This window comes from Pseudomonas triticicola, from assembly GCF_019145375.1.
In the GTDB taxonomy this organism is placed as follows: Bacteria; Pseudomonadota; Gammaproteobacteria; order Pseudomonadales; family Pseudomonadaceae; genus Aquipseudomonas; species Aquipseudomonas triticicola.
Genome location: NZ_JAHSTX010000002.1, coordinates 302631 through 415926 on the forward strand (window position 1 = coordinate 302631; position 113296 = coordinate 415926).

A 113296-nucleotide genomic window follows, 5' to 3' on the forward strand; every position below is an offset into this window, starting at 1 on the left:
AGGGTCTGGTCATCCACCCGACCACCGAGCCAGCGTTGCAGCGCGTGATCGAGATGGGCTGCTGGACCCCGGTGCAAACCACCGGTGCCGGCGGTCAGTGGCAGGTCAAGCTGCTTAGCGAGGACGGCTCGGCGTTCGAAGTGATGTTCGAAGGCGTGTCCCAGGGCACCGTCGAGTGGGAGTTGACCGGTCAACACAACGTCGCCAACGCCTTGGCTGCTCTGGCCGCCGCTCGTCACGTTGGCGTAGTGCCGTCGATGGGTATCGCCGGGTTGAGCGCGTTCAAGAACGTCAAACGGCGTATGGAGAAAGTCGCCGAGGTGCGCGGCATCACCATTTACGACGACTTCGCTCATCACCCGACCGCCATCGCTACCACCCTCGACGGCCTGCGCAAACGCATCGGCGACGCGCCACTGATTGCGATCATCGAGCCGCGCTCCAATTCGATGAAGCTCGGCGCCCACCGTGACGGTTTGCCCGACAGTGTGGCCGATGCCGATCAAGTGATCTGGTATGCCCCGGCCAACCTCGGCTGGGACCTCGGCGCCACCGCAGCGTTATGCACCGTGCCGTCGATTGTCAGCGATTCCCTGGAAGGCATCATCGAACGCGTGAAGAGCCAGGCACAGCCCGGCACTCACGTGGTGATCATGAGCAACGGCGGCTTCGGTGGCCTGCACGGCAAGCTTGCCGAGGCGCTGCAATGAATACTTTTTCCCAGGCCGGCGGTCCGGAACGCATCACCCTGGCGATGACCGGCGCTTCGGGCGCGCAGTACGGTTTGCGCCTGCTCGATTGCCTGGTGCGCGAGGATCGCGAAGTGCACTTCCTGATCTCCAAGGCCGCGCAACTGGTGATGGCCACCGAGACCGACGTGTCCCTGCCGAACAAACCGCAGATGATGCAGGCCTTTCTGACCGAATACACCGGCGCGGCTGCCGGGCAGATTCGCGTGTATGGCAAGGAAGACTGGATGTCGCCGGTGGCTTCGGGCTCCGGCGCGCCAGCAGCCATGGTGGTGGTGCCGTGTTCGACCGGCACGCTGTCGGCGATTGCCACCGGCGCCTGCAACAACCTGATCGAACGCGCGGCGGACGTCACCCTGAAAGAGCGCCGCCAGTTGATTCTGGTGCCGCGCGAGGCGCCGTACTCGAGCATTCATCTGGAGCACATGCTCAAGCTGTCGAATCTGGGCGTGACGATTCTGCCGGCCTCGCCGGGCTTCTATCACCAGCCGCAGACCATCGATGATCTGATCGACTTCGTTGTGGCGCGGATCCTCAATCTGCTCGGCATCCCGCAGGACATGCTGCCGCGTTGGGGCGAGCATCACCTGAGCAGCGATGAATAAGCTGCTGGTGCTTGTGCTGGCGCTGCAATTGGCTGGATGCGCTACCGTGCGCACGCTGGATGCGGCCAAACCCGGCGCACCGGTGGTGTACGCCGGGACGCGGCTGGATTTGTATGCGTTGAACGGCGGCTGCTGTGCGATGGACCGGTTCGGTGCCGAAGCGCCGAGCTATCCGGGCGTGGACCTGCCGGCCAGTGCGCTGCTCGATACGCTGTTGTTGCCGTTGTCGTTGCTCACCGTGATTGGCGTGGGCTTTCAGGCGACTGGTGGATTGTAAAGGTCAAAAGATCGCAGCCTTCGGCAGCTCCTACAGGGGAATGGGGTCTTCTGTAGGAGCTGCCGAAGGCTGCGATCTTTTGGTTCTGAAAGTCCCGGAGTTATTTGCCTAACTTTCGCAGCTCATCCGACTCGATCACTCGCACCCCATCCTGTTCTTCCAGCGCCAGGCGCCACATCGCTCGCGCCAACTGGCACGCTTCGATGCCGTGGTATTTGCCCGGAATCAGCTTCGACAACGGCCCGGCCAGTTGCTCGACCAGACGCGGTTCGGTGCGTTCGCCGAGTAACAGCGAAGGTCGGCAAATGGTCAGCTGCGGCCAGTTCTGCGCGCGCAGGGCCTGTTCCATCTCGCCTTTGACCCGGTTGTAGAACACTGAGGAATTCGGATCGGCGCCGATTGCGCTGATCACGATCAGGTGCCGCGCGCCCATCTCCCGGGCGCGCTTGGCGAACGCCACGACCATGTCCAGATCCACTGCGCGAAAAGCTTCTTCGGAGCCGGCCTGTTTGATCGTGGTGCCGAGGCAGCAGTAGGCGATATCGACCCGGCCACTGAGCTGCGGCAGAAACGCCTGCGGGTCGCCGACCGGGTTTTCCAGATGCGGATGCTCGGCCAGCGGCCGGCGTGAAGGGGCGAGGACACGGGTAATCGTTGGCTCGTTGAGCAAACGGTCGAGCAGATGTTCACCGGTCAGTCCGGTGGCTCCGGCAAGCAATACGTGCTGAGGCGTCAAGTACATAGTGTCTCTCCCTTGATACTGTTCAGCTTAGTTGCCTTTTTTCGCCGCGTCGTTCAATGCGCTGCTTTGCAACGCTTTGCGCGCTTGCTGTTTACGCAGCAGTTGCCAGTGCGACAGCACGGTTTTCGGCGCCCAGATCTGCGGCTCCGAGGCTTCGAAGCCGTCGGCCAGTTCACGTTCGGCGACGGTGGCCTTGGCCAGTTTGAATGCCTGTTCCAGATCATCAGTCTGGTTCAGCGCCTGGGCGAACAGCGCGTCGCCAAAGTAAGTGAAGTTGGCTTCTTCCGAGCAACCGAACGACACCCGATCGGCGCGCGAGGCGGTCATGATCAGCGTGCGTTCGTCTTTCAGCGCCGGGATGAAACCGCCGGAATAGCACGAGGAAATCACGATGACCTTGTCGCGATGCTTCAGCGGCGCGAGCACGGCGGCGAGTTCATCGGCCGGCAGATCGGCCAGTTCCATGCGCGGCTGATCGAGCACCAGTTCATGCTCGGCGGTGCCGTGGCTGGTCAGATAAATGAACAGCAGATCTTCCGGCCCGCTGCGTTCGGCGAGGGCTTGCGCGGCGCGGCGCAGATTTTCGCGGGTGGCCATCGGCCGGTCACCGAGATGATCGCGATGATTGACCAGACGAATCTGGCCGAAGGCGCCGAAGCGCGTGTTGAGCATGTTGGCGACGTAGTCGGATTCACGCAGGAACACGCTTTGCTTGCCGTCGCCGCCGAGGGTCAGGGTGTACAACTCGACTGCCGGAGTCGAAGCGGGAATCGCCGCCAGTGCGTCGTCCAGCAACCGGCCTTGGGCGAGCAAACCGAGCTCGAGGGTGTCGGGGAGCAATTTGCCGTCGGCGTCGCGCACGCGTTGGCCGTTGATCCAGGTGCCGCTGAGCACGCTGCCATCGGTCAGCACCAAAGTACCGCGTCCTGAATAGCTGTCGTTGTCGAAGCCGCCGATGTAGAAGCTGCCATCGGCCAGGTTCAAACGGCCCTGACCGGTGAAGCGCCAGTCATTGAATACACCGATGTAATGGCTGCCATCAGCACCAATCAGTTCGCCCTTGCCGGTCAGCGCGCCTTCCTTGAACTGGCCGAGCCAGACGTCGCCGTCGGCGTTCTCGTAGCGGCCCTTGCCGTGCAGTTGATTGTTCTTGAAGCCGCCGACGTAGATATCGCCGTCGGAGCTGTTGTAGGTGCCGTTGCCTTCCAGTTGACCGTTGACGAAATGCCCGCTGAACGAATTGCCGCTGGCATCGCCGCGCTGGCCTTCGCCGTTGGGTTTGCCGTGGGCGAACTGGCCTTGATAGGAGCTGCCGTCGTCCATTTCCAGACGGCCGAGGCCGGAATACTGGTCAGCCTTGAACTCGCCGCGATAGGTCATGCCGTTTTCTTTCAGCGTGCCTTCGCCGTCACGCCGGCCCTGCTTGAAGCCACCGGTGTAACTGCTGGCATTGGTGCTCAGGCTGCCCTGACCATCAAACAGCCCTTGCTGAAACTGGCCGCGATAGACCTCGCCGTTGCTGCCATGCCATTCGCCTTGCCCGTGCCACTGACCCTTGTCGAACTCCCCGGCGTACCAGCTGCCGTTGGGGTAGTCGACGCGGCCCTGACCCTGCAGCAAGCCGTCGACCAGTTCACCGCGATAGCGACCGCCATCGGGCAGGCGCGCATCCGGCGGCAACAGCGATTCGCCGTCGCCGCAAGCGGTGAGCATCAGGGTCAGGGCAAGGGGTGCAAGTCGAGCGATTGAGCGCATAGCGGGATCCGGGCAATTAGGCGACCGAGTATGCCGCAGCTATGCGTCGCATATATACAGACGTGACGCGAAACAGCGTGCGCTGCTTCGCATCCGGGATGATCAGACGAAGCAGAGTGACAGCGGCTCGGCGATGTAGGCCGGTTTGTCCGAGCCTTCTATCTCCAGTGTCGCGGTAGCCTTGAGCAACCACTGGCCGGGTTTTTTCTCGGTGACTTCGACCATGTCGACCTTCAGTCGGACTTTCGAGTTGACCTTGACCGGCTGGATGAAACGCACGCTGTCCAAGCCATAGTTGACGACCATCTTCACGCCTTCGGGCAGCACGAGGATGTCTTCCATCAGTTTCGGCATCAGCGACAGCGACAGGAAACCATGGGCAATCGTGCTGCCAAACGGCGTTTGCGCAGCCTTGACCGGATCGACGTGAATGAACTGAAAATCACCGGTGGCTTCGGCGAACAGGTTGATGCGCTCCTGATCGATGGTGAGCCATTCGGAACGTCCAAGTTCCTTGCCGACATAATCTTTGAGCTCTGCAACGGGAACATAGGGCATTGAGACTCTCCTTGGGTTCATCGGTTTTATAGTTTTTCAGGGGGCGGATTTGACCGGCCTGCGAACCACTGTAGATCATCATGGCGATTTGCTCAGGTCAACCGACCATGCTTTTGGCGAATGCCGGTCCATAGCGCCGGCATGCTTATAATGCCGAGCCCCTGCTGGCTGAAAATGTAAGACGGAGATGTCGGATGTTGTTACGTGGCCTGACCCTGCTGGTGCTGTTCCAATTGCTTGGCACCGCGCTCAATCATTTGCTGTTGCCGATATTGCCGGGGCCGATCATCGGGCTGCTGCTGTTGCTGGTGTTCCTGATCATTCGCGGTGAAGTCGGCGAGCCGTTGAATCAGGCAGCAGGCAGTCTGCTGCGTTATCTGCCGTTGCTGCTGGTGCCGCCGGCAGTGGGCGTGATGGTGTATGCCACGGCGATTGCTGCGGATTTCTGGGCGATTGTCGGCGCGCTGGTGGTTTCGCTGATTCTGTCGATGGCCTTTGCCGGCGTGCTCATGCAGCGGCTGGTCAAACGTCACGCGCCGCCGGCGGAGGAGTCCTGATGCTGTTTGACTGGCAAGGCGCGTGGGCGTCGGTGATTCATCATCCGCTGTTCGGCATTGGCATCACCCTCGGCGCCTATCAACTGGTGCTGGCGGCGTTCGAGAAAACCCGCTGGATCTTTCTGCAACCGGTGCTGGTCTCCATGTTGTTGGTGATCGGTGTGCTGGTCGGCTGCGGCCTGACCTACGCGGAGTACCGCAAGAGCACCGAGATCCTCAGCATTCTGCTGGGGCCGGCCACGGTGGCGCTGGCGGTGCCGCTGTATTTGAATCTGCGGCGCATTCGCCAATTGTTCTGGCCGATTTTTACTACGCTGGTGATAGGCGGGGTGGTCGCAACGGGCATGGGCGTGGCGCTGGGCTGGTGGTTCGGTGCCGATCACATGATCCTGATGACCATGGCGCCGAAATCGGTGACCTCGCCGATCGCCATGCTGGTCGCCGAGCAGATCGGCGGCGTGGCGGCGCTGGCCGCGGTGTTCGTGCTGATCACCGGGGTGATTGGCGCGATCTTCGGCCCGGCGCTGCTGACCCGCCTCGGCGTGCACAGCCCCGAAGCGCGCGGCATGGCGCTGGGCATGACCGCTCATGCGGTCGGCACGGCGGTGGCGATGCAGGAAAACGACGAGTGCGGCGCGTTCGCCGCGCTGGCGATGAGTCTGATGGGCGTGGCCACGGCGGTGTTCCTGCCGTTGGCGGTGTCGATGGTGGTGTAAGGATATGTCTATGAGTCTGCCGCTTTTCCCGCTGAATACGGTGCTGTTCCCCGGCTGCAACCTCGATCTGCAGATCTTCGAGGCGCGCTACCTCGACATGATCGGCCGCTGCATGAAGCAGGGCGTCGGTTTCGGTGTGGTGTGCATCCTTGAGGGCAGCGAAGTCGGTGTGGCACCAGAAGGTTTCGCAATGGTCGGCTGCGAGGCGCGGATCACCGATTTCGAGCAACAGGACAACGGCCTGCTCGGCATTCGCGTGCAAGGCGGACGGCGCTTCACTGTGCTGCGCACCGAAGTGCAGCGCGATCAACTGATTCTGGCCGACGTCGAGTGGCTGGACGATGAGCCCGAGCAACCGTTGCAGGACGAGGACGCCGACCTGGTCGCGCTGCTCAAGGCGCTGGCCGAACACCCGATGGTCGAGGCGTTGAACATGGGCACCGAAGCCGCCGGGCAACAGGCGCTGGCCAATCAGCTTGCCTATCTCTTGCCCTTCGCCGAGGAGGACAAGATCGATCTGCTGCAACTCGACGACCCACAGCAACGCCTGGATGCGATCCAGGCATTGCTGGACGAGTTGCAGGGCGAACTGTTCGCCTAGTTTCACTTGCAAAGCGCATGACTCGAGGCGCAAACGAAGATCAGCGCAGGCCCACCCTGGCACGATGTTGAAACCGGCAGCGCACGGTCAGCTCATGTTGACCGGGATGAACAGACCTTCGCGGTCGACGCGCTCCAGCGGATCATTCAGCAGGGTCCATTGATTGCTCACCGAGTTGTAAACCAGCGTGCCCACTATGTCGGCTTTGTAACCGATGTGGATGACGTAGACCCGTGCGGCCAGTTCGTGGCGTTGTTTGTGCTTTTCGATATCTGCCAGCAATGCCTCGACACTGGCGTAGCCACGAGCATCGATCACATACAGCTGCAACACCTCAAACAGCAGCGAGACTTCATAAATGTTGCCGGCTGACGTCACCACACAAATGGACTCCACCGGAGTGTCATCCAAGATGTCCGGCAACTCCACAGTGACGCTGGCAATGCGCAGGCGGTTGCCCTGGAGCTGGATATCGGCGCGTGTGGCAGTTTCTGTCAGGGCACGGGTAAACAGATTCCATCTCGATGCATTGGCCGTTTTTGCCGCAGCGCCCGGTGTGGCCAGACGCAGGATACTGTTGCTGGCGAGATAAACGTCGTAAGTCGCGCTTTTGCCTTCGAGCAGATAAATCCCGGTGTGCGGCCGCGATTCGATGACCACTTTGCTGTTCTGGCCGCCCAGTGATGGTTTCTCGCTGACCAACGGACGGATGAATGGATATTTTCCGTTGCGCCGCTTCAACCAGCTCCGCGAGCTGAGCATACGGATTCCGGGATTTCTGGCGTCGTCCCGGTAATCGAACGCGGGCACCTGCACGCGGTACGAAACGTCATCCTGCATGACCAGCACGATGTCGCCGGCCAGAAGCGGTGTCGTGACTTTCAGGCTGTTGTGGCCGCTGTAGCCCGTCGCGGCGGCAATCGTCTGGATCACGCCTTTGAAGGTCAGCACTTTGGATGGCAGCAGAATCGACAGGCCGATGTTCTTGTAGGTCAGGTGCGTGTTGCCCGAAACACCCTCGCGCACTTCCACGCCATAGCTGACCACCACGTCGACGATCTCGCTGTCCTGGTAATCCAGGTAAATGGTACGGGCGCCGGTAGCGTTGCCTGCGGCGACGAATTCGACCCTGTGCTCGGTACGTGCGACGAAGTGGCGCTGCACGCCCTGACCGTCCAGCGCCACCGTGCCAACGTTGACGATTGCCGGGGCGGGTGCCGGCCGTCCGCTGACGGTGACGGCAACCTCGATGTCCTGACTCAAGGCTTCACCTGGTCGAGTGGGCAGCTGCGCGCGCAGTTCATAGCCGTCGAGGGTGCGGAAGGCCCACTGAGCGTTATTCAATTGACGCTGACCGTTGACCGTTCGATAGACGTTTTCGAGGGTCAGCACATGGTCGGGGTCGCTGCCGTCCCTGCCGCTCAAAGAATTGACCACCAGTGATGTACCGATGATTTGCCAGCGTTGAATAACCGCCATCGTCCAGCCGAATTCGATCAGGCTCGAATGTTCGCCACGCTCGATGATCGTTGTACGTGCATTGGTGTCGGCAATGTAATAGCGGTCTTCGCCGCCGCCGCCCTCCACCGTGCACTCGGTACCGAAAATTGCGATCGTGTCGTTGCCGTCGCCAGCGCTGATGCGGTCGTATCCGTTGGCGGAAATCTGGTTGGGCTGGTCATTGCCGGTGATAGTGCTCGTGCCTTTGCGCAAGGTCGCAACGTTTTCAATGGAAATCAGATGGGCGACTTCGAGAGTGTCGTTCGCAGAGTCGGGGCCGCGAAGTGAGACCTTGCCGGTCTGCAGATTGACGTCGTGACCGACGTAACGCGTGTCGGTAATCGGACGGACGCCTTCGAACGCAACCAGGTCGTTGCCCGAGCCGCCATCCAGCACATTGATGTGCGGCGGTCTGGTCGATCGATCCAGTTCCTGATCAGAGACTTCCTGGTAGAACGCATCATTTGTGTCGCCGCCGGTCAGTGCCTTGTGACCTTCGCGGTAGGTGAAGAGGTTGGGCCGCGCCTTGACGCCCACCACGCGGTCGTTGCCATCACCCAGGCGCCAGAACACGCCTTTGCCTTCGCCTTGGCTGCCGCTGACCATGCCCTTGAGGTTGTCAGGTAATCCGACGCTTGCGTCGATTGCATCGTCGCCGCCGACGATCACCGCCTGGCTGTCGAGTCTGAACGGCAACTGCCCGGCGCTTTCGTCCCACTGGTAACGCCATAGTTCGACAGGGCGCAATTCGGCGCGAAACGTGCCATTGACCACATGTGCGATGGAGTCCTTGTAAGCTCCGGCCAGCATGTCTTGCGCCGACAGTTCGAGCTGTTTTTCATAGTCACTGTATAGCCTGGACAGTTTGAAACGGTCCATCACCTCGGTGTCCAGTTCCTTGCCGGTGAAGGTGAACCATCCCGAGCGCAGACGCTCAAGTGTCGTCAGTTCGATGTAGTCGTCGATATCGTCGACGACCCTGGCGGCCTGATAAATCATCGATCCGCCGATGAGCAGCGCAGCGGCCGCGAGGCCGAGCGGGCCGGCAACACTGCCGAAGCCGGCCAGCGCGGCGACCCCCAGCACCAGGCTGATGCCAGCGCTCGCGACACTCAGGGCACCGCTGAAATAATGATCCTGAGCCTCTTTGCCTGATGTCGCGGCGGCGGCGTTGAACGATTTGATCGCGTCGACGATGTCGAACGGCAAGGTAATCGCGCTGGCGAACAGTCCCGCACCACGGCTCATGTATTTGCCGATCGAGGTCAGCGCAAAACCCTTCAGTACATTGCTGCCCTGAGTCAGCATCGCCTGGCCTGTTCTGGTCAGGCCCTGCTCGATGATCAGCGAACCGAGTTCAGCAGCGATGGATCCGCCGTAGTACAGCATTTCCAGCTTTTCGCCCTTGTTTATCGCGTCCGTCAGGGCCATGTAGCCACTGTAGATGCCGAAGGCTTGCATGCCGACTCCTGCGCCGCTCATCAAATAGCTTTTGCTCTTGTTGACCCAGCCCGGCGCGTTTGCAAACGCGTCCGCACGGTGGATTTCCAGCTTTTGCGCAGCCTTGCCCAGCTTGTTGAGACGATCCATGGCGCTGCCGGAAACCAGCGGCGTATCACTGATGAACAGTGGGCCGGCATCCACCGAGCGCTTGCAGGCAATTTCGTAGAACAGCATTGCCGCTATGTCATTGTCGGGAAAATCCACGGCTTTCAAGCGCGACTGTACCTGCGCCGATTCGAAGTTGAGCCCGTCCAGAAATGCCTGATCCACGCTCTTCATGTGGGCATTCTCCGGACTGACAGGTTGACCGCCAACGGTCGCCCCCAGCGCGTGCAGCTCGACCCGACTGATCATGATTTCACCGATCCGTAGCAGGCCCAGATGCTTGTCCAGGGCCTTGAGGGTCTTGCGAAGCGACGGATCAGTGCCAGGCAACTCGCCTGGCGGCTGCGTCTGATTGCGTATATGGGAGGGCGGGGCATGGGGGTTCGCCGAGACGTTGATGGGGGTAACTTCAAGTGCGCGAACGTGGGCGATGTGGGTCGCAGGGACGATGAGTTTCGACACGTATTAATCCTTTAATGGTGTGCATGAGGATGGCGGTCTCCTCTCCGGCGTTGCGTGGGCGCGCCCGGTTCAGGGCCAGACGATGTCGTAGGCAAACTCGTTCTTGTTGCCCGACAGCCTGAGGATTGGCAGTCCTGCCGCTTCCACTTTGTCGATCAGTCGGTCGTATTGGAATTTGTTGGCATGCCCGGCGTGGGTCGCCGCCTCGATGCGCTCAGCGTCCGCGCCGGCCTGTTCCTTGATGTCTGCGACTCTGGCGCCTTTGCTCAGGTCTGTGTTCAGTAACCAGATACGCTCGGCTGGAACTCCGCTGCGGGTGACCGAAATCAGCCCCTCGAAATCGTCGGAGGGAAACCAGGTCGGCGGGTTTTCACGCGCAGCGGAATTGAACGCCATGTTCTCTTCGTGCGGGACGACTTCCAGATTGCGCGTGTCGAGGGCGTACAAGAACATTTCCGTCTGCCGTGTGCGCGAGGACCGATAACCCCGCTCGTGATCCCAGGCGACGGGACTCTCAGGATCAGACCAGTCGGATGAGGAACTGCTTGAATCATCGGCATCGCTTGCGCCGCTGTCTGAGCTGCTGTCACCCGCATCGCGCCCCGGATATTTGTGGGTCTGGCTGTTGAAACGCAGGTATTCGGGGTCGGGGGCGCTGGCATACATCTGGCCCTGCTCGAGACTGAACGTCGCGCTGATCGGCTTGTGCGTGGTGGCGCCGGGTTCGTGATGGTAGCGGGGCAGCATGGTGCCGTCGTTCGCCAGCTCGAACGGCGTGCGCTCGTCACCGCGAAACAGCGCCGGGACGTCCGTGCGATACAGGCAATTGTGTTTGTTACGCAGGTAACCGAGCTGTTTCAACAGTTCCTCGCGGACCTCGGGGGTCAGGACTTGTTCTGCGTCGTACCAGTCGTGGCGGGCATTGCGCTTGAGGTTGAGCTGCTCGACCGCATCTGTGGCCAATTGCTCAAAGCGTTGCGGGTTGGTGATGTCATTCAACAGGCGCTTGTGCGCCAGTGCCCAGGCTGGAATCGCCAGATGGTCGCTCATCTCCTGCTGCAAGCGGGTCAATTGCCTGGGCAGCAGATTGAACGATTGCAGAAAGGCTTCGCGCTCTGCACGGCTCATCTGCGGATGCAGCCAGCGCAGCGAGTCGCGCAGCAGATCGGTTGCCGGATTGTCCGTGGTGGTGGGATGTGCCCACTGTGGGGGCATGCCGGTGGTCTGGGCTTCGGCACGAAAGCGCGCAATGTCCTGCCCCTGCAACCCATATAGCTGCCAGATATCATGATCGGTCCACTGTTTGAGGTGGGTCGGCGACGCCGCGAATCCGCCCAGCGGAGGATCTACCGCAATGAAATTGCCAAATGAATCCCTGAAGGCGAACAGGGGGGTGTCTGTGCGCGCTGCAAAAAGCGGATGCATTTCGTAGTAACCCTGAGCATCCGGCGAACGCCCCGATGGACTGTAACGGCTTTGATTGACGGGCGTTGTCACGGGGGCGAGGCGCGCTCGCTTCGGCGCGGGTTGTTCGGTCAGGCGCCAGGTGGGACTGCCTGCGTTTTTATACAAAAGCGGTCCGGAGGGCACGCGCTCGGTCAGTAACTTGCTGCGCCATGCGCCGGTTTCATCTACACCGACGTGAGTGGTTTGCAAAGCGCCCTGATATTCGACGTCAACGAACTTTCTGCCAACGACCCAGCGAAATCCATCGGTGTCGGCAGGCTTCATTCCACGCAGAAAAGCTTCCGACAACCAGTAATCGTTTATTGAACTGGAATGCTCCGAACGAGAAGCGCCGTGTGCCGGTAACTGAAAGATTTCGATCGCCGGAAGTCTCGGGTTTGCATCGGCGAGGGGGCTGCCGGAAGTTGTTGTGGGCAGCGTCTGGTCGTGACCACCGGTCCTTCTCGATATTTCAACGGCGCTGGCATCGATCAAGGGGCGATGTGGTGCGGGTGCGTGCAGATCAGTTTGATGCGGCGTTGTAACAGGCGTCTTGCGGGGTATCTTTGGGCTCATGAATAACTCGGCAAAAAATGAATTGATAGTGGCGCGGCAGAACTTCAATGCCTGGACCGGATAAATAGTGGTTGTCAGTAAGTGCTCGAGCCAGGCGGATTGAACTAACGGCTTTTCAACTGCAAAAGACTTCGCGACCGTGTTCTGGCTGGACTATGTAACGCTAGTTTGGCGTCGATTGGGAATGCGGAAACGTCGGTTTTATAACCAGGAAAGTTAACCGCAGGAGAGGAAGTTTGCGTAGGTTATCAACGCCGCTCTTGTCGGAATATTCCGAAAGAGCGACGTATAAAACATGTGGCTTGTAAGTTGTCTGTATCAGTAGGCGTATCGCAACAATGTATGTGGCAAGTGGCGCAGTACGAAGAAGCCGAACAGAGCAACCATTGATGGCAGGATCAACCACCAGATCTTGAACGGCATCGCGTCAAGGGACGTCTGCCGTTGGCTCAACCACAGCACCGCAGCACACACGCAACTGGCAAGCATTGCACCGGCCAATATGTCGGTTGGCCAGTGCGCGCCGAGATAGACCCGTGACAAGGCAATGGAGAGTGCCGGGATGCAGGCAATCAGCAGCCATGTCAGGCGCATGCGCGGCGGCTGACCGCGCCCGGCCAGCACGCCCAGCGTCAGGAACAGGGCGAATGCGCCAGAAGCATGGCCGCTGGGCATGCTGTAGGTGGTCAATGGATCGCTGAGTACTTCCGGGCGCACTCGAGCAAAAAAATACTTGGTTCCGGTATTGGCCATAGCGGTGATCAACATGGTGGCGCCAGCGAATATCGCCTGGCGCCACTGCTTGCACAACAACAGCAGAATGACGAGCAGGGCGCTGAACAGCAGCATGTTGCGGAATTCGCCGATCAGGGTCAGCGTCACGGCGATTTCGTCCAGCGCTGGCTGCCGATGTTCCTGGACCAGAGTCATCACACCGTTGTCGAGCGCGGTGAGGTATGGATAGCCGATGAACAGACCGATCAGGATCAACAGGCTCATGCCGCCGATCCAGATCGTCGCGCGACGATGGCGGCGCACGCTGCTGTTGACGCTCAGGCCGACCATCACCGCGATGCTGGTCGCGACAATCCCGGCTTCGAGCCAGAAACCTTCAGGCAATGGCAGGCGGAACGCTGCGCCCGTGGCCCAGCCCGGCAACAGATAAGCCAGGCTCCAGCCAGCAGCGGCCAGCAGGCTGACGGCGAAGAAACGCGGGAAGGGCATGTCGCACATCCCGGCGACCATCGGCAGCATGGGCCGCAACGGGCCGATGAAACGCCCGACCAGCAGGCTGGCGATGCCATAACGCTGGAAGTACGACTCGGCGCCGGCCATCCATTCCGGATGATGGCGCAGGCCCGGCAGGCGGCGGATGTTCTGATGGAAATGGCGGCCGAGGAAGTAGGAAATCAGATCGCCAAGAATGCCACCAAGAAAGCCCAGCAGCAGCGTTTCGCTCAATGACAGCGCGCCGCTGCCGGCCAGCACCGCCACGGCAAACAGCAACACCGTGCCCGGCACGATCAGCCCGGCAATCGCCAGACATTCCACGCACGCCACGATGAACACCGCTGCGGCCAGCCACTGCGGATTGGCGCCGAGCCATCCGGTGATGCTATCGAGCCATGGGCCCATACAGAAAAACTCCATTCATTCTTTAAGTAATTGTTACGCGGTTGACTGCTGACCTGTGGGAGCGAGCCTGCTCGCGAATACGCTGTGTCAGACGATACAAGCGTTGGCTGGCACGACCCCTTCGCGAGCAGGCTCGCTCCCACAGGGGGGCATCATTCATTGACGGATGCGGCGTCGGTTACGGGAAGCAAAATGTAATCCCGGCCTTCGACCTGACCCCGTCGCAGCGGGTTCCGCGTACACCATTGCGCATACGCGGCGTCAACGAAGCGGTACATCAAGTGTTCATCACGGCCCAGCGGAATGCCCAGCCGGGTGGTTTGAATAATCTGCGAGGGCGGCGGCCCGGTGTCTTCGACCAGCAACAACTCATGGTCGAAACGCTTGGCATCCCACATCGGTACTTTCAAACCCAATGCCTTGCACAACAACGTCTGCCCGGCGCAGAGCTTCTGTGTCGGACGCGGTCGGCCCTGGGCATCGGGATTGTTCAGCAGCATCTGCGCCAGACTCGCCGGACCGCTCACTTCATCGACCCACGGATAGGCGGATTTGATCAGCACGGCGTTGCCCGGTCCCTGCGCACTGAAGTTCAGCGAATCACCACCGCGTGCGTAATACATATAGATGTGGCCGCCATCCAGAAACAAAGCCTTACGCTTTTCTGTATAGCCGAGCGAGGCGTGGCTGCCTTTTTCCGCGCAGTAATAGGCTTCGGTTTCGATGATTCGCGCACTCAGCCACAGGTCGCCGACGCGATGGCGGATGACTTTGCCGAGCAGCGCCTGCGCCAGAATCTGGGCGTCGCGGTCGAAAAAACTGTCCGGCAGACCCACGGGCAGGCGCGCGGACTCGGGGCAAAGGGGCACGTTGGTCATGATGGGCAAGGTTTATCCAGGCTCAAGAGGTCGTGATGATAACAACGCTGAGCTTAATTACGTCTGAACGACGGCCAAACGCAGCTCATTTCGACCATCCGCCCGTCACCGCTGTTAGTCCCGGGACGCGACAGCTATAATCTGCCGCTTTCCTCTTTGCCAAGACCCCAGCAGACCATGACTGAGTCCGTTCTTGACTACATGACCCGATTGGGTCGCGCCGCCCGCGCTGCCTCCAAGGTCATCGGTCGCGCCAGCACCGCGCAGAAAAACCGCGCCTTGCAGGCTGCCGCCAATGCTCTGGATGCTGCACGCGCCGAGCTGGCCGCTGCCAATGAGCTGGATCTGGCTGCCGGTCGCGCCAGCGGTCTGGAGCCGGCGCTGCTGGAACGTCTGGAACTGACCCCGGCACGCATCGACGGCATGATCGTCGGCTTGCGCCAGGTCGCTGCACTGGCGGATCCGGTCGGCGCGATCCGCGACATGAGCTTCCGTCCGTCGGGCATTCAGGTCGGCAAGATGCGCGTGCCGCTGGGCGTGATCGGGATCATCTACGAATCCCGTCCGAACGTGACCATCGATGCCGCCAGCCTGTGCCTGAAGTCCGGCAACGCGACCATCCTGCGCGGCGGCTCCGAGGCGATTCATTCCAATCGCGCGATTGCCGCGTGCATTCAGCGTGGTCTGGCCGAAGCCGAACTGCCCGCCGCTGTGGTGCAAGTGGTCGAAACCACCGACCGTGCCGCCGTCGGCGCGCTGATCAGCATGCCGGAATACGTCGACGTCATCGTGCCCCGTGGTGGCCGTGGCCTGATCGAACGCATCAGCCGCGATGCCCGCGTGCCGGTGATCAAGCATCTGGACGGCATCTGCCACGTTTACGTCAGCGAACACGCCGATCTGGCCAAAGCCCAGCGCATCGCCTTCAACGCCAAGACCTATCGTTATGGTATCTGCGGCGCGATGGAGACCCTGCTGGTCGATCAGGCTGTTGCCAGGGATTTCCTGCCGTCGATGGCCGCGCAGTTCCGCGAAAAAGGCGTTGAGCTGCGCGGTTGCGAGCGCACCCGGGCGATCATCGAAGCGGTCGCGGCCAGCGAAGACGACTGGCACACCGAGTACCTGGCGCCGATTCTGTCGATCCGCGTGGTCGACGGTCTGGAGCAGGCGATCGAACACATCAACCATTACGGCTCCCATCACACCGACTCGATCGTCAGCGAAAACCTCGCTGACACCCGCCGGTTCGTGGCGGAAGTCGACTCGGCCTCGGTGATGATCAACACGCCGACCTGCTTTGCCGATGGATTTGAATACGGATTGGGTGCCGAGATCGGCATTTCTACTGATAAGCTGCACGCCCGCGGCCCGGTCGGGCTCGAGGGGCTGACCTGCGAGAAGTACATCGTGGTCGGCGATGGCCAGTTGCGCGGCCAGGCGACGGTCTGACTTGACCGACCTCGACCTGACAGCGCCGCACACCGGCAGCGAGTCGCGCCCACAACGCATTGGCGTGCTGGGCGGTACGTTCGACCCGGTGCATATCGGCCATTTGCGTGGCGCGCTGGAAGTTGTCGAAGCGCTGGCGCTGGACGAGTTGCGCCTGATGCCGAACGCGCGCCCGCCACATCGCGGGACACCGCAGGTGTCGGCGCAGGATCGGCTGGCGATGGTCGAGTGCGCGGTGGCCGGATTGCCGCCGCTGGTGGTGGACGCCCGCGAATTGCAGCGGGACAAACCGTCCTGGACCATCGATACCCTGGAGTCGCTGCGCGCAGAGATGCCCGCCGAGACCCAGGTTTTTCTGCTTTTGGGCTGGGACGCATTTTGCGGCCTGCCCACTTGGCACCGCTGGGAAGAGTTGCTCCAGCATTGCCACATCCTGGTGCTACAGCGCCCGGACGCCGACAGCGAACCGCCGGATGCCTTGCGCAACCTGCTGGCAGCGCGTTCGGTGAGCGACCCGCTGGCCCTGAAAGGGCCGAGCGGACAGATTGCATTCGTCTGGCAGACACCGCTCGCGGTTTCCGCCACCCAGATCCGTCAACTGCTGGCCAGCGGTAAGTCGGTACGTTTCCTGGTGCCCGACGCGGTCCTGGCCTACATCGATGCGCACGGTCTGTACCGTGCGTCGAACTGAACAAGGCGTGCTTCACCGATACGGATCACCGTATCCCCAAGCCGCCGAATACATGAGCAAAACGAGTTACATATGACTGATAAAGATCTACCGAAAGTAAAGCGCAAAGGCACGTTCAAGAGCGCACCACTGCCGGAAGCCGTCAACACCAACGAGCCGCTCAAGGGCGACGAACTGGTCAAGATTGCCGTCGCTGCGCTGGAAGACGTCAAGGCCCAGGACATCCAGATCATCGATGTGCGCGACAAGCAGAGCATCACTGACTACATGATCATCGCCACCGGTACCTCCAATCGCCAGATCAACGCGATGCTGGACAAGGTCCGTGAGGAAGTGAAAAAGCAGGGCGCCAAGCCGCTGGGCGAAGAAGGCAAGGGCGACAGCGACTGGGTTCTGCTCGACCTCGATCTGGTGATCGTGCACATGATGACTGCCTCGGCGCGTCAGTTCTACGACCTGGAGCGCCTGTGGGCCGGTGCCGAGCAAAGCCGTGCGGCCGATGCCAAGCACCACAGCCCGGAAAACACCCACGAGCATTTCACCAAGCTCAACAAAGACCAGTTCTAAGGGATCGCTGTGCGACTGCGCCTGATCGCCGTCGGTTCACGCATGCCCAAGTGGGTGGAAGAAGGCTGGCATGAATATGCCAAGCGTCTTCCGTCCGAGCTGGCGCTGGAACTGGTGGAAATTCCGCTCAACACCCGTGGCAAGAATGCCGACGTGGCCCGTTTCATCCGCCAGGAAGGCGAAGCCATGCTGGCCAAGGTCGGGCACAACGAGCGGATCGTCACGCTGGAGGTTCACGGCAAGCCGTGGAGCACCGAGCAACTGGCGGTCGAACTCGATCGCTGGCGCCTGGATTCGCGCACGGTCAACTTCATGGTCGGCGGCCCGGAAGGGCTGGCACCGGAAGTCTGTGCCCGCGCTGACCAGCGCTGGTCGTTGTCGCCGCTGACCTTGCCGCACCCACTGGTGCGGATCCTGATCGGCGAACAGTTGTACCGTGCCTGGACCGTGTTGTCCGGCCACCCTTACCACAAGTAAGCCTGCCCTCATGTCTCAGCCGATCCGCATCAAGGACCACGAAAAGGACGCCCGTCTGGTGCGCAGCCGTGTCGTGTTCGGTGCGATCGTGATCGTGGCGCTGATCTGTGTGTTGATCGCGCGTCTGTATTACCTGCAGGTCATCCAGTACGAGTACCACTCGACCCTCTCGGAAAACAACCGCGTCCATGTGCAGCCGATTCCGCCGACGCGCGGGCTGATTTTCGACCGCAACGGCGTAGTCGTGGCCGACAACCGGCCGAGCTTCAGCCTGAGCATGACCCGCGAGCGCTCCGGCGACTGGCAGCAGGTGCTCGACGTCATCGTCGAGGTGCTGGAGCTGACGCCCGAGGACCGGGTGATCTTCGAGAAACGCATGCGTCAGGGGCGCCGCCCGTTCGAGCCGGTGCCGATCCTGTTCGAGCTGACCGAAGAGCAGATCGCCCGCATCGCGGTGAACCAGTTCCGCCTGCCCGGGGTGGAAGTGGTCGCGCAACTGGTCCGGCATTACCCGCAGGGCGCGCACTTTGCGCATTCGGTGGGCTACATGGGGCGGATCAACGAGAAAGAGCTGAAGTCGCTGGATCCGGTCAACTACAGCGGCACCCACCACATCGGCAAGACCGGCATCGAGCGGTTCTACGAGCCGGAATTGCACGGTCAGGTCGGTTACGAGGAAGTCGAGACCAACGCCCGTGGCCGCGTGTTGCGGGTGCTCAAGCGCACCGATCCGATTCCCGGCAAGGACATCGTCCTGAGTCTCGACATCAAGTTGCAGGAAGCCGCCGAGGCCGCGCTGGGCGGGCGACGTGGCGCGGTGGTGGCGCTCGATCCCAAGACCGGCGAAGTGTTGGCGATGGTCAGTCAGCCGAGTTTCGACCCGAACCTGTTCGTCACCGGGATCAGCTTCAAGGCCTACGCCGAGTTGCGCGACTCCATCGACCGGCCGCTGTTCAACCGCGTGCTTCGTGGTCTGTACCCGCCGGGCTCGACGATCAAACCGGCGGTAGCGATTGCCGGTCTTGACGCCGGCGTGGTCACGGCTTCGAGCCGGGTGTTCGACCCGGGCTATTACATGCTGCCCAACTACGACCACAAGTACCGCAACTGGAACCGTACCGGTGACGGCTTCGTCGATCTCGACACGGCTATCATGCGGTCCAACGACACCTACTTCTATGACCTGGCGCACAAGCTCGGCATCGATCGGCTGTCGACCTACATGAACAAGTTCGGCATCGGTCAGAAGGTCTCGCTGGACATGTTCGAAGAGTCCCCGGGCCTGATGCCGTCCCGCGAATGGAAACGCGCAACGCGCAAACAGGCGTGGTTCCCCGGCGAAACCCTGATTCTCGGGATCGGCCAGGGCTACATGCAGTCGACGCCACTGCAACTGGCCCAGGCCACGGCGCTGGTGGCCAACAAAGGCATCTGGAACCGTCCGCACCTGGCCAAGTCCCTCGACGGGGTGAAACCGGTGGATGAAAACCCGATGCCGAATATCGTCCTGCGCGACCCGTCCGACTGGAACAAGGTCAACCACGGCATGCAGCAGGTGATGCACGGTGCCCGTGGCACCGCGCGCAAAGCGGCGATCGGCGCGCAATACCGCATCGCCGGCAAGTCCGGTACCGCGCAGGTGGTGGCGATCAAGCAGGGCGAGAAATACGACCGCTCCAAGGTCCAGGAACGCCACCGCGACCACGCCCTGTTCGTCGGCTTCGCCCCGGCCGATGATCCGAAAATCGTCGTGTCGGTGATGGTCGAGAACGGTGAGTCCGGTTCCGGCGTTGCGGCGCCAGTGGTGCGCCAGGTCATGGACGCCTGGTTGCTCGACCAGGACGGCCACCTGAAAGCCGAGTACGCCAGCCCAATCACTGCGGAGGCCCCGGCCCGTGATGAATAATTTCGATCGCATGCTCTCCAGCGAGGATGTGATGCGTCGCCGCGCGACGTTGCTGCAAAGACTGCATATCGATGGTCCGCTGTTGATCCTGTTGCTGATCCTCGCCGCCGGCAGCCTGTTCGTGCTGTATTCGGCCAGCGGCAAGAGCTGGGATCTGCTCGGCAAGCAGGCCACATCCTTCGGTATCGGTCTGGTGGCGATGATCGTCATCGCCCAGTTCGAACCGCGTTTCATGGCCCGTTGGGTGCCGCTCGGTTACGTGATCGGCGTGGTCTTGCTGATTGTCGTCGACATCATGGGCCACAACGCCATGGGCGCCACGCGCTGGATCAACATCCCCGGGGTGATCCGCTTCCAGCCCTCGGAATTCATGAAGATCCTGATGCCGGCAACCATCGCCTGGTATCTGTCCAAACGCACCTTGCCGCCGCAGCTCAAGCACGTCGGCATCAGCCTGATGCTGATTGGCGTGCCGTTCATTCTGATCGTGCGCCAGCCGGATCTGGGGACTTCGCTGCTGATTCTCGCCGGTGGCGCCTTCGTGCTGTTCATGGGTGGCCTGCGCTGGCGCTGGATTCTCAGCGTGCTGGCGGCGGCGGTGCCGGTGTCGGTGGCGATGTGGTTCTTCGTCATGCACGACTATCAGAAGCAACGGGTCCTGACTTTCCTCGACCCGGAAAGCGATCCGCTCGGTACCGGCTGGAACATCATCCAGTCCAAAGCCGCGATCGGTTCCGGCGGCGTCTTCGGCAAAGGCTGGCTGCTCGGCACCCAGTCGCACCTGGACTTTCTCCCGGAAAGCCACACCGACTTCATCATTGCCGTACTCGGTGAAGAGTTCGGCCTGGTGGGGATTTGCGCGCTGCTGCTGATCTATCTGTTGTTGATCGGTCGCGGGCTGGTGATCACCGCGCAGGCGCAAACGCTGTTCGGCAAATTGCTCGCCGGCGCGTTGACCATGACTTTTTTTGTTTACGTTTTCGTCAACATCGGTATGGTCAGTGGCCTGTTGCCGGTCGTGGGGGTGCCGTTGCCGTTCATTAGCTACGGAGGAACTTCGCTGGTGACGCTGCTGTCAGCGTTTGGGGTTTTGATGTCGATCCATACCCATCGCAAGTGGATCGCACAGGTTTGAATAAGGTGAAGAGTGCAATGCAAGTAATGCGTGGCTGGGCGACTCGATGCGCGCCAGTGGTAGGCCTGATGGGCCTCCTGGGCAGCATGCAGGAAGCGCTGGCCGGCGACTATGAAGGCTCGCCGCAGGTGGCCGAGTTCGTCGGCGAAATGACCCGCGACTACGGTTTCGCCGGTGAACAACTGATGGGTGTGTTCCGCGAGGCGCAACGCAAGCAGTCGATTCTCGACGCCATCTCCAGACCCGCCGAACGGGTCAAGCAGTGGAATGAATATCGCCCGATGTTCATCACTGACGCGCGCATCGCCCGGGGTGTCGACTTCTGGCGTCAGCACGAGGCGACCCTGGCCCGTGCCGAGCAGGAATACGGCGTGCCGGCACAAGTGATCGTGTCGATCATCGGCGTCGAGACCTTTTTCGGACGTAATACCGGTAATTTCCGCGTGATCGATGCGTTGTCGACCCTCGGCTTCGACTATCCTCCCCGTGCCGAATTTTTCCGCAAGGAATTGCGTGAGTTCCTCCTGCTGGCCCGTGAAGAGCAGGTCGACCCGCTGACCCTGAAAGGCTCGTACGCAGGGGCCATGGGCCTGCCGCAGTTCATGCCGAGCAGCTTTCGCGCCTACGCGGTGGACTTCGACGGTGATGGCCACATCAATATCTGGAACAACCCGGACGATGCCATTGGCAGCGTCGCCAGTTACTTCAAGCGTCACGGCTGGGTCGCCGGCGAGCCGGTGGTCAGCCGCGCCGATGTACGCGGCGAGCAGGCCGATGAAGGCCTGACCACTGGTATCGAACCAGTGAAGACGGTCGCAGAGTTGCGGGCGCTGGGCTGGTCAAGTCATGATGCGCTGCGCGATGATATGCCGGTTACCGCATTTCGCCTCGAAGGCGACAACGGCCCTGAATACTGGATGGGCCTGCAGAATTTCTACGCGATCACGCGTTATAACCGCAGCGTGATGTACGCCATGGCCGTACATCAACTGTCTGAACAGCTGGTACAAGCACGGGGCGTCAAGTAATGCAGGCATTGCCTAACAATAAACCCCTGAAGCTGGTGGCTTTCGCTGCGTTGGCAGTCCTGGTCGCCAGTTGCACGACCAGCCGTACGCCGACGCAGAAAACCCCGTCCACCGCTGTCCGCGCCCAGCCAGGCCTGGACATCAACCGCGCGCACAAAGACGGCGCGCCGTGGTGGGATGTCGATGTTTCGCGCATCCCGGATGCGACACCGACCCTGCACACCGGCCCGTACAAGGCCAATCCTTACACCGTGCTGGGCAAGACCTATTTTCCGTTGCAGGAATCCAAGACCTACGTGGCTTCGGGCACGGCGTCCTGGTACGGCACCAAGTTCCATGGCCAGAACACCGCCAACGGCGAAGTGTATGACCTGTACGGCATGAGTGCCGCGCACAAGACCTTGCCGCTGCCAAGTTACGTCCGGGTGACCAACCTGGACAACAACAAGACCGTGATCCTGCGCGTCAACGACCGTGGGCCGTTCTACTCCGATCGAATCATTGACTTGTCTTATGCTGCGGCGAAGAAACTCGGCTATGCCGAAACCGGCACCGCGCGGGTCAAGGTCGAAGGCATCGATCCGCAGCAGTGGTGGGCGGCCAAGGGCCGTCCGGCGCCGCTGATGCTCAATGAGCCGCAAGTGGCGCAGAATAGCGCGCCAGTGATTACGGCTTCGGCCGGCACCGTCGAGCAATGGACGCCGCCGCCGCAGCAACACGCCGCGGCCGTGGTGCCCGTGCAGATCGATGCAAAAAAAAACGCTTCTGCACCAGCGTCTGGCCAGTATCTGCAGGTGGGCGCGTTCGCCAACCCGGACGCTGCCGAACTGCTGAGGTCGAAGCTCAGCGGGATGGTGAGCGCGCCGGTGTTCATCAGCTCGATCGTGCGCAATCAGCAGACCCTGCACCGGGTACGCCTGGGGCCGATCGGCTCGCCGGGTGAGATCGCCCAGGTGCAGAACAGTGTGCGTCTGGCCAATCTGGGTTCGCCCAGCGTGGTCACCGAGTAACACGTAGACCTTGATTGACGGTTCACTCGCGGTATTCGGGGGGTGAACCAGGTTGTTGGCTCGTCGAAGAACAAAAGCCCGGCAAGGGTGACTGGAGTGAGCAACTGAACACGCGATGGCCCGTTAGAAGGCTGTCTGAATAAGTTTTGCCTTCGGGCAAGTTTCCATTAGCGATTTCGAGAGACGGATGAACATCACCACCTTTGCCAAACGCCTGTGTCTGCTAGTCCCGCTGCTCCTCTCGCCAGCCGCATTCGCGGCCGAGATGATGCCGTCGCCACCACAACTGGCCGCCAAGGCCTATGTTCTGATGGATGCCAGCAGCGGCAACGTGCTGGTCGAGAACAACGGCGACCAGCGTCTGCCACCGGCCAGCCTGACCAAGCTGATGACCGCCTACATCGCGACCCTGGAAATCCGTCGCGGCCAGATCGGTGAAAACGATCCGGTGACCGTCAGCGAAAACGCCTGGCGCACCGGCGGTTCGCGGATGTTCATCAAGGTCGGTTCGCAGGTCACTGTCAGCGACCTGCTGCACGGCATCATCATCCAGTCGGGTAACGACGCCAGCGTCGCCCTGGCCGAGCACATCGCCGGCAGCGAAGACGCCTTCGCCGATCTGATGAACAAGACCGTCACCGAACTGGGCATGACCAATACCCACTTCATGAACCCGACCGGTCTGCCAAACCCTGAGCACTACTCGTCGGCGCACGACATGGCGATTCTGGCCCGTGCGATCATCCACGAAGACCCGGCTCACTATGCGATCTACTCGCAGAAAGAGTTCTTCTGGAACGGCATCAAGCAGCCTAACCGCAACCTGCTGCTGTGGCGCGACAAGACCGTTGACGGTCTGAAAACCGGCCACACCGATGAAGCCGGCTACTGCATGGTGTCCTCGGCGGTACGTGACGGCCAGCGTCTGATCGCCGTGGTGTTCGGCACCAACAGCGAAGTGGCCCGCGCGGCTGAAACCCAAAAGCTGCTGACCTACGGTTTCCGCTTCTTCGAAACCCAGACCTTCTACCAGAAGGGCACCGAACTGGCGCAGGCGCCGGTATGGAAAGGCACCACCAGCCAGGTCAAGGCCGGCCTGGCGCAAGACCTGACCATGACCCTGCCGAAAGGCCAGCTGAAAAAGCTCGCTGCCAGCATGACCATGAACCCGCAACTGGTCGCACCAATCGCCAAGGGCGACGTGATCGGTAAAGTCGAAGTCAAACTGGAAGACAAGGTAGTGCACAGCGCCGACCTGATCGCTCTGGACGGCGTCGAGGAGGGTGGTATCTTCCGCCGCATGTGGGATAGCATCCGTCTATTCTTCTACGGCTTGTTCAACTGATTTTGTGTTGACCTGCATGGCCCCGCCCCGATCCGGTGCGGGGCCATGTGCGTTACCACGGCTTGCACTCTAGAGGCCGTTACGCCATGACCGATACCGAAGTAAAGGCGCCAAAGATCGAATTTCCCCAGACCGATTATCCGATCAAGGTGATCAGTGATACGGGTGTTGGCAACAAGGACAAGATCATTGCGATCGTCCTGAAACACGCGACCATCAATGATGAGCGCATCGACGAGCGTCAAAGCAGCAACGGCAAATACACCACCATCCAGTTGCACATCGTCGCCACCGACCAGGATCAGCTGTACAACATCAACAGCGAACTGCGGGCTTCCGGCATCGTGCACATGGTGTTGTGATGCACGGCACGCTGGGCTTTCGCGAGCTGGGCCAGATGGCTTACGAGCCGGTCTGGCATGCCATGCAGCGCTTTACCAACGAACGCGGCAATACTGCCGCCGACGAAATCTGGCTCGTCGAACACCCGCCGGTGTTCACCCAGGGCCAGGCTGGCAAGGCCGAACACCTGTTGCTGCCGGGAGATATTCCGGTGGTGCAGGTCGATCGTGGCGGCCAAGTGACTTATCATGGCCCCGGGCAACTGGTGGCCTATCTGTTACTGGATGTGCGCAAGCTGGGTTTCGGCGTGCGTGATCTGGTCAGCCGCATGGAAGCCTGCCTGATCGAACTGCTGGCCAGCTACGGCGTCACCGCCGCCGCCAAGCCAGATGCTCCCGGCGTATACGTCGATGGAGCGAAAATCGCTTCTCTGGGTTTGCGCATTCGCCACGGTTGTTCCTTTCATGGCCTGGCCCTGAACGTGGATATGAACCTGGAACCGTTTCGACGGATTAATCCCTGCGGCTACGCCGGGCTGGCGATGACCCAGCTGAGCGATCACGCAGGATCGATTGAATTTGCCGAGGTAAGTGCCCGGCTGCGCGCGCAGCTCGTCAAACACCTCGACTATGCTGAGCAGACGACCCTCACGGGCGGAATCGACTGATATGACTACTGATGCAGTGCAAACCATGATCCCGACGCTCGACGTGACCGAGCGCCCGGCCCCGCGTCCCAAGGTTGAAGCCGGCGTCAAGCTGCGCGGCGCCGAGAAGGTTGCACGCATCCCGGTCAAGATCATCCCGACCACCGAACTGCCGAAGAAACCCGACTGGATTCGCGTGCGCATCCCGGTTTCGCCGGAAGTCGACCGCATCAAGAGCCTGCTGCGCAAGCACAAGCTGCACAGCGTCTGCGAAGAAGCGTCCTGCCCGAACCTCGGCGAATGCTTCTCCGGCGGCACCGCGACCTTCATGATCATGGGCGACATCTGCACCCGTCGCTGCCCGTTCTGCGACGTTGGCCACGGTCGTCCGAAGCCTCTGGACGTCAACGAGCCGGAAAGCCTGGCCATCGCCATCGCCGACCTCAAGCTCAAATACGTGGTGATCACTTCGGTGGACCGCGATGACCTGCGTGACGGCGGTGCCCAGCACTTTGCCGACTGCATCCGCGAGATCCGCAAACTGTCGCCGAACGTGCAGCTCGAGACCCTGGTCCCGGACTACCGTGGCCGCATGGACATCGCCCTGGAAATCACCGCTGCCGAGCCGCCGGATGTGTTCAACCACAACCTGGAAACCGTGCCGCGCCTGTACAAGGCTGCGCGTCCGGGCTCGGATTACCAGTGGTCGCTGACCCTGCTGCAACGCTTCAAGCAGATGATGCCGCACATTCCGACCAAGTCCGGCCTGATGCTGGGTCTGGGCGAGACCGACGAGGAAGTCATCGAAGTCATGAAGCGCATGCGCGAACACGACATCGACATGCTGACCCTCGGTCAATACCTGCAACCGTCGCGCAGTCACTTGCCGGTGCAGCGTTTCGTGCACCCGGACACCTTCGCCTGGTTCGCCGAAGAAGGTTACAAGATGGGCTTCAAGAACGTCGCTTCGGGCCCGCTGGTACGTTCCTCGTACCACGCCGACGAGCAGGCGAAGCTGGTCAAGGCCGAGCTGCTGGGTTCCTGATTCACTGCTGATGTAAAAATGCCCGCCGAGGACGGTTCCTCGGCGGGCATTTTTTTGCCTGAGACAAGGGGCTTTTGTTTGTCTCTTCAGCTGACTACTGTGTGTGCATGACTTTACCGCTGGAGCCCATGGATGACCGTTCGACCGAGCCATACCCTGATTGCCCACCGAGCCGTACCGGCGCTGCCCTCCGAAGGGACGATCGGCGTCATCGCGCCTGCCGGTCCCGGCGCCCTCGACACTGAAAAAGCGCTTCAGTGGATGCGCGCGCGTGGCTATGAGCTGAAGGTGTTTCCGGGTGTCTATGAGAAGGACGGCTATCTGGCTGGCAGTGACGACGTACGCCTGCGCGATCTGCACGCGGCGTTCGCTGACCCCGACGTCGACGCGATCATTTGTCTGCGCGGTGGCTACGGTACGCCGCGTCTGCTCGACCGAATCGATTACGACCTGCTCAGCCGGCATGCCAAGCCGTTTGTCGGCTATAGCGACATCACTGCGCTGCACCTGGCCATCAGTCGCTACGCCGGGTTTGTGACCTTTCATGGCCCGCTGCTCAACGCCGACCTGCTAGGCGACAAAGAGCCGCCGACCGTCACCTCATTCTTCGCCATGCTGCGCGGGCAATTGAAAGCAGGCAGTGTGCTCAGCCACCCCGCGGCGTATCCGTTATCAACCGTCGAACCGGGCATCGCTCACGGGCGGTTGCTTGGCGGCAATCTGGCGATGATCGCTGCAACTCTCGGCACGCCCTACGAGATTGATGTCGAAGGGGTGATCCTGTTTATCGAAGACATCAACGAGCCTCTGTATCGCATTGATCGCCTGCTGACCCAGATGCGTCTGGCCGGCAAATTGGCCAGGCTGCGCGGTGTGCTGGTGGGTGATATCGCCGGGGTGGAGGTCGACGCGCTGAATCGGCTGCTCAAGCAAACCTTTGAGCCGTTACGGATTCCGGTGTTGTCGGGTTGGCGCAGTGGCCATTGCGACCCGAACCTGACGCTGCCGTTGGGCGCGCTGGTGCGCCTGGATGCGGGGAAGCAGGAGTTGCTGCTGGAGCAGGATGTGGTGATCAAGGCTGAAACGGTTATTGCCTGACAGTCAGTCTTCGCGAGCAGGCTCGCTCCCACATTGGAATACGGTCAACTGTGGGAGCGAGCCTGCTCGCGAAAGCGATATCCGCCATACGGCGGTCTTTCTATTGGTTGCGCAGGCTCTCAAGCAACTTGTGCGTCGGATACCCATCCGCCGGCCAGCCCAGCGCCTGCTGGGCACTGCGAATGGCCTTGCGGGTATTGGCGCCGATAATCCCGTCCGCTGTGCCGGCGTCATAATTACGCGCGCTCAATAGCGTCTGCAATTCGATGCGCTCGGTGCGGCTCAGCGGCAGATCATCTTTCGGCCAGCTGCCATTGATCAGGCCCGCGCCCTCGAAGCGCTCGGACAACAGACTCACCGCCAGCGCATACGACGAAGAATTGTTGTACTTGAGAATCGCGCGGAAGTTATCGAGGATCAGAAACGCCGGGCCGCGATAACCGGCCGGCAACAGCAGGGCGGCGGACAGTTGCTCGGAACCGGCTGGCACCTGCGCACCATTGGGCAGGCTCACGCCCAGTTGCCGCCATTCGGCGACGCTTTTGCGAATCGTGCCATCCGCCAGGGTGTAGTTGAAGCCGCTCGGCAATTGCACTTCAAAACCCCACGGCTGGCCACGTTGCCAGCCCGAGCTTTGCAGGTAATGCGCGGTCGAGGCCAGGGCATCGGCCGGGCTGCCCCAGATGTCGCGGCGGCCGTCACCGTCAAAATCCACGGCGTGGGTGTTGTAAGTGGTCGGAATGAACTGGGTCTGGCCCATCGCGCCGGCCCAGGAGCCGAGCATTTTCTCCGGCGTGATATCGCCCTGCTGCAGAATCTGCAGGGCGGCGATCAACTGCGCGTGAGCAAAGCCCGGGCGACGGCCTTCGTAGGCGAGGGTGGCCAGCGAGTTGATGACCGACTTGCTGCCCTGGAACTGGCCGAAATTGCTTTCCATGCCCCACACCGACACCAGCGCCTGGCGATCCACGCCATAACGCTGCTCAATGCTTTGCAGAATATCGGCGTACTGATTGATCAGCGCCTGACCCTTGCGCACACGCAACGGCGACAACGCGCCGTCGAGGTATTCCCACACCGGACGGGAAAACTCCGGCTGGCTGCGATCGGCGCGGATCACGCTGGCGTCGAAGCTGACATTGGCAAATGCCTGATCGAACAGCTCGGGGCGAATCCCGGCGGCTAGGGCATCTTTGCGGAAACCGGCCTGCCATTCGGCGAAGGTCTGGGTCGGTTGAATATCGAGCGGATCGGCGGACGGCACTACCGGCGGAATAATCGCTGGGGCCGTGGTAACCGGGGCGGCTTGAAGTGGTTGTGCATCGGCGGCGGTGGGTTTTTCCGCGCAGGCGACAAGCAGAATGAAGCTGGAGGCAGCGATCAATTGGCGCACGGGCCAACGACGGGAAAGACTTGGGGGCATGCACAGTTCCAGGGGAAACGAATCAGGTGCAGACCTTAACATGAGCGGGGGGTGGTGCGCTTCAGGCAGCCAGAAAGTAAAAAGCCTCCCGGTTGTCAGACCGGAAGGCTTCGCGGCGGTAGCTGCCTTTGCCCTTGGCTGGTCGTTCCTGGCGGCTGCGGAACAAGGGCTGGGCGACGATGGATTTGGCCTTGTTGGGGCCATGCTTTGCTGGCTTCTTGCTCATGAGGGTTCTCTCGGTGTGGTGGTTTTGCGCCGGGAATAATCTGCCGATGTAGCGCATCTGTCCAGTAGCTCATGCGTAGGAATATTCTGGCGCTTTCGCGAGCAGGCTCGCTCCCACATGGGTACGCGGTCACCTGTGGGAGCGAGCCTGCTCGCGAATGGACGCTGCGCGGTCGACTGCCTTATTCGGCAGGCAAAGACAATCGCTGGCCAGCCATCAACAACGCCAGACGACTCAAGCTCATCCACGGCGAACCCGCCGCCTGGCCCTTGATCTGCGCGTCGATACGCTGCGCTTCGAGCAACAACTGCGCCCAGCGTTGCGCCGAGTAGCGTTGCAGCGCCTTGCTCATCAGCGGCTTGCGCTTGTCCCAGACTGGCGGTTTCGACTGGCTGAAGCACTTGTCCAGTGGTGTGCCCTGGCTGTATTGCAGGGAGATGTTGGCCAGCAGGCGCAACTCCCGCGCCAGTGCCCAGAGGATCACCGGCGGCTCGACGCCTTCGCCGCGCAGACCCTCAAGCATGCGCAACGCGTGGGCCGGTTCGCCGTTGAGCACCGCGTCGGTCAGGCCGAACACGTCGAACCGCGCACTGTCGGCCACGGCGGCCTGCACGGTTTCGACGGTGATCTGCCCGCCTTCGGCCATCAGTTTAAGCTTTTCGATTTCCTGGGCGGCGGCGAGCAGGTTGCCTTCGACACGCGCGGCAATCAATTCGACGGCGTCCTGGCTGGCCGACAGGCCGGCCTGGGACAGGCGCTGACGAATCCAGCTGGGCAACTGATTGGCATCCACCGGCCAGATCTGCACGAACTGGGTTTGCTGGCCTTCGACCAGTGCCTTGCCCCACTTGGTTTTCTGCGCGCTGCCATCGAGCTTCGGCAAGCTGATCAGCAGGACAGTGTCTTCAGCGGGGCGTGAGCAATATTCGATCAGCGCGGCGGCGCCTTTGTCGCCGGGTTTGCCCGACGGCAGACGCAGTTCCAGCAGGCGTTTTTCGGCGAACAGCGACATGCTTGCGCCGGCCTGCAGCAACGTCCCCCAATCGAAATTGGCGTCGGCGGCGAAGACCTGACGTTCGTCGAAACCTTGCTGACGGGCAGCGGTGCGGATGGCGTCGGCGGCTTCCTGACACAGCAATGGGTCATCGCCGCTGATGATGTAGACCGGCGCAAGTGCGCCTTGCAGGTGTTTGCCGAGTTGCGCGGGAGCGAGCTTCATAAAGAAGGGCGAGCGGGGCGCCTGAGCGCCCCGACCGTCTTACTGCTGCGGGATTTCGAGCGGCGACTGACGCGGGGTTTCCGCCTCAGCCTTCTGCGCCGCTTCCAGCGCATCGGCTTCAGCCTTGGCGCGGTCATTGGCGGTTTGCTGCAGTTGCTGCAACTGGCCAGGAGTCAGCTGTGACAGGCGCAGCATCATGCGCTGCACCAGCTCGCGGCGGATTTCATGACGGGCGTCGTTGGCTTCCTGATCGGAGCCGACGAGGTTGTTGCCGTCGTGAATGAACACCTTCTGCACTTCGAGCTTGTCGCTGATCAGCGACAGGTCTTTGTCGCCGCGGATGTCATAACTCAGCACAGTGTTGACCTGATACTCGCCTGTACGGCCGGCACCGGCATAGCTGAGAATGCGCTGGCTTTCCTGTTCGTCAGCCAGGTACAGCTTGTACGGCGCGCCTGTGTAGACCTTGACGCCGCTGGATTCCAGCGTCTGACGCAGCTGTGTCACGGTTTCGCCGTAAGCGTTACGCGCGCTCAGGTCGATTTCCTTGATCGACAGTTCGTTGGTGCCGGTACCACGCAACTGGAAACCGCAGGCGCTCAGCAGAACGGCGAGGCCCATCACCAGCAGATTGCGTTTGATCATTGTGTTGCTCCCCTTGAAACCAGGTGAGCCGACTCTGCGGCCCGAAAGGTTTTACTGGCTGCCAGGCGAGCCTGGCAGCCGATCCAATTTAGCTGGCGACGATGTTGACCAGTTTGCCCGGTACCACGATCACTTTGCGAATGGTCAGGCCGTCGACGAAACGCAGCACGTTTTCGTTGATGCGTGCAGCGGCTTCGATTTCTTCGCGGGTGGCGCTGGCCGGCATTTCGATCTGCCCGCGCAGCTTGCCGTTGACCTGAATGACCAGGGTCAGGTTGTCCTGCACCAAGGCACTTTCGTCCACGGCCGGCCAGCCTGCATCGATCACCGCATCGGCGTGACCCAACTGCTTCCACAGTTCGTGGCTGATGTGCGGGGTGATCGGTGCCAGCAGCAGGGTCACCGCTTCCAGACCTTCGTGCAGCAGCGCGCGGTCCTGTTCGGTGCCTTGGGCGGCTTTTTCCAGCACGTTCATCAGCGTCATCACCTGAGCGATGGCCGTGTTGAATTTGTGGTTCTGGCCGACGTCATGGCTGGCCTGCTTGATTGCCAGGTGGATCGCACGACGCACGGTTTTCTGCTCGTCGTTCAGAGCGGCGATATCCAGTTTGCCCGGCAGGCCCTGGGTGACGTGGGCTTGCGCCAGACGCCAGACGCGCTTGAGGAAACGGTGCGAACCTTCAACGCCGGAGTCAGACCATTCCGCGCTCATGTCAGGCGGCGAAGCGAACATCATGAACAGGCGGCAGGTGTCGGCGCCGAACTGGTCGATCATCGACTGCGGGTCGACGCCGTTGTTCTTCGACTTGGCCATCTTCTCGGTACCGCCGATTTCCACCGGCAGGCCGTCGGATTTCAGCTTGGCGCTGATCACCTTGGCTTTGCTGTCACGCTCAAGTTCCACGTCTGCCGGGTTGAACCAGGTGTAGGCGCCATTGGCTTCGCGACGATAGTAAGTCTCGGCGATCACCATGCCCTGGGTCAGCAGGTTCTTGAACGGCTCGTTGGAGCTGACCAGACCTTCGTCGCGCATCAGCTTGTGGAAGAAGCGCGCGTAGAGCAGGTGGAGAATGGCGTGTTCGATACCACCGATGTACTGATCCACCGGCAGCCAGTGATCGGCTGCGGATTTCTCCACCAAACCGCCCTCGAAGTGCGGCGAGGCGTAGCGGGCGTAGTACCACGACGACTCGACGAAGGTGTCCATGGTGTCGGTTTCACGCTTGGCCGGCGCGCCGCATTTCGGGCAGCTGCATTCGTAGAACTCGGGCATGCGCGCCAGCGGCGAACCGGCGCCGTCCGGCACCACGTCTTCCGGCAATACGACCGGCAGTTGATCTTCCGGCACTGGCACGTCACCGCACGCCGCGCAGTGGATGATCGGGATCGGGCAGCCCCAGTAGCGCTGGCGGCTGATGCCCCAGTCGCGCAGGCGGAACTGGGTGCGCGAGGCGCCGAGTTGTTTCTTGATCAGGGCGACTTCCATGGCGTCGAACGCGCCGGCGAAGTCGAGGCCGTCGAACTCACCGGAGTTGATCAGCGTGCCGTGCTCGCCGTAAGCGTCCTGCCACGGCGCCGGGTTGGTGTCACCGGAGCTGGTGCGCACCACCGATTTCACCGGCAGGTTGTACTTGTGAGCGAACTCGAAATCGCGCTCGTCGTGGGCCGGAACCGCCATGACCGCGCCGTCGCCGTAGTGCATCAGCACGTAGTTGGCGACCCACACCGGCAGCTTCTCGCCGGTCAGCGGGTGCTCGACGAACAGGCCGGTCGGCAGGCCTTTCTTTTCCTGGGTGGCGACATCGGCTTCAGCGACGCTGCCGCCCTTGCATTCAGCGATGAACGCTTGCAGCTCGGGATTGTTCTGCGCGGCCAGGGTGGCCAGCGGGTGCTCGGCAGCGACGGCGACGTAGGTCGCGCCCATCAGGGTGTCCGGACGGGTGGTGAAGACTTTCAGGGTGCCGGCTTCGCCGATCGAATCGACGTTGTACGGGAACTGCACTTCCATGCCACGGGACTTGCCGATCCAGTTGCGCTGCATGGTCTTGACCTGTTCCGGCCAGCCAGTCAGTTCGTCGAGGCTTTCCAGCAGCTCGTCGGCGTAAGCGGTGATCTTGAAGTAGTACATCGGGATTTCGCGCTTTTCGATCAGCGCGCCGGAGCGCCAGCCACGGCCGTCGATGACTTGCTCGTTGGCCAGAACGGTCTGGTCGACCGGGTCCCAGTTCACGGTGCCGTTTTTACGGTAGATCACGCCTTTTTCGAACAGGCGGGTGAACAGCCATTGTTCCCATCGGTAGTAGTCCGGCTTGCAGGTGGTCACTTCACGGGACCAGTCCACCGCGAGGCCGAGGCTGCGCAGCTGCGACTTCATGTAGGCGATGTTCTCGTAGGTCCACTTGGCGGGCGCTACGTTGTTTTTCATTGCGGCGTTTTCCGCCGGCATGCCGAACGCATCCCAACCCATTGGCTGCAGAACATTCTTGCCCTGCATGCGCTGGTAGCGCGAGATCACGTCGCCAATGGTGTAGTTGCGCACGTGGCCCATGTGCAGCTTGCCGCTGGGGTAAGGGAACATCGACAGGCAGTAGTAGGTTTCCTTGCCTGGCTGTTCACTGACTTCAAAGGACTTTTGCTCATCCCAGAACGACTGGGCGGCGGCTTCGATCTCACGTGGCTGATATTGTTCGTGCATGGCTACTTTTGTACTGGATAGGGGTGGCCTAATCCTCTTCGACGGCGGCATCCGGGATGGCCCGGGTGCGCTGGAAGTGGAATGACAGGAAGCGCCGTAGCATACATGACCGCGCTTGGCCGAGGGAAACCCTGATTACAGCTGTTTGCCAGACCTTTTGGACTACGAGGGCCGTTGGTCGCGGCGTGTAGCCGGTTCGTGCAGCGAAGCTAAGCTCTAATTGGGGAGTGAGTCTTATCTTCAATGAGGTGAGGGATGGTGGAGCAACGGAAAAAGAACGTAACGAAACCCGAGTTGTATGAAAGGTTGATCGATCGTCTGGGCATGGCGCTGGACGCCGTGAAAACCGCTGACCGGCTGCGCGACGAGCGCCCCCTGGAACTGGAATTGCGTGGCTTGAGTCCCGCCGAGTTCAAACTGGTCAAGGCCTATCTGGATCGCAGTGAACGTGAAACGCAGGGATGCCTGTCTCAAGCAGTGAAGCAGCTCGATGCAGCACATTCGGCCAAGGTCATCTGGCTCAAGGACAAGGCGCCGCGCAGAGACACCGGCAAGGTGCGTTCTGTGCAGGCCAAGTAAGCGCATGGCAGGTCATGAAACGGATCTTTTGCAACCGGATCCGGCCTACTGGTTGTAACGCGTAATCAACACTCTTAGGCTTCGGGCATCTTTGGAGATGCCCGATGCCCCTTCGCTATTTCATCAAACAACTTTTACTGCCGCCCGGCATTCTTTTGCTGCTGTTGCTGGCCGCCTGGTGGCTGCGCCGCTCGCGGCCTCGTCTGGCTGGCGTATGTTTTGCCTTCGGCTTTGGTGGCCTGCTGCTGATGAGCCTGCCGGTGGTCGTGCAGTGGAGCGCCAAGGCGTTGGAACGTGAGCCGCCGCTGGCGCGGCAGGAATGGACGACCCTGGCGCAACGTGCCGATGCGATTGTGGTGCTGGGCTCGGGACGCGAGCGCGGTGACATCGCCTGGGGCGAAGACCAGCCGACCGGCGTCGGCCTTGAGCGTCAGCGTTACGCCGCACGCCTGGCCAGGGCCTCGGGCCTGCCGATTCTGACCAGCGGCGGCTTGCATTACGGCACGCCCCCGACCGAGGCGAAGTTGATGGCGGACTCGTTGCGTGATGACTTCGACGTGAGCGTGCGCTGGCAGGAAGGCGCGAGCCGTACCACTTGGGAAAACGCCAGGATGACGGCGGACATTCTCTTGCCGCAGGGGATCAAGCGCGTCGTCGTGGTGACGCAGGCGTGGCACATGCCGCGTGCGGTGTGGAGCTTTGAGCAGGCAGGATTCGAAGTGGTGCCGGCACCGGTGGGCTTTTTAGGCACTGACAACGCCCGGCCGTTTGGCGGCTGGCTGCCGGAGTTCAAGTCGATCTGGCAGAGCGGGCAATTGCTCAATGAAGCGGTGGGGCAGGTGGGGTATTCGTTGTTTTACCGCTGAAAATCATTTTGGCGAGGGGATTTATCCCCGATGAGGCGTGTAGCGGCCCCTCTCTTACCTTCAGAAGAGGGGACTGCTGCGCACTCCAGCGGGGATAAATCCCCTCGCCACATTTCTCAGAGGGTCTTCGACATCCGGCTCGCCATCAGCGCCCAGCCAAACAGCAGCAGGCACAACGCGATCAACGGCCACGAGCGCCATTGCAGATACGGCGTCAGATCGTGCATCGGTACCACTTCGCCGTACAGCACGCCTTGTTCGAACTGCGGAATCTGCTCGGTGATCTGCCCGAACGGATTGATCAGGCCGGTGACGCCGTTGTTGGTCGCGCGGATCATCCAGCGTCCGGCTTCCAGCGCGCGCATCTGCGCCATTTGCAGGTGTTGCAGCGGGCCGATGGACGTGCCGAACCAGGTGTCGTTGCTGATCGTCAGCAACAGATCACTGCGTGCCGACAGGCCGGCGGCGAATTCCGGATAGACCACTTCGTAGCAGATAAACGGTGCGATCTGGTAACCCTTGGCTTGCAAGAGCGCTTGATCCGACGGGCCGCGAGCGAAGTCCGACATCGGCAGGTCGAAGAACGCGATCAAGCCGCGCAACAGGTCCTGCAACGGCACGTACTCGCCGAACGGCACCAGTTTCTGCTTCAGGTAAGTGCCGTCGCCTTCGCCGACCACGGTGATGCCGTTGAAGAAGCGCCGTTCGTGATGCACGGTCTGGCGGATCGGCACACCGGTGATCAACGCCGATTTACGCTCGGCGGCGAAGTTGCCCATCATCGTCAGGTAGCCCTCGGCGGACTCCTTCAACACCGGCACGGCGGTTTCCGGCCAGATCAGCAGATCGACCGGTTTGGAGCGGAAGCTCAGATCACGGTACAGCGCCAGTTGCGCGTTGAGTTCTGCCGGGTCCCATTTCATGCTTTGCGCGACATTGCCCTGAATCGCGGCGACCGTCAGCGGTGCGCCGGACGGGCTGGTCCACGCGTGGCCTTTGAGGGCGATGCCTGCTACCCAAGGCCCCGCCAGAAGTACCACACCGGCAGCGATAAAGCCTTTGCGACGCGTCTGCAACAAGCGCGGCGCGTTGTAGATCAGCGCCGCCGTCAGTGCCAGAACAAACGAGACCAGCCACATGCCGCCCACCGGAGCGAGCCCGGCCAGCGGACCGTCGAGCTGGCTATAACCGGAATACAGCCACGGAAAACCGGTGAGGAACCAGCCGCGAAACGCTTCCTGGCCGACCCACAGCGCAGCAAAGGCCAAGGCATCCGCCAGCGGTGCTTCGTTACGCCGCAACCAGCGCGCCCATAGCCACGCGGGCAGGGCGAAGAACCAGGCAATCGCCGCGGTGAACAGCAGCATCAGGAGCCCGGCGAGCAACACCGAAGCGCCACCGAAATGATGAATGCTGTAATAGATCCAACTGGTGCCGGCACCGAACAGGCCGAAGCCGAAGCACCAGCCACGGCCGAGCGCCTGACGCGGGCTCAGCTCACGCAAACCGGCATAGAACAGACCAACCGCCAGCAATGCCAGCGGCCAGATGTCGAACGGGGCGAGAGCGAATGTGGTGATTGCACCGGCCGCCACGGCCAGCAGGTTACCGGGCCAGCCGGGGCGGGTTGTCCAGCGCATTTCAGTCCTTAGATTTCTTACCGGGCGATTGGGGTCAGTCGCAGCAAATGAATCCGACGGCTGTCGGCGTTCAGGATACGGAAGCGATAGGCGCCGATTTCAGTGATTTCGTTGCGTTTTGGCAAGTGGCCGAACGCGCTCATCACCAGACCGCCAACGGTATCGAACTCGTCGTCGGAGAATTCGCTGTCAAAGAACTCGTTGAAGTTCTCGATCGGCGTCAACGCCTTGATCAGGAAGTCACCGCTGGGCAGCGGCTTGATGTAGCTGTCTTCTTCGACGTCGTGCTCGTCCTCGATGTCGCCGACGATCTGTTCCAGCACGTCTTCGATGGTCACCAGGCCGGCCACACCGCCGTATTCGTCGATGACGATGGCCATGTGGTTGTGGTTGGCGCGGAATTCACGCAGCAACACGTTCAGGCGCTTGGACTCCGGCACGAAGGTGGCCGGGCGCAGCAGGTCCTTGATGTTGAAGCTGTCGCCGTTTTCCTTGAGGATCAGCGGCAGCAGGTCCTTGGCCAGCAGCACGCCCATCACGTCGTCATGGCTTTCGCCGATGACCGGATAGCGCGAGTGGGCCGAGTCGACCACGGCGGGGAGGAATTCGCGGGGTGTCTGGGTCGCCTTGATGCTGATCATCTGCGAGCGCGGCACCATGATGTCGCGCACTTGCAGGTCAGCCACCTGGATGGCGCCTTCAACGATGGCCAGCGCTTCGCTGTCCAGCAGTTTGTTCTGATGTGCATCACGCAGCAGCTCGAGGAGCTCCTGACGGTTCTTCGGCTCGTGGGCAAAAGCCTGGGTCAGTTTACCCAGCCATGACTTCTGCCCGTTGCTCGATCGATCTTCGCTCATAGCGATTACTCTGAATCCTTTGTTGTAACGATTGGGGAGTGTTCGGTTTCGTCGTCCGCGTACGGATCGGGATAGCCCAGTTCAGCAAGCAACTCGCGTTCCAGTGCTTCCATTTCTTCGGCTTCATCGTCATCTATATGGTCGTAACCGAGCAGATGCAAGCAGCCGTGAATGACCAGATGTGCCCAGTGGGCCTTTAGTTCCTTGCCCTGCTCGGCGGCTTCGCGTTCGACCACGGCCACGCAGATCACCAGATCGCCGAGCAGCGGAATATCGAGAAACTCGTCAGGCACTTCCGCCGGGAACGACAACACATTGGTCGCGTAGTCCTTGTGGCGCCAGGTGTGATTGAGCTCGCGGCCTTCTTCCTCGTCGACCAGACGAATGGTCATTTCCGAATCGGCGCTGCGCGGGCGCAGGGCCAGTTCGCACCACTGACGGAACTCGGCTTCACTCGGCGCGCTGGCCTCGGTGGCGATTTGCAGATCCAGCTCAAGCATCGCGCGAGGCTTCCTTCGCGGCTTCGGCACGGGTCTCGAAGCGCTCGTAGGCCTCGACGATCCGCTGCACCAACGGGTGGCGCACGACGTCTTTGGGCTGGAAGTGGGTGAAGCTGATGCCCGGCACGTCTTTGAGCACTTCGATCACATGGTGCAAGCCGGACTTGGTGCCGCGCGGCAGGTCGACCTGGGTGATGTCGCCGGTGATCACGGCTGTGGAGCCGAAGCCGATCCGCGTGAGGAACATCTTCATCTGCTCGACGGTGGTGTTCTGGCTTTCGTCGAGAATGATGAAGCTGTTGTTCAGCGTACGACCGCGCATGTAGGCCAGCGGCGCGACTTCGATCACCTGTTTCTCGATCAACTTGGCGACGTATTCGAAACCGAGCATTTCGTACAGCGCGTCGTAGAGCGGGCGCAGGTACGGGTCGATCTTCTGCGACAGGTCGCCGGGCAGGAAGCCGAGCTTTTCTCCCGCTTCGACTGCCGGACGCACCAGCAGGATGCGGCGGATCTGCTCGCGCTCCAGCGCATCCACCGCGCAGGCCACGGCCAGATAGGTCTTGCCGGTACCGGCCGGGCCGATGCCGAAATTGATGTCGTTGCCGAGGATTTCCTTCACGTAGCGCTGCTGATTCAAGCCGCGTGGGCGAATCATGCCTTTCTTGGTGCGCAGGGCGACGGACGCTTCGGCGGGGGCCGGGTTGTCGATATCTGCTGATTCTTGAATGAACAGGTGCACCAAGTCTGGCGACAGCTCGGTACCCTTGGTTTCCCGGTACAGGCGGCGCAGCAGGTTTTCTGCGGACGTGGTGAGTTTTGGATCGCCAATCAACTCGAACTGGTTTCCGCGATTGCGGATCTCGATGGCCAGGCGCTGTTCGATCAAGCGCAAATGCTCGTCGAATTGCCCGCACAGATTGGCGAAGCGGCGAGCCTCAAAAGGCTCGAGGAGAAAACGATGTGGTTCGATGGGTGCGTTCAAGGTCGTATTTAGCCGCCCTGGGGCAATTAGGATGAAATCAAGGATAACGCCAGTGGCGTGGGTGCGAAAGCTCTTAAATATCGACGCTGCTTTCCAACCCATTCTCTGTGGCTGGCGGGGTCTTTTGTGGTGAGGGGATAAATCCCCTCACCACAGAAACCCCATCCACAATGCGATGGTGTTACTGGATCAGCGAACCACGCAGTGAGTGCGGTTGCGCGGCGTCGATGTGCACGTCGGCGAACTGGCCGATCAGGGTGGGATTGTCGCAGCGAAAGTTGACGATACGGTTATTCTCGGTGCGGCCCTGCAGCTCCCCCGGGTCTTTCTTCGAGTAATCGGTCACCAGAATGCGCTGGATCGAACCGACCATTTGTCGGCTGATTTCGAAGCCCTGCTGATTCAAACGATGTTGCAGCGCGTTCAGACGTTCTTTCTTCAATTCTTCCGGGGTGTCGTCGGCCAGATCGGCAGCGGGCGTGCCCGGGCGCTGGCTGTAGACGAACGAGTAGGAGAAATCGAAGCCGACATCGGCAATCAGCTTCATGGTCTGTTCGAAGTCCTTCTCGGTTTCGCCGGGGAAACCGACGATAAAGTCCGAGCTGATGCAGATTCCTGGCACCGCAGCGCGCAGTTTGCGCAGTTTGGATTTGTACTCCAGTGCCGTGTGGTTGCGCTTCATCGCCGCGAGAATCCGGTCCGAGCCCGACTGCACCGGCAAATGCAGGTGCTTGACCAGTTCCGGCACTTCGGCGTGGGCCTGGATCAGGCTGTCGGAGAACTCCAGCGGGTGCGAGGTGGTGTAGCGGATGCGGTCGATGCCATCGACAGCGGCGACCACGCGGATCAGTTCGGCCAGATCGGCCAGACGACCGTCGTGGGTCTGGCCGCGATAGCCGTTGACGTTCTGCCCGAGCAAGGTCACTTCACGCACGCCGTGTTCGGCCAGGTGAATGATTTCCGCGATCACGTCGTCGAACGGTCGGCTGACCTCTTCGCCACGAGTGTACGGCACCACGCAGAACGTGCAGTACTTGCTGCAACCTTCCATCACTGAAACATAAGCGCTCGGGCCGTCGATACGCGGCTCCGGCAGGTGGTCGAATTTTTCGATTTCCGGGAACGACACGTCGACCTGCGGCAGCTTGCTGCTGCGCGCGGCGTCGATCATTTCCGGCAGACGGTGCAGGGTCTGCGGGCCGAACACCACGTCAACGTAGGGAGCGCGATCGCGGATCGCCGCGCCTTCCTGACTGGCCACGCAACCGCCGACGGCGATGACCATGTCCGGGTTGGCCAGCTTCAGTTCGCGCCAGCGGCCGAGCTGCGAATACACGCGGTCTTGCGCGCGTTCGCGGATCGAGCAGGTGTTGAGCAGAATCACGTCGGCGTCTTCCGCGCGAGCGGTGACTTCCAGGGCCTGATGTTCGCCCAGCAGATCGACCATGCGCGAGCTGTCGTACTCGTTCATCTGGCAACCGTGGGTTTCGATGTAAAGCTTCTTGGCCATGGATTCGGGTCGTCACGTGATTCAAAGAACCGCGCATTATAGGGAACAAGCCGTCAGGTTCCTACCGCTGTGCGTCCGGTGGCTATGCTATAGTTCGCGCCCTCATTTTTACCCCGATGTTATCCGCCCGCCATGACCAAACGCGAAGCTCCAATCTACAAGGTGATTTTCCTCAACCAGGGCCAGGTGTTCGAAATGTACGCCAAGCAGATCTATCAAAGTGATCTGTGGGGTTTCCTGGAAGTTGAAGAATTCGTCTTTGGCGAGCGTACGCAAATGGTCGTCGATCCGAGCGAAGAAAAGCTCAAGGCGCAGTTCGAAGGCGTGGTGCGCAGTTTTGTGCCGATGCATTCGATCGTGCGCATCGACGAAGTCGAACGTCTGGGCACGCCGAAAATCAGCGAAGCCCGTGGCGCGGTCGGCAATGTCATGCCGTTTCCGATGCCGATGCCTGAAAAGTAAGCTTCAAGACCGCGTAGCCCCCATTCGCGAGCAGGCTCGCTCCCACAGTAGATATCCAGTGTTCAGAAGATCCTCTGTGGGAGCGAGCCTGCTCGCGAAGAGGCCAGAAAGGTCGGCGCAAAAATCAGGGAAGAGGTGAAAACGGCGTACGCCCATCGGCGTTCTGCAGTTCCATCAGGTATTTGCGGAAAATCTGCCCGAGCACCTGAGTGGCGGTTTCGAGATCTTCGCGGGACATCTTTTCCGAGACTTCGTCAGCCGTGTCCAATGCCTCTTCGGCACCGTTGACCGCTGCCATCTTCAGCACGATGTAGGCCTGGATATTGTTGGCCTGCACGCCTTCACCGTGGAAGAACATGCTGCCGAGCTTGTATTGCGCCTGGGCGTGGCCTTGCAACGAGGCCTTTTCGAAATAGGTCAGGGCTTGATTGAGGTCGCGCGGCGCGTTCTTGCCGTCGTAATAGAACTCACCCAACTCGTATTGCGCTTGCGCGTCCCCTTCGTCCGCCGCTTTCTGGCAGGCGGCCAGTGCCTGCGTGACGTCTTGCGGCTGAGTATTGAGGGTGCAACGACCCATCGCCGGGATCAACAACGAGTTGCCGCCTGCTTGTGCATGCGCGAGCAGGGGCTGAAGGAGCAACAGGCAGCCCAATGCAAGGGTGCGGCCGGTGCGGTTCATGGGAATCGACTTACCTCTGAAGGGCGCGCGGACCCGTCGAGGGATCCAATAAGCGCGCATTATGAAATAAGCAGGGCCAACCTTACAAAGTCTTTACTCGTTTTTCTGCTGCGTGGGGAATATATCGCCCGATTCGGGCAGGATTTTCGCAGGCACGTCGGAAAAACCGAGCGGATGTAGGCGAAAGCTGACGCTGGCCATAGCCAACGTCAGCGGTACGGCGATTATTTCAATGCGGCGAAGGCGCGCTCGGCGGCGTCCAGCGTCAGTTGCAGCTCGGCTTCGCCGTGGGCGATCGAGGTGAAACCGGCTTCGAACGCACTCGGTGCCAGGTACACGCCACCTTCCAGCATCAAGTGGAAGAAGCGACCGAACATTGCCGCGTCGCTGGCCATCACGTCGTCGAAGGTGACGATGTCGTCGGCGCCGCTGAAGTACAGACCGAACATGCCGCCGGCCTGAGTGGTCACGAACGGGATGCCCGCAGCATCGGCACGCTGTTGCAGACCGTCGAGCATGCGCGAGGTGTAGTCGGTCAATTCGGCGTGGAAGCCCGGGCGGCTGATCAGACGCAAAGTTGTCAGGCCGGCAGCCATCGCCAGCGGATTACCCGACAACGTACCGGCCTGATACACCGGGCCCAGTGGGGCGATGCGCTGCATGATCTCGCGTTTGCCACCGAAGCAGCCCACCGGCATGCCGCCGCCGATGATCTTGCCGAACGTGGTCAGGTCCGGCGTCACGCCGTAGTGCGCCTGGGCACCGCCGAGGGCGACGCGGAAACCGGTCATCACTTCGTCAAAAATCAGCACCACACCATGTTTGTCGCATAGCGAGCGCAGGCCTTCGAGGAAGCCCGGCGCTGGCGGCACGCAGTTCATGTTGCCGGCGACCGGTTCGACGATGATGCACGCCACTTCCTCACCCACTTCAGCGAGCATCGCTTCAACCGCGTCGATGTCGTTGAACGGCAGGGTCAGGGTGTGTTTGGCGAAGGCTGCCGGCACGCCGGCCGAGCTCGGTACGCCCTGGGTCAGAGCGCCGGAACCGGCCTTGACCAGCAGGCTGTCGGAGTGGCCGTGGTAGCAGCCTTCGAACTTGATGATGCTGTCGCGACCGGTGTAACCACGGGCCAGACGGATCGCACTCATGGTCGCTTCGGTGCCGGAGCTGACCATGCGCACCATGTCCATCGACGGCACCAGCGAGCAGACCAGATCGGCCATCTCGGTTTCCATCGACGTCGGTGCACCGTAGGACAGGCCGTGTTGCAGCTGATTGCGCACCGCGTCGAGCACGTCCGGATGGCTGTGGCCGAGGATCATCGGGCCCCACGAACCCACGTAATCGACATAACGCTTGTCATCTTCGTCGGTGACGTAAGCGCCTTCGGCGTGTTTGAAGAACAGCGGGGTGCCGCCGACGCTCTTGAACGCGCGCACCGGCGAGTTGACGCCGCCGGGGATGTGTTTCTGAGCATTGGCAAACAGGGTTTCGGAACGAGACATGATCGGGCTCTCAAATCAGATTTTCAGAAGTTCGTTGAAGGCGCGGGCGCGGCGGGTCACTTCGGCGCTGCTCTCGGCGCCGAACAAACCGTGGATCACGGCGAGCAGATCGACACCGTGCTCGACCAGCGGCGCGGCGTTATCGAGGGTGATGCCGCCAATCGCGCAGATCGGCAAGTGCAGCGTGCGTTTGGCTTCGTCGAGCAAGTCGAGGCTGCAACTCGGCGCACCGGGTTTGGTGGTGGAATTGAAGAAGCGGCCGAAGGCAACGTAACTCGCGCCTTCTTTGGCAGCCTGTTCGGCCAGAGCGATTTGCCCATGGCAAGTCGAACCGATGATCGCTTTCGAACCGAGCAGGGCGCGGGTCGGCGAGAGCGGGCCGTCGGTCTGGCCCAAGTGCACGCCGACGTTGAGGCGTGCGGCCAGCTCGGCGTCATCGTTGATGATCAGTTGCGTCTTGTAGCGCTCGCACAGGTTGCGCAACGCCTCGGCCTCGCGCAGACGGCGGGCCTCGTCGCTGCTCTTGTCGCGGTATTGCAGCAGGGTGACGCCGCCGTCGAGCGCCGCCTCCACGTAAGACAGAAACTTGCCGGTCAGCAACTGGCTGTCGGTAATGGCATACAGGCCACGGAGTTTCATCGGGCAGACCTCACGACGTTACGAGCAGAAATCCAGCGGCAGGCGACGCGGCACGAACTGGCCTTTGCCCAGTTGTTCGGCATCGCGCAGCGTCCGCCAGGTGTAATCCAGCGCACTGCGCACGGCACTGGCCAAGTGCTCGCCCTGAGCCAGGCGACCGGCCAAAGCGCTGGCCAATGTGCAACCGGAGCCGTGATAGCTGCCCGGCAGGCGCTGGCAGATAAAGGTTTCGCGCAGGCCGTCGCGGCTGTACACGCGGTTATGGATTTCAGTTTCGTCGCCATGGCCGCCGGTAATCAGCAGGTTTTTGACGAATGGCAGGAGTTTTTCCGCGCACTCGTCGGCTGTGCCTTCGGGCAGTTCGGCGAGGATGCGCGCTTCAGGAAGATTGGGCGTGGCAATGATCGACAGCGGCAGCAGACGCTCGCGCATCGCGTAGCCGACCTCGTCCTTGCCCAGGCGTCCGCCGCCGCCGGCACGCAGCACCGGATCGCAGACCACTGGCAGATGCGGGTGCGCCGAGAGCAGTTCGACGACCGTGTCGACCATCTCCAGCGAGCCGAGCATGCCCAGTTTCACTGCGGCGACTTCGGAGTCATTGAGCACGGCGTTGGCCTGGGCCAGTACCCACTCACGGTCGAGGACGCGGAAGTCCGTGACGTTTACGGTGTCTTGCACGGTCAGGGCGGTGACGGCCGGAGCCGCATGGCAACCCTGCGCGAGCAAGGCTTCGATATCTGCCTGCAAGCCGGCGCCACCACTGGGGTCGTGGCCGGAGAGACAGAGGACAACGGGGCGGGAGCTGTAGATATTCATGGTGCGCGAGCTTACCACCAAAGCTGATTTTGGGGTGTGGGTGGCAGAGCAAGATAAATGCAGGAGCTACCGGAGGCTGCGATCTTTGACGTTCCTGACCATTCCAACAGCTCTATCTCGGTGCTTTGCCCTGGAACGCCCGTTCTAGAGCCGTTGTAGGAAAAATTTCCATGGTGCTCAATGGCCATCAACGGCTATGCTAGGCTGGATCCAAACAATCACAGGTAATACCGGTTTTACGTCTACTCAAAGGGAATGGGGGGCTTCCTGACACAACCGGACGAGCCACGCTGGGGCTTCAATGCGCTATTTGCTGATGTTGCTGTTCTGCTTGCCCCTCATGGCGAGCGCCGTCGAATTCGACGAATTCACCCAGAGCCTGCCACTGGGCCGATCGCTGCAAGTGTTCGAAGACCCGAGCGGTCAGGCGACGATTGCCGACGTCCGCGCGCAAGACGCCGCCGGCCAGTTCAGAACCCACGACAAAGCCACGCTCAACGCCGGTTACTCGCGTTCGGCATTCTGGCTGAAGATCGACCTGCATTACCGCCCGAGCAACCCGGCCGCCCAGCGCACCTGGCTACTGGAACTGGCGTATCCGCCACTCGATCACCTCGATCTTTACTTGCCCGACGCCACCGGTGCCTACCGACTGGTGCGCCAGACCGGCGATGCGTTGCCCTTCGCCAGTCGCGAGATCCGCCAGAACAACTACCTGTTCGACCTACCCTTCAAACCGGATCAACAGCAGACGCTGTACCTGCGACTGGCCAGCGAAGGCTCGATCCAGGCGCCGGTGACGTTGTGGTCGAGTACCGCGTACCTCGAAGACCAACCGGTGCGCCTGTATGTGCTCGGCATCATTTATGGCGTGCTGCTGGGGATGCTGGTCTACAACCTGTTCATCTACCTGAGCGTGCGCGACACCAGTTACCTCTATTACATCTTCTATATCGGCTCGTTCGGCCTCTATCAATTGTCTGTAAATGGCGCGGCGGTTGAGTATTTCTGGCCGGACAACCCATGGTGGGCCAACGCCGCGACGCCGTTCTTCATCGGTTGCGCCGGGCTGTTCGGCAGCCAGTTCGCCCGCACTTTCCTGCAGACCAAGACCCACAGCCCTTGGCTGGATCGCTTGCTGATCGGCCTGATTGTCTTCAGTGCGCTGGTGATCGGCCTGTCGCTGATGACCAGTTACGCCTTGGCCCTGCGCCTGGCCACCACACTGGCCCTGACCTTCACCGTGGTGATCTTCGCCGCCGGGATTCTTGCCTGGTGGCGCGGCCTGCGCGTGGCGCGTTACTTCATCATCGCCTGGTCGGCGTTCCTGCTCGGCGGCATCGTCAACACGCTGATGGTGCTGGGTCTGCTGCCCAACGTGTTCCTGACCATGTACGCCAGCCAGATCGGCTCGGCCATCGAGGTGGCGCTGCTGTCGCTGGCGCTGGCCGATCGCATCAACGCCATGCGCGAACAACAGGCGCAGACCTTGTTCGACGCCGGGCAGAAACTCGAAGTGCTCAACCAGCAACTGGCCCACAGCAACAAGCTCAAGGACGAATTCCTCGCCACGCTGACCCACGAACTGCGCACGCCGATGAATGGGGTGATCGGTTCGCTGGAGCTGATGCAGACCGTCGACCTCGATCCCGAGCTTGAGCAATATCAACAGACCGCCGCCGGTTCTGCTCGCGACATGATGCGCATGGTCAATGGCATCCTCACGCTCACTGAATTGCAGGCCGGCAAGCTCAAGGCGACGCCGGGCAGTTTCAGCCTGCGCGCAGTGGTCGAGGCGTTGCGCGTGCAGTTCGAAGGCAATGCAGCGAGCAAGTCGCTGGACTTCAAGGTCGAGGTGCTGCCGACCCTGCCGGATCGCTTGCTCGGCGACAGCGCGAAACTGGCGCAGTGCCTGGAATGCCTGCTGGACAATGCGATCAAGTTCACCCGCGTCGGCGGGTTGGCGCTGCGCGTCACCGGGCGGCCGTCGGCGGATGAGCGCATGGCGCTGTCGTTTGCGGTGATCGACACCGGTATCGGTTTCACTGATCTGGGCGAGGCGACCCTGTATCAGCGTTTCTTCCAGCTCGACGGTTCGATGACTCGCGAATACGGCGGCCTGGGGGTGGGTCTGGCGATCTGTCGGCAACTGGTCGAATTGCTCGGCGGCAAACTCACCCACCGCTCCGAGCCCGGAAGCGGCAGCCGCTTCCAGCTCGATGTCGAATTCGAACTGCCCGTGATCGAAACACCTGCGGATCAGCCGACCCGCGATTGCACGCGTGCGCCGCAGGACTGCACGGTGCTGCTGGTGGACGACAACAGCGTCAACCAACTGGTGATGCGCGGCATGTTGCTCAAGCTCGGTTTCCGCGTGCGCAGCGCTGATAACGGCGCCGCTGCGCTGGACTGCCTGCAACGGGAAAGCTTCGATGCGGTGCTGATCGACTGCCAGTTGCCCAGCCACGAAGGCGCATCGCTGTGCTGCCAGATCCACGCGCTGCCGGGCTGCGCGCACCTGCCGGTGTTCATGTTGGCGCTGGGCGCGGATCGCGAGCAATGCGCGCCGGGCGCGGCGATCGACTATCTGCCCAAACCGGTGAAATTCGAGGATCTGCAAGCTGCATTGCAGCGCCGCGTGCTCAGCTGCTGATGGGGTAAAAGCGCCGCAAAAACGGCGCGTATGACACTTTGTTCAAAAAAGCACCAGTGCTTAACTGGTGCCATTGCTGAACACGGAGTGCCGTCATGAACCTGCATCAGTTCGCCGAAACCCACGAAGTCACCAATCAGCCGCCATCGCTGGACGGCACCAACCTGTACCGCATCGACCTGCCGTTACAGGAGTGGTCGCGGCGTTTTGGTGCCGGTTGGGCCGAGTCGCGCATCGATGCCTATGGCGCACTGGCGGGTGGGCCGCTGATGGATGCGGGGTTTCTCGCCAACCAGAACAAACCGCTGTTTGCCAGCCATGATCGCTACGGCCATCGCATCGATCTGGTCGAGTTTCACCCGGCTTACCACCAGCTGATGCGCACCGCGATCGAACATGGCCTGACCTCGCTGCCTTGGGCACACCCGCAGGACGGCGCGCATGTCGCCCGCGCTTCGATGACCTATCTGCACAGCCAGGCCGAGGCCGGCAGTGGTTGCCCGCTGACCATGACCTTCGCCAGCGTGCCGGCCCTGCGCTTGCAGCCGGAGCTGGCCGAGCAGTGGCTGCCGAAAGTCCTCGCCACCGAATACGATCCGCGCAACGTCGGCATGGCGCACAAGGCCGGCGTGACCATCGGCATGGCGATGACCGAGAAGCAGGGCGGCACCGACGTTCGCGCCAACACCACCAAAGCCTATCCGGTCGGCGCCAGTGGTCCGGGTCAGGCTTATGAACTGGTCGGGCACAAGTGGTTCTGCTCGGCGCCGATGTGCGACGCCTTCCTGACATTGGCGCAAACCGACAAGGGCTTGAGTTGCTTCATGCTGCCGCGCCATCGCCCGGACGACACGCGCAATCAGTTCTACATCCAGCGTCTGAAAAACAAACTCGGCAACCAGTCCAACGCCTCCAGCGAAGTGGAGTTTCGTGGGGCGCTGGCATGGATGATCGGTGAAGAAGGGCGCGGCGTGCCGACCATTATCGAGATGGTGGCGATGACCCGTTTCGATTGCATGGTCGGCTCCAGTTCGCTGATGCGCCAGGCACTGACCCAGGCCAGCCATCACTGCGCGCACCGCAAGGTCGGCGGCAAACTGCTCAGCGAACAGCCGCTGATGCAAAACGTACTTGCCGATCTGGCCCTGGAAAGCGAAGCCGCGCTGGCCCTGAGTCTGCGCATGGGCAAGGCACTGGATCATCTGGATGATCGCCACGAAGCGCAGTTCGCGCGGCTGGTGACGGCAGTGGGCAAATACTGGATCTGCAAACGTGCGCCAGGAATGATCAACGAAGCCGCCGAATGCATGGGCGGCGCCGGTTATGTCGAAGACAGCATCCTGCCGCGCCTTTACCGCGAAGCGCCGGTGAATTCGACGTGGGAAGGGTCGGGGAATGTGCAATGTCTCGACGTACTACGCGCGCTGTCGAAGGAGCCGGGCGTGCTCGATGTGCTGTTCAGCGAACTGGGCGATGGCCATGGCGACAAGGGTCTGGCCGCGCATATCCAGCAGTTGCAGGCGCAGTTCAAGGACACCAGTGACATTCAGTATCGGGCGCGGCAGCTGACCGAAGACATCGCGCTCGGGTTGCAGGCCAGGCTTCTGTTGGAGGCGGGGAATTCGGCGGTCAGTGATGCTTTCATTGCCAGCCGTCTGAGCGGTGGCGGTCGCGTCTATGGCGCGTTGCCGCGTGGGCTGGACGTTGAAGCGATCGTCGCCCGCTCGACTCCACAGCTTTTCTGACCCACCTCAAATCTCCCCCTGTGGGAGCGAGCCTGCTCGCGAAAACGGTGTGTCAGTCGACATCTTTATTGGATGATCCACCGCATTCGCGAGCAGGCTCGCTCCCACAGGGGACATCATTGATCTGCAGATTTAAGTATCGCCACAACGCCACTGTTCCCGTGCGTCCACGATGCAGGCAAGATGAAGCTCTGCAAGTCAGAACACAGGAAGCTGATCGTGACCGAAGCGTTTATTGTCGTTCAAACCGCCGAACAAGCCGTGGATCGTCTGGCCGAGCTGCATGAGCGGGCCACCACTGCGCTGAATTCTGCCCTCAAGCGTTACCTCAAGGACCGCGTCGAACCCGACGCCGAACAGCGTGCCCTGTTTCGTTATCCCGAACTGCGTCTGACCTACCACTGCCAGGGCGAAGTGCCGCAGACCACCCGCGCTTACGCCAAGGTACAGTTGCCGGGCACTTACAGCGTCACCGTCACCCACCCGGCGGCGTTTCGCAAATACCTGCTCGAACAACTGACGCCGTTGATGCACGACTTCACCGTGACCGTGGAAGTCGGCGTCAGCCAGCAGAACATTCCGTATCCGTACGTGGTCGAGCAGGGCGATGAACTGGCCGGTTCCGGCGTCACCGCGGCGGTGCTGGCGCGGGTGTTCCCGAGCACCGATCTGTCCGCCGCCACCGATGGCATTGCCGACGGCCTCTACGACTGGGAAAACACCGATCCGCTGCCACTGGCACTGTTCGACGCCGCGCGCGTGGACTTCTCGCTGCGCCGTCTGGTGCATTACACCGGCAGCGACTGGCGCCATGTGCAGCCGTGGATTCTGCTGACCAACTATCACCGCTACGTCGATCAGTTCATCGTTCATGGTCTGGAGCAGTTGCGCCGCGACCCGCGTTTCGTGCGCATGGTCCTGCCGGGCAACGTGATCATCGAGAAGAGCATGGACCACGGCGAAGCCTCGGCCATTGCCGCCGGTGTGGTCTGGCACCGTTACCAGATGCCGGCCTATCACCTGATCGCCAGCGACGGCCACGGCGTGACGCTGGTGAATATCGGTGTCGGCCCGTCCAACGCCAAGAACATCACCGATCACTTGGCCGTGCTGCGCCCGCATTGCTGGCTGATGATCGGCCACTGCGGCGGCCTGCGTCAGTCGCAGACCATCGGCGACTACGTGCTGGCCCACGCCTACATGCGTCGCGACGGCATTCTTGATCGCGTGGTACCGCCGAATATTCCGATCCCGGCACTGGCCGAAGTGCAGCTTGCGCTTCAACAGGCAGCGGCGAATGTCACCGGCGAGAAGGGCGACGATCTGAAGAAACGCCTGCGCACTGGTACGGTTCTGACCTACGACGACCGTAACTGGGAACTGCGCTGGGCTCAGGAACGACCGCTGATCAACCTGTCCCGCGCGGTTGCGGTGGACATGGAAAGCGGCACGATCGCAGCGCAGGGTTATCGCTTGCGGGTGCCGTACGGCACGTTGCTCTGCGTTTCGGACAAGCCGCTGCACAGCGAAATCAAACTGCCGGGCTCGGCCAACGCCTTCTATGAGCGCGCGGTCAGCCAGCATTTGAAAATCGGCATCGAAGCGGTGGACCTGCTGCGCACCGAACTCAACTCGCTGCACTCGCGCAAGTTGCGCAGCTTCGACGAGCCGCCATTCCGTTAACGGTTAGTCGTGGTCATTTGGCGGTCGGGGCACTAGCATTGTCAGCCCTGATCGCTAAATGTTCTGTCTCTTATGTCCCGTCCCCCGCGTCCACCTTCCCGCCGCCCCGGCGTGAAGCCTCAGTCTTCTGCCCCGCGCCGTGTTGCCAAGGCACCACCGGCCGAGCCGAAACTGATCCTGTTCAACAAACCCTTCGATGTGCTGACGCAATTCAGCGACGGTGAAGGGCGGGCGACGCTCAAGGATTACATCGATGTGCCGGGGATTTATCCGGCCGGACGTCTGGATCGTGACAGCGAAGGTTTGTTGCTGCTGACCAACGACGGCCAGTTGCAGGCGCGCATCGCCGATCCGAAACACAAACTGGCGAAGACTTATTGGGTGCAGGTGGAGGGCGAGCCGACGGCCGAGCAGTTGCAGCGCCTGCGTGATGGCGTCGAGCTGAATGACGGCATGACTCTGCCCGCCGAAGCGCGGCGACTGACTGAGCCGCAGTTGTGGCCGCGCAATCCGCCGGTACGCTTTCGCGCGACCATACCGACTTCATGGCTGGAACTGGTGATTCGCGAAGGGCGCAACCGTCAGGTGCGGCGCATGACGGCGGCGGTCGGGCTGCCGACTTTGCGTCTGGTGCGGGTCAGGATTGGCGACTGGACGATTGAAGGGCTGGATCAGGGCCAGTGGCGGGAAGTGCCGGCGCGCTTATAAGGCGCCGGATTCGATCAGGCCGATCACCACACTCTTGATGATGAACGCGGCCACGCCCAGGCCCAGCACGAAAAACAGAATGAACGAGCCGAACCGCCCGGCCTTGGACTTCTTCGCCAGATCCCAGACGATGAAACCCATGAAAATGATCAGGATGCTGACCAGACCGGTCATCATCCACTCTTCGAACAGTGCTGGATCCATTGGCGATCTCCGGCGTGGACAGGGCTGAAAGGGCGGCGGCGAGTATACGCCATGGTCGGTGGGGTGGCATTGATCTGGGTCTGATCCGCAATTGTTGCCCTCACCCTAACCCTCTCCCGGAGGGAGAGGGGACTGACCGAGGTGTCTGGCGTCTTACATCGACCTGAAATATCGAGTCGATTATGGGTTCACAACAGAACTTTCAGGTCGGCGTACTTCTAGAGCTTCTCTCGGTCGGCGCCCTCTCCCTCCGGGAGAGGGGACTGACCGAGGTGTCTGGCGTCTTACATCGACCTGAAATATCGAGTCGATTATGGGTTCACAACAGAACTTTCAGGTCGGCGTACTTCTAGAGCATCTCCCGGTCGGCTCCCTCTCCCTCCGGGAGAGGGCTGGGGTGAGGGGCTTTTGCTCAGCTACGCAGATGAGTCAGGGGCAGTTCGGTGCTGTTGAGGACCTGATTCAGCACAAAACTCGACCGCACGCTGGTGACCCCTTCAATCCGGGTCAGATGCCCCAGCAGCAGTTTCTGGTAGTGATCCATATCCGGCACCACCACTTTCAACTGGTAGTCGGCATCCACTCCTGTCACCAGGCTGCACTCCAGCACTTGCGGCAATGTGCGGATTGCCGCTTCGAAATTCTCGAAGCGTTCCGGCGTGTGCCGGTCCATGCCGATCAGCACATACGCGGTCAGGCTCAAGCCGAGCATCTTGCGATCGAGCAGCGCAACCTGGCGCGAGATATAGCCATCGTCTTCCAGTTGCTTGACCCGGCGCGAGCAGGGCGAGGGCGACAGACCGATGCGCTCGGCCAGTTCCTGGTTGGAGATACGGGCGTCGCGCTGCAATTCCGCCAAAATACTCAGGTCATACCGGTCGAGTTTGCTCATCAATCTGTCCTTGGTCGTAACTATTGCGGCGGATTATCTATCCAGGGTTAAAAATTGCGCAAGCAGTGTTTAATTGAGCAATTTTCGCAATCCTCTGTCGCGGCTTCAGGCCTATTCTTATCACCAGAATCACTGCTCGGTAACACAGTCCACGCGGCCCGCCCAATCAGGCCCGCCGCGGCCGCCACCCCCACCGGGGATGTGCCGGCCCCCGAGCTGCACACTGTCCAGAAGACGGGGTGAGGTGAGCCGACGTCAAAAGCGTCGAGCCAGGACGAAGTATCTCCAGAAGGGAGGCCGACGGGTCTCCCTTTTTTCTTGCCTGCGATTTCATGTTTGCGCCTCATTAAATAAGTCGCGTGACTGATAACCTGTTGCAGAACCCGGTGGGGCTGTTTCCAGTCTCAGCAACAAACCCTGCCAACGACAGGCTCCCGCAGTGAGGAAAAACATGAATTCGCGCATCTGGCGTCTGGCCGGTGTTGGTTTGCTGTGTGTGGGTGTCAGTGCGCAAGCGCTGGCCGATGAGCCGCAGAATCGCGGGCCAGGCAACGGGCCGCAGAACGACGGGATCATCCGTGGCGACAACAGCCGTCAGTTCGAGCACAACGGCCAGCCGCACAACAATGAAGGTCAATGGCAGAACCGCAACCGTGTCGATGATCGTCCAGAACCGCCTCGCCAGCCCGGTAATAACCTGCCGATCCAGCCGCGTCCCGACGCCGTGCACCAGACTCAGGAGCCGCGTCAGGGTTACTACCGCGACGAGCGCCCGCAGAACGGTTACCACAATCAGCAATGGCAGACGCGGCCACGTCCCGATGACAACCGCTGGCCGGGACGGCCGAACGGTCATGGCAATGGCTGGGGCCCCGGCCCGCAGTATCGTCCGGGCCATGTGATCGATCGTTTCCCGGATCGTGATTACCGCGTGCCGTATCGCGGTCAGGATTACTTCTATTCCGGCGGCTACTGGTATCGCCCGCAAGGCCCGCGCTACATCGTCGTGCAGCCGCCGCGCGGGATCCGCATCCAGTATTTGCCGGATTACGCCCGAGAAGTGTGGATCGGCGGCTCGCTGCTGTTCCTCGCCGCCGGCTCGTATTACGCCTATCAGGAGGCGACGCAGGATTACGTGGTGGTCGAGCCGCCGCTGCAGCAACCGCCGCAACCGCAAGCTCCGGGCTATGACGTCGAAGCCTACCCGGCCAACGGCCAGTCACCGCAGCAGGTGCAGCAGGACGGTTACCAGTGCTCTCAGTACGCGGTGCAGCAAAGCGGTTTCGACCCGCGCACCGCGACCTACCAACCGGCACCCGAAGTGGTTCAGGCCTATCGCCAGGCGCAGGGCAACTGCCTGAGCAGTCGCGGTTATCAGGTCAATTACTGATTGCGGGCGGCGAGCACCACTTCCTGTGGGTCAGCGTGCACCAGCACCTCGGCCTTCGGATAAGCTTTGTGAATCGCCGCCGCCGCTTGATCGCTGATGCCATGGGCGACTGACAGGGTCAGTTCGCCCGGCAGTTCCAGGTGCAATTGCACGAACCAGTGGTTGCCGGAAATCCGCGTGCGCAGGTCATGTGCACCGAGCACCCCCGGCACGCTGCACGCTAGCTCAAGCATGTGCTGACTGACGTCGGTCGGCAGTTCCTCGTCCATCAGTACCGAAAAACTTTCCCGGGCGATCTGGATCGCACTCCAGAAAATGTACACGGCGATTCCCAGCCCGAACCACGCGTCCAGTTGCGCAAAACCCATCGCGGCCAACACCAGCGCGATGAGGATGCTGCCGTTGAGCAGCAGGTCCGAACGGTAATGCAGTGAGTCGGCACGCACGGCGTTGGAGCCGGTCTGCTTGATCACCCGGTGCTGCAACATCAGCAGCGCGACCGTCAGCAGCAGGGAAAACACGATCACACCGATGCTCAGCCACGGTGCGCCAAGTGGTTCCGGCGTCTGCAAGCGTTGGTAGGCCTGAAACGCGATCAACACCGCGCTGCCACCGATGAACAACGCCTGAGCCATGCCCGCCAGCGATTCGGCTTTGCCGTGGCCATAACGGTGATCGTCATCCGCCGGGCGCAAGGCGTAATGCACCGCCAGCAGATTGAGCATCGAGGTGACGCCATCCAGCGCCGAGTCGGTGAGGCCGGCGAGCATGCTCACCGATCCGCTGAGCCACCAGGCAATCGCCTTGGCGACGATCAGCGTGCAGGCGACCGCCACCGAGGCGCGGGTCGCCAGCCGCAGCAGGCGGGCGTGTTCGGGGCTGGAGGTCATTGAACGTCCTTATTCAAGCGGCGGGTTGCAGGCCGAACATCGCCAGTTGCTGAGTGCTGCCCTTGTGGTGGATCAGGCGCGGATCATCCAGAGGAAAATCTCGGCCCAGTTCGCTCTCAAGAATCGCCTGCAACTTGTGATTATCGACCTGACCGTCCGGGCCGATGGCTTGCTTGAGCTTGGCCGGATCGATCTGCGCGGTGTGGCCCGGTTCGAAATAGATCGCCCCAGTGGCGAAGTCGACGGCAAACGCGATCAGTCCGGGAATGATGTAGAACAGCAGGCCGACGGCGTCGAGCACGGCAATCGCCGGGTCGATCTTGCCGTCGATCTGGCCACGCCGGTCCGGGTAGAAAATCGAACCGCACGCCGACAGTTGCGTGAGCAGAGTGGCAACCAGAACACCGCCGATCAGGCGAGAGGGTAAGCGCATGGAAATGTCTCCTGAGTCATCAAATAACGAAGCTTCGTCTTGTGAAGTTAAGACCCTGACGAACGCCCGGCAGTTCGCCGTTATACTCGGCCCTCTGTTTTGGAGCCAGCATGATTTCTTTGCCGATCGACGATGTTTTACCCGCCCTGCGTGAAGCCCTCGCGTCACGCCACGAAGCCGTGCTCGAAGCACCGCCCGGCGCCGGTAAAACCACCCGCGTGCCCTTGGCCTTGCTCAACGAAGCCTGGCTGGCCGGGCAGACCATCGTCATGCTCGAACCACGGCGCTTGGCTGCGCGGGCGGCGGCGGAGCGTTTGGCCAGCGAGCTCGGCGAGCAGGTCGGTGAAACCGTCGGCTATCGCATCCGCCTCGACAGCAAAGTCGGCCCGAAAACCCGTATCGAAGTGGTCACCGAAGGCATCCTCACCCGGCGCTTGCAGGACGACCCGGCGCTGGACGGCGTGGGCCTGCTGATCTTCGACGAATTTCATGAACGCAGTCTGGACGCCGATCTGGCGCTGGCGCTCAGTCTGAACGGTCGCGAGCTGTTTCGCGCTGAACAGCCGCTGAAGATTCTGCTGATGTCGGCCACCCTCGAAGGCGAGCGTCTGGCCGGGTTGCTCGATGACGCGCCGATCCTGCGCAGCGAAGGGCGCATGTATCCGGTGACGATGCGCTGGGGCCGGCCGTTTCAGCCGGGCGAATATATCGACCAGCGGGTTACCCAAACCGTGCTCGAAGCGCTGCACGACGAGACCGGCAGCCTGTTGGTGTTCCTGCCGGGACAAGCGGAAATCCGTCGCGTGCACCAGAAATTGGCCGATGCCATTGGTGAGCGCAAAGACGTTCTGCTGTGCCCGTTGCACGGCGAACTCGACCTCAATGCGCAACGCGCGGCGATCGATCCGGCGCCGCCCGGTCAGCGCAAAGTGGTGCTGGCAACCAACATCGCCGAGACCAGCCTGACCATCAACGGCGTACGCGCGGTCATCGATGCCGGGCTGGCGCGGGTGCCGCGTTTCGATCCGGGCAGCGGCATGACCCGCCTCGACACGCAACGAATTTCCAAGGCCAGCGCCACCCAGCGTGCCGGCCGCGCCGGGCGACTGGAGCCGGGCGTGTGCTATCGCCTGTGGTCGCAGGATCAGCACGAACAACTGGCGGCTTATGGCAGCGCGGAAATTCTCTCGGCGGATCTGGCCAGCCTCGCTTTGCAACTCGGGCGCTGGGGCGTGACCCCGGGCGAACTGGTCTGGCTCGACATACCGCCAGCCGCCGCGTATGCCCAGGCGCAGGATCTGCTGCAACGCCTCGGCGCCTTGCACGGCGACACGCTGACGGCCCACGGCCAGGCCATGGCCGAACTGCCGGCGCATCCGCGCATCGCGCATTTGCTGTTACGCGGCCAGGCGCTGGGGCTGGCGGCGATGGCCTGCGATGTGGCGGCGCTGCTCGGCGAGCGCGATATCCTGCGCGGCGCTGGCGCGGATCTGCACAGCCGATTGGTCCTGCTTTCAGGCGAAGAGCGTGCCGGTCGTGGGGCGCAGGGCGGGGTGCAACGCGCCCGGCAATTGGCCCGGCAGTATCGCGGTTACCTGCGCGGCAAGCCGAGCGAACCGGTAAACGATCCCGAGCATCCGCGCTGGCTCGGCGCGCTGCTGGCGCTGGCCTACCCGGATCGCGTCGCCCAGCAGCGGCGTGCCGGCGGGGCCGAATACCGTTTGGCCAACGGTCGCGCGGCGCTGTTCGCTGAGGCCGATAGCCTGATGAAGCACGAGTGGATCGTCATCGCCGAGCTTGGCAGCCGTCAGGGCCAGCGCGAAGAACGCATCTATCTGGCGGCGGATTTCGATCCGGTGCTGTTCGATTCGGTGCTCGCCGAGCAAGTGCGCAGCGTCGATCAACTCGATTGGGATGAACGCGAAGGCGTGCTGCGTGCCGAGCGCCAGCGCAAGGTCGGTGAACTGATTCTCAGCCGTGAACCGTTAACCGGTCTGGATGAGAATGCGCGCAGTCAGGCCCTGGTCAATCTGGTGCGGCGCAACGGCCTGGAGTTGTTGCCGTGGACGCCGGAACTGCGCCAGTGGCAGGCGCGGGTGGCGCTGTTGCGCCAGCTCGATCTGCGCACTCAGGACGACAGCCAATGGCCGGATGTCAGCGACGCGGCATTGTTGAATACCCTGGAAGACTGGTTGATGCCGTATCTGGGCAAGGTCTCGCGGCTCAGCCATTTCGCCAACCTCGACCTGTCGAGCATCGTGCGCAATCTGTTGCCGTGGCCGCTGCCGCAGAAGCTCGACGAACTGGCGCCGCATCATTTGAGCGTGCCGTCGGGTTCATCGATTCGTCTGGATTACAGCGAACATCCGCCGATTCTCGCGGTGCGTTTGCAAGAGCTGTTTGGTCTGGCCGATACGCCACGGATCGCCGGCGGCCGGCAAGTGGTCAAGCTGCATCTGCTGTCGCCAGCGCGACGGCCGGTGCAGGTCACCCAGGATCTGGCCAACTTCTGGCGCAGCACCTATGCCGAGGTGAAGAAGGATCTCAAGGGGCGTTATCCGAAGCATTATTGGCCGGACGATCCCTTGGTCGCCGAAGCCACGGCGCGGGCGAAACCACGCGGCACCTGACCCGCAATGGCTGCGCGCCATTAGCCCATCCGTGCTAATTGCCCTTGTTTGTTCCGGCTCGCAAAATCGCCGCCTGAACAATAACCAGCCTTGTTGCCTGGCAACTTGCGCCCAAGGAACGGAACTGCCCATGACCTCTTTCTTCAAGCTCAAGAAGTTGATCTTCTTGTCGGCTGCGCTATTGGCCGCCTCCAGTTCGGCCATGGCCGAAGAGCCCAATCCGATTGGCGACTGGTGGATTATCTACGGCAACGGCGTGCCCCAGAAAAACATCATGTACGTCGCCGATGCGACGTCGGTGGTGCCTTCGCAGAAGACCAAAGGCGCGACCATGGTCGCGGTGACGCTGGTGTATGAAGAACCCGGCAAACCGATGATCGACGTCTACAACCTCGAAGCCCAATGCTCTACGGGCAAGATGCGTTTTATCAATGGCCAGTCCATCGAGCGTCTCGCCTACACCATGCGTCATCTCAAAGTTGCCAATCAGTGGCAAGCCCCGAAAGAGTTCTGGGTCCAGCAAGCACTGAAGTTTGCCTGCGCGCCGGGCAGTCGCGCGAAAAACGACATGGCCGCCGTGGGCAAGATGGAATACCTGCAGATGATCGAGATGCTGCAGCAGATGTTCTTCAAGCTCGCGCCGATTCAGCAAAAGAGCCAGATGATGGACAACATCGACAGCCTGCTCGAACTGAAGAAATAAGCCGAGGCATCCAATGACTTACACACGTTTATGGCTGGCAACCCTGCTGGCAGGATTGCTCTTGAGCGGCTGTTCCACTATCGCGCAGAGCCGCTGGGAAGGCCGTGATATGCAGGAAGCACTGGACCTGTTCGGCACGCCCGACTCGATGGCAAAGGAAACCGGCCCGAACGGCGAACCCTTGGCTGTGCTGACCTGGCATAAGTCCGCGAGCTGGACTTCTACCGAAGCAGCCGGCACTTCGATGACCCATACCGGCAACGGCATGGTGTATACCGAGCACTACCAACAGGTCGGCAATAGTTCCACCTGCAAGTTGCAGGCGAAGATCAATCAGCAGAAGAAGATCGCCCAGTTCCTGATCGAAGACGGGCGAATACTGCACGGCAAGTGCGCTAACGTTCGCTATGTTCCGGGCTACGTTCCGCCGGGGCTCTGAGACCGAAGCCTAGCTGAATGCAAGCACGGTCTCGGTCCAGCCCTGCAAAGTGTATTTGCGGTAGATCGGCTCGGGGATGTCTACGTACGGGGCGGAGATGAACGAAGCCGGAATCACCGGTTCGGCTTCGTCGATCACCAGTATGTTCGCCGGGTTATAGAAGTCGTAATCCAGCACGTGCCTGTTGGTGGTGATGACTTTCTTGCGCGCGGCCATGGCTTCGAAAAAACGGAAGCTCAAACCTGCCTGGCCGGGTTTGGAAATGTCGAGAATGATCCGCGAGCGCTTCACCAGCTCGCCCACCGATTCGAGTGACATCCGCTGCTCGAAAAAGGTGATTCCCGGGTGGGCGCCGGCAATCGGCTTGCACTGCACCAGAAACTTGTAATCGGTCACACCCAGTTGATCGAATGCTCTGGCCAGACCTTCCAGCGCGGGAACCCGATCTTTGCCTGCCATTACCACTAAGGCGGCGTATTCATCGGCATCGCCAGCCTCGACGTAGTCGTCATAAATGAAGTTGTGCAGTTTTTTCAGACCGTATTGCTTGGCATTCTCAGGGTCGAAGGTGAACACCTCGTCATAAACGGCCAATGCCTCACGGCTCATGGGCCAGCGACTGAAACTGTCGTAGAGGTAGGCAATCTTGCGTTCGCTGGCGTTCAGGGCTGCCGCCAGTTGCTTCGGATCGATTTGCGCCGGGTTGATGATCAGAGCGACGTCGAAGCGCCCACCAGCTGCTATGAGCTTGCTGAACTGGCGCAACTGCGACCAGCGATTGAGCGTACGCCGCAAAATCTTCGGCGCGCGCTCGAAGGGTTTCGCCAGCGCAGCGGTGTCGATGAAGCAAACTTCATCAGCGATACTCAAGTGCTCCGCGAGTTTGCGTGCGTAGCCACCGATGTCCTTGCATACCAATAAAATCTTCATGCTTTTCCATGTCTTGAATTCGGCGCGGGCGGGCCGTGGGCTACCGATTGGCTAGGGTGTCGCTGGCAGAAAGAACCGCGCAATCACCGGCAAGTGATCGGAGATGCGCAGGGTATCGTCCTGCCGCACCTGCGCTTGCACGCGTTTGAGCTTCGGGCTGTAGAACAGATAATCCACCGTGCGATCCGGACCGTTGAGGCCGGGGTCGTTGGGGTAATGGGTCAGCCATTTCGCCCGGTCGATGCCGCCGGCCTCGTTGTTGGTCGGGATCATTGGGTACCTGTCCCACAGCAGATGAAGTTCGCTGTCGGCCGAGTATGGCGTGCGCCGCTCGACCGGCAAACGGCGGTACTGGCCCAGCGGCAGCAGATTGAAATCGCCACCGATCAGCCAGGGCAGGCCTTGGCTTTCATACTTGTCGAGCACTTTGGCCACGGCAGCCACTTGCGCCTGCACGTTGCCGTCTGCCTGGCTGGCCCGCTGCAAGTGGGTGTTGAATACGCTCAGTTGTCCGCCATCGCTGAGCGGCAGTTTGACTGCGAGCAAAGCGTCTTTGGGCTGGAACTGGCGGCTGATGAAGTTGCTCGGGGCGACGGGCAGTTGCAGGCGTTCGGCGTGTTCGATGCGATAGCGGCTCAGCGTGGCCAACTGGCGGCCGACGCTGCCGTAGATGTGGGGCTCGGGGACAAAATCGGCTTTCCAGTCGAAGGCGCTGGTGCTGCACGGGTACAGGTCGGCGACGCGTTCCTGCAACAGCTTGAGCTGGTTCTGGTAATCGCTGGCCTTGGCGCCGTCGTCGAGCTCCTGCAACAACACCACATCCGGTTGTTCGTCACGGATCACCCGCGCTACTTCGTCGAGGCTGAAGGCCATGTCTTCGGCGGTCGGCGCTTCATCGTCGCCTTCGGCCAGATCATTCCAGAATACGTAGCGCTTGCCGGCGAGGAACTGCACGTTCCAGGTCATGACTTTCAGCGCTTGCCCCGGCACCAGCGTCGGCGCCGTGGTGTTGCAACTGACCGGCAGGGTTTCCCGGGCGTCGGGGCGCCAGGTCAGGCTGAACAGCAGCGCGCCGAACAGGACGACGGCGAGGACAACGAGCAACAGGGTGTAGCGCAGCAGACGGGTCATGGCTCGGCTTATAGCGTTACAAAAAGTGGCCCCGAGCATACCTGACGGCAGCGGCGAAGCCCAAACACGGCGCGGTCAGACTGCGCCGTTACGTTTGTCAGGCAATTCGCTGATCAGCATGAACAGGCGGAACAGCACCACGCTGGTGAACAGTTGCAGGAAGCTGTGGGCGCTGTCGATCAGCCCCGCGATCAGCGGATTCTGCGGCTCGGGGTACACCGCCAGCGTCGCGCCCTTGAGCAGCCACAACGGGGTCATCACGCAGAGAATGCACAGCAGGATGCGCCAGAAGTGCCCGCGCGTCAGGCGCAGACTTTCCTTCATCGCCTGCAACGGCCCGAGGCCGCGCAGCACCAGCAGGTATTCGGCGAAGGCGAGCATGACCATCAGCATCAGGCCGGGCAGGAAGTACAGCGACAGGCCGAGCAGAATCAGCAAGGTATTGAGCGCGGTCAGCACCGCGAAGCGCGGCCACAGGGTTGCGGCCATCGCCAGCAGGTCACGGTTGCGCGGCGACTCGCCACGGCTGCGCGCATCGAGAAACAGGATCAGCGCGGCGGTGTACAGCGGATACACCAGCAGGCCGACGATGATGCTGACGCCGGCGAAGGTGTCGGGCCCGGTGGCGTGATCGACCGCCTGCTGCAAGAAAGCTTCGACAATCACCAGCGGCAGGCACAACTGCACGATGCTGCCCAGATGGCGTTTGAAAAAATACAAAGAGTCGCGCAGTACTTCGAGGGCATTCATCAGTCGGTATCGCAGGTCGAAAACAGTGGCTCACTTTAACCGATGCAACGCGGGGCGACACAAACGTAAACATTCGGTAAAGGCCATTGAAACGTTTTGTCACTGTCTCCATTACAGGAGAGCACCCCGCCCAGAGTGGGCGCGGGCACGTTATTACCGGCAATCTACGAGGTCGCCATGAACAGCGAAGAGCAAACCCTGATCGATGGACTGTTTTCCCGGCTGCAACAGGCCGAAACGGAGGCAGCCCCGCGCGACGCCCAGGCCGAGGCGCGGATCAAGGAACACCTGACACGCCAGCCGGCGGCAGGCTATTTCATGACCCAGGCGATTCTGGTGCAAGAGGCCGCGCTGAAAAGCCTCGACGAGCAGAACAAGCAACTGACTCAGCAAGTCCAGCGCCTGCAGGCCGAGCTGCAATCGGCCAAGGCCCAGAGTGGCGCTCCGTCAGCGAGCGGTGGCGGTGGCTTCCTGTCGAGCATTTTTGGTGGCGGCAATTCACGTCCGGCGCCGAGCCAGAGCGCAGCGCCATCGTCCACCGGCGGCTGGCGCGAACCGGCGCCGCAGCAGAACTACCAGGCTCCGGCACCGCAACAGAACGTTGGCGGCGCGACGCCCCTCTATGGCCAGCAAACGGCGCCAGTTGCCAACAGCTTCCTCGGCGGCGCGCTGAAAACCGCCGCGGGCGTGGCCGGTGGTGTGATGTTGGCGCAGGGCATCAGCAGCCTGTTCCACCACAATCAGCAACCGGAAGAAATCGTCGAGGTCATCAAGGAAGAACCGGCACAGGTCGCCGACCAGAGCAACAACGGCTGGGGCGATGATCAGCGCGTGGCGGACAACGGCTTCTCTGGCAATGACCAGGGCGGTTTCAGCGACGCCGATTACAGCAGCGACAATTCGTCGTTTTTCGATGACGACGACTCCTTTGTCTGACATCGCCTTTAAAGGCTGACATAGCCTCTGAAGGCAGACATAGCCTCTGAAGGCTGACATAGAAACTGTGGCGAGGGGATTTATCCCCGCTGGGCTGCGCAGCAGTCCTCGCTTTAATCAGGAAAAGCGGGGCTGCTCCGCAGCCCAGCGGGGATAAATCCCCTCACCACAACACCGTTTGTCAGGGACACCTCGGCGCCAGCTGGTGATTATTCGCTGAATCTTTCTCTTGGCTGGCATACTGAGCGCCTTTTTCGGGCCTGATCGCCTGACCCCGCTTCGTGCGCTTGCGCGCCCACAGGAACTCCGGTGAAAAAAATCGCAGTGTTCGCCGATGTGCAGAACCTCTACTACACCGTGCGTCAGGCCTATGGTTGCCACTTCAACTACGCCGCATTGTGGGCCGACATCAGCAAGAACGGGCAGATCGTCGAGGCCTACGCCTACGCGATCGACCGTGGCGACAGCAAACAGCAGCAGTTTCAGCAGATCCTGCGCAACCTCGGTTTCACCGTGAAGCTCAAGCCCTACATCCAGCGCAGCGACGGCTCGGCCAAGGGCGACTGGGACGTGGGCATTACCCTGGACATCATGGACGCCGCCGACCATGTCGACGAAGTGGTGCTGGCCTCCGGTGACGGCGATTTCGACATGCTGCTCGAACGCATCATCAACAAGCACGGCGTGCAAGCGGTGGCCTACGGCGTCCCCGGCCTGACCGCCAACTCGCTGATCCGCGCCGCCAGCCGTTACGTGCCGATCGAAGGCGCGCTGCTGTTAAAGAATTAAGCTCAAGAACTGATCAGTACGGAGTTGAACCCGGTTTGGAACGCATTGCAGTCATCGACTTTGAAACCACCGGCCTGTCGCCGAACAGCAGCTGCCGTGCCACGGAAATCGCCGTGGTCATGCTGGAAAACGGCCGCATCGTCGAGCGTTACCAGAGCCTGATGAACGCCGGCGTGCGCGTCCCCGCGTTCATCGAACAACTGACCGGCATCAGCAACGCCATGCTGCGCACCGCGCCGCCCGCTGAGCGGGTGATGGAAGAGGTCAACGAGTTTGTCGGCTGCACGCCGCTGCTGGCGCACAACGCCTCGTTCGACCAGAAATTCTGGGATTTCGAACTGGGGCGGATCAAGCGCACACGCTTGCAGAACTTCGCTTGTTCGCTACTGCTGGCGCGCCGCCTGATGCCGGCGGCGCCGAATCACAAGCTCGGCACGCTCACCACTTTCGCGCAGCTACCGCATACCGGTCAGGCTCACCGGGCCATGGCCGATGCCGAGATGGCGGCCAATCTGATGGCGCATCTGGCGCAAGAGTTGCGGGGCAAGCATGGAGTGCGCGAGTTGAATCACGACCTGTTGTGCAAGTTGCAGAAAGTCCCTGCCGCAAAAGTGGGCGAGCATTTGCAGCGTTATCGCTGATTCCAGGCACTCCGACTGATCGTTCCCACGCTCTGCGTGGGAATGAAGCCCGGGACGCTCCGCGTCCCTTTCCAAGCCGAACGCAGAGCGTCCGTTGAGGCATTCCCACGCGGAGCGTGGGAACGATCCAAGATGGATGTCTTTGATGCAAAAGTGTACCGGCGCTAAAAACAGGTTTTGTAACTTATTTTTGCTCGTGCGCCTTTCTAGAATAATCCATCCACCGAGCCTGCCTGTCGAGCTGCCCATGCCTGCCTTGCGCCGTTTTTCCCTGCCGTTGATCGCTGCGTTTTTTGCGTTGTATGTGATTTGGGGATCGACCTATCTGGTGATTCGCATCGGCGTCGAATACTGGCCGCCGCTGTTGCTGGCCGGGGTGCGCTTCGTCATTGCCGGCAGCTTGATGTATGCCTGGCTGCGCTGGCGCGGTGCTCCGGCGCCGACCTGGGCGCAGTGGAGAGCGGCGGGGCTGGTCGGCATTCTGCTGCTCAGTTTCGGTAATGGCGCGGTCAGCGTCGCCGAGCACACCGGCGTGGCTTCGGGCGTTGCGGCGCTGGCGGTGGCGACGGTGCCACTGTTCACCTTGTTGTTCGGCTACTTCTGGGGTGCGCGCAATACGCGGCTGGAGTGGGCGGGTGTGGCGCTGGGGATTATTGGCATCGCCATGCTCAACATGGGTTCCAACCTGCAATCGAGCCCGCTCGGTGCGGTGTTGCTGATCTTCGCGGCGGCGAGCTGGGCGTTCGGCTCGGTGTGGAGCAAATACCTGCCATTGCCAGCGGGGGCCATGGCCAGCGCGGTGGAAATGCTCGTCGGCGGCGTGGTCTTGTTGATCGGCAGCGCGCTGAGTGGCGAGCACCTGCAAGCCATTCCGCCGCTCGAGGGCTGGCTGGCGCTGGCCTATCTGATTTTCTTTGGCTCGATCATCGCCTTCAATTCCTACATGTATCTGCTCAAACACGTGCGCCCAGCGGCGGCGACCAGTTATGCCTACGTCAACCCGGCGGTGGCGGTGTTGCTCGGTGTGGTGTTTGTCGGCGAGACCATCGGCATCGAAGAAGCGTTGGCGATGCTGGTGATCATCAGCGCCGTGCTGCTGATCAGCCTGCCGCAGTGGCGTCGACCTGCACAGCCACCCGTGGAAGAGGCGAAAGCCGTTCCGACGGAAGCGCGTACGAATTAGGGTAAACTGCGCGGCATTGCATCCCCGCGTCATTTTTTCCTACGGTACTCCCATGACTTTCGCCTCCCTTGGCCTGATCGAACCCTTGCTGCGCTCCCTCGAGACGCTCGGCTACCAGACCCCGACGCCGGTGCAGGCGCAAGCCATTCCGGCGGTGCTGGCCGGTCGCGACCTGATGGCAGCGGCCCAGACCGGCACCGGTAAAACTGCCGGTTTCGCCTTGCCGCTGTTGCAGTTGCTGGCCATGGAAGGGCCGAAAGTCACCGCCAACTCGGCGCGTGCGCTGATTCTGGTGCCGACCCGCGAGCTCGCCGAGCAGGTCCATGAAGCCGTGCGCCAATACGCCGAGAACCTGCCGCTGCGTACTTACGCAGTGTATGGCGGCGTCAGCATCAACCCGCAGATGATGAAGCTGCGCGGCGGCGTCGATGTGCTGGTCGCCACGCCCGGTCGCTTGATCGACCTGTTCCGCCAGAACGCGCTGAAACTCGATCAGCTGCAAACGCTGGTGCTGGATGAAGCCGATCGTATGCTCGACCTGGGCTTCTCGGAAGAACTGGCGAACATTTACCGCATGCTGCCGAAAAAGCGCCAGACCCTGCTGTTCTCCGCGACCTTCTCCGATGACATCCGCCTGCTCGCCGGGCAGATGCTCAATGATCCGCTGAGCGTCGAAGTCAGCCCGCGCAACGTCGCCGCCAACACGGTCAAGCAGTGGATCGTCACCGTAGACAAGAAGCGCAAGGCCGAACTGTTCGTGCACCTGATGCGCAAGAACAAGTGGAAGCAGGTGCTGGTGTTCGCCAAGACGCGTAATGGCGTCGATGCGCTGGTGGAAAAGCTTCAGGGCCTCGGTGTGAATGCTGACGGCATCCATGGCGACAAACCGCAGGCCACGCGCCAGCGCGCGCTGGACCGGTTCAAGCTCAGCGAAGTGCAGATTCTGGTCGCGACCGACGTCGCCGCCCGTGGTCTGGACATCGAAGACTTGCCGCTGGTGGTCAACTTCGATCTGCCGATCGTCGCCGAGGATTACATTCACCGCATCGGCCGCACTGGCCGCGCGGGTGCCACCGGTGAGGCGATTTCGCTGGTGTGTGCCGATGAAGTGAACATGCTCTCGGCGATCGAAATGCTGACGCGGCAGAACCTGAAGCGCCAGAACGAACCGGATTTCGAGCCCGAGCACCGCGTGCCGGACACCGATGCCAGGGGTCAGGTGATCAAGAAGCCGAAGAAACCGAAGAAGCCGAAAGCGTCGGGCGGTGGCGGTGGAAAACGCAATCTGGGCAAGTGGGTCGACAGCGGCGAGACCTCGGCACCGGAGCCATCGATCAAGCCAGTGCGCAAAGTGCCGGTGTTCAATACCGGGCCGCGCAAGCGCAAGCCTTGAGATCAAAGATCAAAAGCCCCTCACCCTAACCCTCTCCCGGAGGGAGAGGGGACTGATTGGGGGATGCTTGTGAGTTACGCCGACCTGATATATCAGATGTGAATGCATAATCGACACGATCGCTCAGGTCGATGCATGACGCCAGACACCTCGGTCGGCTCCCTCTCCTTGGGGAGAGGGCTGGGGTGAGGGGCAGGGGCGACTCAGTTCCCGCGCCGTAACCATTCCAACATCCCAAACCCCGCCGCCCGCCCACTGGCAAAACACCCGGTCAGCAAATAGCCTCCGGTTGGCGCTTCCCAGTCGAGCATCTCGCCGGCGCAAAACACCCCCGGCAGCGCCTTGAGCATCAAGCGCTCATCCATCGCCTCGAATCTCACGCCACCGGCACTGCTGATCGCTTCATCCAGCGGACGGGTTTTCACCAAGGTCAGCGGCAACGCTTTGATCGCTCGCGCCAACAGCGCGGGATCGGCGAATGTTTCGGCATCGGTCAGCTCGCGCAACAGCGCCGCTTTCACTCCATCAATCCCCACCTGACTATGCAGATGCTTGGCCATTGAGCGCGCACCGCGTGGTTTGCTCAGCGCCGCCTGCAATTTATCCACAGGGCGACCGGGCAGCAGATCAATGTGGATAACCGCCGCGCCATAGCGATTGATCTCTTCGCGAATCGGCGCGGACAGTGCATAGATCAGGCTGCCTTCAATGCCGGTGGCGGTGATCACGCATTCGCCCAGACGCGGGATGTCGTCGTTCAAACCGATGGCAATGTTTTTCAGCGGTGCGCCGGCGAATTTGCTCACCATCAGCTCGCTCCAGGCTTGCACCTCGAAGCCGCAATTGCTTGGCTGCAACGGCGCCAGATCCACGCCGCGCTGCTCCAGCGGCAACATCCACGCGCCATCCGAGCCCAGGCGCGACCAACTGCCGCCGCCGAGGGCGAGCAGGGTGGCGTCGGGGTTTACGCTGATTTCGCCTTGCGGGCTGGCGATGCGCAGTGCACAGCTTGCGTCCCAGCCGAGCCAGCGATGGCGGGTGTGGATAACTACGCCGCTGTCGCGCAGGCGCTTGAGCCAGGCGCGCAACAGTGGCGCGGCCTTCATGTCGGTGGGAAATACGCGGCCGGAGCTGCCGATGAAGGTTTCGATGCCCAGTTCGTGAATCCACTGGCACAGCGCATCGGCATCGAATGCGCGCAGCAGCGGGGCGATCTGCGGTGCGCGTTCGCCGTAACGGGAGAGGAACGCCGGGTAGGCTTCGGAGTGGGTGATGTTCATGCCGCCGACCCCGGCCAGCAGGAACTTGCGCCCGACCGAGGGCATGCCGTCGTACACGTCGACGCGGACTCCGGCCTGGCTCAGCACTTCGGCGGCCATCAGGCCAGCGGGGCCACCGCCGATGATGGCGACGTGAGTGTTGGCGGGGAGGGAATTCTGGGTCATGGGCGTGCGCTGCGGTATGGCGGGACAAGGCGCGCATTCTAACAGCGCTGAACCCTGTGGGAGACCCCATGTGGGAGCGAGCCTGCTCGCGAACGCGGTCTGTCAGTCAATTAGATGTTGTGGGTGCTAAAGCTTTCGCGAGCAGGCTCGCTCCCACCGGGGCTGCGGTGTATTTCGAGGCTGGTTAAAAAATAAACAGTGCGCTGGGCGCCTTGGCCAGCATGGCCTGCAGTCCCTTTCACTCAGGTTATTCACAGGCAGTTCCACAGCGATTGTGGGTAACGCAACACGTTTCAATGACAGCCGTGTGAATCCCACACTCGTTGCGCGCTGTGATGGAGGATGCCGTGGCGGCGGGCGAGGGCGTGGCGATCCTTGCTGTAGCCGCCGCCAATCACTCCGACCACCGGAATGTCGCGGCCCAGGCAGTGGCGCATCACCCGTTCATCGCGCTCGGCCACCCCGGCGTCGGTCAGTTGCAGATAACCGAGGGCATCGTCCTTGTGCACATCGACGCCAGCGTCGTAGAGCACCAGATCCGGTTGATACAGCGGCAACAGGTAATTGAGTGTGTCATCGACCACCCGCAGATAATCGGCATCGCCCATGCCCTTGGGCAGGGGAATGTCCCAGTCGCTTTCGGCCTTGCGCGCGGGAAAATTCTTTTCGCAGTGCAGGGAAACGGTAATCGCTTCCGGCGTGTCGTGGAGAATCCGCGCAGTGCCGTCGCCCTGATGCACGTCGCAATCGAAGATCAGCACGCGATTGACCCGCCCGCTCTGCAACAGGTACTGGCTGATGATCGCCAGGTCATTGAAGATGCAGAACCCGGCCGGGTAATCGTAATGGGCGTGATGGGTGCCGCCGGCCAGATGACAGGCCAGGCCATGCTCCAGGGCTTGCTCTGCCGCCAGGATCGAGCCGCCCACCGCGCGCACGGTGCGTCGTGCCAGCGCTTCGTTCCAGGGCAGGCCGAGGCGCCGTTGGTCTTCGCGGGACAACTGGCCGCTCATGTAGCGTTCGATATAGCTGCGGTCATGGGCGAGGGCGAGGATGTCGTTGGGACAGATCTGCGGGCGCAGCAGGTCGGCGTCGCGGGTCAGGCCGCTGTCGACCAGGTGATCGCGCAGCAGACGAAACTTGTCCATGGGAAAGCGGTGATCCGCGGGAAACTCGGGGCTGTAGTCTTCGTGATAGATCAACGGCAAGGGCATGGCTTGTTTCGCGCAGAACCTAGGAAAGAATGAACGATCCTACCAGCGATGTAGACTCAACGGCATGGAAATGGAGGGGACGATGGAGCCGATACTGGAGCTGCAAAGCGCGCGTTTGTTGATGCGTCAGTGGCAGGACGAGGATTTGCCGGCATTCGCCGCGATGTGCGCCGATCCGCAGGTGATGCGCTACTTTCCGGCGCCGTTGACCCGGCTCGAAAGTGCCGCACTGATCGGCCGCGTGCGCGGACATTTTGCCGAGCACGGCTTTGGCCTGTGGGCGCTGGAGCGCAAGGACACGGGCGAGTTCATCGGTTTCACCGGGTTGGGCGTGGTCGGCTTCGATGCGCCGTTTACCCCGGCGGTGGAGATCGGCTGGCGTCTGGCCAAGGAACATTGGGGCCTGGGTTACGCCAGTGAAGCGGCGTGGACCGCACTGCGCGCGGGTTTCGACCAGTTGAAACTGGAGGAAATCGTCTCGTTTACCGCCGGGCAGAATGCGCAGTCGGAGAAGGTCATGCAGGCGATCGGCATGCATCACGATCCACAGGATGATTTCGATCACCCCAAGCTTGCGCTCGATCACCCGTTGCGCCGTCATGTTCTGTATCGCATCAGCCGCGAACAATGGCTGCAAACCTTGCATGAATAAGCCGACACGGACGTTTACAATGGCCGCCATCGTATTTGGCCCGTGCCAGAACCTGAATCGTCCGCCGCAGCCAAGACTGCGCGGCCATTGCTTTGTGTGAGGAGAGTCTGAATGAGCCAAGTGCTGGAAGATCTGGTCGATCTGCTGACCCTGGAACCGATCGAAGAAAACCTGTTCCGTGGTCGTAGTCAGGATCTGGGGTTCCGCCAGTTGTTCGGCGGTCAGGTGCTCGGCCAGTCGCTGTCGGCGGCCAGTCAGACGGTGGAAGAAGCGCGCCACGTGCACTCGCTGCACGGTTACTTCCTGCGCCCGGGCGATGCCAAGTTGCCGGTGGTGTATTCGGTTGATCGCGTGCGTGATGGTGGCAGCTTCAGCACTCGCCGCGTGACGGCGATCCAGAAGGGCCACCCGATCTTTACCTGCAGCGCTTCGTTCCAGTACGACGAAAAAGGCTTCGAACATCAGGGTCAGATGCCGGCGGTGGTCGGCCCGGAAAACCTGCCCTCGGAGCTGGAACTGACCCAGCAGCGCGCGCACCTGATTCCCGAGCATATGCGTGAAAAACTGCTGTGCCCGAAACCGATCGAAGTGCGCCCGGTCACCGAAAAAGACCCGTACAACCCGCAACCGGCCGATCCGGTCAAATATGTGTGGTTCCGCGCCGACGGCGCCTTGGCCGACATCCCGGCGCTGCACAAATATCTGCTGGCCTACGCCTCGGACTTCGGCCTGCTGACCACGTCGATGTTGCCCCACGGCAAGTCGGTCTGGCAGAAAGACATGCAGGTCGCCAGCCTCGATCACGCGCTGTGGTTCCACAATGACCTGCGTGCTGATGACTGGTTGCTCTACGCGATGGACAGCCCGTGGGCCGGCAATTCGCGCGGCTTCTCCCGTGGCAGCGTATTCAACCGCGCCGGGCAACTGGTCGCTTCGGTGACTCAGGAAGGCCTGATTCGCCATCGCAAGGACTGGGCATGAGCCTGACCGAGGTTCGTCATTGGGTGTTCGACATGGACGGCACGCTGACCGTGGCCGTGCATGACTTCGCGGCGATTCGTGTGGCGCTGGCGATTCCACCCGAGGACGACATCCTCACCCATCTCGCCGCATTGCCAGCGGATGAAGCGGCGGCCAAGCATGCCTGGTTGCTCGAGCATGAACGCGATCTGGCGCTGGGCTCGACCCCGGCCACCGGCGCGGTGGAGCTGGTGCGCGACCTGCATGCGCGCGGATATCGCCTCGGCATTCTCACGCGCAATGCGCGGGAGCTGGCGCACGTGACGCTGGAGGCGATCGGCCTGGCCGACTGCTTCGCGGTCGAGGATGTGCTGGGTCGCGACGAAGCACCGCCGAAGCCGCATCCGGGCGGGTTGCTGAAACTGGCCGAAGCCTGGCAAGTGCCGGCCAGTGACATGGTGATGGTTGGTGATTACCGCTTTGATCTGGATTGCGGCCGAGCAGCGGGGGCGCGGACGGTGCTGGTGAATCTGCCGGATAACCCGTGGCCGGAATTGACCGATTGGCATGCGAAGGATTGTGTTGAGTTGCGGCGGATGCTGTTTGCCTGACATCTTCGTCGCCTGAGCCGGCCCCTTCGCGAGCAAGCTCGCTCCCACATTGGATCTTCAGTGCACACATATTTTGTGCATGTCATAGAGCTATGTGGGAGCGAGCTTGCTCGCGAAGGGGGCGGTGAATTCAGCAAAAAAACCTACTGATCAAACAACGCCTTCTGCCCCTCCGCCGACGTCAGCATTCCATCCCCGTCATGCCCGACTCCAGGCACCTCCACCAGCCGCTGATTGACCCCCTCGGGATGCCGGCGCAGTAAGTAGCCGAAATACATTTTTCCGCGCATCAAGCGGTAAGCCCCTTGCGCCTCGGCCGCGCAGCTCTTATCCAGCGCCGGGTGTTCCGGGTCGACGTCCTGCTGGCCCAACAGATAAATCACCTCGCGTTTGACGTAAGCGCTCTCGACCTGCAACGGTGTTTGCCCACCGGCATACACCGGCATGTCCGCCAGGCCGTACTTCCAGCGATTGAAACCCGGGCATTGCGCATGGTCGAACGGCACCGGCCGCTGCTCGTTGAAGTACGCATAAGAAGAGGGATTGGCCACCACGTAGCGCAAGCGAATGCCGTTGGCCTTGAGCGCTGGCTGATCCTTGGCCAGCAGGGCGTAACGCTGCACCACCTGACCCCCGCCGGAGTGGCCGAAGATCACGATCTGCTTCACGTCCGGAAACTGTTTGCGGTCGCTGAGCCGCGCGACGATTTCGTCCAGCGCCGCGTAGGAGCTCAGCGGATTTGGCCCGGTGGACAAGCCGCCGCCCATCCACTCGTTGCCCTGCCAGCGCAGCACCGTCGGCGGCAAGGAATAAAGGGTGACGTCGCTTTCATTGAGAAACTGCGGAGCGATCACCAGCGTGTGCGCGGTCTGCCCGGCGAGTTCGGCGGCACTTTCCGCGCTTTTGCGGTAGGTCTCGGCGTTGCGCAGGCGACCGTGAATGACGATCAGCACCCGCTCGATCTTCTCCGGTGCCGGGCCGATGCCCACCGCCATTTCGCCGGCCTTGAGTTGCAGGCGACCGGGGCTGATCGCATCGACGCCGGCCGCTTGCGCGGTGCCGGCGATGAACAGTAACGCCACAAGCCATTTATGCATTTACAGGGTTTTCGCCGCGAAGGTGTCGCACTGGCTTACCTGGCCTTGCGCGAATCCGGTTTTGAACCAGCGCACCCTTTGCGCTGACGTACCGTGGGTAAACGAGTCCGGCACCACGCGGCCCTGACCCTGTTGCTGCAAGCGATCATCGCCGATGGCGTTGGCGGCGTTCAAGGCTTCTTCGATGTCGCCCGGTTCCAGCCAGTTCAGGCGTTTCTGCGCGTTATACGCCCAGACACCGGCGAGACAGTCGGCCTGCAATTCCTGGCGAACCAGCAAGCCGCCGTCGCCTTCCATTTGCCGGCCTTGCTGACGCGCCGCCTGCATCTTCGCCGAGACGCCCAGCAGCGTCTGCACATGGTGGCCGACTTCGTGCGCAATCACGTAAGCCTGAGCGAAATCGCCGGCGGCTTTGAAGCGCTGCGACATTTCCTGAAAGAAGGCCATGTCCAGATAGACCTTCTGGTCGGCCGGGCAGTAGAACGGGCCGGTGGCAGAAGTGGCCATGCCGCACGCGGAGTTCACCCGATTGCTGAACAGCACCAGTGTCGGGTCTTTGTATTGGCGTCCGGCCTGCTGGAAGATCGGACCCCAAGTGTCTTCGGTGTCGCCGAGAATCGAGCGGACGAATTCGGCCTGTTCATCATTGGCCGGTGGCGCCTGACGGGTTTGCGAGGAGGGCGCCGGTTGCTCCATCTGCCCGGTCAACTGGCCGAGGATCTGCATCGGGTCCTGGCCGGTGAGCCAGCCGATGCCGACAATCAGCACGATGGCCGTCAGGCTCAGGCCCTTGCCGCCACCGAAGCGCATGCCGCCGCCACCGCCGGCATCATCACCTCGGGCGTCGACGACGTTGTCACTGCGTCGGCCTTTTTTCCATAGCATGTGGGAATCCTCTTTTATTGCCGGTGATGAGTCTGCTGGTGATGAGTGTTGCCGCTGTGTGAGTGTGGCGCCAGTCCGGTCGTCCGTCCATGCACACGCGCCCACATGGTGCGGGCCTGGTATTGACGGTCGAGCGGGCCGTGAATTCAATCCCGAGTGGAATTTCTTCCGTCGAATTCATGAACCCGCTGTTTCGACGGCAGTCTGTGATGTTGCACACTGGCCGGGCGCCGAAGTGGCGGGAATCTTGCCTCAAGGTTTTGCCTGGCGGCGGTTTCCCGGCGAAGAAGTGTGCAACCTGTGCGGTTGCTGAAAGCTCAGCCGACTATGATTGCCACAACGATTGCCGCCAGCGCGAACGCTCGCCCGGGTATTTTTTCAGAGATTGCCAATGACCGTCAGCACCCCGCTCTCCGGTGTCAACCAGCCCTTCAAGGGGATCTTGCTGATTGTCGTGGCGACGTTCCTGTTTTCCAGCCACGACGCGTTGTCAAAATACCTCTCCGGTTTTTATCCGATCGTGATGGTGGTGTGGGCGCGCTATGTGGTGCACACCTTGTTGATGGCGGGGATTTTCCTGCCGCAGTCCGGCTTGCGTGTGCTGCGCACCAAGAAGCCGTTATGGCAGCTCGCCCGTGCCCTGTGCCTGCTCGGCACCAGCCTGTTTTTCACCACGGCGCTGCTGTACATCCCGCTGGCCGAAGCCACGGCGGTCAACTTTCTCGCACCGGTATTGGTGACGGCGTTATCGGTGCCGTTGCTCAAGGAACGGGTCACGCGCGGGCAGTGGATTGCGGTGATCTGCGGCTTCATCGGCGTGCTGATCATCGTCCACCCGGGCGGCGAACTGTTTACCCCGGCGATCCTGCTGCCGTTCTGCTCGGCGCTGTTCTTCTGCTTCTACCAACTGCTGACGCGCAAGCTCGCCGAAGTGGATAGCCCGACCACCAGCAACTTCTTTGCCGGCCTGTGCAATACCCTGGTGATGAGCGCGCTGGTGCCGTTCTTCTGGCAGGTGCCGACGTTGCCTCATGCCGCGCTGATGCTGGCGCTGGGCAGTTGCGGGATGACGGCACATCTGTTCCTGACCCAGGCCTTCCGTCACGCAGCACCAGCCTTGCTGGCGCCGTTCGGCTATTGCCAGATCGTCTTTGCCGGGTTGTTGGGCTGGCTGCTGTTCAACCACACCCCGAGCGGGTTGACGGTGATTGGTATTGCGGTGATCTGTTGCAGCGGATTGGCGGCAGCGTGGCAGCAGAGCCGGCGCTGAAGAGCGGAATCCCGGTACAACTTGTGGGAGCGAGCCTGCTCGCGAAAGCGGTGTGTCAGTCGCCATATTCGGTGGCTGACGTGACGCCTTCGCGAGCAGGCTCGCTCCCACAATGGGATGTATGCAGGCAGGTTATTCGGTAACGGTCGGAATCTTGCGCGGTGCCATGAAGTACATCCACGTCAGTGCGAGGAAGTACATCGCCGGAATCAGCGTGAACAGCACCGTGTAGTTGTTGTTGGTGACGGTGAGGATGTGGCCGACGATCTGGGTCATGAACATCCCGCCGATCGCCGCGCACATGCCGCCGAAGCCGAACACCGTGCTCATCATGTGCTTGGGCGTGTAGTCCATCACCAGGCTCCAGATGTTCGCAGTCCAGGCCTGATGCGCGCCGATCGCCAGCGAGATCGCCGCCACCGCCACCCACAGATTCGCCGAGCCGGCAGCCATCACGACGCCGATGATGCAGCAGGCGAACAGCAACATCGACAGCAACCGCGCCTTGATCGAGTTCATGCCGCGACCGATCAGGAACGAGGACAGAATCCCGCCGCCGACACTGCCGAAGTCAGCCGTGACGTAGATGATGATCAGCGGAATACCCATCTGCGTCACGTTGATGCCGAGGTTGTATTGCTGATTTAGAAACGGCGGCAGCCAGTACAGATAGAACCAGAACACCGGCGCGGTCAGCGAGTAGGCGAGGGCGAAGGCCCAGGTGCCGCGCATGCGCAGGATCTTGCTGAACGGCACGCGGGCCTGTTCCGGTTCGACTTGCTGCTGGATGTAATCGAGTTCCGACTGTTTAACCGTTGGGTGATCTTCCGGATTGAAATACTTCAGGCCCCAGAACAACAGCCAGATCCCGCCGAGTGCGGCCATGCACAGGAACGCCGCTTGCCAGCCCCACACATGCAGGACCAGTGGCAGCAGCATCGGCGTGAACATCGCGCCGACGTTGGTGCCGGCGTTGAAGATGCCGGTAGCGACAGCGCGTTCACCGGCCGGGAACCACAGGCGCGTGGTTTTCACACAGGCCGGATAGTTGGCCGCTTCCGTCAGGCCGAGGATGAAGCGGCAGACCATGAAGCCGACTGCCGAGGTCGCCAGGCCATGGGCACCGGTGGCCAGGCTCCAGAGCAGTACGGCGCAGAAGAACACGCGCTTGACGCCGACACGGTCGATCAGGCGTCCCTGCAGGACAAACCCGATCGCGTAGCCGACCTGAAACCAGAAGTTGATGTTGGCGTAATCCATCGCCGTCCAGCTCATTTCCTTGGCGAGGATCGGCTGCATGACGCCGAGGGCGGCGCGGTCGATGTAGTTGAGGGTGGTGGCGAAAAACACCAGCGCCAGCATGCCCCAGCGGGTCTTGCCGACAGCCATGGCGCCGCGGATCTTGTCGCCAATGCCACCCGTGGCAGTGCTCATGGCCGGAGCCATGCGGGAAGTCTGTGAAGGAATCATGTGTTCCACCCGTTTTTGGATTTGTTATTTGGTGTTCTTTTCTGTCGAACACCTTGCCCGGTGGTTAGTGGCCGGACTCGATGTGCAACCGATGTTGGGCAGTGAACAAAAAATCGTCAATTCGCCAAATCGCCTTAGTGTTCGATAATCGCACGCAAAACTAACCGGGTAGTACACTTTAAATTGCTGCGCGCAGCGATGCAGCCAATAATTTCCCTCACTATAAAAACCCATTCCCTTGTAGGAGCTGCCGAAGGCTGCGATCTTTTGATCTTGATTGGAACGCAACAGCAAAGATCGCAGCCTTCGGCAGCTCCTACACAAGATAAAGCGGCGCAGTCCGGGAGTTGAAACATGCAGCGTTCCATTGCCACCGTTTCCTTGAGCGGCACCCTGCCGGAAAAACTCGAAGCCATTGCCGCCGCCGGGTTCGACGGCGTGGAGATTTTCGAAAACGACCTCCTGTACTACGACGGCAGTCCCCGGGAAATCAAACAGATGTGCGCCGATCTCGGCATCGCCATCACCCTGTTTCAGCCGTTCCGTGACTTCGAAGGCTGCCGCCGCGATCGCCTGGTGCGCAATCTCGAGCGCGCCGAGCGCAAGTTCGATCTGATGCAGGAACTTGGCACCGACCTGGTGCTGGTCTGCAGCAACGCCTCGCCGGACAGTGTCGGCGATCAGCAAATCCTCGTCGATGATTTGCGCCTGCTGGCCGAACGCGCCGGCGCCCGTGGCTTGCGCATCGGTTACGAAGCGCTGGCGTGGGGCCGTCACGTCAATACTTATCAACAGGTCTGGGACATCGTTCGCCAGGCTGATCACCCCAACCTCGGCGTGCTGCTCGACAGCTTTCACACCCTTTCGCTGAAGGGCGATCCCAGCGCGATCGCCGACATTCCCGGCGACAAGATCTTCTTCGTGCAAATGGCCGACGCGCCGATCCTGGCCATGGACGTGCTGGAGTGGAGCCGGCATTTCCGCTGTTTCCCGGGGCAGGGCGAATTCGATCTGCCGGGTTTCCTCGCGCCGATCATCAAGAGTGGCTATACCGGGCCGTTGTCGCTGGAAATCTTCAACGACGGCTTCCGCGCCGCGCCGCCACGGGCCAACGCTGCCGACGGTTTGCGCTCGTTGCTGTATCTGGAAGAGAAGACCCGTCAGCGTCTCGAGCAGGAAGCGACGCCGGTGGCCAACCGTGACATTCTTTTCGAAACGCCGCCGGCCAGCGAATACAACGGTGTGGAATTTCTTGAGTTTGCCGTCGACGAAGCGCTGGGCGCGAAGCTCAGTCACTGGCTGCAACGCCTGGGGTTCGCCAAGGCCGGGCAGCATCGCTCCAAGAGCGTCAGCCTGCTGCGTCAGGGCGATATCAACCTGATCCTCAACTCCGAGCCGTATTCGTTCGCCCATAGCTTTTTCGAAGCCCACGGCCCGTCGCTGTGCGCCACGGCCGTGCGGGTCAAGGACAGCGCCAGTGCGCTGGCCCGCGCAGTCGCTTACAAGGGGCAGCCCTATCGCGGGCTGGTCGGGCCGAATGAACTGGAGCTGGCGGCGGTGCGCGCACCGGACGGCAGCCTGATTTATCTGGTCGATGCGGACGCCGATGTGTACGGCACCGATTTCAACCTGTTGCCCGACGCGCAGACCGGCGGCGGCCTCAAGCGTATCGATCACATGGCCATGGCGTTGCCGGCCGACAGCCTCGACAGTTGGGTGCTTTTCTATAAAAGCCTGCTGGATTTCGAAGCCGACGATGAAGTGGTCTTGCCCGATCCGTACGGTCTGGTGAAGAGCCGCGCACTGCGCAGCCGCGACAGTTCGATCCGGCTGCCGCTGAACATCTCCGAGAACCGCAACACCGCCATTTCGCATGCGCTATCGAGTTATCGCGGCTCCGGTGTGCACCACATCGCTTTCGATTGTGACGACATCTTCGCCCAGGTCAGTCGCGCCAAAGAGGCCGGCGTGCCGCTGCTGGACATCCCGCTCAATTATTACGACGACCTCGCGGCGCGTTTCGATTTCGACGATGAGTTTCTCAGCGAGCTGGCCTATTACAACGTGCTCTACGACCGTGACGCCCAGGGCGGCGAGTTGTTTCACGTCTACACCGAGCCGTTCGAGGGGCGTTTCTTCTTCGAGATCATCCAGCGCAAGAATGGCTATGCCGGCTACGGCGCGGCCAACGTTGCGGTGCGGCTGGCGGCGATGGCCAAATCCCGCAGCGGCGCGGTGCGTCAGGCGAAGTTGTAGGGAATTCGTAAACGCGGGATCAAACACGGGCTGCGCGGCTTCCTTCACTGTCCCGCGCGGCCCATAATCGCCAGCTTGTGCAGTGATGGCCGTGAGCCCGCGATGACCATGAATTCAGAACTTTCCGCCGCTGCTGTCGAGTCCGAGGCAGTGCCGCGCAAGAGTCGCAAGAACAATCCGGAAAAGACCCGCGAGAACATTTTGCAGGAGGCGATCGTCGAGTTCGTCCAGCAGGGCTTGTCCGGTGCCCGCGTCGACGCGATCGCCGAGCGTATCCACACCTCCAAGCGCATGATTTATTACTACTTCGGCAGCAAGGAGCAGTTGTACGCCGAGGTGCTGGAGAAGCTTTACGGCGATATCCGCAGCACGGAAAACCGCCTGCATCTGGACGAACTGCCGCCCGAGCTGGCGATCCGCCGGTTGGTGGAATTCACCTTCGATCACCATGACCACAACGTCGATTTCGTGCGCATTGTCAGCATCGAAAACATCCACAACGCCGAGTACGTAAAGCGTTCCGATGCGATCAAGGCGCTGAACAACACGATCCTCGACACCTTGGGCGGGATTCTGCAACGAGGCGCGGACGAGGGTTTGTTCCGGCGTGGCATCGATGCGCTGGACGTGCACCTGCTGATCAGTTCGTTCTGCTTCTATCGCGTGTCGAACCGCCACACGCTGGGAGAAATCTTCCAGATCGACCTGCCGGACGAAACCATCAAGCAGCGCCACCGCGAGATGATCTGCGAATCGGTGTTGCGCTACCTGAAGGCCTGAATCGATCTTCCCTGTGGGAGCGAGCCTGCTCGCGAAAGCGGTGCGTCAGTCGCCCTGTTCGTTGACTGAATCGACGCCTTCGCGAGCAGGCTCGCTCCCACAGAGTTACCCTGTTGTTCAGCCATTCATGCTCTGAAAATGCTCAAGCATGCGCTGCGCATCCGGCACCACGCCGCTGAACAGTTCAAACGCCTTCACCGCCTGAAACACCGCCATGTTGCCGCCATCCAGCGTGCGGCAACCCAAGGCGCGGGCGTCGCGCAGCAGTTCGGTTTCCAGCGGGAAATACACAATCTCCGCGACCCACATTGCCTTGCGCAGCAACCCGGCGGGCACCGGTGAACCCGGCAGCTTGGCCATACCCATCGGCGTGGTATTGACCAGGCCATCGGCCTGCGCCAGCGCCCTGAGCAAATCCGCTCCGGCCTGTGCGCGACTGGGGCCGAAATGTTGATTCAGATTGTTTGCCAGGCTCTCGGCACGCTCGCGGTCGACATCAAAAATCGTCAATTGCCGTACGCCTTCGCTGAGCAGCGCGTGGGCCACCGCCGCGCCAGCGCCACCGGCGCCCATCTGGACTACACGTTCACGGGCAGCGTCCGTCAGACCCCGGCGAAAACCCTCGGCGAAACCGAGGCAATCGGTGTTGTGGCCGACACGCTTGCCGTCCTTCAGCACCACGGTGTTCACCGCGCCGATGCCCCGGGCCTCCGGCGACAATTCGTCGAGCAGCGGGATGATTGCCTGCTTGCACGGGAAGGTGATGTTCAGCCCGGTGTAATTCATCCGCTCCGCCGCTTGCAGCAGGTCGGGCAGAGCTGTGCTGTCGAGGTGCAATTGATCGAGGTCGATGAGCTGGTACAGATAACGCAGGCCCTGCGCATCACCTTCGTGCTCATGCAGTGCCGGCGTGCGCGAAGCTTGAATCCCGGCGCCGATCAGCCCGGCGAGTATCACCTTGGAACGCGACATGGTTCTTACCTCTGCAACCGCTGGCTGAAATGCTCCAGCGCCAGGCGATAGCCATGGCTGCCGAACCCGCACATCACCGCCGTGGCGATTCCTGAAACAAATGAATGATGACGAAACGGCTCACGGGCGTGGACGTTGGACAGGTGCACCTCGATCACCGGCAACTCACTGGCAACCAAGGCATCGCGAATCGCCACGGACGTGTGCGTCCACGCCGCCGGATTGATCACGATCCCGGCACAACGACCGCGCGCAGCGTGAATCCAGTCGAGCAGCTCGCCTTCATGATTGGTCTGGCGAAATTCTACGGTCAGGCCGAACTCGTCAGCCGCGCGACCACACAGTGCAGAAATATCCGTCAGGGTTTCATGACCATAGGTCGCCGGCTCGCGGGTGCCGAGCAGGTTCAGGTTCGGGCCGTTAAGCACCAGAACGATAGGGGACATTGGGGTAACTCCACTTATTGTTTTTGGCATCGGCCGAGAGGGTTCAGCCTGTGGAGATAAAATGTACTAGATGGTTACATCGGTCAATTGGACAACTTTAAGAGCCGTAATTTTCGTTCGGTGATCGCACAGGGGGGATCATGCCAAGCGTAATTTCAAAACGTAACGACAGCTTTTCTTACGTTTTTCTCGGCTCATTTCTCGAGCACCAACCCCACGCCCGCTAGTCTTCAGTGACCTCCGGCACATCGCTTTGTGTTAACCGGTCGTCGGACTCGAAAGGAAATTCGAGATCTGGAAATTCATTAACCTAACGGATGGGTTAGTATGAAGTTATGCAGCTACAAAGGGATGTCGATTCGCATCATGTTGAGAGACGAACACTGCCCACCGCACGCCCATGTAGATGCGGGTGCCTGGAATGCCCGCTTCCGGTTCAGCTTCTGGCATAACGAAGTTGATCTGTGGGATGTCGTGCCGCTGTCCCGACGACAACCGCTCACTGTGCTTAACGGCTTGTGTCTGTCACTTGGACAACCGGCGCACTTGCGTCGAGCACGAGGGATCTGGTGGTCGGCCGTGAAGACCGCTTGTCTCGATAATCAGATATGGGACTGCCAGGCAAACGAAGTGCCCGTAATGAAACCAGTCACCGACGAGACCTACAGGATCGGATCGGCGCGCTATGACCCCGACGAAGACAAGGTGCTGCTGTCCTTGATCGGCAAGTTGGAAGGAGTTGAGATCGAATTATGAAAGTCATCAAGGCAAAACCGTCGGTGCATCGTCCCCTGACGGAAGAGATGCTCGATGCCGCCATCACACTTGGCGAAGCACGACAGGCCAATAGTTTGCAGACCGTGTCAGTGAGCTTCGAAGGGTCCTCTTTGGTCATTCGTTTCGAGGACGGCAGCGGTGTGTTGCTGCCGGTAAAGCTGTATCCCGAATTCGAGGGGTTTGAAGCGGCCGATTATGCAAGCCTGACGATCGGCTTCGGCGGCACTGCGCTGTGCCATGAGGGCAAGGACCTGGATATTTCCATTGCCGGAATGATTTCGGCGAGCCCGTCACTCATGCGGATGGCCGCGTCGGTCGTCGCTTCGCGCAACGGGCGTCAAAGCAGTGCTGCCAAATCTGCAGCCGCACGAGCCAATGGCAAGAAAGGCGGGCGTCCACGCAAAACTGATATTGCGCCTTAGCACCCACAAAAAAGCCGTCAATCACGACGGCTTTTGCGTATCCGATACCCGCAATCAACGCCGGGTCAGCAGCACACCGGATTCCATGTGATGGGTCCACGGGAACTGGTCGAACATCGCGCACTTGGTAATGCGGTGGGTGTCATGCAGCTGGGCGATGTTGGCCGCCAGGGTGTCAGGGTTGCAGGAGATGTAGAGGATGTTGTCGAAGCGCCGGGTCAGTTCGCAGGTGTCCGGGTCCATGCCGGCGCGTGGTGGGTCGACGAAGACGCTGCCGAATTCGTAGCTCTTCAGATCGATGCCGTGCAGGCGACGGAACGGGCGCACTTCGTTGAGCGCTTCGGTCAGTTCCTCGGCGGATAAACGCACCAGCGTGACGTTATCCACAGCGTTTTCGCTGAGATTGCTCAGGGCCGCGTTGACCGAAGTCTTGCTGATCTCGGTGGCGAGCACTTTGCGCACGCGAGTCGCCAGCGGCAGGGTGAAGTTGCCGTTGCCGCAGTACAACTCGAGCAGATCGTCGCTGCGATCGCCCAAGGCTTCGTATGCCCAATTGAGCATCTTCTGGTTCACCGTGCCGTTGGGCTGGGTGAACGCGCCTTCGGGCTGGCGATAGCTGAAGGTGCGACCGCCGACTTCGAGTTTCTCGACGACATAGTCCTGACCGAGCACTTCGCGCTTGCCTTTGGAGCGGCCGATGATGCTCACGCCGAGATCGGCCGACAACTGAGTGGCTGCCGCATGCCAGTGCTCGTCCAGCGGACGGTGATAGCACAGGGTGATCATCGCGTCGCCGGCCAGCGTGGTCAGAAATTCGACCTGGAACAGCTTGTGGCTCAGCGCCGAACTGGCTTGCCATGCCGCTTTCAATTGCGGCATCAACTGGTTGATGCGCAGGCTGGCAATCGGGAATTGCTCGATGAGGATCGGCGTGCGCTTGTCGTCCTGGGAGAACATCGCGTAATGGCGTTCGCCGCCCTCGCGCCACAGACGGAATTCGGCGCGCAGGCGGAAGTTCTGCAGAGGCGAATCAAACACCGTCGGCGCAGGTGCATCGAACGGCGCCAGCAGATCACGCAAGCGCGTGACCTTGGCTTCGAGTTGTTCGGCGTAGGCTTGGGAATCGAAAGTCATGCGTTGAACCAACCCAGCTTGATCACAAACAGAATCGACAGAATCACCAGTGCCGGGTTCAGCTCACGGGCACGGCCGGACAGCAGCTTGATGGCAGTCCAGGCGATGAAGCCGAAGGCGATACCGTTGGCGATCGAATAGGTGAACGGCATCGCCAGTGCTGTGACCACAACCGGCGCAGCCACGGTGATGTCGTCCCAGTCTATTTCCGCCAGGCCGGAAGTCATCAGCACGGCGACGAACAGCAGCGCTGGTGCGGTGGCGAATGCCGGAACGCTGGCGGCCAGTGGCGAGAAGAACAGCGCCAGCAGAAACAGGATCGCCACGACGATGGCGGTCAGGCCCGTGCGGCCACCGGCACTGACGCCGGCTGCGGATTCGATGTAACTGGTGGTGGTCGACGTACCCAGCAGGGAGCCGGCCATGGCCGCCGTACTGTCGGCGATCAGCGCGCGGCCCATTTTCGGCATGTGGCCGTCCTTGCCCATCAGGCCGGCGCGCTTGGCGACGCCGATCAGGGTCCCGGAGTTGTCGAACAGGTCGACGAACAGGAAGGCGAAGATCACGCTGACCAGACCGATGTCCAGTGCGCCTTTGATGTCCAGTTGCAGGAAGGTCGGCGCCAGCGACGGCGGCATTGACAGGATGCCGCCGAACTCGGTGACATTCAGTACGATCGAGGCGATGGTCACTGCCAGAATCCCGATCAGCACTGCGCCGCGCACTTTCAGTGCTTCGAGGGCGACGATCACTGCGAAACCGATAGTCGCAAGGATCGGTGCCGGCTTGGTCAGATCGCCGAGGCCGACCATGGTTGCCGGGTTGCTGACCACGATGCCGGCATTGTGCAGGGCGATCAGCGCCAGGAACAGGCCGATACCGGCGGCGATCGCCGAGCGCAGTGGCAGCGGAATGGCGTTGATGATCCATTCGCGGATGCGGAAGATCGACAGCAGGAAAAACAGCACGGCGGAAATGAACACCGCACCCAGCGCCACCTGCCAGGTGTGGCCCATGTGCAGCACCACGGTGTAGGTAAAGAAGGCGTTCAGGCCCATGCCCGGAGCGAGGGCGATCGGGTAGTTGGCGATCAGGCCCATTACGGTCGAGCCGATGGCGGCCGCCAGACAGGTGGCGACGAAAATCGCGCCCTTGTCCATGCCGGTCTCGCCGAGGATGCTCGGGTTGACGAACAGAATGTAAGCCATGGCCAGGAAAGTCGTGACGCCCGCAAGAATTTCGGTGCGCACGTTGGTGTTGTGTGCCTTGAGTTGAAACAGCCTTTCCAGCATGTCTGCTCCCCGTGGCGCGCATGGCGCCGTGAATGTATCGACCTCAACAGCAAAGCACAGACCGTCGCAAGCGCCTGGGAAATTGTCGTGGGCCGGAAAAAGCCGCGCATCATACCAGCCGCGTGAGGAATTTGGCGGATGTTGGTGTCGATCGTCGGCGAAGTTTTGCGCAGCCGACAACTGCGCCATACTGCGCGCTGATTTTTTGGAGTGGGCAGGCATGCGCAACGGTTGGATCAGGATTTTCGGATGGATTGCAGCACTGGTGGTGACAGCTCCGGCGTTCGCGGCATCGGCACCGCCGTTGACCGAGGTGAAGGTGATCAAAGTGCAATCGCCATCTTGCGGCCTGGAAGATATCGCCGATAACCAGCCGCAAACCCAGTGCAATCACAGCGGTCCGAACATCAAAGTCTACGTGCTGGAAGTCGGCTATGGCCAGAACCAGCCACACGTGACGCTGGATGGCTTCGAGGTCAACGGCACCCGGGTCCCGGTGTGCGCCTTCGATAACGGCAACCTCACCGAATGCACGCCTGGCAGCAAAACCGTCGGTTCTCTTTATACCTTCAATCTGGCCGGCAAACAGCAAGGCACCTTCAGCTTCAGCAATACCTCGATCAATGCCCCGCGCAACACGCTTTCGACCCAGCTTTACATCAAGTAACGGCTGTCTGCGAACAGGGTGGGACAAAGCTGACTACGCTTGACTGACTACCCAGCGGAAAGCGCCCATGACTTCCAGAGCCCTGATTGCCCTCGCCGAGGGCATCGACGATTTGCAAAGCGTGACCCTGATCGACGTACTGCGCCGCGCCGGCATCGAAGTGGTCGCCGCCAGCATCGAAGGCCGGCGCATGCTGACCTGCGCGCGCGGCACCCGCCTGACTGCCGACGGCATGCTCGTCGATGTGCTTGCGCAGAGCTTCGACCTGATTGTCCTGCCGGGCGGTGCCGTCGGTTCCCGGCATCTGGCGGCGCATCAGTCCTTGCAGCAGTTGCTCAAAGACCAATCCAGCGCCGGCCGCCTGTTCGCCGCCATCGGCGAAGCTCCGGCTGTCGCCCTGCAAGCATCAGGCGTGCTGCGCCAGCGACGCATGACCTGCCTGCCCGGCGCCAGCCATCAGTTGTCCGGCTGTACGTTTGTTGATCAACCGGTGGTGGTCGACGGCAACTGCATCACCGCCCAAGGCTCGGGCGCGGCACTGGAGTTTGCCCTGACCCTGGTCGAGCAGCTTGGTGGCAAGGCGTTGCGGGCGAGGGTGGCGGGGGAGTTGATGGCCTGACGGGTCAGCCGTGGGCTGCGAGGGGTTCTATCATTGGTTGCTCACGGTGCTCCGCTTGCCAAAGATCGTAGTCGGTTTGGACGCCTAGCCAAACGCGCGCCTTGCCGATCCCTGCACGCTCAAGTCGTACTGCCAGATCCGGGCTGATTGGCGCGTGTCCGTGCAGTACGCGCGAAAGATGCGGGCGTGCAAAGCCAAGGTGCCGGGCCAATTCGCTCACGCTGATACCAAGCTCGGGCAAGACATCGAGCAGCAGGGTTTCACCGGGGTGTGGCGGGTTGTGCATGGGCATGAGCCTGCCTCCTGTCAGTGGTAGTCCAGATAATCGACCAATTCGATATCCGAACCGACAAAACGAAAGATCACTCGCCAGTTGCCTGAAACGCTGAGCGACCAGTATTCGCTCAGCTCACCTTTCAACGGATGCAGGTGCCAGCCGGGCAAGTCCAGGTCTCCGGGAAGCGTCGCTCGATCCATGAACTGCAACATGCGCGAAAGCCGTTTGGCATGGTCGGCACGAATTCCACGAGTCGTACCTGTTTCATAGAAGCCACGAAGGCCTTTGTGCTGAAAGGATTTGATCATGGCGGCGAGTGTAAGGCGATACATTACACCCGGTGCGGTAACTATGTACCGCACGTTGTCGCTTGATATGTGCTGAGCAGGTGAGTTTTTTCCAAAAACGTCAGACCTTCTCTTCCACCGGCACATGCATCCGGTCCCGATTCGCCAACGTCGGAAACAGTTTGATCCACGTCCCCGTCACCACCAGCGTGCCGATCCCGCCCATGACCACCGCCGGCACGGTGCCGAACCAGTGGGCAGTGAGGCCGGATTCGAATTCGCCCAACTGGTTCGATGCGCCGATGAACAGCCCGTTCACCGCGCTGACCCGGCCGCGCATTTCGTCGGGAGTTTCCAGCTGTACGAACGAGGCACGGATGACCATGCTGATCATGTCCGCTGCGCCGAGCACCACCAGCACCGCCAGGGAGAACCAGAACGAGGTCGACAAACCAAACGCGATAGTGGCGACGCCGAAGATGCCGACGGCGGTGAACATCACCCGGCCGACATTGCGTTCCACGGCAAATCGCGCGAGAAACAGCGACATCAGCAACGCACCCACCGCCGGCGCCGAGCGCAACAGGCCAAGACCCCACGGGCCGGTCAGCAGAATGTCCTTGGCGAACACCGGTAGCAACGCCGTGGCGCCGCCCAGTAATACGGCAAACAGATCCAGCGAGATCGCGCCGAGGATGTCCGGGCGGCCGCGGATGAAGCGAATCCCCGCCAGCAGCGAGTCCAGCGTGGCTTTGCCTTTATTCAATGGCGTCTGGCGTGCCGGCAGGTTGAGCATCAGCGTGCAGGCGATCACATACAGAAGTACGGTTGGACCGTAGACCCAGACGCTGCCAAATGCATAGAGCAAGCCGCCGAGGGCCGGGGCGACGATTGTGGCCGACTGTTGCGCCGATTGCGCGGCAGCGACGGCGCGGGGGAACAGGGCGCTGGGGACGATGCTTGGCAATAGCGCCTGGGTCGTCGGCATTTCGAACGAACGGGCGGCGCCGAGCAGGAAGGCGAGGATGAAAATCATCTCGCGGGTGACGTGATCGGTGGCGCTGCCGATAGCCAGCGCCAAGGCAATCAATGCCTGCAACGACTGGCAAAGCGCGGCGACCTTGCGCCGATCGTAGCGATCAGCGACATGGCCGGTGTGCAGCATGAACAGCACCCGCGGGGCGAATTCGACCAGCCCGACCAGGCCCAGATCCAGCACGTTGCCGGTCAATTGATACAGGTTCCAGCCAATTGCCACGGTGAGCATCTGGAACCCGCTGGCCGTGAAAATCCGCGCCAGCCAGAAAGCCATGAACGGACGATGGTGACGTAACAGCAGGGGCTCTTGTGTGGGCATCTGAAGGCAGGTCTTGGACGAGTGAACGGCGAGATTATCACCAGTATGTAACAGGAAGTTGCTAGGAGAAAAAATTCAGTTAGCCAGACATCGATCTTTCATGCTGACAATCAACCCTGTGGTGAGGGGATTTATCCCCGTTGGGTCGCGCAGCGGCCCCAAAATCTCGAAACGACGACCACTGCTGCGCAGCCGGACGGGGATAAATCCCCTGGCCACAGGAGTGAGGCAACTTGTCACGCGGCAAACCACCACGCAGTTCATTGGCAAAAATGGGACTACTCTTTCAACGTTGCTTGATCCAGATCAAGACCCCGACCGGAACTGATCTGGCGGCCATTTGGCCAGACTCCCTGCGTTGCGATGGTTGCAAAAAAAGAACGAATCCGAATTCGCCGCACTCCATATCCGTGGGGGCAGTGGTGCAGGCCTCCGGGCCAGCTACCCGTATTACCTGACAGAGGAAGCCATATGTTCGGTTTAGAGGCTCTCGATCTCGCCCGAATTCAGTTCGCGTTCACCATCTCGTTCCACATTCTGTTCCCGGCCATCACCATCGGCCTGGCGAGTTACCTGGCAGTGCTCGAAGGTTTGTGGCTGAAGACCCGCAACGACACCTACCGCGATCTCTACCATTTCTGGTCGAAGATTTTTGCCGTCAACTTCGGCATGGGCGTGGTTTCCGGGCTGGTCATGGCTTATCAGTTCGGCACCAACTGGAGTCGTTTCTCCGACTTCGCCGGTGCCGTCACCGGGCCGTTGCTGACCTATGAAGTGCTTACGGCGTTTTTCCTTGAAGCCGGTTTCCTTGGCGTGATGCTGTTCGGCTGGAACAAGGTCGGGCGCGGCCTGCACTTCTTCTCGACGGTGATGGTAGCGATCGGCACGCTGATTTCGACCTTCTGGATTCTCGCCTCCAACAGCTGGATGCAGACCCCGCAAGGCTTTGAAATCGTCAACGGTCAGGTCATCCCCACCGACTGGCTGGCAATCATCTTCAACCCGTCATTCCCTTACCGGCTGATGCACATGGCCACGGCGGCGTTCGTCGCGACGGCGTTCTTCGTCGGTTCGTCAGCGGCCTGGCACCTGCTGCGCGGCAGAGACAACCCGGCGATCCGCACCATGCTGTCGATGGCCATGTGGATGGCGTTGATCGTCGCGCCGATCCAGGCTGTGATCGGCGACTTCCACGGCCTCAATACGCTCAAGCATCAGCCGGCAAAAATCGCGGCGATCGAAGGCCACTGGGAAAACCATGGCGACGAGGCGACGCCGCTGATTCTGTTCGGCTGGCCGGACATGAAAGAAGAGCGCACCAAATTCGCTGTGGAGATTCCCTACCTCGGCAGCCTGATCCTCACCCACTCGCTGGATAAACAAGTGCCGGCGCTGAAGGAGTTCCCACCGGAAGACCGGCCGAATTCGACCATCGTGTTCTGGTCGTTCCGGATCATGGTCGGCCTCGGGTTCCTGATGATCTTCACCGGGTTGTGGAGCCTGTGGCTGCGCAAGCGTGACTCGCTGTATACCTCGCGGCCGTTCCTGCATCTGGCCTTGTGGATGGGGCCGTCCGGCCTGATCGCGATTCTCGCCGGCTGGTTCACCACGGAAATCGGCCGTCAGCCATGGGTGGTCTATGGCTTGATGCGCACTGCCGATGCTTCGTCCAACCACAGCTTCATGCAGATGAGCATCACCCTGATCATGTTCGTTGTGGTGTATTTCGCCCTGTTCGGCGCCGGTCTCGGCTACATGATGCGCCTGGTGCGCAAAGGGCCGAAGATCAGCGAAGGCAGCGAAACGCCGGACGGTGGTCCAGGCAAGAAGCGCACCCCGGCGCGTCCGTTGTCCGCAGCCGACGATCCGGCCGAGGGCGAGCACGAAGACAACACTCGCTTGACCAAGGAGATTTGACTCATGGGTATTGATCTTCCGCTGATCTGGGCCGTGATCATCATCTTCGGCATCATGATGTACGTGGTCATGGACGGCTTCGACCTGGGCATCGGCATCCTCTTCCCGTTCGTGCCCGGCAAGACCGATCGCGACGTGATGATGAACACTGTCGCCCCCGTCTGGGACGGCAACGAAACCTGGCTGGTACTGGGTGGCGCGGCGTTGTTCGGCGCCTTCCCGCTGGCCTATTCGGTGGTGTTGTCGGCGCTGTACCTGCCGCTGATCTTCATGCTCATGGGCCTGATCTTTCGCGGCGTGGCTTTCGAATTCCGCTTCAAGGCCAAGGATGAAAAACGTCACCTGTGGGACAAGGCATTTATCGGTGGTTCGATCGCGGCAACGTTCTTTCAGGGCGTGGCGCTGGGAGCGTTCATCGATGGGCTGCCAGTGGTCAATCGCCAGTTCGCCGGTGGTTCACTGGACTGGCTGACGCCGTTCACGCTGTTCTGCGGCGCGGCGCTGGTGGTGGCCTATGCCTTGCTCGGCTGCACCTGGCTGATCATGAAAACCGAAGGCAAGTTGCAGGAGCAGATGCATGACCTGGCGCGGCCGCTGGCATTCGTCCTGCTGGCAGTCATCGGCATCGTCAGCCTGTGGACACCCCTGTCGCACCCGGAAATCGCCTCGCGCTGGTTCAGCATGCCGAATCTGTTCTGGTTCATGCCGGTGCCGATTCTGGTGCTGGTCACCTTGTACGGCCTGATTCGCGCGGTGGCACGTAATGCCAACTACACGCCGTTCCTGCTGACCCTGGTGCTGATCTTCCTCGGCTACAGCGGCTTGGGCATCAGCCTGTGGCCAAACATCGTGCCGCCGTCGATCTCGATCTGGGACGCCGCCGCGCCGCCGCAAAGTCAGGGCTTCATGCTGGTCGGCACGTTGTTCATCATTCCGTTCATCCTGGGGTATACCTTCTGGAGCTACTACGTGTTCCGCGGCAAGGTCACCCACGAAGACGGCTATCACTAATCCCATGCTGGGCTTGCCCTGTGGGAGCGAGCCTGCTCGCGAAGGCGTCCGCAGTGACGCCTTGGCTTTACGGAGATCGATGCAATGACCGGCAAACATTCCCTGCACGACATTGAAGAAGCCGAAAAAAAGCCGCTGTGGCAGCGGCTCGGCTGGTTGGCCCTGATCTGGGTTGGCAGTGTCGGCGTGTTGTTCATCGCCGCCAGCCTGATGCGCATGTTCATGAATGCCGCAGGTTTGACCACCCACTGAAACATCCCGTCCCGGCGCCTTCGGGTATGGATTTGCAACCCTCCTCACGGAGGGTTTTTTTATGCCGCAGATTTATTTGCGCGCCTTGAGGATGACGAATTTCGGCGTCGCCGCCACTTGCTCGACACCACGAAACAGGCGCGCCAGTTTGCTGTGATAGCCCAGATGTCGATTGCCGACGATGTACAGCGCACCACCAACCACCAGTGCCTCGCGCGCCTGCTGGAACATGCGCCAGGCGAGGAAATCGCCGACCACCTGCTGCTGATGAAACGGCGGGTTGCACAGCACCACGTCCAGCGACTGCGGCGCCTGCCCGGCCAGACCATCGCCAGCGCGCACGATGACTTCGCGATCGGCCAATGCCGCACGCCAGTTCTCGGCAGCCGATTGCACCGCCATGAATGATTCGTCGACCAGCGTGTAGTGCGCATCCGGGTTCTGCAAGGCGCTGGCGATTGCCAGCACGCCGTTGCCGCAACCCAGGTCGGCGACCCGTGCGCTGCCAAGGTTCTTCGGCAGATGCGGCAGAAACGCGCGAGTGCCGATGTCGAGGCCTTCCCGGCAGAACACGTTGGCGTGGTTAAGCAATTCGATCGCCGGTTCGTCGAGGCGATAACGAGTCGGGTAGGGCGACGTGGCGGGCGCTTTGCTTTCAGGCGTGGCGATCAGCAATCGCGCCTTTTTCACTGCCAGCGATGCTTGCACCGGACCGACGTAGCGCTCCAGCAGGTCGCCGGCAGCACGCGGCAGATGCTTGACCATGGCGGCGGCGATCACTTGCGCACCGGGCGCGAGTTGTCCTTGCAGGCGGATCAACTGCTCTTCCAATAGCGCCAGGGTTTTAGGGACGCGGATCAGCACCCGGTCAAACGGCCCGACCAAGGGCTCACTGGCCGGAATCGGACGAATCGCGTCGAACGCCTGGCCATTGCGCAGCAGATTCTTTTCCAGCCCGAGGAAACCCAGGAAGGAGTCGCCGCTGCTGCTGACCTCGACCTTGCCTAGCAGACTGATCGCCAAGGCACCAAAGCTGTCATTGAGCACCAGCACGCGGGTACTGCTCGCCAGTTGTTCGCTGGCGAGATGATTGAGCAGGTATTCGTCTGCCGCGTCGAATGCTTGCAGCGGTTCATTCTGCTGTTCGGGCTGGCGGATCAGGTCGAGTTCGGCGAAAGGTGTTTCGAGCAAAGGCATGGGACGGGGACTCAGGATATTCGGCAGATATCCGGTTGCCGGCAGGTAGTGCGACGGGATCCGACCGAGTGGACTGCGATGCAAGCGGTATGCGTCATCACTCGGAAAGGCCTGAATGGTACGTTTTTTTGCGCGTAAATACTTGCAGGATTACCGCGCGATAACGCTCAGCTGTCAGATGATGCCGGCACGAGCGGCGGCAATCACTGCGGAAATCTTGTTGCAGACGTTGAATTTTTCGATGACGTTTTGCACATGATAGTTAACGGTGCGTTCGCTCAGGCTGAGGATTCTCGAAATATCGTGAGCGGTCTTGCCCATGGCGGACAGTTTCATGATTTCCAGCTCCCGGGACGATAGCCTCGGCTTGCTGGGCTTGGCCGGTGTGGGAACGGTGCGCGCATACAATTCGCTGAAGTGTCGGTTGGCGAAGAACAGATAACCGTAATGCTCATACAGTTCGAGCGGGCTGATCGGGCAGTGGGTTCGAGCCAGACTGATGATGCTGCACAAACCGCTGGTTTCGTCATGAAAGGCTTGCGACCAGCCATGCTGCAGCCCATTCTGTTTCAACGCCTGCCACAACTCGGGCGCATCAGTGAAAACTCTTTCTTCCCAAACGATCGGCAATACTGAGTGATTGCAATGCGCTATTACCGGGTCAATATTCTGGTAATTCTCTTTGTTGTACTGGATGTTCCATTCTTTCGGGTAGTTGTTGATTTGCAATGCATTCAGATGAACTTCGCGGTTGGGTGAGGTGACTGCAATGGCGCAGAAATTAAAGCCCAGGTTTTCGGCGAATCTCAGCAGGATCGGATAAGCCGCCTCTATTCCCTTGGCAAATGTCAGTTGTTTAAGTTGTGATTCCTTCCACGTTTCCATGAGCTTTTGCCTCAATGTCCTGATAGCGGGGCACCAAATGGATCCAAAAGATCCGGCACGAATCGAAGTGTAGGATCTTTCCTGCATAACGCTTACATTTTTTCGAGATTGATAGCGGGAGGTTTTTCATAAAGGATTATTAGCAATACAGACTGTTATATTTAAATAACCATCTTAAAGTTATTACTCTAGATCTGACATTGATAACAAATCAAAACCGCAGCATTGATCCTGTCAATACCATTACCAATCACGAGTGTTTGGCAGCGCGATTTTGCGGGACACTGTGGGCAATCGTTTCAAGGAGTGCCCCATGACTGCCAGTGCCGAGAAGTACACCACCCAGACCTTGCTCGATGTGCAACCGTTGACGCCGAACCTGTTCACGCTGCGCACCAGCCGTGATCCAGGCTTTCGCTTCCGTGCCGGTCAGTTCGCCCGGCTGGGCGTCACCAAGGCCGATGGCAGCACGGTCTGGCGCGCCTATTCGATGGTGTCGTCGCCGTTTGACGAGTTTCTCGAGTTCTTTTCCATCGTCGTGCCGGGCGGCGAATTCACCAGTGAGCTGAGCCGGCTACAGGTCGGCGACACTTTGATGGTCGAGCGCCAGGCGTTCGGCTACCTGACGCTGGATCGTTTTGTCGACGGCCGAGACCTGTGGTTATTGTCGACCGGCACCGGGGTGGCGCCCTTTCTGTCGATCCTGCAGGACTTCGAGGTCTGGGAGAAATTCGAGCGGATCATTCTGGTTTACAGCGTGCGGGAGGCGCGGGAGCTAGCCTATCAGCAGTTGATCGCCGGGTTGACGCAACGTGACTATCTGAGCGAATACGCCCACAAGCTGCAATTCATCCCGACTGTGACCCGCGAAGCGCATCCAGGCGCGCTGCAGGGCCGGATTACCACGTTGATCGAAAACGGCGAACTGGAGCGAGCGGCAGGGGTTGAGCTCTCGCCAGAGCATTCGCGAGTGATGCTGTGCGGCAATCCGCAGATGATCGACGACACCCGCGCCTTGCTGAAACAGCGCGGCATGCGCCTGAGCCTGACGCGCAAGCCGGGGCAGGTTGCGGTGGAGAATTACTGGTAACGAAAACGGCACCCGCGGGTGCCGTTTAATGTGTAGCGAATGCCTCAGGGCCGCTCGTTCTGCGCCTTGAGCAGGTCGCGAATTTCGCCCAGCAGTTGCTCTTCCTTGCTCGGGATCGGCGGCGCGGTCGGGGCTACGGCTTCTTCGCGCTTGAGGCGGTTGATGGCTTTGACGCCCATGAAGATCGCGAATGCGACGATCACGAAATCCAGCACCGTCTGCAGGAATTTGCCGTAAGCCAGCACCACGGCGGGCGCATCGCCCTGGGCGGCTTTGAGCGTGACAGCCAGATCACTGAAGTCCACCCCACCGATCAACAGGCCAATCGGCGGCATGATCACGTCGCCGACAAACGACGAAACGATCTTGCCGAACGCCGCGCCGATGATGATACCGACGGCCATGTCGACCACATTGCCTTTGACCGCGAAGGCCTTGAACTCGCTAAGCACGCCCATAGTTATTTCCTTGTTACAGATGAGTTTGGTGTAGGCAGTGTAAATCAGCGAAACGCCTCCTGCGCGAAACACCTTCTTACAATGCCCGTTTTTATCGACACATCAATTGACGATTAGTTTGCAAAATGCCAGCAATCGCGCGCGCTTTACGCGGTAAAGCGCTGATTGCACAGCCAATTTCTTCAATCATGGTGTTACGTTCTTTCTATTTATGTTCCTCGGCACGGGCCTCTAGCCTTGCTGTGGCGCACCTGGATGCGCCCAATAAAACCAGAGGAACCTGATATGACTTCCGCTCTTGGACTGGGGGCTTTTCCCCATCGCCGCACTCTCGGCGTTCTCACCGCCAGCCTGCTGACCTTCTCGGTCAACGCCGCTCCGCTGACCCGCGATAACGGCGCTGCTGTCGGTGACAATCAGAACTCGCAAACCGCCGGCGCCACCGGCCCGGTGCTGCTGCAGGACGTGCAACTGATCCAGAAGCTGCAACGCTTCGACCGTGAGCGTATTCCCGAGCGCGTGGTACATGCACGCGGCACTGGCGCTCACGGCACCTTCACCGTGACCGATGACCTCAGCGACCTGAGCAAGGCCAAGGTATTCGCCGCAGGCCAGAGCACGCCGGTATTCGTGCGTTTCTCGGCGGTGGTGCATGGCAACCATTCCCCGGAAACCCTGCGTGACCCGCGTGGTTTCGCCACCAAGTTCTACACCGCTGACGGTAACTGGGATCTGGTCGGCAACAACTTCCCGACCTTCTTCATCCGCGATGCGATCAAATTCCCGGACATGGTCCACGCCTTCAAGCCCGATCCGCGCACCAACCTCGATGACGATTCGCGGCGGTTCGATTTCTTCTCCCATGTACCGGAAGCCACCCGCACGCTGACCGAGTTGTATTCCAACTACGGCACTCCGGCCAGTTACCGGGAGATGGATGGCAATGGTGTTCATGCCTATAAGCTGATCAATGCCAAGAACGAAGTTCACTATGTGAAGTTTCACTGGAAGAGTCTTCAAGGCATCAAGAACCTCACACCAAAACAAGTCAGCGAAGTTCAAGGTCAGGATTACAGTCATATGACCAATGACTTGGTAAGTAACATCAACAAAGGTAACTTTCCGAAGTGGGACTTGTACGTGCAAGTTCTCAAGCCGCAGGATTTGTCCAAGTTTGATTTCGATCCATTGGATGCAACCAAGATCTGGCCGGGTATTCCCGAACGCAAAGTTGGACAAATGGTCTTGAACCGCAATCCGGCAAATGTATTCCAGGAAACTGAACAAGTGGCCATGGCACCGGCCAACGTAGTTCCCGGTATCGAACCTTCGGAAGATCGTTTGTTGCAGGGCCGAGTGTTCTCTTATGCCGATACGCAGATGTATCGCCTCGGCGCCAACGCTTTGCAATTACCGATCAACGCTCCGAAAACCGTAGTGAACAACGGAAATCAGGATGGCGCGATGAATTTTGGCGCCAGCGAGTCCGGCGTCAACTACCAGCCAAGCCGCCTGCAACCGCGTGAAGAAACGCCAGCGGCGCGTTACAGCCAGTCGGCGCTGTCGGGCAGCACCCAGCAGGCAAAGATCCAGCGTGAGCAGAACTTCAAGCAGGCCGGTGATCTGTATCGCTCGTACAGCAAGCAGGAACGCCGCGACCTGATCGACAGCTTCGGCGGCTCGCTGGCCACCACCGATGATGAGAGCAAGCACATCATCCTGTCCTTCCTGTACAAGGCCGACCCTGAGTACGGCAGCGGTGTAACCGAAGTGGCCAAGGGCGATCTCAGCCGTGTGAAAGCACTGGCGGCCAAACTGACCGACTGATAGCGATGCGGCGCACGCGAGGGCTGTCCCGCCTCGCGTGCGCTCAAGGAGAGCCCGATGCGTATTTTTCTTTTATGCCTGGCCGGGTGCCTGTCGTTCAGCGCGTGGGCGGCACCGGTCGAGCAAAGCCCCGAGGCAATCAAGGCGCAGTTGCAGGATTACTACTTCGACGCCGCCCGCCGTGGCGACGTGCCGATGCTCGAGACCTTTATCGAGTCCGGCTATTCCCTCGATACCCGCGACAGCAAGGGTTACACCGCGCTGATTCTGGCCGCCTACCACGGTCAGGCGCCGGCGGTTGAGCGACTGTTGGCAGCGGGCGCGGACGCCTGTGCTCAGGATCAACGCGGCAACACGGCGCTGATGGGCGCGATTTTCAAAGGCGAGTTGCAGATCGCCCGGCGCCTGATGGCCACCGATTGCAGCCCCGACCAGCGTAACGGCGCCGGACAGACAGCGGCGATGTACGCCGGGCTGTTCAAGCGTCTGGAATTGCTTGATGCGTTGAAAGCCAAGGGCGCCGACCTCAATGCCGAGGATCCGCTGGGCAACAGTGCCGCGCGTCTGGCCAGCGGCGAAATCCGTACCGCTGCGCCGCGCTGATCGGCGATGGCTGCGTTATCATCGCGTCTTTTGTTCCGGGGGTTCTGATGGCCAAGGCCAAGCGCATGTACGGCTGCACCGAGTGCGGCGCAACCTTTCCCAAGTGGGCCGGGCAGTGCGGCGAGTGCGGTGCCTGGAACACCCTGACCGAAACCATGATCGAAAGCGGCGGCGCCACGGCACCTACCGGGCGCACCGGCTGGGCCGGGCAACAGGCGCAGATCAAGACCCTGGCTGAAGTCAGCATCGAAGAGATTCCACGGTTTTCCACCGCGTCCGGTGAGCTCGATCGCGTGCTCGGCGGCGGGCTGGTCGATGGCTCGGTGGTGCTGATCGGCGGTGATCCGGGGATCGGCAAGTCGACCATCCTTTTGCAAACCCTGTGCAACCTGGCCAAGAGCATGCCGGCGCTGTACGTCACCGGTGAGGAATCCCAGCAGCAGGTGGCAATGCGCGCTCGCCGTCTCGGCCTGCCACAGGATCAACTGCGGGTGATGACCGAAACCTGCATCGAAACCATCATCGCCACCGCCCGCCAGGAAAAGCCCAAGGTGATGGTGATCGACTCGATCCAGACCATCTTCACCGAACAACTGCAATCGGCCCCGGGCGGTGTATCCCAAGTACGCGAGAGCGCGGCGCTGCTGGTGCGTTACGCCAAACAGAGCGGCACGGCGATTTTCCTTGTCGGCCACGTCACCAAAGAGGGCGCTCTGGCCGGTCCTCGTGTGCTGGAACACATGGTCGACACCGTGCTGTATTTCGAAGGCGAATCCGACGGTCGCCTGCGTTTGTTGCGTGCAGTGAAAAACCGTTTCGGCGCGGTCAACGAGTTGGGCGTGTTCGGCATGACCGACAAGGGCCTGAAAGAAGTCTCCAATCCTTCGGCGATTTTTCTCACCCGCGCCCAGGAAGAAGTCCCGGGCAGTGTGGTCATGGCGACGTGGGAAGGCACCCGGCCGATGCTGGTGGAAGTGCAGGCGCTGGTCGATGACAGCCATCTGGCCAACCCGCGTCGGGTGACGCTGGGGCTGGATCAGAACCGATTGGCGATGTTGCTCGCTGTGCTGCACCGCCACGGCGGGATTCCGACCCACGATCAGGACGTGTTCCTCAACGTGGTCGGTGGCGTGAAGGTGCTGGAGACGGCGTCGGATCTGGCGTTGATGGCCGCCGTCATGTCGAGTTTGCGCAATCGGCCGCTGCCCCATGACCTGCTGGTGTTCGGCGAAGTCGGCCTGTCCGGCGAGGTGCGCCCGGTGCCGAGCGGGCAGGAGCGGTTGAAGGAAGCGGCCAAGCATGGCTTCAAACGCGCGATCGTGCCGAAGGGTAATGCTCCGAAGGAATCGCCGGCGGGGTTGCAGATCATTGCCGTGACCCGTCTCGAACAAGCGCTCGACGCACTGTTTGAGTGAACGCCGAACCTCTGTGGTGAGGTGGTTTATCCCCGTTGGGCTGCGCAGCAGACCCGCTTTTCAGGGCCGCTGCGCGCCCCAACGGGGATAAATCCCCTCGCCACATAAATCCTCTCACCCCATAAATCCCCTCACCCTATAGATCCCCTCACCACAGGGCATTCCAAATCGGGATTGGGGGGCCTAGATTTCGATCAGGGCACCCAGTTCGCGCTCCAGCTCGGCCTCATCCGCCAGATTCAACTCGATCAACCGCCGCAGGCGCTGGATCGATTCCAGGCTGATGTGGCGGCAGATGAACCCCAAGTGGCCGTTTTCCTCGTGGGCCAGATGCACGTCCATTTCGATATCGACGTCTTCGCTCAGATGAATGTCGACGAAGAAGTCCTGCTCTTTATCCCCGAGCCACGGTTCCGGTCGCTCGATCAGCAGGCCCTTGAGCGAAAGGTCGATCAGTTTGACCGGCCAGATGTACTCGCCCTGTTTCAGCTCGGTTCGGGCATCGAACGCAATACGTTTGAAACGACGTCGATTGGCGGGGTGCTCGCTCATGGCGCAATCCTCATGAAGGTTCGCTGACTATAGACCGCGAATGCGGGCGCCAGCCAATCGCTCAAGCGTCTAGACCTATGTCGGGGTATGGCCTTTGGCGCCGTAAGCGCTAAACTCGGGGTGGCTGTCTTTCTTGTCCACCCTGGCTGGAATAATAAAATGAAAAATAATAATAGCCTGCTGCGCCACTTACCCTGGCTCGTGCTGGCAATCGTAGGAGCGTGCGCCCTTGGCGTAGTGGCATTGCGCCGCGGCGAGGCGATCAACGCCTTGTGGATTGTGGTCGCTGCCGTGGCCATTTATCTGGTTGCGTACCGTTACTACAGTCTGTTCATCGCCAACAACGTGATGCAGCTGGATCCGCGTCGGGCCACCCCCGCCGTGCTCAACAACGATGGTCTGGACTATGTGCCGACCAACAAACACATTCTTTTCGGTCACCACTTCGCGGCCATCGCTGGCGCGGGGCCGCTGGTCGGTCCGGTGCTGGCGGCGCAGATGGGGTATCTGCCCGGCACACTCTGGCTGATTGCCGGTGTGGTGCTGGCGGGCGCGGTGCAGGACTTCATGGTCCTGTTCATGTCGACCCGACGCAACGGCCGTTCCCTGGGCGATATGGTGCGTGAAGAAATGGGCCGGATTCCCGGAACCATTGCACTGTTCGGCTGCTTCCTGATCATGATCATCATCCTCGCGGTGCTGGCGCTGATCGTGGTCAAGGCCCTGGCCGAGAGCCCTTGGGGCATCTTCACCGTGATGGCGACCATCCCGATCGCTATGTTCATGGGCATCTACATGCGCTACATCCGCCCGGGTCGCATCGGCGAAATCTCCGTGGTCGGTGTGTTGCTGCTGCTCGGTTCGATCTGGCTGGGCGGGCAGATCGCTGCCGATCCGGTATGGGCCAAAGCCTTCACTTTCACCGGTGTGCAGATTACCTGGATGCTGGTCGGTTACGGTTTTGTCGCTGCATCGTTGCCGGTTTGGCTGATTCTGGCGCCGCGTGACTACCTGTCGACCTTCCTCAAGATCGGCACCATCGTCGCCCTGGCGATCGGCATCCTGATCACCATGCCCGAGCTGAAAATGCCGGCGCTGACCCAGTTCGTCGACGGCACCGGGCCGGTATGGAAGGGCGGTCTGTTCCCGTTCCTGTTCATCACCATCGCCTGCGGCGCGGTATCGGGTTTCCACGCACTGATCTCGTCGGGCACCACGCCGAAGCTGCTGGATAACGAAACCAACGCCCGCTACATCGGGTACGGCGGCATGTTGATGGAATCGTTCGTGGCGATCATGGCCATGGTTGCCGCTTCGGTGATCGAGCCGGGTGTGTATTTCGCCATGAACAGCCCGGCCGCAGTCGTCGGCAGTGACGTCGCTTCGGTGGCGCAGGTTGTCACCAGCTGGGGCTTCGCGATCACGCCGGAAGCGCTGCAAGCGGTTGCCCATGACATCGGCGAAACCACCATTCTGGCTCGCGCCGGTGGTGCGCCGACTCTGGCGGTCGGTATCGCGCAGATCCTGCACAGTGTCCTGCCGGGTGAAAACACCATGGCGTTCTGGTACCACTTCGCGATCCTGTTCGAAGCGCTGTTCATCCTCACCGCTGTGGACGCCGGCACCCGTGCCGGGCGTTTCATGCTGCAGGATCTGCTCGGCTCCTTCGTACCGGCGCTCAAACGCACCGAATCGTGGGGCGCCAACCTGATTGCCACCGCCGGTTGTGTGGCGATGTGGGGCTGGTTGCTGTATCAGGGCGTGATCGATCCTCTGGGCGGCATCAACACCTTGTGGCCATTGTTCGGCATCTCCAACCAGATGCTCGCCGGCATCGCGCTGATGCTCGGCACCGTGGTCCTGATCAAGATGAAGCGCCAGCGCTACATCTGGGTCACCCTGTTGCCGGCCACCTGGCTGTTGATCTGCACCACTACTGCTGGCTTCATCAAGCTGTTCGACGCCAACCCGGCGATCGGCTTCCTGTCCCTGGCCAAGAAGTACAGCGATGCGCTGGCCAACGGTCAGGTGCTGGCACCGGCTAAAAGCGTCGAGCAGATGCAGCACGTGATCTTCAACGCCTACACCAACGCCACACTCACCGCGCTGTTCCTGTTCGTGGTGTTCAGCATCCTGTTCTATGCGCTCAAGGTCGGCATCGCCGCCTGGGGCAAGAAAGAGCGTACGGATAAAGAATCGCCATTCCAGGCCCTGCCGGATGCGTAACCAGAGGATTGCAGCATGTTCAATGACCTGAGTCGCCTCGGTAAATACCTCGGTCAGGCCGCGCGCCTGATGGTCGGCATGCCCGACTACGACACCTACGTCGAGCATATGCAAACCAAACACCCGGACAAACCGGTGATGAGCTACGAGATGTTCTTTCGCGAACGTCAGGAAGCCCGTTACGGTGGCAAGGGTGGGCCGAAGTGCTGTTGAGCTGACAGCATCAGGTTGAGGTAATCCCCTGTGGGAGCGAGCCTGCTCGCGAATACGGAGTGTCAGTTAATGAATGTTTTGACTGACACACCGCTTTCGCGTGCAGGCTCGCTCCCACATTTGTTTTTGTGTTTTTTTCAGGAGATCGGGTTTTGTCTTCTCCCATTCCGGTAACGGTTCTCAGCGGTTTCCTCGGCGCCGGCAAGACCACCTTGCTGCGTCATTTATTGAAAGCCGAGCACGGCCTGAAAATCGCCGTGATCGAAAACGAATTCAGCGACGCCGGCATCGACACTCAGTTGCTGGGTGATGAGCCGGTGCAAGTCATGACCCTGGCCAACGGCTGCGTCTGCTGCACCATTCACACCGACCTGACCAAGGCGCTGTATTTGTTGCTCGAGCGCCTGGACAGTGGCGAGATCGCCTTCGACCGTCTGGTGATCGAGTGCACCGGTCTGGCCGATCCGGCGCCGGTGGCGCAAACCTTTTTCATCGACGAAGAACTGCGCGAGCGTTACCTGCTCGACGGCATCATCACCCTGGTCGACGCCGCCCACGCCGATGTGCACCTGACCCAGACCATCGCCCAGGCGCAGATCGGTTTCGCCGATCGCTTGCTGGTGAGCAAGACCGACCTGGTCGATGAGGCGACGTTCACTGCGCTGAGCGAACGCCTCACGCGAATCAACCGCCGCGCGCCGATCCGCGTGGTCGAGCATGGCAATATCGATCTGGCTGAATTGCTGGATGTACGTGGTTTCAACCTCAATGCTGACCTGGGCGGCGGTCTGAGCCTTCGTCCGGTCAGCAAGGCACCGTCGATCGATCGCATCTCCAGCCTGGTGCTGCGCACCGATCAGGCGCTGGATATCGATCAGCTCAGCGAATTCATGAACGAGTTGCTGGAAGAGCACGGCAAGCAATTGCTGCGCTACAAAGGCGTGCTGAACATTGCCGGCGAAGATCGGCGGTTGGTATTTCAGGGTGTGCTGAAACTATATGGTTTCGACTGGGACACCGAATGGGCCGAGGGCGAGGCGCGCGAGAGTGTGATCGTGTTTATTGCCGATGATCTGCCGGAAGAGAAGATTCGGGCGGGGTTTGCGCGGGTAGCGGCGCAACAAGCCTGATATTTCAACAGCTCAAAGGGCCTCTTCGCGAGCAGGCTCGCTCCCACAGTGGACTGCATTCCTCCTGACAGAATGCGTTCTACTGTGGGAGCGAGCTTGCTCGCGAAGGCGGTCTAACCGACAGCACAATGCCCATGGTCAGAACCGAGCAGCGTCTGCTCAAGATGATCCAGATGCCGATTCATCAACATGCCGGCCTTGGAAACATCACCTCGCTCCACAACCTCAACCAACGCCAAATGCTCCTGCCATGCGCAAGAGCTTCGCGTCGAACCCTGACTCCGCGCAATCGCCAACGACGTCAGCGGCACAAGGCTGCGCAGAAAATGCGCCAGCGGCAGATTTCCCGCCATCCGTGCCAACTGCAAATGAAACTCCCCCGATAACCGAATCGCCGCCCCGCGCCGAGCCTGCTCGATGGCGCGCTTCTCGCGCTCTATCAACGTGCGCAAACATTTCAGATCGTCTGGCTGCGGACGCTGACAGGCCAACCGCACCAAGGTGTTTTCAGCCAGCCGGCGCGCATGCAAGGTCTGCCGGATCAGTTCCCGATCAGGCGCGGCCACTCGCGGTCGATGATTGGCGCGCAACACCACGATCTGCTCATGGGACAACTGCGTCAGCACGCGGCGTACATCGGCACGGCTGGCGCTGAACATCGCCTTCAGGCTGTCCTCGGTGAACCGGCTGCCTTCATCGATTCGCCGCTCAAGGATCGCGTCGAACAGTCGCGGATACAGATCCTCCACCGGCGTGTGCAGGCGAGAAAAGGGCAGGGCGGTCGATTGCGCGTGGGATGCTGAAGCAAAACTGTTCATGGCCGTTCTCCTGGCAAATCAGGTGGGCAGGTTGTCATCCGGAATATTCAGCTCGATGCCCATGCGCTGACCTTCGCGCAGAATGTGCCGGCGCATTTCGGCGCTGGCCTGAGCGCTGTTCTTGCTGCGGATAGCGCGGACTACGGCTTCGTTTTCTTCCAGGCGTTCGGCCAGATGTTCCGGGGAATTGCGCAACACTTCGGCGCTTTGCTTGAGCGCGTTACTGGTCTGCTGCACCACGCTCTGGAAAATCGGATTCGAGGTCAGCGTGAACAGTTCTTCGTGGAAAGCGATGTAGGCACTGACTCCGGCTTCGCTGTCACCGGCCTCGAGGGCTTCGCGCATGTCCATCAGGGTCAGGCGCAACTGGCCGACTTCCTTGCTGCTGATCGATTGCGCAACCAGCCCGACAATGAACGGTTCAAGGGTGTAGCGCAGTTGCAGCACGTCTTCGAGACTGGCGCCGGCCACCGCGCTGTCGTGGCTCTGGCTGTCACTGAGTTGTGCGTCGAGGACGACTACGCCTTTGCCCGGCATCGAGCGCACCAGGCCGAGGGTTTCGAGGACGATCACCGCTTCGCGCAGGCTCGGCCGGCTGATGCCCAGCTGTTCGGCCAGTTCGCGCTGGCCCGGCAGCATGTCGCCGGAGCGCCACTGGCCTCGGGCCAACGCGGCGCGGAGTTTTTCCACCACTGAGTTGACGACGGTTGACGTTGTAATCACGTATTGGCTCCCTGCGCCGTGCCTGCGCATTGGCAGGCACGGCACTCATTCAGAATTCTTTCGCCGCCGCCGGGGCGACGGTTTTTCGAGGTTGAAAGTTATAGCCCTGTTCGCCGTTGAGCACCTTGTTCGCGCGCTGTACATCGATGTCCTTTTCCCAGCGGGCGATAGCCACGGTGGCGACGCAGTTGCCGATCAGATTGGTCAGCGCGCGGCCGATGCCCATGAACCAGTCCACGGCCAACACCAGCACCAGACCGACTACGGGAATCGCCGGGATCGCCGTCAGCGTCGCGGCGAGAATCACCAGCGCCGAACCGGGAATGCCGTGGGCGCCTTTGGAGGTGATCAGCGACACCAGCAGAATGGTCAGCAAGTCGGTCATCGCCAGCGGTGTGCCAGTGGCGTTGGCGATGAACACGATGGCCAGGGTCAGGTAGATCGAGAAACCGTCGAGGTTGAACGAGTACCCGGTCGGGATCACCAGACCGACCGTCGAGCTGCCGATGCCGAGGTGTTCGAGCTTGCGCATGATCTGTGGCAGCACGGCGTCGGAAGAGGCAGTGCCCATGACGATCAGCAGTTCTTCCCGTAGGTACTTGAGCAGCGGCCACATGCGCAGGCCGGAGACGCGCATCACCAGACCGAGGATCAGCGCGACGAAGGCGACGCAGGTCAGGTAGAACAGACCGACCAGACTGCCCAGGTGCTGCAACGAATCGAGGCCGTATTTGCTGGTGGTGAAAGCAATGGCGCCGAATACGCCGATCGGCGCCAGCCGCACGATCATGCCCATGATGCGGAAGATCACGTGGCTGAGTTCGTTGATCAGCCGCGAAATCCCGGAAGCCGCTTCGCCAACCAGATTCAGTGCACTGCCGAACAGCACCGAGAACAGCAGCACTTGCAAGATATTGTTGTCAGCGAAGGCACCGATCACCGAGGTCGGGATCAGGTCCATCAGAAATTGCGTGGTGGTGTGCATGTGCTGGCTGCGCTCGGCGAGGTCGCCCATGTCGGCGCTGGAGAGCTGCTCCAGATGAATGTTCGCGCCGCTGCCAATGCCGGTGCTGAAGGCGAACACCAGACCAATCACCAAGGCGATGGTGGTCAGCACTTCGAAGTAGATCACCGACTTCAGGCCGATGCGCCCGACCTTCTTCAGATCGCCCGCGCCGCTGATGCCGCTGACCACCACGCAGAACACGATCAGGCCAATCAGCATCTTGATCAGTTTGATGAAGCCATCGCCGAGCGGTTTCAGCTGGGCGGAGTATTCAGGAAGGGTCAGCCCGCAGACGATGCCGAGCATCAGTCCGAGAACCACTTGGAGGAAGATTGAACGCGAGCACCATCTGAGCATGGGAGGAATCCTGGGTCGGTGTCCTGGCTGCCGTACGCGTGGCGCAGCGGATTCAGGACTTAATTATTGTGGTCTTACCGGTATGTCCAGTGCAGGCGCAGTCTAGGCGCAGGTTTTCGCGGATCGCAAGTAAAAATTAGGAAATTGGCATGACCGGTCTTACCAGTTGTCTGGATGGCCCGGTCTTGAGCATTGAGAGAAAAATCGGCGGCTCCGCCTTTTTTCCTGGGCGGGGCGTGAGTCACGTTTTGATGACTGGTACATGTCTTTCGACGATGCTCAGGATGAAAGTGATCTTTGAACGTTCTTCGGTTTTGCCCAGATAGACGTAAGGCAGACTTCTGATTTTTATACCGCCCAGATACGCATGATTTTTCAGTTTGAGAGAAGCAGTTGTATGTACGCCCGTTAAGTTGTCCAGCGTTATAGCGGTGCCGCTACGGTCGACAAGAATAAAAGTGGTCAAGTTGTCAGTGTCTGGCTTGACGGCCTCGACGGTGTCCAGCCAGTGATTGCTGATTACCTGATTGAAATAGTTGCCCTGGTTTTTCACGGTGAGGATGTAGCCGTCAGGGGTATGACCGAAATGCAGCTTCAGCGGTTTTATCCGGCCGCTCTGCTCGTTGCTCCGGATGCCGAGCAGGTGGGACTGATCCCGTGTTTGTGGGCGTCCGGTATAGAAACCGCCGCTGAACAGACTGATGGTAGCCATCGCCGGGTTGCCGTACAGCTGTTCAAGAAAGCCGACCCTGTGGTCGAACATTCTCAGTGTCGCGATGAAAGATTTTTCGATATTGCTCGTCATGATGAAATCCGTTTATCAAGTCGGGTTTCAGACTAAGCGGTTTTCATTTATGGCGGTTTGCAGGTGTGTTGCAAGAGTTTGGTTCGAACAAAGAGATGAACAATCCTGCTGGACGGGATTAGCAGGTTGCTGCTTTATTCGGGTGGTATTTTTTTATCGAATTCATGGCAATAAAAAACCGGCCATAGTGACCGGTTTTTTATTGCGGATTAACGAGGCATCAAGCGCCGTACACCGGCAGTTTCTTGCAGATGGCTTTGACTTTCTCGCGAACGGCGTCGATCACCGCTTCGTTGTTCAGGTCAGCCAGGATGTCGCAGATCCAGCCAGCCAGCTCTTTGCACTCGGCCTCTTTGAAACCGCGAGTGGTCACAGCCGGAGTACCGAAGCGCAGGCCGGAGGTGACGAACGGCGAGCGTGGATCGTTAGGCACGGAGTTCTTGTTCACGGTGATGAACGCTTTGCCCAGAGCGGCGTCGGCATCTTTACCGGAGATGTCCTGCTTGATCAGCGACAGCAGGAACAGGTGGTTTTCAGTACCGCCCGATACCACGTCGAAACCGCGCGCGATGAACACTTCGGCCATGGCCTTGGCGTTCTTCACCACTTGTTGCTGGTAGGCCTTGAACTCAGGCTGCAGCGCTTCCTTGAAGCAGATTGCCTTGGCCGCGATCACGTGCTCCAGCGGGCCACCCTGGGCGCCCGGGAATACTGCGGAGTTGAGCTTTTTCTCGATCTCGGCGTTGGCACGGGCCAGGATCAGACCGCCACGTGGACCGCGCAGGGTCTTGTGGGTGGTGGTGGTGACGACGTCGGCGAACGGCACCGGGTTCGGGTACACACCCGCGGCAACCAGACCGGCGACGTGAGCCATGTCGACGAACAGGTAAGCGCCGACCTTGTCAGCGATTTCGCGGAAGCGCGGGAAGTCGAGAATCTGCGAGTAGGCCGAGAAACCGGCAACGATCATTTTCGGCTTGTGCTCGACCGCCAGGCGCTCGACTTCGTCGTAGTCGATCAGGCCGTTGGCATCGATACCGTATTGAACGGCGTTGTACAGCTTGCCCGAGGAGGAAACGCTGGCGCCGTGGGTCAGGTGACCACCATGGGCCAGGCTCATGCCCAGAATGGTGTCGCCACCTTGCAGCAGAGCCAGGTAAACAGCGGCGTTGGCCTGGGAACCGGCGTGCGGCTGAACGTTGGCGTAATCGGCGCCGAACAGTTCCTTGGCGCGGTCGATGGCCAGTTGTTCAACCACGTCCACGTATTCGCAACCACCGTAGTAACGCTTGCCCGGATAGCCTTCGGCGTACTTGTTGGTCAGGACCGAGCCTTGAGCTTCCATCACCGCTGGGCTGGTGTAGTTTTCCGAAGCGATCAGCTCAATGTGTTCTTCCTGACGCTGAGCTTCTTGCTCCATGGCGGCAAAAAGGTCGGCGTCGTACTTGGCAATAGTCAAATCACGGCTGAACATGGCGGTCCTCAAGGATCGGGGGCAGAAAAGGGGGGCATTCTAACCCAACCGCTTTTGGATGACATATGAAACGACGTCATGTCGCAGACAAGTGGCGTTCATGACAGATGTGCGGTGCTTTTGCCGGCCCGTTCGCGAGCAGAGGGGCATTGATCGTTCCCACGCTCTGCGTGGGAATGCAGCCCGTGACGCTCCGCGTCACCTGCCGAAGCGGACGCAGAGCGTCCAGTGAGGCATTCCCACGCGGAGCGTGGGAACGATCGAAGGCTGCGATCTTTTCGGGCGCGCCGCAGATCGTCAGTCGAACATGAACAGCGCATCGTTACAGAACTGCGCTTCAAACCGTCCCGCCGGCATCGGCCGGCCGAACAGATATCCCTGCACCTCATCGCAGCCATGCTCGCGCAGGAAATCCAGTTGCTCATGGGTTTCCACGCCCTCGGCGATCACCGCCAGGTTCAGGCTGTGGGCCATGGCGATGATCGCCCGGGCGATCTGCGCGTCCTGTTCGCCGGACGGCAGGCCGTCGACGAAGGTGCGGTCGATCTTCAGCACGTCGATCGGGAATTGCTTGAGGTAGTTCAGCGATGAATAACCGGTGCCGAAGTCATCGACCGCGATGCTCAGGCCGAGGTTTTTCAGCCCGGCAAGAATCTGCATCGCCTCGCTGACTTCGCGCATCAGGATGCTTTCGGTCAGTTCCAGCTCCAGACACGCCGGCGGCAGGCCGGTTTCGCGCAGGATCGTCGCGATTCGCGTGCCCAACTGGCCGTCGGAGAACTGCCGCGCGGAAATGTTCACCGACACCTTCGGCACCCGCACCCGTTGCTGGTGCCAGGTTTTCAGCTGTCGACAGGCCTCGCTGATGACCCAGTCGCCAACGTCCACCACCAGGCCGAGCTCTTCCAGCACCGGAATGAAATCCCCCGGCGGCACCAGCCCGCGACGCGGATGGCGCCAGCGCAGCAGCGCTTCGGCGCCGGTCAGGCGCTTGCCGTCGCCACTGAACTGTGGCTGGTAATACAAGACGAATTCGTTCTGCTCCAGCGCATGGCGCAGATCGCTTTCCAGCTCCAGACGTTCCAGCGCACTGGCGTTCATGTCGGCCTGATAGAACTGGAAGTTGTTCTTGCCGCGTTCCTTGGCGTGGTACATCGCCGTGTCGGCGTTTTTCATCAACTGGCTGAGTTCATTGCCGTCCTGCGGACTCAGGGCGATGCCGATACTGGCGGTGACGAAGAACTCGCGGCCCTCGAGCACGAACGGCCGCACCAGGCTGGCGAGAATCTGCTCGGCGACATGAATCGCCCGGTTCAGCGCCAGTTCACGGTTGGAGCGATGCTGCAGCAGCAAGGTAAATTCGTCGCCACCCATGCGCGCCACGGTGTCATCGTCATCGACGCAGGCCAGCAGGCGCGTGGCCATGTCCTTGAGCATGCGGTCGCCGGCGGCGTGGCCCAAGGAGTCGTTGATCGGTTTGAAACGGTCGAGGTCGAGGAACATCAGCACCACCCACGACTTCTGCCGTTCGGCCGCTTGCAGCGCGGTGTGCAGACGATCCTGGAACAGCGTGCGGTTCGGCAGGTGGGTGAGGGCGTCGTAATAGGCGAGGCGGTGGATGCGCTGCTCGCTGGCCTTGCGCTCGCTGATGTCGCTGAAGAAACACACGTAACTGGCCAGATCGCCCTCATCGTCGAGCACCGCAGTAATGCCGACCCACGCCGGGTAATGTTCGCCGTTACGGCGCTTCATCCACACTTCGCCTTCCCAGGTGCTGTGCTCGTGCAACTGCTTGAGCACGTAGCGCAAGTGCGCGTCCTGCTGCTCGTCGACGGTGAGCATGTTCGGCAACTGGTCGAGCACTTCGCCGACGCTGTAGCCGCTGACCCGACTGAACGCTTCGTTGGCCTGGACGATGTAGCCGGCCGGGTCGGTGATCAGGATTGCCGAAGTCGAGTGCTCGAAAACCGTGGCGGCCATGCGCAGATCTTTTTCGGCACGGCGCTGCTGGCTGATGTCGCGACCAACGCCGAGCACGCCTTCGAACGCGCCGTGTTCGTCCCACACCAGCACCAGGCGCAGTTCGATCGGAATCTTGCGACCGTCGGCGCGCAGGCAATCGAAGAGGAACAGCTGCGTTTGCACCTGACTGCGCAGCAATGCCAGTTGCTCGGGCTTGTCCAGCGCCTTGCTGACGCGGTCCATCAGCACATGAATGCCGTTCAGTTGCCCGGGATTGGCGATGATCGATTGCCAGCCGTTCTGGAAAATCCATTCGGCGTTGTATCCGAGCACCGCCTGCACCGACGGGCTGACATAGTTCAGCGAGAGCTTGCTGTCGGTGGAGAAAATCACGTCGCTGATGCTTTCGGCGAGCATGCGGTAGCGCTGCTCGCTGTCACGCAGCGATTCGCTGGCCTCGATCTGTTCGGTGATGTCCTTGGCCACGCCGATGATCCGCGTGACCTGATCGTGCTTGTCCCGCGCCAGCGCCTGTTCACGGATGTCGAAGCGCCGCCACTTGCCGTCGCGATGGCGGAAGCGCAATTGGCATTGCAACAATTGGCTGTAACCGGCGTGACGCTGCAACTGCCGCGAACGATGGTAATAGTCGGCGTCTTCCGGATGCAGAAGGATTTCCCAGAAATACTCGCCCATCTGATGCAGTTCAGTGCGGTTGTAGCCCAGGGTCTGGCCGAGGTGGTGGTTGCTGAAAATCATCCGCTGGCTGATCACGTCCTGCACATACAGATGATCCGGTACGGTGCGCACCACGTCCGACCAGAAACCTTCACGCTCCAGCAGCGACAGTTCGATCAGCTTGCGGCTGGTGATGTCGTTGATGCTGAGGATCACCGCTTTATAGTCGTGCTGCTCGCTCGGCAGGCGCAAAACCATCCACAGATGCTGGTCGCGACCGTTGCTGTTGGGCAGTTTGATTTCCAGTTCCAGCTGCTTCTGCTGTTGCAGGACGGCGTCGAGGATCTGCTGACCGATCGCGCACTGCGGATGGCGCTGGCCATCGATCAGCAGTTGCCAGGCATCGTCGCAGGAGTGCACATCGAGCAGTTGCAGGGCGACCTGGTTGACTTCGGTGACGCGCATTTCCGCGAGCAACTGCTGGCGCTGCTGCGGTTGGTCGAGCCAGGCCTTGAGCTGGTCGCTGGTCTGGATCTGCGCCTTGTCGAACATCTGCTTGAGGCCGGACAGGTCAAGCACGCACAAGGCCACGCCGGTGCCTTCGAAAATATCCTGATAACGCCGCCGGCCTTCATGCACCTGGCGCTGACGCCGACGCATGTTCAGCAGCGCGATCACCGGCAACATCGAAAACGCCAGGCCGAGCAGGCATTTGCCGATGAACGCCGGCAGCAACTCTTCCAGTACGCGCTGGCGGTCGAACAGCCCGCGCAGTTGCCAGTCGCTGCTGCTCAGCGGCACGGTCAGCACGGTGTTGGCGACATCGTCGGGCGTCAGCCCGCCAGCCTTGACCGAGGGCAGCCCGGCCTCGCGGCTGATGATCTGGTGATTGAGGCGGTTTTCCACCAACCACAACGGGCGCAGGGCGGTGGCGTCCTGTTTGGTCAGCGAGTCGAAGAAGGTTGGCGTCAAACGCAAGGCCCAGTAACCGCGACTGCTGCCGCTGGCCTGATGCAGTAGCAGATGCACCACCGAGCCGTCATCGGCATTGCTGAAGTAATGCGCCTGAGCGCGGCTGCGGCGCACCAGTTCGGTCAGGTAATCGGCGTCGGAACTGTCGGTGGCGCTGTCGCTGATGATCCGGCCGGAGGGCGAGAGCAGAGCCATGCTGCGCAGGTCGGGCAGCGAGCGTTGCAACTTGCGCAGGAGCATCTGCTGTTCGTCGGCAGTTTGCGGTTGCTCGACGATCGGTAGCAGATTGAGGGCGATTTGCGCGTTCAGCGCCATGTTCAGGCTGACCTGAGCGGCGAGGTCGGCGGTGTAATCGATGGTGTACTGGCGCTGGTTCTTCTGGGTTTCGCGCAATTGATCGAGCAGTTGCCAGAACAGCAACGCGAGCAATAACAGCACGAGGGTGGCCAGCGCACCCTTTAATGTCCCGCGCAGGGGCGAGCCGGGCGCCGGTGGGGTGCTGCTCACAGAGGCTGGCGGAGTGACATTGGTCAAGCTGTGATCCTGCGATTTGGCTGGACTGGCGCGACGTGCACTATAAGCCGGACGCCCGAAGGGCGGCTAGCATGCCTTGACTCGTGGCGAAGTGCCAGCCCCTCTCGGCTGGACTGCCTTCCAGCATTAAGGTAGCTTTGCCGGTTAGACCGGGGGCGTTCCAGCCCCTACAATCAGACTTTTTCCAGCGCGCACGCATTGATTGCGATCAAGTGAACGACGCGCACAGTCTGGCCAGGCATCGCCTGCGCTCCAATCATTCATCTGTCACTGACCCAAGGTTCTCCATGGCTCAATACGTCTTCACCATGCATCGGCTGGGCAAAGTTGTTCCGCCGAAGCGGGAAATCCTCAAGAACATTTCGCTGTCCTTCTTCCCCGGCGCCAAGATCGGCGTGCTCGGCCTCAACGGTTCGGGTAAATCCACGCTGCTGAAAATCATGGCCGGCGTCGACACCGAGTTCGAAGGCGAAGCCCGTCCGATGCCGGACCTGAACATCGGTTACCTGCCGCAAGAGCCGCAGCTCGACCCAGCCAAGACCGTGCGTGAAGTGGTCGAAGAAGCAGTCAGCGTGATCAAGGATGCGCAAGCGCGTCTGGACGAGGTCTACGCGGCCTACGCCGACCCGGATGCCGACTTCGACAAGCTTGCCGCTGAACAGGCCAAGCTCGAAGCGATCCTGCAGGCCAGCGATGGCCACAACCTCGAGCGCCAGCTGGAAGTCGCCGCCGATGCACTGCGTCTGCCAGCCTGGGACGCGAAAGTCGAACACCTGTCCGGTGGTGAAAAGCGCCGTGTCGCCCTGTGCCGTCTGCTGCTGTCCGCGCCGGACATGCTGCTGCTCGACGAACCGACCAACCACTTGGACGCCGATTCGGTGGCGTGGCTGGAGCATTTCCTCCACGACTTCCCGGGCACCGTGGTCGCGATCACGCACGACCGTTACTTCCTCGACAATGTCGCCGGCTGGATTCTGGAACTCGACCGCGGCGCGGGCATTCCTTACGAGGGCAACTATTCGGGCTGGCTCGAAGCCAAGTCCGATCGTCTCGCCCAGGAATCCAAACAGCAGTCGGCTCATGAAAAAGCCATGAAGGAAGAACTGGAGTGGGTGCGCAAAGGCGCCAAGGCCCGCCAGTCGAAATCCAAGGCACGTCTGCAACGCTTCGAAGAAATGCAATCGCAGGAATTCCAGAAGCGCAGCGAAACCAACGAGATCTACATCCCGGCCGGTCCGCGCCTGGGCGACAAGGTCATCGAATTCAAGAACGTCACCAAAGGCTACGGCGATCGCGTGCTGATCGACAACCTGTCGTTCTCCATGCCGAAGGGCGCCATCGTCGGCGTGATCGGCGGTAACGGTGCCGGTAAATCGACGCTGTTCCGCATGCTGATGGGCAAGGAAACTCCGGATTCGGGCAGCATCGAAATCGGTGAAACCGTGCAACTGGCCTGCGTCGACCAGAGCCGCGAAGACCTCGATGGCAGCAAGACCGTGTTCCAGCAGATTTCCGACGGTTCCGA

At 61.0% G+C, this 113296-nt stretch carries 106 protein-coding genes (2 of these 106 only partly in view); 56 read left to right on the forward strand and 50 right to left on the reverse strand.

Annotated elements, in window-relative coordinates; all coding sequences use genetic code 11:
* The 3 genes in view from mpl to KVG85_RS23190 are tightly spaced (each overlapping or abutting the next) and all read left to right on the forward strand, a layout consistent with a single transcriptional unit that may run on beyond the window.
* Window positions 1-710, forward strand: partial view of a UDP-N-acetylmuramate:L-alanyl-gamma-D-glutamyl-meso-diaminopimelate ligase gene (gene mpl / locus KVG85_RS23180; RefSeq protein WP_217865137.1) — the 3' portion only. It extends 640 nt beyond the left edge of the window; only the last 710 of its 1350 coding nucleotides appear in the window; its start codon lies off the left edge, out of view; the stop codon is at window positions 708-710.
* On the forward strand, window positions 707-1354 hold the full coding sequence (gene ubiX / locus KVG85_RS23185) for a flavin prenyltransferase UbiX (protein WP_024014462.1): 648 nt from the start codon (window positions 707-709) through the stop codon (window positions 1352-1354). Before mpl ends, ubiX begins: the two co-directional genes overlap by 4 nt.
* Window positions 1347-1631, forward strand: coding sequence for a YceK/YidQ family lipoprotein (locus KVG85_RS23190; protein WP_024014461.1), 285 nt, complete (start codon window positions 1347-1349; stop codon window positions 1629-1631). Before ubiX ends, KVG85_RS23190 begins: the two co-directional genes overlap by 8 nt.
* 100 nt (window positions 1632-1731) lie before the next feature.
* On the opposite strand, the gene KVG85_RS23195 is transcribed toward KVG85_RS23190, so the two are convergent.
* The 3 genes from KVG85_RS23195 to KVG85_RS23205 form a co-directional block, all read right to left on the reverse strand.
* Window positions 1732-2373: an oxidoreductase gene (locus tag KVG85_RS23195; RefSeq protein ID WP_016773010.1), complete on the reverse strand. Its 642-nt coding sequence runs from the start codon at window positions 2371-2373 to the stop codon at window positions 1732-1734.
* A gap of 27 nt (window positions 2374-2400) precedes the next feature.
* Window positions 2401-4128, reverse strand: a complete 1728-nt coding sequence (locus tag KVG85_RS23200; RefSeq protein WP_217865138.1) for a C13 family peptidase — start codon at window positions 4126-4128, stop codon at window positions 2401-2403.
* Window positions 4129-4230: 102 nt separating this feature from the next.
* Entirely contained in the window at window positions 4231-4686 is a 456-nt protein-coding gene (locus KVG85_RS23205) for a MaoC family dehydratase (RefSeq protein WP_016773011.1), read from the reverse strand.
* Between the two features lie 194 nt (window positions 4687-4880).
* Between KVG85_RS23205 and KVG85_RS23210 the strand changes: the two genes are divergently transcribed.
* From KVG85_RS23210 to KVG85_RS23220, 3 genes are read left to right on the forward strand one after another with little or no spacing between them, the layout of a single operon-like run.
* The gene (locus tag KVG85_RS23210; RefSeq protein WP_016773012.1) at window positions 4881-5243 is read left to right on the forward strand and encodes a CidA/LrgA family protein; all 363 of its coding nucleotides are present in this window, start codon (window positions 4881-4883) and stop codon (window positions 5241-5243) included.
* Window positions 5243-5959, forward strand: coding sequence for an LrgB family protein (locus tag KVG85_RS23215; protein WP_016773013.1), 717 nt, complete (start codon window positions 5243-5245; stop codon window positions 5957-5959). The genes KVG85_RS23210 and KVG85_RS23215 overlap by 1 nt, the downstream gene beginning before the upstream one ends.
* A 10-nt stretch (window positions 5960-5969) precedes the next feature.
* Window positions 5970-6560: an LON peptidase substrate-binding domain-containing protein gene (locus KVG85_RS23220; protein WP_016773014.1), complete on the forward strand. Its 591-nt coding sequence runs from the start codon at window positions 5970-5972 to the stop codon at window positions 6558-6560.
* 87 nt (window positions 6561-6647) lie between these two features.
* Here KVG85_RS23220 and KVG85_RS23225 read toward each other — a convergent pair whose 3' ends face one another.
* The 4 genes from KVG85_RS23225 to KVG85_RS23240 form a co-directional block, all read right to left on the reverse strand.
* The gene (locus KVG85_RS23225) at window positions 6648-10130 is read right to left on the reverse strand and encodes a calcium-binding protein (RefSeq protein WP_367615322.1); all 3483 of its coding nucleotides are present in this window, start codon (window positions 10128-10130) and stop codon (window positions 6648-6650) included.
* A 69-nt stretch (window positions 10131-10199) separates the two neighbouring features.
* Window positions 10200-12200 (reverse strand): hypothetical protein, encoded by a 2001-nt coding sequence (locus tag KVG85_RS23230; RefSeq protein WP_225926892.1) that lies wholly within the window; start codon window positions 12198-12200, stop codon window positions 10200-10202.
* A gap of 270 nt (window positions 12201-12470) precedes the next feature.
* Window positions 12471-13787, reverse strand: coding sequence for a bifunctional DedA family/phosphatase PAP2 family protein (locus tag KVG85_RS23235; protein ID WP_217865139.1), 1317 nt, complete (start codon window positions 13785-13787; stop codon window positions 12471-12473).
* 152 nt (window positions 13788-13939) lie between these two features.
* Window positions 13940-14665: a DNA-3-methyladenine glycosylase gene (locus tag KVG85_RS23240; protein WP_217865140.1), complete on the reverse strand. Its 726-nt coding sequence runs from the start codon at window positions 14663-14665 to the stop codon at window positions 13940-13942.
* A gap of 177 nt (window positions 14666-14842) precedes the next feature.
* Here KVG85_RS23240 and KVG85_RS23245 point away from each other — a divergent pair, with 177 nt between their 5' ends.
* The 13 genes from KVG85_RS23245 (at window position 14843) to KVG85_RS23305 (ending at window position 27404) form a co-directional block, all read left to right on the forward strand.
* Window positions 14843-16114: a glutamate-5-semialdehyde dehydrogenase gene (locus tag KVG85_RS23245; RefSeq protein WP_217865141.1), complete on the forward strand. Its 1272-nt coding sequence runs from the start codon at window positions 14843-14845 to the stop codon at window positions 16112-16114.
* Window positions 16083-16805, forward strand: a complete 723-nt coding sequence (nadD, locus tag KVG85_RS23250) for a nicotinate-nucleotide adenylyltransferase (protein WP_024014451.1) — start codon at window positions 16083-16085, stop codon at window positions 16803-16805. The genes KVG85_RS23245 and nadD overlap by 32 nt, the downstream gene beginning before the upstream one ends.
* 72 nt (window positions 16806-16877) lie before the next feature.
* Complete coding sequence (gene rsfS / locus KVG85_RS23255; RefSeq protein ID WP_016773024.1) at window positions 16878-17372, forward strand: ribosome silencing factor; 495 nt, start codon at window positions 16878-16880, stop codon at window positions 17370-17372.
* Between the two features lie 9 nt (window positions 17373-17381).
* Complete coding sequence (rlmH, locus tag KVG85_RS23260) at window positions 17382-17849, forward strand: 23S rRNA (pseudouridine(1915)-N(3))-methyltransferase RlmH (protein ID WP_011063671.1); 468 nt, start codon at window positions 17382-17384, stop codon at window positions 17847-17849.
* A gap of 10 nt (window positions 17850-17859) precedes the next feature.
* Complete coding sequence (mrdA, locus tag KVG85_RS23265) at window positions 17860-19755, forward strand: penicillin-binding protein 2 (protein WP_071173699.1); 1896 nt, start codon at window positions 17860-17862, stop codon at window positions 19753-19755.
* Window positions 19756-19786: 31 nt separating this feature from the next.
* The gene (gene rodA / locus KVG85_RS23270; RefSeq protein ID WP_051600793.1) at window positions 19787-20890 is read left to right on the forward strand and encodes a rod shape-determining protein RodA; all 1104 of its coding nucleotides are present in this window, start codon (window positions 19787-19789) and stop codon (window positions 20888-20890) included.
* A 17-nt stretch (window positions 20891-20907) separates the two neighbouring features.
* Window positions 20908-21918, forward strand: coding sequence for a lytic murein transglycosylase B (gene mltB / locus KVG85_RS23275; RefSeq protein WP_217865142.1), 1011 nt, complete (start codon window positions 20908-20910; stop codon window positions 21916-21918).
* Window positions 21918-22928: a septal ring lytic transglycosylase RlpA family protein gene (locus tag KVG85_RS23280; RefSeq protein WP_016773027.1), complete on the forward strand. Its 1011-nt coding sequence runs from the start codon at window positions 21918-21920 to the stop codon at window positions 22926-22928. Before mltB ends, KVG85_RS23280 begins: the two co-directional genes overlap by 1 nt.
* A gap of 187 nt (window positions 22929-23115) precedes the next feature.
* Entirely contained in the window at window positions 23116-24273 is a 1158-nt protein-coding gene (locus tag KVG85_RS23285; RefSeq protein WP_016773028.1) for a D-alanyl-D-alanine carboxypeptidase family protein, read from the forward strand.
* Between the two features lie 86 nt (window positions 24274-24359).
* Complete coding sequence (locus KVG85_RS23290) at window positions 24360-24635, forward strand: DUF493 domain-containing protein (protein ID WP_024014446.1); 276 nt, start codon at window positions 24360-24362, stop codon at window positions 24633-24635.
* Window positions 24635-25282, forward strand: coding sequence for a lipoyl(octanoyl) transferase LipB (gene lipB / locus KVG85_RS23295; protein WP_071173697.1), 648 nt, complete (start codon window positions 24635-24637; stop codon window positions 25280-25282). The genes KVG85_RS23290 and lipB overlap by 1 nt, the downstream gene beginning before the upstream one ends.
* A 25-nt stretch (window positions 25283-25307) precedes the next feature.
* Window positions 25308-26306: a lipoyl synthase gene (gene lipA / locus KVG85_RS23300; protein WP_160768663.1), complete on the forward strand. Its 999-nt coding sequence runs from the start codon at window positions 25308-25310 to the stop codon at window positions 26304-26306.
* A gap of 132 nt (window positions 26307-26438) precedes the next feature.
* The gene (locus KVG85_RS23305) at window positions 26439-27404 is read left to right on the forward strand and encodes a S66 peptidase family protein (protein ID WP_217865143.1); all 966 of its coding nucleotides are present in this window, start codon (window positions 26439-26441) and stop codon (window positions 27402-27404) included.
* Between the two features lie 100 nt (window positions 27405-27504).
* Here the strand turns inward: KVG85_RS23305 and KVG85_RS23310 are convergent, their stop codons facing one another.
* The 5 genes from KVG85_RS23310 to leuS all read right to left on the reverse strand — a co-directional run bounded on the left by KVG85_RS23310 (window position 27505) and on the right by leuS (window position 33612).
* Window positions 27505-28827 carry a lytic murein transglycosylase gene (locus tag KVG85_RS23310; RefSeq protein WP_217865144.1) on the reverse strand — a complete coding sequence of 441 codons (1323 nt, stop codon included), beginning with the start codon at window positions 28825-28827 and terminating at the stop codon, window positions 27505-27507.
* Between the two features lie 61 nt (window positions 28828-28888).
* Window positions 28889-29053, reverse strand: coding sequence for an alternative ribosome rescue factor ArfA (gene arfA / locus KVG85_RS23315; RefSeq protein ID WP_016773035.1), 165 nt, complete (start codon window positions 29051-29053; stop codon window positions 28889-28891).
* 181 nt (window positions 29054-29234) lie between these two features.
* Window positions 29235-30272 (reverse strand): DNA polymerase III subunit delta, encoded by a 1038-nt coding sequence (holA, locus tag KVG85_RS23320; RefSeq protein ID WP_041477726.1) that lies wholly within the window; start codon window positions 30270-30272, stop codon window positions 29235-29237.
* Window positions 30273-30311: 39 nt separating this feature from the next.
* Complete coding sequence (locus KVG85_RS23325) at window positions 30312-30917, reverse strand: LPS-assembly lipoprotein LptE (protein ID WP_217865145.1); 606 nt, start codon at window positions 30915-30917, stop codon at window positions 30312-30314.
* A gap of 88 nt (window positions 30918-31005) precedes the next feature.
* Entirely contained in the window at window positions 31006-33612 is a 2607-nt protein-coding gene (gene leuS, locus KVG85_RS23330; RefSeq protein WP_160768622.1) for a leucine--tRNA ligase, read from the reverse strand.
* Window positions 33613-33867: 255 nt separating this feature from the next.
* Here leuS and KVG85_RS23335 point away from each other — a divergent pair, with 255 nt between their 5' ends.
* Window positions 33868-34191, forward strand: coding sequence for a hypothetical protein (locus tag KVG85_RS23335; protein ID WP_024014441.1), 324 nt, complete (start codon window positions 33868-33870; stop codon window positions 34189-34191).
* 104 nt (window positions 34192-34295) lie between these two features.
* Window positions 34296-35057 (forward strand): YdcF family protein, encoded by a 762-nt coding sequence (locus KVG85_RS23340; protein ID WP_217865146.1) that lies wholly within the window; start codon window positions 34296-34298, stop codon window positions 35055-35057.
* A gap of 116 nt (window positions 35058-35173) precedes the next feature.
* Here KVG85_RS23340 and lnt read toward each other — a convergent pair whose 3' ends face one another.
* The 5 genes from lnt to miaB all read right to left on the reverse strand — a co-directional run bounded on the left by lnt (window position 35174) and on the right by miaB (window position 40549).
* Window positions 35174-36697: an apolipoprotein N-acyltransferase gene (lnt, locus tag KVG85_RS23345; RefSeq protein ID WP_217865147.1), complete on the reverse strand. Its 1524-nt coding sequence runs from the start codon at window positions 36695-36697 to the stop codon at window positions 35174-35176.
* Window positions 36698-36714: 17 nt separating this feature from the next.
* Window positions 36715-37554 (reverse strand): CorC family transporter, encoded by an 840-nt coding sequence (locus tag KVG85_RS23350; protein ID WP_007909641.1) that lies wholly within the window; start codon window positions 37552-37554, stop codon window positions 36715-36717.
* 5 nt (window positions 37555-37559) lie between these two features.
* On the reverse strand, window positions 37560-38054 hold the full coding sequence (gene ybeY, locus KVG85_RS23355; RefSeq protein ID WP_217865148.1) for an rRNA maturation RNase YbeY: 495 nt from the start codon (window positions 38052-38054) through the stop codon (window positions 37560-37562).
* The gene (locus tag KVG85_RS23360; protein ID WP_122506635.1) at window positions 38047-39039 is read right to left on the reverse strand and encodes a PhoH family protein; all 993 of its coding nucleotides are present in this window, start codon (window positions 39037-39039) and stop codon (window positions 38047-38049) included. Before KVG85_RS23360 ends, ybeY begins: the two co-directional genes overlap by 8 nt.
* A gap of 181 nt (window positions 39040-39220) precedes the next feature.
* Window positions 39221-40549 (reverse strand): tRNA (N6-isopentenyl adenosine(37)-C2)-methylthiotransferase MiaB, encoded by a 1329-nt coding sequence (gene miaB / locus KVG85_RS23365; protein ID WP_016773044.1) that lies wholly within the window; start codon window positions 40547-40549, stop codon window positions 39221-39223.
* 132 nt (window positions 40550-40681) lie between these two features.
* Here miaB and KVG85_RS23370 point away from each other — a divergent pair, with 132 nt between their 5' ends.
* Window positions 40682-41011, forward strand: a complete 330-nt coding sequence (locus tag KVG85_RS23370) for a DUF1820 family protein (RefSeq protein WP_016773045.1) — start codon at window positions 40682-40684, stop codon at window positions 41009-41011.
* Between the two features lie 124 nt (window positions 41012-41135).
* Here the strand turns inward: KVG85_RS23370 and KVG85_RS23375 are convergent, their stop codons facing one another.
* The 4 genes from KVG85_RS23375 to KVG85_RS23390 all read right to left on the reverse strand — a co-directional run bounded on the left by KVG85_RS23375 (window position 41136) and on the right by KVG85_RS23390 (window position 44653).
* The gene (locus KVG85_RS23375; RefSeq protein ID WP_122506637.1) at window positions 41136-41690 is read right to left on the reverse strand and encodes a tetratricopeptide repeat protein; all 555 of its coding nucleotides are present in this window, start codon (window positions 41688-41690) and stop codon (window positions 41136-41138) included.
* Between the two features lie 224 nt (window positions 41691-41914).
* Window positions 41915-43198, reverse strand: a complete 1284-nt coding sequence (gene hemL / locus KVG85_RS23380; RefSeq protein WP_217865149.1) for a glutamate-1-semialdehyde 2,1-aminomutase — start codon at window positions 43196-43198, stop codon at window positions 41915-41917.
* 15 nt (window positions 43199-43213) lie between these two features.
* Window positions 43214-43837 carry a thiamine phosphate synthase gene (thiE, locus tag KVG85_RS23385; RefSeq protein WP_122603844.1) on the reverse strand — a complete coding sequence of 208 codons (624 nt, stop codon included), beginning with the start codon at window positions 43835-43837 and terminating at the stop codon, window positions 43214-43216.
* Window positions 43838-43855: 18 nt separating this feature from the next.
* Window positions 43856-44653: a hydroxymethylpyrimidine/phosphomethylpyrimidine kinase gene (locus KVG85_RS23390; protein ID WP_007909650.1), complete on the reverse strand. Its 798-nt coding sequence runs from the start codon at window positions 44651-44653 to the stop codon at window positions 43856-43858.
* A gap of 301 nt (window positions 44654-44954) precedes the next feature.
* On the opposite strand from KVG85_RS23390, the gene KVG85_RS23395 reads away from it, so the two are divergent.
* The 4 genes from KVG85_RS23395 to KVG85_RS23410 all read left to right on the forward strand — a co-directional run bounded on the left by KVG85_RS23395 (window position 44955) and on the right by KVG85_RS23410 (window position 51442).
* Window positions 44955-47306 (forward strand): hybrid sensor histidine kinase/response regulator, encoded by a 2352-nt coding sequence (locus KVG85_RS23395; RefSeq protein ID WP_217865150.1) that lies wholly within the window; start codon window positions 44955-44957, stop codon window positions 47304-47306.
* A gap of 95 nt (window positions 47307-47401) precedes the next feature.
* The gene (locus KVG85_RS23400; RefSeq protein ID WP_217865151.1) at window positions 47402-49051 is read left to right on the forward strand and encodes an acyl-CoA dehydrogenase family protein; all 1650 of its coding nucleotides are present in this window, start codon (window positions 47402-47404) and stop codon (window positions 49049-49051) included.
* 183 nt (window positions 49052-49234) lie between these two features.
* Window positions 49235-50734 (forward strand): AMP nucleosidase, encoded by a 1500-nt coding sequence (gene amn, locus KVG85_RS23405; protein ID WP_016773051.1) that lies wholly within the window; start codon window positions 49235-49237, stop codon window positions 50732-50734.
* Window positions 50735-50806: 72 nt separating this feature from the next.
* Complete coding sequence (locus KVG85_RS23410; protein WP_225926893.1) at window positions 50807-51442, forward strand: pseudouridine synthase; 636 nt, start codon at window positions 50807-50809, stop codon at window positions 51440-51442.
* On the opposite strand, the gene KVG85_RS23415 is transcribed toward KVG85_RS23410, so the two are convergent.
* Together KVG85_RS23415 and KVG85_RS23420 are read right to left on the reverse strand one after the other, a co-directional pair.
* Window positions 51437-51646 (reverse strand): DUF2788 domain-containing protein, encoded by a 210-nt coding sequence (locus KVG85_RS23415; protein WP_016773053.1) that lies wholly within the window; start codon window positions 51644-51646, stop codon window positions 51437-51439. The genes KVG85_RS23410 and KVG85_RS23415 overlap by 6 nt on opposite strands.
* 412 nt (window positions 51647-52058) lie before the next feature.
* Window positions 52059-52538, reverse strand: coding sequence for an Lrp/AsnC family transcriptional regulator (locus KVG85_RS23420; RefSeq protein ID WP_007909658.1), 480 nt, complete (start codon window positions 52536-52538; stop codon window positions 52059-52061).
* 451 nt (window positions 52539-52989) lie between these two features.
* Between KVG85_RS23420 and KVG85_RS23425 the strand changes: the two genes are divergently transcribed.
* Window positions 52990-53928 carry a DUF6515 family protein gene (locus KVG85_RS23425; protein ID WP_217865152.1) on the forward strand — a complete coding sequence of 313 codons (939 nt, stop codon included), beginning with the start codon at window positions 52990-52992 and terminating at the stop codon, window positions 53926-53928.
* Here KVG85_RS23425 and KVG85_RS23430 read toward each other — a convergent pair.
* Both KVG85_RS23430 and pmcY read right to left on the reverse strand, forming a co-directional pair.
* Window positions 53922-54818, reverse strand: coding sequence for a cation diffusion facilitator family transporter (locus KVG85_RS23430; RefSeq protein WP_217865153.1), 897 nt, complete (start codon window positions 54816-54818; stop codon window positions 53922-53924). The two genes, KVG85_RS23425 and KVG85_RS23430, sit on opposite strands and share 7 nt — an antisense overlap.
* A gap of 13 nt (window positions 54819-54831) precedes the next feature.
* Window positions 54832-55251 (reverse strand): periplasmic Zn2+ metallochaperone PmcY, encoded by a 420-nt coding sequence (gene pmcY, locus KVG85_RS23435; RefSeq protein WP_217865154.1) that lies wholly within the window; start codon window positions 55249-55251, stop codon window positions 54832-54834.
* A gap of 110 nt (window positions 55252-55361) precedes the next feature.
* Here pmcY and hrpB point away from each other — a divergent pair, with 110 nt between their 5' ends.
* The 3 genes from hrpB (at window position 55362) to KVG85_RS23450 (ending at window position 59023) form a co-directional block, all read left to right on the forward strand.
* Window positions 55362-57881, forward strand: coding sequence for an ATP-dependent helicase HrpB (gene hrpB / locus KVG85_RS23440; RefSeq protein ID WP_217865155.1), 2520 nt, complete (start codon window positions 55362-55364; stop codon window positions 57879-57881).
* A gap of 130 nt (window positions 57882-58011) precedes the next feature.
* Complete coding sequence (locus KVG85_RS23445) at window positions 58012-58584, forward strand: hypothetical protein (RefSeq protein ID WP_122747540.1); 573 nt, start codon at window positions 58012-58014, stop codon at window positions 58582-58584.
* A gap of 13 nt (window positions 58585-58597) precedes the next feature.
* Complete coding sequence (locus tag KVG85_RS23450) at window positions 58598-59023, forward strand: hypothetical protein (protein ID WP_217865156.1); 426 nt, start codon at window positions 58598-58600, stop codon at window positions 59021-59023.
* Between the two features lie 9 nt (window positions 59024-59032).
* On the opposite strand, the gene KVG85_RS23455 is transcribed toward KVG85_RS23450, so the two are convergent.
* From KVG85_RS23455 to KVG85_RS23465, 3 genes are all read right to left on the reverse strand, one after another.
* Window positions 59033-59953 (reverse strand): WaaS/CpsH family glycosyltransferase, encoded by a 921-nt coding sequence (locus KVG85_RS23455; RefSeq protein WP_217865157.1) that lies wholly within the window; start codon window positions 59951-59953, stop codon window positions 59033-59035.
* A 51-nt stretch (window positions 59954-60004) separates the two neighbouring features.
* Window positions 60005-61084, reverse strand: a complete 1080-nt coding sequence (locus KVG85_RS23460) for an endonuclease/exonuclease/phosphatase family protein (RefSeq protein ID WP_217865158.1) — start codon at window positions 61082-61084, stop codon at window positions 60005-60007.
* A 75-nt stretch (window positions 61085-61159) separates the two neighbouring features.
* Entirely contained in the window at window positions 61160-61834 is a 675-nt protein-coding gene (locus tag KVG85_RS23465) for a YciC family protein (protein WP_016773061.1), read from the reverse strand.
* A 177-nt stretch (window positions 61835-62011) separates the two neighbouring features.
* Between KVG85_RS23465 and KVG85_RS23470 the strand changes: the two genes are divergently transcribed.
* The 5 genes from KVG85_RS23470 to rhlE1 all read left to right on the forward strand — a co-directional run bounded on the left by KVG85_RS23470 (window position 62012) and on the right by rhlE1 (window position 66776).
* Window positions 62012-62770 (forward strand): DUF2076 domain-containing protein, encoded by a 759-nt coding sequence (locus KVG85_RS23470; protein ID WP_217865159.1) that lies wholly within the window; start codon window positions 62012-62014, stop codon window positions 62768-62770.
* 309 nt (window positions 62771-63079) lie between these two features.
* A complete protein-coding gene (locus KVG85_RS23475) occupies window positions 63080-63559 on the forward strand; it encodes a LabA-like NYN domain-containing protein (RefSeq protein WP_016773064.1) in 480 nt (159 codons plus the stop codon).
* 35 nt (window positions 63560-63594) lie between these two features.
* On the forward strand, window positions 63595-64200 hold the full coding sequence (locus tag KVG85_RS23480) for a 3'-5' exonuclease (protein ID WP_024014425.1): 606 nt from the start codon (window positions 63595-63597) through the stop codon (window positions 64198-64200).
* A 247-nt stretch (window positions 64201-64447) separates the two neighbouring features.
* Window positions 64448-65383, forward strand: a complete 936-nt coding sequence (yedA, locus tag KVG85_RS23485; RefSeq protein WP_217865160.1) for a drug/metabolite exporter YedA — start codon at window positions 64448-64450, stop codon at window positions 65381-65383.
* A 52-nt stretch (window positions 65384-65435) separates the two neighbouring features.
* Window positions 65436-66776: an RNA helicase RhlE1 gene (gene rhlE1, locus KVG85_RS23490; RefSeq protein ID WP_217865161.1), complete on the forward strand. Its 1341-nt coding sequence runs from the start codon at window positions 65436-65438 to the stop codon at window positions 66774-66776.
* A 203-nt stretch (window positions 66777-66979) separates the two neighbouring features.
* Here the strand turns inward: rhlE1 and KVG85_RS23495 are convergent, their stop codons facing one another.
* Window positions 66980-68221: a TIGR03862 family flavoprotein gene (locus tag KVG85_RS23495; RefSeq protein WP_217865162.1), complete on the reverse strand. Its 1242-nt coding sequence runs from the start codon at window positions 68219-68221 to the stop codon at window positions 66980-66982.
* Between the two features lie 293 nt (window positions 68222-68514).
* A complete protein-coding gene (locus KVG85_RS23500; RefSeq protein WP_217865163.1) occupies window positions 68515-69435 on the reverse strand; it encodes a histone deacetylase family protein in 921 nt (306 codons plus the stop codon).
* Between the two features lie 82 nt (window positions 69436-69517).
* Here KVG85_RS23500 and KVG85_RS23505 point away from each other — a divergent pair, with 82 nt between their 5' ends.
* The 3 genes from KVG85_RS23505 (at window position 69518) to KVG85_RS23515 (ending at window position 71658) form a co-directional block, all read left to right on the forward strand.
* Window positions 69518-70087 carry a GNAT family N-acetyltransferase gene (locus tag KVG85_RS23505; protein ID WP_024014420.1) on the forward strand — a complete coding sequence of 190 codons (570 nt, stop codon included), beginning with the start codon at window positions 69518-69520 and terminating at the stop codon, window positions 70085-70087.
* Window positions 70088-70198: 111 nt separating this feature from the next.
* Window positions 70199-71068: an acyl-CoA thioesterase II gene (gene tesB / locus KVG85_RS23510; RefSeq protein ID WP_101160533.1), complete on the forward strand. Its 870-nt coding sequence runs from the start codon at window positions 70199-70201 to the stop codon at window positions 71066-71068.
* Window positions 71065-71658: an HAD family hydrolase gene (locus tag KVG85_RS23515; RefSeq protein ID WP_016773074.1), complete on the forward strand. Its 594-nt coding sequence runs from the start codon at window positions 71065-71067 to the stop codon at window positions 71656-71658. Before tesB ends, KVG85_RS23515 begins: the two co-directional genes overlap by 4 nt.
* A 143-nt stretch (window positions 71659-71801) precedes the next feature.
* On the opposite strand, the gene KVG85_RS23520 is transcribed toward KVG85_RS23515, so the two are convergent.
* Together KVG85_RS23520 and ypfJ are read right to left on the reverse strand one after the other, a co-directional pair.
* Window positions 71802-72755, reverse strand: a complete 954-nt coding sequence (locus KVG85_RS23520) for an alpha/beta fold hydrolase (protein WP_217865164.1) — start codon at window positions 72753-72755, stop codon at window positions 71802-71804.
* Complete coding sequence (ypfJ, locus tag KVG85_RS23525; protein WP_071173669.1) at window positions 72756-73640, reverse strand: KPN_02809 family neutral zinc metallopeptidase; 885 nt, start codon at window positions 73638-73640, stop codon at window positions 72756-72758.
* Between the two features lie 391 nt (window positions 73641-74031).
* Between ypfJ and KVG85_RS23530 the strand changes: the two genes are divergently transcribed.
* On the forward strand, window positions 74032-74910 hold the full coding sequence (locus KVG85_RS23530) for a DMT family transporter (RefSeq protein ID WP_041477756.1): 879 nt from the start codon (window positions 74032-74034) through the stop codon (window positions 74908-74910).
* Between the two features lie 132 nt (window positions 74911-75042).
* Here KVG85_RS23530 and KVG85_RS23535 read toward each other — a convergent pair whose 3' ends face one another.
* Complete coding sequence (locus KVG85_RS23535) at window positions 75043-76380, reverse strand: MFS transporter (RefSeq protein ID WP_024014417.1); 1338 nt, start codon at window positions 76378-76380, stop codon at window positions 75043-75045.
* A gap of 354 nt (window positions 76381-76734) precedes the next feature.
* Between KVG85_RS23535 and quiC the strand changes: the two genes are divergently transcribed.
* Window positions 76735-78636: a 3-dehydroshikimate dehydratase QuiC gene (gene quiC / locus KVG85_RS23540; RefSeq protein ID WP_217865165.1), complete on the forward strand. Its 1902-nt coding sequence runs from the start codon at window positions 76735-76737 to the stop codon at window positions 78634-78636.
* 102 nt (window positions 78637-78738) lie between these two features.
* Window positions 78739-79416, forward strand: coding sequence for a TetR/AcrR family transcriptional regulator (locus KVG85_RS23545; protein WP_217865166.1), 678 nt, complete (start codon window positions 78739-78741; stop codon window positions 79414-79416).
* 117 nt (window positions 79417-79533) lie between these two features.
* Here KVG85_RS23545 and KVG85_RS23550 read toward each other — a convergent pair whose 3' ends face one another.
* Window positions 79534-80388, reverse strand: a complete 855-nt coding sequence (locus tag KVG85_RS23550) for a shikimate dehydrogenase (protein WP_217865167.1) — start codon at window positions 80386-80388, stop codon at window positions 79534-79536.
* A gap of 5 nt (window positions 80389-80393) precedes the next feature.
* Complete coding sequence (gene aroQ / locus KVG85_RS23555; RefSeq protein WP_122698513.1) at window positions 80394-80834, reverse strand: type II 3-dehydroquinate dehydratase; 441 nt, start codon at window positions 80832-80834, stop codon at window positions 80394-80396.
* Window positions 80835-81161: 327 nt separating this feature from the next.
* Here aroQ and KVG85_RS23560 point away from each other — a divergent pair, with 327 nt between their 5' ends.
* Window positions 81162-81590 carry a DUF4160 domain-containing protein gene (locus tag KVG85_RS23560; protein ID WP_217865168.1) on the forward strand — a complete coding sequence of 143 codons (429 nt, stop codon included), beginning with the start codon at window positions 81162-81164 and terminating at the stop codon, window positions 81588-81590.
* On the forward strand, window positions 81587-82033 hold the full coding sequence (locus KVG85_RS23565; protein WP_217865169.1) for a DUF2442 domain-containing protein: 447 nt from the start codon (window positions 81587-81589) through the stop codon (window positions 82031-82033). Before KVG85_RS23560 ends, KVG85_RS23565 begins: the two co-directional genes overlap by 4 nt.
* 54 nt (window positions 82034-82087) lie before the next feature.
* Here KVG85_RS23565 and trmA read toward each other — a convergent pair whose 3' ends face one another.
* On the reverse strand, window positions 82088-83167 hold the full coding sequence (gene trmA / locus KVG85_RS23570) for a tRNA (uridine(54)-C5)-methyltransferase TrmA (protein WP_217865170.1): 1080 nt from the start codon (window positions 83165-83167) through the stop codon (window positions 82088-82090).
* Entirely contained in the window at window positions 83164-84459 is a 1296-nt protein-coding gene (locus tag KVG85_RS23575) for an NCS2 family permease (protein WP_217865171.1), read from the reverse strand. The genes trmA and KVG85_RS23575 overlap by 4 nt, the downstream gene beginning before the upstream one ends.
* Window positions 84460-84679: 220 nt before the next feature.
* Here KVG85_RS23575 and KVG85_RS23580 point away from each other — a divergent pair, with 220 nt between their 5' ends.
* The gene (locus tag KVG85_RS23580) at window positions 84680-85126 is read left to right on the forward strand and encodes a DUF4879 domain-containing protein (RefSeq protein ID WP_217865172.1); all 447 of its coding nucleotides are present in this window, start codon (window positions 84680-84682) and stop codon (window positions 85124-85126) included.
* Between the two features lie 67 nt (window positions 85127-85193).
* On the forward strand, window positions 85194-85745 hold the full coding sequence (locus KVG85_RS23585) for a DJ-1 family glyoxalase III (protein WP_217865173.1): 552 nt from the start codon (window positions 85194-85196) through the stop codon (window positions 85743-85745).
* Between the two features lie 4 nt (window positions 85746-85749).
* Here the strand turns inward: KVG85_RS23585 and KVG85_RS23590 are convergent, their stop codons facing one another.
* The 3 genes from KVG85_RS23590 to KVG85_RS23600 all read right to left on the reverse strand — a co-directional run bounded on the left by KVG85_RS23590 (window position 85750) and on the right by KVG85_RS23600 (window position 87666).
* Window positions 85750-86037 (reverse strand): HigA family addiction module antitoxin, encoded by a 288-nt coding sequence (locus KVG85_RS23590; protein WP_016773085.1) that lies wholly within the window; start codon window positions 86035-86037, stop codon window positions 85750-85752.
* A 14-nt stretch (window positions 86038-86051) separates the two neighbouring features.
* The gene (locus KVG85_RS23595; RefSeq protein WP_217865366.1) at window positions 86052-86330 is read right to left on the reverse strand and encodes a type II toxin-antitoxin system RelE/ParE family toxin; all 279 of its coding nucleotides are present in this window, start codon (window positions 86328-86330) and stop codon (window positions 86052-86054) included.
* Between the two features lie 100 nt (window positions 86331-86430).
* Complete coding sequence (locus tag KVG85_RS23600; protein ID WP_217865174.1) at window positions 86431-87666, reverse strand: MFS transporter; 1236 nt, start codon at window positions 87664-87666, stop codon at window positions 86431-86433.
* Between the two features lie 471 nt (window positions 87667-88137).
* Between KVG85_RS23600 and KVG85_RS23605 the strand changes: the two genes are divergently transcribed.
* From KVG85_RS23605 to KVG85_RS23615, 3 genes are all read left to right on the forward strand, one after another.
* Window positions 88138-89583 (forward strand): cytochrome ubiquinol oxidase subunit I, encoded by a 1446-nt coding sequence (locus KVG85_RS23605; RefSeq protein WP_024014409.1) that lies wholly within the window; start codon window positions 88138-88140, stop codon window positions 89581-89583.
* A gap of 3 nt (window positions 89584-89586) precedes the next feature.
* Window positions 89587-90594 carry a cytochrome d ubiquinol oxidase subunit II gene (gene cydB, locus KVG85_RS23610; RefSeq protein ID WP_016773089.1) on the forward strand — a complete coding sequence of 336 codons (1008 nt, stop codon included), beginning with the start codon at window positions 89587-89589 and terminating at the stop codon, window positions 90592-90594.
* Window positions 90595-90678: 84 nt separating this feature from the next.
* On the forward strand, window positions 90679-90846 hold the full coding sequence (locus KVG85_RS23615; protein WP_016773090.1) for a DUF2474 domain-containing protein: 168 nt from the start codon (window positions 90679-90681) through the stop codon (window positions 90844-90846).
* 72 nt (window positions 90847-90918) lie between these two features.
* On the opposite strand, the gene KVG85_RS23620 is transcribed toward KVG85_RS23615, so the two are convergent.
* Window positions 90919-92043, reverse strand: coding sequence for a methyltransferase (locus tag KVG85_RS23620; protein WP_217865175.1), 1125 nt, complete (start codon window positions 92041-92043; stop codon window positions 90919-90921).
* A gap of 174 nt (window positions 92044-92217) precedes the next feature.
* The gene (locus KVG85_RS23625) at window positions 92218-92928 is read right to left on the reverse strand and encodes an autoinducer binding domain-containing protein (protein WP_217865176.1); all 711 of its coding nucleotides are present in this window, start codon (window positions 92926-92928) and stop codon (window positions 92218-92220) included.
* A gap of 313 nt (window positions 92929-93241) precedes the next feature.
* Here KVG85_RS23625 and KVG85_RS23630 point away from each other — a divergent pair, with 313 nt between their 5' ends.
* Window positions 93242-94018 carry a ferredoxin--NADP reductase gene (locus KVG85_RS23630; protein WP_217865177.1) on the forward strand — a complete coding sequence of 259 codons (777 nt, stop codon included), beginning with the start codon at window positions 93242-93244 and terminating at the stop codon, window positions 94016-94018.
* A gap of 44 nt (window positions 94019-94062) precedes the next feature.
* Here the strand turns inward: KVG85_RS23630 and mscL are convergent, their stop codons facing one another.
* Window positions 94063-94476 carry a large-conductance mechanosensitive channel protein MscL gene (gene mscL / locus KVG85_RS23635; protein WP_024014404.1) on the reverse strand — a complete coding sequence of 138 codons (414 nt, stop codon included), beginning with the start codon at window positions 94474-94476 and terminating at the stop codon, window positions 94063-94065.
* Between the two features lie 285 nt (window positions 94477-94761).
* Here mscL and katB point away from each other — a divergent pair, with 285 nt between their 5' ends.
* Genes katB through radA form a run of 3 tightly spaced genes read left to right on the forward strand, consistent with a single transcriptional unit; the run spans window position 94762 to window position 98321 of the window.
* A complete protein-coding gene (gene katB, locus KVG85_RS23640) occupies window positions 94762-96303 on the forward strand; it encodes a catalase KatB (protein WP_217865178.1) in 1542 nt (513 codons plus the stop codon).
* A 57-nt stretch (window positions 96304-96360) separates the two neighbouring features.
* Window positions 96361-96906: an ankyrin repeat domain-containing protein gene (locus tag KVG85_RS23645; RefSeq protein WP_076564177.1), complete on the forward strand. Its 546-nt coding sequence runs from the start codon at window positions 96361-96363 to the stop codon at window positions 96904-96906.
* A gap of 47 nt (window positions 96907-96953) precedes the next feature.
* The gene (gene radA / locus KVG85_RS23650) at window positions 96954-98321 is read left to right on the forward strand and encodes a DNA repair protein RadA (RefSeq protein ID WP_095181861.1); all 1368 of its coding nucleotides are present in this window, start codon (window positions 96954-96956) and stop codon (window positions 98319-98321) included.
* Window positions 98322-98504: 183 nt separating this feature from the next.
* Here the strand turns inward: radA and KVG85_RS23655 are convergent, their stop codons facing one another.
* The gene (locus KVG85_RS23655; RefSeq protein WP_071173654.1) at window positions 98505-98873 is read right to left on the reverse strand and encodes a PilZ domain-containing protein; all 369 of its coding nucleotides are present in this window, start codon (window positions 98871-98873) and stop codon (window positions 98505-98507) included.
* 159 nt (window positions 98874-99032) lie between these two features.
* Between KVG85_RS23655 and KVG85_RS23660 the strand changes: the two genes are divergently transcribed.
* The 3 genes from KVG85_RS23660 (at window position 99033) to yjiA (ending at window position 102442) form a co-directional block, all read left to right on the forward strand.
* The gene (locus tag KVG85_RS23660; RefSeq protein ID WP_016773099.1) at window positions 99033-101099 is read left to right on the forward strand and encodes a carbon starvation CstA family protein; all 2067 of its coding nucleotides are present in this window, start codon (window positions 99033-99035) and stop codon (window positions 101097-101099) included.
* A 15-nt stretch (window positions 101100-101114) separates the two neighbouring features.
* Entirely contained in the window at window positions 101115-101312 is a 198-nt protein-coding gene (locus KVG85_RS23665; protein WP_003228401.1) for a YbdD/YjiX family protein, read from the forward strand.
* Between the two features lie 152 nt (window positions 101313-101464).
* Entirely contained in the window at window positions 101465-102442 is a 978-nt protein-coding gene (gene yjiA, locus KVG85_RS23670; RefSeq protein ID WP_217865179.1) for a GTPase, read from the forward strand.
* A gap of 113 nt (window positions 102443-102555) precedes the next feature.
* On the opposite strand, the gene KVG85_RS23675 is transcribed toward yjiA, so the two are convergent.
* The 6 genes from KVG85_RS23675 to morA all read right to left on the reverse strand — a co-directional run bounded on the left by KVG85_RS23675 (window position 102556) and on the right by morA (window position 111771).
* A complete protein-coding gene (locus KVG85_RS23675) occupies window positions 102556-103260 on the reverse strand; it encodes a GntR family transcriptional regulator (protein ID WP_217865180.1) in 705 nt (234 codons plus the stop codon).
* A gap of 18 nt (window positions 103261-103278) precedes the next feature.
* Window positions 103279-103983, reverse strand: coding sequence for a FadR/GntR family transcriptional regulator (locus tag KVG85_RS23680; RefSeq protein ID WP_133339103.1), 705 nt, complete (start codon window positions 103981-103983; stop codon window positions 103279-103281).
* A 49-nt stretch (window positions 103984-104032) separates the two neighbouring features.
* Window positions 104033-105346 (reverse strand): C4-dicarboxylate transporter DctA, encoded by a 1314-nt coding sequence (locus KVG85_RS23685; RefSeq protein ID WP_041477785.1) that lies wholly within the window; start codon window positions 105344-105346, stop codon window positions 104033-104035.
* Window positions 105347-105587: 241 nt separating this feature from the next.
* Window positions 105588-106151, reverse strand: a complete 564-nt coding sequence (locus KVG85_RS23690) for a hypothetical protein (protein ID WP_225926894.1) — start codon at window positions 106149-106151, stop codon at window positions 105588-105590.
* 220 nt (window positions 106152-106371) lie between these two features.
* Window positions 106372-107625 (reverse strand): serine hydroxymethyltransferase, encoded by a 1254-nt coding sequence (glyA, locus tag KVG85_RS23695; RefSeq protein ID WP_016773106.1) that lies wholly within the window; start codon window positions 107623-107625, stop codon window positions 106372-106374.
* 297 nt (window positions 107626-107922) lie between these two features.
* Window positions 107923-111771 carry a cyclic di-GMP receptor MorA gene (gene morA / locus KVG85_RS23700; protein ID WP_056790520.1) on the reverse strand — a complete coding sequence of 1283 codons (3849 nt, stop codon included), beginning with the start codon at window positions 111769-111771 and terminating at the stop codon, window positions 107923-107925.
* 287 nt (window positions 111772-112058) lie between these two features.
* Between morA and ettA the strand changes: the two genes are divergently transcribed.
* Window positions 112059-113296: the 5' portion of an energy-dependent translational throttle protein EttA gene (ettA, locus tag KVG85_RS23705; protein WP_016773108.1), read on the forward strand. Its footprint extends 427 nt past the window's final position; only the first 1238 of its 1665 coding nucleotides appear in the window; its start codon is at window positions 112059-112061; its stop codon lies beyond the right edge, outside the window.

What these genes read in the sequence shown, in the direction of transcription:
- ubiX (WP_024014462.1), top strand. Translation starts at nt 707, where the DNA reads ATGAATACTTTTTCCCAGGCCGGCGGTCCGGAACGCATCACCCTGGCG.
- KVG85_RS23190 (WP_024014461.1), top strand. Translation starts at nt 1,347, where the DNA reads ATGAATAAGCTGCTGGTGCTTGTGCTGGCGCTGCAATTGGCTGGATGC.
- KVG85_RS23195 (WP_016773010.1), bottom strand. Translation starts at nt 2,373, where the DNA reads ATGTACTTGACGCCTCAGCACGTATTGCTTGCCGGAGCCACCGGACTG.
- KVG85_RS23200 (WP_217865138.1), bottom strand. Translation starts at nt 4,128, where the DNA reads ATGCGCTCAATCGCTCGACTTGCACCCCTTGCCCTGACCCTGATGCTC.
- KVG85_RS23205 (WP_016773011.1), bottom strand. Translation starts at nt 4,686, where the DNA reads ATGCCCTATGTTCCCGTTGCAGAGCTCAAAGATTATGTCGGCAAGGAA.
- KVG85_RS23210 (WP_016773012.1), top strand. Translation starts at nt 4,881, where the DNA reads ATGTTGTTACGTGGCCTGACCCTGCTGGTGCTGTTCCAATTGCTTGGC.
- KVG85_RS23215 (WP_016773013.1), top strand. Translation starts at nt 5,243, where the DNA reads ATGCTGTTTGACTGGCAAGGCGCGTGGGCGTCGGTGATTCATCATCCG.
- KVG85_RS23220 (WP_016773014.1), top strand. Translation starts at nt 5,970, where the DNA reads ATGAGTCTGCCGCTTTTCCCGCTGAATACGGTGCTGTTCCCCGGCTGC.
- KVG85_RS23235 (WP_217865139.1), bottom strand. Translation starts at nt 13,787, where the DNA reads ATGGGCCCATGGCTCGATAGCATCACCGGATGGCTCGGCGCCAATCCG.
- KVG85_RS23240 (WP_217865140.1), bottom strand. Translation starts at nt 14,665, where the DNA reads ATGACCAACGTGCCCCTTTGCCCCGAGTCCGCGCGCCTGCCCGTGGGT.
- KVG85_RS23245 (WP_217865141.1), top strand. Translation starts at nt 14,843, where the DNA reads ATGACTGAGTCCGTTCTTGACTACATGACCCGATTGGGTCGCGCCGCC.
- nadD (WP_024014451.1), top strand. Translation starts at nt 16,083, where the DNA reads ATGGCCAGTTGCGCGGCCAGGCGACGGTCTGACTTGACCGACCTCGAC.
- rsfS (WP_016773024.1), top strand. Translation starts at nt 16,878, where the DNA reads ATGACTGATAAAGATCTACCGAAAGTAAAGCGCAAAGGCACGTTCAAG.
- mrdA (WP_071173699.1), top strand. Translation starts at nt 17,860, where the DNA reads ATGTCTCAGCCGATCCGCATCAAGGACCACGAAAAGGACGCCCGTCTG.
- rodA (WP_051600793.1), top strand. Translation starts at nt 19,787, where the DNA reads ATGCGTCGCCGCGCGACGTTGCTGCAAAGACTGCATATCGATGGTCCG.
- mltB (WP_217865142.1), top strand. Translation starts at nt 20,908, where the DNA reads ATGCAAGTAATGCGTGGCTGGGCGACTCGATGCGCGCCAGTGGTAGGC.
- KVG85_RS23280 (WP_016773027.1), top strand. Translation starts at nt 21,918, where the DNA reads ATGCAGGCATTGCCTAACAATAAACCCCTGAAGCTGGTGGCTTTCGCT.
- KVG85_RS23285 (WP_016773028.1), top strand. Translation starts at nt 23,116, where the DNA reads ATGAACATCACCACCTTTGCCAAACGCCTGTGTCTGCTAGTCCCGCTG.
- KVG85_RS23290 (WP_024014446.1), top strand. Translation starts at nt 24,360, where the DNA reads ATGACCGATACCGAAGTAAAGGCGCCAAAGATCGAATTTCCCCAGACC.
- lipB (WP_071173697.1), top strand. Translation starts at nt 24,635, where the DNA reads ATGCACGGCACGCTGGGCTTTCGCGAGCTGGGCCAGATGGCTTACGAG.
- lipA (WP_160768663.1), top strand. Translation starts at nt 25,308, where the DNA reads ATGATCCCGACGCTCGACGTGACCGAGCGCCCGGCCCCGCGTCCCAAG.
- KVG85_RS23305 (WP_217865143.1), top strand. Translation starts at nt 26,439, where the DNA reads ATGACCGTTCGACCGAGCCATACCCTGATTGCCCACCGAGCCGTACCG.
- KVG85_RS23310 (WP_217865144.1), bottom strand. Translation starts at nt 28,827, where the DNA reads ATGCCCCCAAGTCTTTCCCGTCGTTGGCCCGTGCGCCAATTGATCGCT.
- arfA (WP_016773035.1), bottom strand. Translation starts at nt 29,053, where the DNA reads ATGAGCAAGAAGCCAGCAAAGCATGGCCCCAACAAGGCCAAATCCATC.
- holA (WP_041477726.1), bottom strand. Translation starts at nt 30,272, where the DNA reads ATGAAGCTCGCTCCCGCGCAACTCGGCAAACACCTGCAAGGCGCACTT.
- KVG85_RS23325 (WP_217865145.1), bottom strand. Translation starts at nt 30,917, where the DNA reads ATGATCAAACGCAATCTGCTGGTGATGGGCCTCGCCGTTCTGCTGAGC.
- leuS (WP_160768622.1), bottom strand. Translation starts at nt 33,612, where the DNA reads ATGCACGAACAATATCAGCCACGTGAGATCGAAGCCGCCGCCCAGTCG.
- KVG85_RS23335 (WP_024014441.1), top strand. Translation starts at nt 33,868, where the DNA reads ATGGTGGAGCAACGGAAAAAGAACGTAACGAAACCCGAGTTGTATGAA.
- KVG85_RS23340 (WP_217865146.1), top strand. Translation starts at nt 34,296, where the DNA reads ATGCCCCTTCGCTATTTCATCAAACAACTTTTACTGCCGCCCGGCATT.
- lnt (WP_217865147.1), bottom strand. Translation starts at nt 36,697, where the DNA reads ATGCGCTGGACAACCCGCCCCGGCTGGCCCGGTAACCTGCTGGCCGTG.
- KVG85_RS23350 (WP_007909641.1), bottom strand. Translation starts at nt 37,554, where the DNA reads ATGAGCGAAGATCGATCGAGCAACGGGCAGAAGTCATGGCTGGGTAAA.
- ybeY (WP_217865148.1), bottom strand. Translation starts at nt 38,054, where the DNA reads ATGCTTGAGCTGGATCTGCAAATCGCCACCGAGGCCAGCGCGCCGAGT.
- miaB (WP_016773044.1), bottom strand. Translation starts at nt 40,549, where the DNA reads ATGGCCAAGAAGCTTTACATCGAAACCCACGGTTGCCAGATGAACGAG.
- KVG85_RS23370 (WP_016773045.1), top strand. Translation starts at nt 40,682, where the DNA reads ATGACCAAACGCGAAGCTCCAATCTACAAGGTGATTTTCCTCAACCAG.
- KVG85_RS23375 (WP_122506637.1), bottom strand. Translation starts at nt 41,690, where the DNA reads ATGAACCGCACCGGCCGCACCCTTGCATTGGGCTGCCTGTTGCTCCTT.
- hemL (WP_217865149.1), bottom strand. Translation starts at nt 43,198, where the DNA reads ATGTCTCGTTCCGAAACCCTGTTTGCCAATGCTCAGAAACACATCCCC.
- thiE (WP_122603844.1), bottom strand. Translation starts at nt 43,837, where the DNA reads ATGAAACTCCGTGGCCTGTATGCCATTACCGACAGCCAGTTGCTGACC.
- KVG85_RS23390 (WP_007909650.1), bottom strand. Translation starts at nt 44,653, where the DNA reads ATGAATATCTACAGCTCCCGCCCCGTTGTCCTCTGTCTCTCCGGCCAC.
- KVG85_RS23395 (WP_217865150.1), top strand. Translation starts at nt 44,955, where the DNA reads ATGCGCTATTTGCTGATGTTGCTGTTCTGCTTGCCCCTCATGGCGAGC.
- KVG85_RS23400 (WP_217865151.1), top strand. Translation starts at nt 47,402, where the DNA reads ATGAACCTGCATCAGTTCGCCGAAACCCACGAAGTCACCAATCAGCCG.
- amn (WP_016773051.1), top strand. Translation starts at nt 49,235, where the DNA reads ATGAAGCTCTGCAAGTCAGAACACAGGAAGCTGATCGTGACCGAAGCG.
- KVG85_RS23410 (WP_225926893.1), top strand. Translation starts at nt 50,807, where the DNA reads ATGTCCCGTCCCCCGCGTCCACCTTCCCGCCGCCCCGGCGTGAAGCCT.
- KVG85_RS23415 (WP_016773053.1), bottom strand. Translation starts at nt 51,646, where the DNA reads ATGGATCCAGCACTGTTCGAAGAGTGGATGATGACCGGTCTGGTCAGC.
- KVG85_RS23420 (WP_007909658.1), bottom strand. Translation starts at nt 52,538, where the DNA reads ATGAGCAAACTCGACCGGTATGACCTGAGTATTTTGGCGGAATTGCAG.
- KVG85_RS23425 (WP_217865152.1), top strand. Translation starts at nt 52,990, where the DNA reads ATGAATTCGCGCATCTGGCGTCTGGCCGGTGTTGGTTTGCTGTGTGTG.
- KVG85_RS23430 (WP_217865153.1), bottom strand. Translation starts at nt 54,818, where the DNA reads ATGACCTCCAGCCCCGAACACGCCCGCCTGCTGCGGCTGGCGACCCGC.
- pmcY (WP_217865154.1), bottom strand. Translation starts at nt 55,251, where the DNA reads ATGCGCTTACCCTCTCGCCTGATCGGCGGTGTTCTGGTTGCCACTCTG.
- hrpB (WP_217865155.1), top strand. Translation starts at nt 55,362, where the DNA reads ATGATTTCTTTGCCGATCGACGATGTTTTACCCGCCCTGCGTGAAGCC.
- KVG85_RS23445 (WP_122747540.1), top strand. Translation starts at nt 58,012, where the DNA reads ATGACCTCTTTCTTCAAGCTCAAGAAGTTGATCTTCTTGTCGGCTGCG.
- KVG85_RS23450 (WP_217865156.1), top strand. Translation starts at nt 58,598, where the DNA reads ATGACTTACACACGTTTATGGCTGGCAACCCTGCTGGCAGGATTGCTC.
- KVG85_RS23455 (WP_217865157.1), bottom strand. Translation starts at nt 59,953, where the DNA reads ATGAAGATTTTATTGGTATGCAAGGACATCGGTGGCTACGCACGCAAA.
- KVG85_RS23460 (WP_217865158.1), bottom strand. Translation starts at nt 61,084, where the DNA reads ATGACCCGTCTGCTGCGCTACACCCTGTTGCTCGTTGTCCTCGCCGTC.
- KVG85_RS23465 (WP_016773061.1), bottom strand. Translation starts at nt 61,834, where the DNA reads ATGAATGCCCTCGAAGTACTGCGCGACTCTTTGTATTTTTTCAAACGC.
- KVG85_RS23470 (WP_217865159.1), top strand. Translation starts at nt 62,012, where the DNA reads ATGAACAGCGAAGAGCAAACCCTGATCGATGGACTGTTTTCCCGGCTG.
- yedA (WP_217865160.1), top strand. Translation starts at nt 64,448, where the DNA reads ATGCCTGCCTTGCGCCGTTTTTCCCTGCCGTTGATCGCTGCGTTTTTT.
- rhlE1 (WP_217865161.1), top strand. Translation starts at nt 65,436, where the DNA reads ATGACTTTCGCCTCCCTTGGCCTGATCGAACCCTTGCTGCGCTCCCTC.
- KVG85_RS23495 (WP_217865162.1), bottom strand. Translation starts at nt 68,221, where the DNA reads ATGACCCAGAATTCCCTCCCCGCCAACACTCACGTCGCCATCATCGGC.
- KVG85_RS23500 (WP_217865163.1), bottom strand. Translation starts at nt 69,435, where the DNA reads ATGCCCTTGCCGTTGATCTATCACGAAGACTACAGCCCCGAGTTTCCC.
- KVG85_RS23505 (WP_024014420.1), top strand. Translation starts at nt 69,518, where the DNA reads ATGGAGCCGATACTGGAGCTGCAAAGCGCGCGTTTGTTGATGCGTCAG.
- tesB (WP_101160533.1), top strand. Translation starts at nt 70,199, where the DNA reads ATGAGCCAAGTGCTGGAAGATCTGGTCGATCTGCTGACCCTGGAACCG.
- KVG85_RS23515 (WP_016773074.1), top strand. Translation starts at nt 71,065, where the DNA reads ATGAGCCTGACCGAGGTTCGTCATTGGGTGTTCGACATGGACGGCACG.
- KVG85_RS23520 (WP_217865164.1), bottom strand. Translation starts at nt 72,755, where the DNA reads ATGCATAAATGGCTTGTGGCGTTACTGTTCATCGCCGGCACCGCGCAA.
- ypfJ (WP_071173669.1), bottom strand. Translation starts at nt 73,640, where the DNA reads ATGCTATGGAAAAAAGGCCGACGCAGTGACAACGTCGTCGACGCCCGA.
- KVG85_RS23530 (WP_041477756.1), top strand. Translation starts at nt 74,032, where the DNA reads ATGACCGTCAGCACCCCGCTCTCCGGTGTCAACCAGCCCTTCAAGGGG.
- KVG85_RS23535 (WP_024014417.1), bottom strand. Translation starts at nt 76,380, where the DNA reads ATGATTCCTTCACAGACTTCCCGCATGGCTCCGGCCATGAGCACTGCC.
- quiC (WP_217865165.1), top strand. Translation starts at nt 76,735, where the DNA reads ATGCAGCGTTCCATTGCCACCGTTTCCTTGAGCGGCACCCTGCCGGAA.
- KVG85_RS23545 (WP_217865166.1), top strand. Translation starts at nt 78,739, where the DNA reads ATGACCATGAATTCAGAACTTTCCGCCGCTGCTGTCGAGTCCGAGGCA.
- KVG85_RS23550 (WP_217865167.1), bottom strand. Translation starts at nt 80,388, where the DNA reads ATGTCGCGTTCCAAGGTGATACTCGCCGGGCTGATCGGCGCCGGGATT.
- aroQ (WP_122698513.1), bottom strand. Translation starts at nt 80,834, where the DNA reads ATGTCCCCTATCGTTCTGGTGCTTAACGGCCCGAACCTGAACCTGCTC.
- KVG85_RS23560 (WP_217865168.1), top strand. Translation starts at nt 81,162, where the DNA reads ATGAAGTTATGCAGCTACAAAGGGATGTCGATTCGCATCATGTTGAGA.
- KVG85_RS23565 (WP_217865169.1), top strand. Translation starts at nt 81,587, where the DNA reads ATGAAAGTCATCAAGGCAAAACCGTCGGTGCATCGTCCCCTGACGGAA.
- trmA (WP_217865170.1), bottom strand. Translation starts at nt 83,167, where the DNA reads ATGACTTTCGATTCCCAAGCCTACGCCGAACAACTCGAAGCCAAGGTC.
- KVG85_RS23575 (WP_217865171.1), bottom strand. Translation starts at nt 84,459, where the DNA reads ATGCTGGAAAGGCTGTTTCAACTCAAGGCACACAACACCAACGTGCGC.
- KVG85_RS23580 (WP_217865172.1), top strand. Translation starts at nt 84,680, where the DNA reads ATGCGCAACGGTTGGATCAGGATTTTCGGATGGATTGCAGCACTGGTG.
- KVG85_RS23585 (WP_217865173.1), top strand. Translation starts at nt 85,194, where the DNA reads ATGACTTCCAGAGCCCTGATTGCCCTCGCCGAGGGCATCGACGATTTG.
- KVG85_RS23590 (WP_016773085.1), bottom strand. Translation starts at nt 86,037, where the DNA reads ATGCCCATGCACAACCCGCCACACCCCGGTGAAACCCTGCTGCTCGAT.
- KVG85_RS23595 (WP_217865366.1), bottom strand. Translation starts at nt 86,330, where the DNA reads ATGATCAAATCCTTTCAGCACAAAGGCCTTCGTGGCTTCTATGAAACA.
- KVG85_RS23600 (WP_217865174.1), bottom strand. Translation starts at nt 87,666, where the DNA reads ATGCCCACACAAGAGCCCCTGCTGTTACGTCACCATCGTCCGTTCATG.
- KVG85_RS23605 (WP_024014409.1), top strand. Translation starts at nt 88,138, where the DNA reads ATGTTCGGTTTAGAGGCTCTCGATCTCGCCCGAATTCAGTTCGCGTTC.
- cydB (WP_016773089.1), top strand. Translation starts at nt 89,587, where the DNA reads ATGGGTATTGATCTTCCGCTGATCTGGGCCGTGATCATCATCTTCGGC.
- KVG85_RS23615 (WP_016773090.1), top strand. Translation starts at nt 90,679, where the DNA reads ATGACCGGCAAACATTCCCTGCACGACATTGAAGAAGCCGAAAAAAAG.
- KVG85_RS23620 (WP_217865175.1), bottom strand. Translation starts at nt 92,043, where the DNA reads ATGCCTTTGCTCGAAACACCTTTCGCCGAACTCGACCTGATCCGCCAG.
- KVG85_RS23625 (WP_217865176.1), bottom strand. Translation starts at nt 92,928, where the DNA reads ATGGAAACGTGGAAGGAATCACAACTTAAACAACTGACATTTGCCAAG.
- KVG85_RS23630 (WP_217865177.1), top strand. Translation starts at nt 93,242, where the DNA reads ATGACTGCCAGTGCCGAGAAGTACACCACCCAGACCTTGCTCGATGTG.
- mscL (WP_024014404.1), bottom strand. Translation starts at nt 94,476, where the DNA reads ATGGGCGTGCTTAGCGAGTTCAAGGCCTTCGCGGTCAAAGGCAATGTG.
- katB (WP_217865178.1), top strand. Translation starts at nt 94,762, where the DNA reads ATGACTTCCGCTCTTGGACTGGGGGCTTTTCCCCATCGCCGCACTCTC.
- KVG85_RS23645 (WP_076564177.1), top strand. Translation starts at nt 96,361, where the DNA reads ATGCGTATTTTTCTTTTATGCCTGGCCGGGTGCCTGTCGTTCAGCGCG.
- radA (WP_095181861.1), top strand. Translation starts at nt 96,954, where the DNA reads ATGGCCAAGGCCAAGCGCATGTACGGCTGCACCGAGTGCGGCGCAACC.
- KVG85_RS23655 (WP_071173654.1), bottom strand. Translation starts at nt 98,873, where the DNA reads ATGAGCGAGCACCCCGCCAATCGACGTCGTTTCAAACGTATTGCGTTC.
- KVG85_RS23660 (WP_016773099.1), top strand. Translation starts at nt 99,033, where the DNA reads ATGAAAAATAATAATAGCCTGCTGCGCCACTTACCCTGGCTCGTGCTG.
- KVG85_RS23665 (WP_003228401.1), top strand. Translation starts at nt 101,115, where the DNA reads ATGTTCAATGACCTGAGTCGCCTCGGTAAATACCTCGGTCAGGCCGCG.
- KVG85_RS23675 (WP_217865180.1), bottom strand. Translation starts at nt 103,260, where the DNA reads ATGAACAGTTTTGCTTCAGCATCCCACGCGCAATCGACCGCCCTGCCC.
- KVG85_RS23685 (WP_041477785.1), bottom strand. Translation starts at nt 105,346, where the DNA reads ATGCTCAGATGGTGCTCGCGTTCAATCTTCCTCCAAGTGGTTCTCGGA.
- KVG85_RS23690 (WP_225926894.1), bottom strand. Translation starts at nt 106,151, where the DNA reads ATGACGAGCAATATCGAAAAATCTTTCATCGCGACACTGAGAATGTTC.
- glyA (WP_016773106.1), bottom strand. Translation starts at nt 107,625, where the DNA reads ATGTTCAGCCGTGATTTGACTATTGCCAAGTACGACGCCGACCTTTTT.